103 protein-coding genes and 3 pseudogenes (2 of these 106 cut by a window edge) are annotated in these 115343 nt (G+C 44.7%); 46 read left to right on the top strand and 60 right to left on the bottom strand.

The genetic code is table 11. From position 1 onward, the window contains the following. Together RJD38_RS13420 and RJD38_RS13415 are read left to right on the top strand one after the other, a co-directional pair. On the top strand, positions 1-380 hold the 3' end of the coding sequence (locus RJD38_RS13420; RefSeq protein WP_406853133.1) for a TolC family outer membrane protein. It extends 901 nt beyond the left edge of the window; 380 of the gene's 1281 nt are visible here — the last part of the coding sequence; the start codon falls outside the window, past its left edge; the stop codon is at positions 378-380. Further along, positions 380-1003: an OmpA family protein gene (locus RJD38_RS13415; protein ID WP_005598870.1), complete on the top strand. Its 624-nt coding sequence runs from the start codon at positions 380-382 to the stop codon at positions 1001-1003. The genes RJD38_RS13420 and RJD38_RS13415 overlap by 1 nt, the downstream gene beginning before the upstream one ends. A 64-nt stretch (positions 1004-1067) precedes the next feature. Here RJD38_RS13415 and nhaA read toward each other — a convergent pair whose 3' ends face one another. The 5 genes from nhaA to RJD38_RS13390 all read right to left on the bottom strand — a co-directional run bounded on the left by nhaA (position 1068) and on the right by RJD38_RS13390 (position 8251). Further along, positions 1068-2225 (bottom strand): Na+/H+ antiporter NhaA, encoded by a 1158-nt coding sequence (gene nhaA / locus RJD38_RS13410; protein ID WP_065545347.1) that lies wholly within the window; start codon positions 2223-2225, stop codon positions 1068-1070. A gap of 308 nt (positions 2226-2533) precedes the next feature. Beyond that, complete coding sequence (locus tag RJD38_RS13405; protein ID WP_065545348.1) at positions 2534-3652, bottom strand: lipocalin-like domain-containing protein; 1119 nt, start codon at positions 3650-3652, stop codon at positions 2534-2536. Next, positions 3653-6106 (bottom strand): ABC transporter permease, encoded by a 2454-nt coding sequence (locus tag RJD38_RS13400; protein WP_005598863.1) that lies wholly within the window; start codon positions 6104-6106, stop codon positions 3653-3655. It abuts the gene before it with no gap. After that, positions 6087-6758: an ABC transporter ATP-binding protein gene (locus tag RJD38_RS13395; protein WP_065430455.1), complete on the bottom strand. Its 672-nt coding sequence runs from the start codon at positions 6756-6758 to the stop codon at positions 6087-6089. The genes RJD38_RS13400 and RJD38_RS13395 overlap by 20 nt, the downstream gene beginning before the upstream one ends. A gap of 122 nt (positions 6759-6880) precedes the next feature. Continuing rightward, positions 6881-8251 (bottom strand): MATE family efflux transporter, encoded by a 1371-nt coding sequence (locus RJD38_RS13390; RefSeq protein WP_005598859.1) that lies wholly within the window; start codon positions 8249-8251, stop codon positions 6881-6883. A 143-nt stretch (positions 8252-8394) separates the two neighbouring features. Here RJD38_RS13390 and RJD38_RS13385 point away from each other — a divergent pair, with 143 nt between their 5' ends. After that, a complete protein-coding gene (locus RJD38_RS13385; RefSeq protein ID WP_065545349.1) occupies positions 8395-9819 on the top strand; it encodes a DUF2867 domain-containing protein in 1425 nt (474 codons plus the stop codon). A gap of 59 nt (positions 9820-9878) precedes the next feature. On the opposite strand, the gene RJD38_RS13380 is transcribed toward RJD38_RS13385, so the two are convergent. Beyond that, positions 9879-12080, bottom strand: a complete 2202-nt coding sequence (locus RJD38_RS13380) for an EAL domain-containing protein (RefSeq protein WP_083163382.1) — start codon at positions 12078-12080, stop codon at positions 9879-9881. A gap of 182 nt (positions 12081-12262) precedes the next feature. Next, positions 12263-13534: pseudogene (locus RJD38_RS13375) on the bottom strand (alanine/glycine:cation symporter family protein); the annotation flags it as partial. A 103-nt stretch (positions 13535-13637) separates the two neighbouring features. Here RJD38_RS13375 and RJD38_RS13370 point away from each other — a divergent pair. Next, the gene (locus tag RJD38_RS13370; RefSeq protein WP_032073033.1) at positions 13638-14846 is read left to right on the top strand and encodes an IS4 family transposase; all 1209 of its coding nucleotides are present in this window, start codon (positions 13638-13640) and stop codon (positions 14844-14846) included. 11 nt (positions 14847-14857) lie between these two features. On the opposite strand, the pseudogene RJD38_RS13365 reads toward RJD38_RS13370, so the two are convergent. After that, a pseudogene (locus tag RJD38_RS13365) lies at positions 14858-15079 on the bottom strand (sodium:alanine symporter family protein); the annotation flags it as partial. Positions 15080-15573: 494 nt separating this feature from the next. Here RJD38_RS13365 and RJD38_RS13360 point away from each other — a divergent pair. Beyond that, positions 15574-16239 (top strand): glutathione S-transferase, encoded by a 666-nt coding sequence (locus RJD38_RS13360; RefSeq protein ID WP_083163385.1) that lies wholly within the window; start codon positions 15574-15576, stop codon positions 16237-16239. Between the two features lie 78 nt (positions 16240-16317). Here the strand turns inward: RJD38_RS13360 and RJD38_RS13355 are convergent, their stop codons facing one another. The 5 genes from RJD38_RS13355 to rsuA form a co-directional block, all read right to left on the bottom strand. Further along, a complete protein-coding gene (locus tag RJD38_RS13355) occupies positions 16318-17280 on the bottom strand; it encodes a hypothetical protein (RefSeq protein WP_065545350.1) in 963 nt (320 codons plus the stop codon). Between the two features lie 215 nt (positions 17281-17495). Further along, positions 17496-18827, bottom strand: a complete 1332-nt coding sequence (locus RJD38_RS13350) for an IS4 family transposase (protein ID WP_065430246.1) — start codon at positions 18825-18827, stop codon at positions 17496-17498. A gap of 134 nt (positions 18828-18961) precedes the next feature. Further along, positions 18962-19627, bottom strand: coding sequence for a DUF2913 family protein (locus tag RJD38_RS13345; RefSeq protein WP_005598853.1), 666 nt, complete (start codon positions 19625-19627; stop codon positions 18962-18964). Next, positions 19627-20829: a Bcr/CflA family multidrug efflux MFS transporter gene (locus RJD38_RS13340; protein ID WP_005598852.1), complete on the bottom strand. Its 1203-nt coding sequence runs from the start codon at positions 20827-20829 to the stop codon at positions 19627-19629. Before RJD38_RS13340 ends, RJD38_RS13345 begins: the two co-directional genes overlap by 1 nt. Positions 20830-21040: 211 nt before the next feature. Then, positions 21041-21772 (bottom strand): 16S rRNA pseudouridine(516) synthase RsuA, encoded by a 732-nt coding sequence (gene rsuA, locus RJD38_RS13335; protein WP_065545351.1) that lies wholly within the window; start codon positions 21770-21772, stop codon positions 21041-21043. 73 nt (positions 21773-21845) lie between these two features. Between rsuA and RJD38_RS13330 the strand changes: the two genes are divergently transcribed. The 4 genes from RJD38_RS13330 (at position 21846) to RJD38_RS13315 (ending at position 26116) form a co-directional block, all read left to right on the top strand. After that, positions 21846-23588, top strand: coding sequence for a DEAD/DEAH box helicase (locus tag RJD38_RS13330; RefSeq protein WP_065545352.1), 1743 nt, complete (start codon positions 21846-21848; stop codon positions 23586-23588). 102 nt (positions 23589-23690) lie between these two features. After that, complete coding sequence (locus tag RJD38_RS13325) at positions 23691-24122, top strand: PepSY domain-containing protein (protein ID WP_009386041.1); 432 nt, start codon at positions 23691-23693, stop codon at positions 24120-24122. A gap of 4 nt (positions 24123-24126) precedes the next feature. Beyond that, positions 24127-24786 carry a response regulator transcription factor gene (locus RJD38_RS13320; RefSeq protein WP_065545353.1) on the top strand — a complete coding sequence of 220 codons (660 nt, stop codon included), beginning with the start codon at positions 24127-24129 and terminating at the stop codon, positions 24784-24786. Further along, positions 24776-26116, top strand: coding sequence for an ATP-binding protein (locus tag RJD38_RS13315; protein ID WP_065545354.1), 1341 nt, complete (start codon positions 24776-24778; stop codon positions 26114-26116). The genes RJD38_RS13320 and RJD38_RS13315 overlap by 11 nt, the downstream gene beginning before the upstream one ends. Before the next feature lie 122 nt (positions 26117-26238). On the opposite strand, the gene RJD38_RS13310 is transcribed toward RJD38_RS13315, so the two are convergent. Continuing rightward, positions 26239-27426 (bottom strand): sugar efflux transporter, encoded by a 1188-nt coding sequence (locus tag RJD38_RS13310; RefSeq protein WP_367971360.1) that lies wholly within the window; start codon positions 27424-27426, stop codon positions 26239-26241. A 192-nt stretch (positions 27427-27618) separates the two neighbouring features. Here RJD38_RS13310 and RJD38_RS13305 point away from each other — a divergent pair, with 192 nt between their 5' ends. After that, the gene (locus RJD38_RS13305) at positions 27619-28506 is read left to right on the top strand and encodes an AraC family transcriptional regulator (RefSeq protein ID WP_065545356.1); all 888 of its coding nucleotides are present in this window, start codon (positions 27619-27621) and stop codon (positions 28504-28506) included. Between the two features lie 52 nt (positions 28507-28558). Here the strand turns inward: RJD38_RS13305 and RJD38_RS13300 are convergent, their stop codons facing one another. Together RJD38_RS13300 and RJD38_RS13295 are read right to left on the bottom strand one after the other, a co-directional pair. Next, positions 28559-29857 carry an LssY C-terminal domain-containing protein gene (locus tag RJD38_RS13300; RefSeq protein ID WP_065545357.1) on the bottom strand — a complete coding sequence of 433 codons (1299 nt, stop codon included), beginning with the start codon at positions 29855-29857 and terminating at the stop codon, positions 28559-28561. 19 nt (positions 29858-29876) lie between these two features. After that, complete coding sequence (locus RJD38_RS13295; RefSeq protein ID WP_065545358.1) at positions 29877-30611, bottom strand: glycosyltransferase family 2 protein; 735 nt, start codon at positions 30609-30611, stop codon at positions 29877-29879. A gap of 357 nt (positions 30612-30968) precedes the next feature. Here RJD38_RS13295 and rplY point away from each other — a divergent pair, with 357 nt between their 5' ends. Continuing rightward, positions 30969-31247, top strand: coding sequence for a 50S ribosomal protein L25 (rplY, locus tag RJD38_RS13290; protein ID WP_005598831.1), 279 nt, complete (start codon positions 30969-30971; stop codon positions 31245-31247). A 378-nt stretch (positions 31248-31625) separates the two neighbouring features. On the opposite strand, the gene RJD38_RS13285 is transcribed toward rplY, so the two are convergent. After that, positions 31626-31982, bottom strand: a complete 357-nt coding sequence (locus RJD38_RS13285) for a PilZ domain-containing protein (RefSeq protein ID WP_005598829.1) — start codon at positions 31980-31982, stop codon at positions 31626-31628. 269 nt (positions 31983-32251) lie between these two features. On the opposite strand from RJD38_RS13285, the gene rarD reads away from it, so the two are divergent. Then, positions 32252-33142 carry an EamA family transporter RarD gene (rarD, locus tag RJD38_RS13280; protein ID WP_065545360.1) on the top strand — a complete coding sequence of 297 codons (891 nt, stop codon included), beginning with the start codon at positions 32252-32254 and terminating at the stop codon, positions 33140-33142. A gap of 137 nt (positions 33143-33279) precedes the next feature. Here rarD and RJD38_RS13275 read toward each other — a convergent pair whose 3' ends face one another. Further along, positions 33280-33501 carry a hypothetical protein gene (locus tag RJD38_RS13275; RefSeq protein ID WP_065545361.1) on the bottom strand — a complete coding sequence of 74 codons (222 nt, stop codon included), beginning with the start codon at positions 33499-33501 and terminating at the stop codon, positions 33280-33282. 345 nt (positions 33502-33846) lie between these two features. Between RJD38_RS13275 and RJD38_RS13270 the strand changes: the two genes are divergently transcribed. From RJD38_RS13270 to RJD38_RS13255, 4 genes are all read left to right on the top strand, one after another. Further along, the gene (locus tag RJD38_RS13270) at positions 33847-34887 is read left to right on the top strand and encodes a GGDEF domain-containing protein (protein WP_367971359.1); all 1041 of its coding nucleotides are present in this window, start codon (positions 33847-33849) and stop codon (positions 34885-34887) included. A 103-nt stretch (positions 34888-34990) separates the two neighbouring features. Beyond that, a complete protein-coding gene (locus tag RJD38_RS13265; protein ID WP_032073033.1) occupies positions 34991-36199 on the top strand; it encodes an IS4 family transposase in 1209 nt (402 codons plus the stop codon). Positions 36200-36337: 138 nt separating this feature from the next. Next, a complete protein-coding gene (locus tag RJD38_RS13260) occupies positions 36338-37546 on the top strand; it encodes an IS4 family transposase (RefSeq protein WP_032073033.1) in 1209 nt (402 codons plus the stop codon). Next, the gene (locus RJD38_RS13255) at positions 37543-37947 is read left to right on the top strand and encodes an EAL domain-containing protein (RefSeq protein ID WP_367971358.1); all 405 of its coding nucleotides are present in this window, start codon (positions 37543-37545) and stop codon (positions 37945-37947) included. The genes RJD38_RS13260 and RJD38_RS13255 overlap by 4 nt, the downstream gene beginning before the upstream one ends. Here the strand turns inward: RJD38_RS13255 and RJD38_RS13250 are convergent. Continuing rightward, positions 37916-39124 carry an IS4 family transposase gene (locus RJD38_RS13250; protein ID WP_032073033.1) on the bottom strand — a complete coding sequence of 403 codons (1209 nt, stop codon included), beginning with the start codon at positions 39122-39124 and terminating at the stop codon, positions 37916-37918. The genes RJD38_RS13255 and RJD38_RS13250 overlap by 32 nt on opposite strands. A 110-nt stretch (positions 39125-39234) precedes the next feature. Here RJD38_RS13250 and RJD38_RS13245 point away from each other — a divergent pair. Next, positions 39235-39657 (top strand): annotated as a pseudogene (locus tag RJD38_RS13245) (EAL domain-containing protein); the annotation flags it as partial. A 98-nt stretch (positions 39658-39755) separates the two neighbouring features. On the opposite strand, the gene RJD38_RS13240 reads toward RJD38_RS13245, so the two are convergent. Continuing rightward, a complete protein-coding gene (locus tag RJD38_RS13240; protein ID WP_005598821.1) occupies positions 39756-40232 on the bottom strand; it encodes a Dps family protein in 477 nt (158 codons plus the stop codon). Positions 40233-40418: 186 nt separating this feature from the next. Then, the gene (locus RJD38_RS13235; RefSeq protein WP_065545362.1) at positions 40419-40766 is read right to left on the bottom strand and encodes a DOPA 4,5-dioxygenase family protein; all 348 of its coding nucleotides are present in this window, start codon (positions 40764-40766) and stop codon (positions 40419-40421) included. A 196-nt stretch (positions 40767-40962) separates the two neighbouring features. Between RJD38_RS13235 and RJD38_RS13230 the strand changes: the two genes are divergently transcribed. From RJD38_RS13230 to RJD38_RS13210, 5 genes are all read left to right on the top strand, one after another. After that, positions 40963-41961, top strand: coding sequence for a LacI family DNA-binding transcriptional regulator (locus tag RJD38_RS13230; protein ID WP_065545363.1), 999 nt, complete (start codon positions 40963-40965; stop codon positions 41959-41961). A 281-nt stretch (positions 41962-42242) separates the two neighbouring features. After that, on the top strand, positions 42243-42551 hold the full coding sequence (locus tag RJD38_RS13225) for a PTS sugar transporter subunit IIB (protein ID WP_005598816.1): 309 nt from the start codon (positions 42243-42245) through the stop codon (positions 42549-42551). A gap of 20 nt (positions 42552-42571) precedes the next feature. Beyond that, positions 42572-43912: a PTS cellobiose transporter subunit IIC gene (locus tag RJD38_RS13220; RefSeq protein WP_005598815.1), complete on the top strand. Its 1341-nt coding sequence runs from the start codon at positions 42572-42574 to the stop codon at positions 43910-43912. Continuing rightward, on the top strand, positions 43896-44342 hold the full coding sequence (locus RJD38_RS13215; RefSeq protein WP_231893121.1) for a PTS lactose/cellobiose transporter subunit IIA: 447 nt from the start codon (positions 43896-43898) through the stop codon (positions 44340-44342). Before RJD38_RS13220 ends, RJD38_RS13215 begins: the two co-directional genes overlap by 17 nt. Next, the gene (locus tag RJD38_RS13210; protein ID WP_065545364.1) at positions 44339-45220 is read left to right on the top strand and encodes a dihydrodipicolinate synthase; all 882 of its coding nucleotides are present in this window, start codon (positions 44339-44341) and stop codon (positions 45218-45220) included. Before RJD38_RS13215 ends, RJD38_RS13210 begins: the two co-directional genes overlap by 4 nt. 168 nt (positions 45221-45388) lie before the next feature. Here RJD38_RS13210 and RJD38_RS13205 read toward each other — a convergent pair whose 3' ends face one another. From RJD38_RS13205 to RJD38_RS13180, 6 genes are all read right to left on the bottom strand, one after another. Beyond that, positions 45389-46024, bottom strand: coding sequence for a response regulator transcription factor (locus RJD38_RS13205; protein ID WP_005598809.1), 636 nt, complete (start codon positions 46022-46024; stop codon positions 45389-45391). Then, positions 46017-47372: a cache domain-containing protein gene (locus RJD38_RS13200; protein WP_065545365.1), complete on the bottom strand. Its 1356-nt coding sequence runs from the start codon at positions 47370-47372 to the stop codon at positions 46017-46019. Before RJD38_RS13200 ends, RJD38_RS13205 begins: the two co-directional genes overlap by 8 nt. A gap of 128 nt (positions 47373-47500) precedes the next feature. Next, positions 47501-48784, bottom strand: coding sequence for a TRAP transporter large permease (locus RJD38_RS13195; protein ID WP_005598805.1), 1284 nt, complete (start codon positions 48782-48784; stop codon positions 47501-47503). A gap of 10 nt (positions 48785-48794) precedes the next feature. Then, positions 48795-49328, bottom strand: a complete 534-nt coding sequence (locus tag RJD38_RS13190; protein WP_065545366.1) for a TRAP transporter small permease subunit — start codon at positions 49326-49328, stop codon at positions 48795-48797. Between the two features lie 186 nt (positions 49329-49514). Further along, positions 49515-50636 (bottom strand): TRAP transporter substrate-binding protein, encoded by a 1122-nt coding sequence (locus RJD38_RS13185; protein WP_005598801.1) that lies wholly within the window; start codon positions 50634-50636, stop codon positions 49515-49517. A gap of 376 nt (positions 50637-51012) precedes the next feature. After that, positions 51013-51399: a hypothetical protein gene (locus RJD38_RS13180; RefSeq protein WP_005598798.1), complete on the bottom strand. Its 387-nt coding sequence runs from the start codon at positions 51397-51399 to the stop codon at positions 51013-51015. Between the two features lie 251 nt (positions 51400-51650). On the opposite strand from RJD38_RS13180, the gene RJD38_RS13175 reads away from it, so the two are divergent. After that, positions 51651-52373, top strand: a complete 723-nt coding sequence (locus RJD38_RS13175) for a DUF2982 domain-containing protein (protein ID WP_367971357.1) — start codon at positions 51651-51653, stop codon at positions 52371-52373. Positions 52374-52488: 115 nt separating this feature from the next. Here RJD38_RS13175 and RJD38_RS13170 read toward each other — a convergent pair whose 3' ends face one another. The 17 genes from RJD38_RS13170 to RJD38_RS13090 all read right to left on the bottom strand — a co-directional run bounded on the left by RJD38_RS13170 (position 52489) and on the right by RJD38_RS13090 (position 69877). Further along, positions 52489-53145: an MBL fold metallo-hydrolase gene (locus tag RJD38_RS13170; protein ID WP_065545368.1), complete on the bottom strand. Its 657-nt coding sequence runs from the start codon at positions 53143-53145 to the stop codon at positions 52489-52491. 85 nt (positions 53146-53230) lie between these two features. After that, a complete protein-coding gene (locus RJD38_RS13165) occupies positions 53231-53773 on the bottom strand; it encodes a YcbK family protein (protein WP_005598792.1) in 543 nt (180 codons plus the stop codon). 209 nt (positions 53774-53982) lie between these two features. After that, positions 53983-55521 (bottom strand): L,D-transpeptidase family protein, encoded by a 1539-nt coding sequence (locus RJD38_RS13160; protein WP_065545369.1) that lies wholly within the window; start codon positions 55519-55521, stop codon positions 53983-53985. A gap of 111 nt (positions 55522-55632) precedes the next feature. Beyond that, positions 55633-56718: a DUF1513 domain-containing protein gene (locus RJD38_RS13155; protein WP_065545370.1), complete on the bottom strand. Its 1086-nt coding sequence runs from the start codon at positions 56716-56718 to the stop codon at positions 55633-55635. Further along, positions 56708-57745 (bottom strand): imelysin family protein, encoded by a 1038-nt coding sequence (locus RJD38_RS13150; RefSeq protein WP_065545371.1) that lies wholly within the window; start codon positions 57743-57745, stop codon positions 56708-56710. The genes RJD38_RS13155 and RJD38_RS13150 overlap by 11 nt, the downstream gene beginning before the upstream one ends. Positions 57746-57756: 11 nt before the next feature. After that, entirely contained in the window at positions 57757-59151 is a 1395-nt protein-coding gene (locus RJD38_RS13145) for a di-heme oxidoredictase family protein (RefSeq protein ID WP_065545372.1), read from the bottom strand. A gap of 125 nt (positions 59152-59276) precedes the next feature. Further along, positions 59277-60539, bottom strand: a complete 1263-nt coding sequence (locus tag RJD38_RS13140; RefSeq protein WP_367971356.1) for an imelysin family protein — start codon at positions 60537-60539, stop codon at positions 59277-59279. A gap of 190 nt (positions 60540-60729) precedes the next feature. Beyond that, positions 60730-61326 (bottom strand): GTP cyclohydrolase II, encoded by a 597-nt coding sequence (gene ribA / locus RJD38_RS13135; RefSeq protein ID WP_065545973.1) that lies wholly within the window; start codon positions 61324-61326, stop codon positions 60730-60732. Between the two features lie 386 nt (positions 61327-61712). Further along, positions 61713-61892 carry a hypothetical protein gene (locus RJD38_RS13130; RefSeq protein ID WP_065430484.1) on the bottom strand — a complete coding sequence of 60 codons (180 nt, stop codon included), beginning with the start codon at positions 61890-61892 and terminating at the stop codon, positions 61713-61715. A gap of 239 nt (positions 61893-62131) precedes the next feature. Next, positions 62132-62605 (bottom strand): DUF2947 domain-containing protein, encoded by a 474-nt coding sequence (locus tag RJD38_RS13125; RefSeq protein ID WP_005598779.1) that lies wholly within the window; start codon positions 62603-62605, stop codon positions 62132-62134. Positions 62606-62618: 13 nt separating this feature from the next. Then, on the bottom strand, positions 62619-63206 hold the full coding sequence (locus RJD38_RS13120; protein ID WP_005598778.1) for an HD domain-containing protein: 588 nt from the start codon (positions 63204-63206) through the stop codon (positions 62619-62621). Beyond that, on the bottom strand, positions 63206-63790 hold the full coding sequence (gene rimJ, locus RJD38_RS13115; protein WP_005598777.1) for a ribosomal protein S5-alanine N-acetyltransferase: 585 nt from the start codon (positions 63788-63790) through the stop codon (positions 63206-63208). Before rimJ ends, RJD38_RS13120 begins: the two co-directional genes overlap by 1 nt. Then, positions 63790-65334 carry a transcriptional regulator TyrR gene (tyrR, locus tag RJD38_RS13110; protein ID WP_065545373.1) on the bottom strand — a complete coding sequence of 515 codons (1545 nt, stop codon included), beginning with the start codon at positions 65332-65334 and terminating at the stop codon, positions 63790-63792. Before tyrR ends, rimJ begins: the two co-directional genes overlap by 1 nt. Positions 65335-65435: 101 nt before the next feature. Next, entirely contained in the window at positions 65436-66464 is a 1029-nt protein-coding gene (locus tag RJD38_RS13105; RefSeq protein ID WP_065545374.1) for a YcjF family protein, read from the bottom strand. Continuing rightward, entirely contained in the window at positions 66461-67837 is a 1377-nt protein-coding gene (locus tag RJD38_RS13100; RefSeq protein WP_065545375.1) for a YcjX family protein, read from the bottom strand. The genes RJD38_RS13105 and RJD38_RS13100 overlap by 4 nt, the downstream gene beginning before the upstream one ends. A 150-nt stretch (positions 67838-67987) precedes the next feature. Then, positions 67988-68173, bottom strand: coding sequence for a hypothetical protein (locus tag RJD38_RS13095; protein ID WP_005598773.1), 186 nt, complete (start codon positions 68171-68173; stop codon positions 67988-67990). Between the two features lie 183 nt (positions 68174-68356). Beyond that, positions 68357-69877, bottom strand: coding sequence for a fumarate hydratase (locus RJD38_RS13090; RefSeq protein ID WP_367971355.1), 1521 nt, complete (start codon positions 69875-69877; stop codon positions 68357-68359). 178 nt (positions 69878-70055) lie between these two features. Here RJD38_RS13090 and pabB point away from each other — a divergent pair, with 178 nt between their 5' ends. Continuing rightward, positions 70056-71438, top strand: a complete 1383-nt coding sequence (pabB, locus tag RJD38_RS13085; protein WP_065545974.1) for an aminodeoxychorismate synthase component 1 — start codon at positions 70056-70058, stop codon at positions 71436-71438. Between the two features lie 97 nt (positions 71439-71535). On the opposite strand, the gene RJD38_RS13080 is transcribed toward pabB, so the two are convergent. Further along, entirely contained in the window at positions 71536-73230 is a 1695-nt protein-coding gene (locus tag RJD38_RS13080; RefSeq protein ID WP_065545376.1) for an ATP-binding protein, read from the bottom strand. Between the two features lie 5 nt (positions 73231-73235). Beyond that, positions 73236-73778, bottom strand: a complete 543-nt coding sequence (locus RJD38_RS13075; RefSeq protein ID WP_065545377.1) for a heme NO-binding domain-containing protein — start codon at positions 73776-73778, stop codon at positions 73236-73238. A gap of 162 nt (positions 73779-73940) precedes the next feature. Between RJD38_RS13075 and RJD38_RS13070 the strand changes: the two genes are divergently transcribed. The 4 genes from RJD38_RS13070 to RJD38_RS13055 all read left to right on the top strand — a co-directional run bounded on the left by RJD38_RS13070 (position 73941) and on the right by RJD38_RS13055 (position 78173). Beyond that, positions 73941-74549 (top strand): CoA pyrophosphatase, encoded by a 609-nt coding sequence (locus RJD38_RS13070; protein ID WP_065545378.1) that lies wholly within the window; start codon positions 73941-73943, stop codon positions 74547-74549. A gap of 291 nt (positions 74550-74840) precedes the next feature. Beyond that, the gene (locus RJD38_RS13065) at positions 74841-76094 is read left to right on the top strand and encodes an aromatic amino acid transport family protein (protein WP_005598758.1); all 1254 of its coding nucleotides are present in this window, start codon (positions 74841-74843) and stop codon (positions 76092-76094) included. 91 nt (positions 76095-76185) lie between these two features. Further along, positions 76186-77547: an L-serine ammonia-lyase gene (locus RJD38_RS13060; protein ID WP_005598757.1), complete on the top strand. Its 1362-nt coding sequence runs from the start codon at positions 76186-76188 to the stop codon at positions 77545-77547. A gap of 161 nt (positions 77548-77708) precedes the next feature. After that, positions 77709-78173 (top strand): GNAT family N-acetyltransferase, encoded by a 465-nt coding sequence (locus tag RJD38_RS13055; protein ID WP_005598755.1) that lies wholly within the window; start codon positions 77709-77711, stop codon positions 78171-78173. Between the two features lie 97 nt (positions 78174-78270). Here RJD38_RS13055 and queD read toward each other — a convergent pair whose 3' ends face one another. After that, the gene (queD, locus tag RJD38_RS13050; RefSeq protein ID WP_005598753.1) at positions 78271-78633 is read right to left on the bottom strand and encodes a 6-carboxytetrahydropterin synthase QueD; all 363 of its coding nucleotides are present in this window, start codon (positions 78631-78633) and stop codon (positions 78271-78273) included. 282 nt (positions 78634-78915) lie between these two features. On the opposite strand from queD, the gene RJD38_RS13045 reads away from it, so the two are divergent. The 5 genes from RJD38_RS13045 to RJD38_RS13025 all read left to right on the top strand — a co-directional run bounded on the left by RJD38_RS13045 (position 78916) and on the right by RJD38_RS13025 (position 84823). Further along, positions 78916-80553 carry a methyl-accepting chemotaxis protein gene (locus RJD38_RS13045; RefSeq protein ID WP_065545379.1) on the top strand — a complete coding sequence of 546 codons (1638 nt, stop codon included), beginning with the start codon at positions 78916-78918 and terminating at the stop codon, positions 80551-80553. Positions 80554-80751: 198 nt separating this feature from the next. Continuing rightward, a complete protein-coding gene (locus RJD38_RS13040; RefSeq protein ID WP_065545380.1) occupies positions 80752-82089 on the top strand; it encodes a leucine-rich repeat-containing protein kinase family protein in 1338 nt (445 codons plus the stop codon). 375 nt (positions 82090-82464) lie between these two features. After that, positions 82465-83865, top strand: coding sequence for an asparagine--tRNA ligase (gene asnS, locus RJD38_RS13035; RefSeq protein WP_005598750.1), 1401 nt, complete (start codon positions 82465-82467; stop codon positions 83863-83865). Between the two features lie 255 nt (positions 83866-84120). Beyond that, on the top strand, positions 84121-84351 hold the full coding sequence (locus RJD38_RS13030; protein ID WP_065545381.1) for a hypothetical protein: 231 nt from the start codon (positions 84121-84123) through the stop codon (positions 84349-84351). 172 nt (positions 84352-84523) lie between these two features. Further along, positions 84524-84823 (top strand): hypothetical protein, encoded by a 300-nt coding sequence (locus RJD38_RS13025; protein WP_065545382.1) that lies wholly within the window; start codon positions 84524-84526, stop codon positions 84821-84823. Positions 84824-84911: 88 nt separating this feature from the next. Here RJD38_RS13025 and RJD38_RS13020 read toward each other — a convergent pair whose 3' ends face one another. After that, entirely contained in the window at positions 84912-86384 is a 1473-nt protein-coding gene (locus RJD38_RS13020; RefSeq protein ID WP_065545383.1) for a VWA domain-containing protein, read from the bottom strand. A gap of 377 nt (positions 86385-86761) precedes the next feature. Here RJD38_RS13020 and RJD38_RS13015 point away from each other — a divergent pair, with 377 nt between their 5' ends. Beyond that, positions 86762-87952: an amino acid aminotransferase gene (locus RJD38_RS13015; RefSeq protein WP_065545384.1), complete on the top strand. Its 1191-nt coding sequence runs from the start codon at positions 86762-86764 to the stop codon at positions 87950-87952. A gap of 89 nt (positions 87953-88041) precedes the next feature. Here the strand turns inward: RJD38_RS13015 and RJD38_RS13010 are convergent, their stop codons facing one another. From RJD38_RS13010 to RJD38_RS13000, 3 genes are all read right to left on the bottom strand, one after another. After that, entirely contained in the window at positions 88042-88683 is a 642-nt protein-coding gene (locus RJD38_RS13010) for an outer membrane beta-barrel protein (RefSeq protein ID WP_065545385.1), read from the bottom strand. Between the two features lie 228 nt (positions 88684-88911). Continuing rightward, positions 88912-89289: a hypothetical protein gene (locus RJD38_RS13005; protein ID WP_005596588.1), complete on the bottom strand. Its 378-nt coding sequence runs from the start codon at positions 89287-89289 to the stop codon at positions 88912-88914. A 224-nt stretch (positions 89290-89513) separates the two neighbouring features. Beyond that, positions 89514-91874 (bottom strand): helicase-related protein, encoded by a 2361-nt coding sequence (locus RJD38_RS13000; RefSeq protein ID WP_065545386.1) that lies wholly within the window; start codon positions 91872-91874, stop codon positions 89514-89516. Between the two features lie 197 nt (positions 91875-92071). Between RJD38_RS13000 and RJD38_RS12995 the strand changes: the two genes are divergently transcribed. The 3 genes from RJD38_RS12995 (at position 92072) to RJD38_RS12985 (ending at position 94936) form a co-directional block, all read left to right on the top strand. Beyond that, positions 92072-93760, top strand: a complete 1689-nt coding sequence (locus tag RJD38_RS12995) for an NAD-dependent malic enzyme (protein ID WP_005596584.1) — start codon at positions 92072-92074, stop codon at positions 93758-93760. Between the two features lie 64 nt (positions 93761-93824). Next, positions 93825-94148 carry a DUF3392 domain-containing protein gene (locus RJD38_RS12990; RefSeq protein WP_065545387.1) on the top strand — a complete coding sequence of 108 codons (324 nt, stop codon included), beginning with the start codon at positions 93825-93827 and terminating at the stop codon, positions 94146-94148. Then, the gene (locus RJD38_RS12985) at positions 94148-94936 is read left to right on the top strand and encodes a SanA/YdcF family protein (RefSeq protein WP_367971354.1); all 789 of its coding nucleotides are present in this window, start codon (positions 94148-94150) and stop codon (positions 94934-94936) included. Before RJD38_RS12990 ends, RJD38_RS12985 begins: the two co-directional genes overlap by 1 nt. Positions 94937-95064: 128 nt before the next feature. Here the strand turns inward: RJD38_RS12985 and RJD38_RS12980 are convergent, their stop codons facing one another. Further along, the gene (locus RJD38_RS12980; RefSeq protein WP_065545975.1) at positions 95065-96378 is read right to left on the bottom strand and encodes a GGDEF domain-containing protein; all 1314 of its coding nucleotides are present in this window, start codon (positions 96376-96378) and stop codon (positions 95065-95067) included. Positions 96379-96653: 275 nt separating this feature from the next. On the opposite strand from RJD38_RS12980, the gene RJD38_RS12975 reads away from it, so the two are divergent. Next, positions 96654-97484 (top strand): DUF2797 domain-containing protein, encoded by an 831-nt coding sequence (locus RJD38_RS12975; RefSeq protein WP_065545389.1) that lies wholly within the window; start codon positions 96654-96656, stop codon positions 97482-97484. Positions 97485-97593: 109 nt separating this feature from the next. Here RJD38_RS12975 and RJD38_RS12970 read toward each other — a convergent pair whose 3' ends face one another. Together RJD38_RS12970 and RJD38_RS12965 are read right to left on the bottom strand one after the other, a co-directional pair. Further along, positions 97594-98832: a cysteine desulfurase-like protein gene (locus RJD38_RS12970; RefSeq protein WP_065545390.1), complete on the bottom strand. Its 1239-nt coding sequence runs from the start codon at positions 98830-98832 to the stop codon at positions 97594-97596. Further along, positions 98816-99472 (bottom strand): 2OG-Fe dioxygenase family protein, encoded by a 657-nt coding sequence (locus RJD38_RS12965; protein WP_065545391.1) that lies wholly within the window; start codon positions 99470-99472, stop codon positions 98816-98818. Before RJD38_RS12965 ends, RJD38_RS12970 begins: the two co-directional genes overlap by 17 nt. 398 nt (positions 99473-99870) lie before the next feature. Here RJD38_RS12965 and trxB point away from each other — a divergent pair, with 398 nt between their 5' ends. The 7 genes from trxB (at position 99871) to RJD38_RS12930 (ending at position 110064) form a co-directional block, all read left to right on the top strand. Next, positions 99871-100833 (top strand): thioredoxin-disulfide reductase, encoded by a 963-nt coding sequence (trxB, locus tag RJD38_RS12960; protein WP_005596573.1) that lies wholly within the window; start codon positions 99871-99873, stop codon positions 100831-100833. A 128-nt stretch (positions 100834-100961) separates the two neighbouring features. Then, positions 100962-102749: a heme ABC transporter permease/ATP-binding protein CydD gene (gene cydD / locus RJD38_RS12955; protein WP_065545392.1), complete on the top strand. Its 1788-nt coding sequence runs from the start codon at positions 100962-100964 to the stop codon at positions 102747-102749. After that, positions 102742-104478 (top strand): heme ABC transporter ATP-binding protein/permease CydC, encoded by a 1737-nt coding sequence (gene cydC / locus RJD38_RS12950; protein ID WP_065545393.1) that lies wholly within the window; start codon positions 102742-102744, stop codon positions 104476-104478. The genes cydD and cydC overlap by 8 nt, the downstream gene beginning before the upstream one ends. Positions 104479-104943: 465 nt before the next feature. Then, entirely contained in the window at positions 104944-106131 is a 1188-nt protein-coding gene (locus RJD38_RS12945; RefSeq protein ID WP_005596566.1) for a M24 family metallopeptidase, read from the top strand. Positions 106132-106168: 37 nt separating this feature from the next. After that, complete coding sequence (locus RJD38_RS12940; protein ID WP_065545394.1) at positions 106169-106681, top strand: Lrp/AsnC family transcriptional regulator; 513 nt, start codon at positions 106169-106171, stop codon at positions 106679-106681. Between the two features lie 276 nt (positions 106682-106957). Continuing rightward, the gene (locus tag RJD38_RS12935) at positions 106958-108490 is read left to right on the top strand and encodes an NAD-dependent succinate-semialdehyde dehydrogenase (protein WP_005596563.1); all 1533 of its coding nucleotides are present in this window, start codon (positions 106958-106960) and stop codon (positions 108488-108490) included. A gap of 158 nt (positions 108491-108648) precedes the next feature. Next, positions 108649-110064 (top strand): aspartate aminotransferase family protein, encoded by a 1416-nt coding sequence (locus tag RJD38_RS12930; RefSeq protein ID WP_005596561.1) that lies wholly within the window; start codon positions 108649-108651, stop codon positions 110062-110064. A 70-nt stretch (positions 110065-110134) separates the two neighbouring features. Here RJD38_RS12930 and RJD38_RS12925 read toward each other — a convergent pair whose 3' ends face one another. The 4 genes from RJD38_RS12925 to RJD38_RS12910 form a co-directional block, all read right to left on the bottom strand. After that, complete coding sequence (locus RJD38_RS12925) at positions 110135-110614, bottom strand: peptide-methionine (S)-S-oxide reductase (protein WP_065545395.1); 480 nt, start codon at positions 110612-110614, stop codon at positions 110135-110137. Between the two features lie 72 nt (positions 110615-110686). Then, positions 110687-111685 (bottom strand): FUSC family protein, encoded by a 999-nt coding sequence (locus tag RJD38_RS12920; RefSeq protein ID WP_065545396.1) that lies wholly within the window; start codon positions 111683-111685, stop codon positions 110687-110689. Between the two features lie 174 nt (positions 111686-111859). Continuing rightward, positions 111860-112441 (bottom strand): NAD(P)H-dependent oxidoreductase, encoded by a 582-nt coding sequence (locus RJD38_RS12915; protein ID WP_065545397.1) that lies wholly within the window; start codon positions 112439-112441, stop codon positions 111860-111862. A gap of 62 nt (positions 112442-112503) precedes the next feature. Beyond that, positions 112504-112890: a MerR family transcriptional regulator gene (locus RJD38_RS12910; RefSeq protein ID WP_367971353.1), complete on the bottom strand. Its 387-nt coding sequence runs from the start codon at positions 112888-112890 to the stop codon at positions 112504-112506. Positions 112891-113069: 179 nt separating this feature from the next. On the opposite strand from RJD38_RS12910, the gene RJD38_RS12905 reads away from it, so the two are divergent. Then, positions 113070-114356, top strand: a complete 1287-nt coding sequence (locus RJD38_RS12905; RefSeq protein ID WP_005596549.1) for a DEAD/DEAH box helicase — start codon at positions 113070-113072, stop codon at positions 114354-114356. A gap of 132 nt (positions 114357-114488) precedes the next feature. Here the strand turns inward: RJD38_RS12905 and RJD38_RS12900 are convergent, their stop codons facing one another. Continuing rightward, positions 114489-115073, bottom strand: a complete 585-nt coding sequence (locus tag RJD38_RS12900; protein WP_367971352.1) for a hypothetical protein — start codon at positions 115071-115073, stop codon at positions 114489-114491. Positions 115074-115098: 25 nt separating this feature from the next. Beyond that, positions 115099-115343: the 3' portion of a hypothetical protein gene (locus tag RJD38_RS12895; RefSeq protein WP_065545399.1), read on the bottom strand. The gene runs 106 nt beyond the window's last position; only the last 245 of its 351 coding nucleotides appear in the window; the start codon falls outside the window, past its right edge; it ends in the stop codon at positions 115099-115101.

The raw sequence follows: 115343 nt of genomic DNA, 5'->3' as shown, positions 1-115343 counted from the left end.
ACCTTTCAGAACGAGCCGCTTTCCAATTAAACAAAGCAAAAGATTTGCGTGATAGCGCTTACAGACAAGTGGAAGAAGGTCTAAAACTGTCATGGAGCGCTCTCGACTTAACCCTGCAACAAAAAGAGTTCCTTGCAGATCACGTCGATTCCGCATCTGAAACGGTGATTGCTTACGAAAAACAATACCGAATCGGTAAACGTACCTTACTCGACTTACTAAACACTGAAAATGAACTATTCCAAGCGCGTAAAGATTACCTTGATGCACACTACTCGGAGCAGTATGCAAAATACCGCGTGATGAATGCCACTGGTAACTTGTTGGATGCGCTACTTGTCGAGATACCGGCAGAGTGGACTGAGAAAGTGGAGTATTAATGATGAAAACACAATTTCTGTTTACCTTATTACCTTGCCTACTCATTAGTCCCTTTGTGACGGCGGAAGAAGAGCAAGATGAATACGAATATATCGCCACTCCTGTGGTTATTCAGGTTGCCGACCAAACCGACGATGATCGCGATGGCGTTATCAACGCACGAGACTTATGTGTTAATACCAGCGAAGGGGCGCTGATCGACAATGATGGCTGCGGATTTGTCATCGCAACCGAAGAAAGTCTTAAGTTACGTATTTTGTTTGCTAATGACTCATCAAAAATTGAGCCTATCTTTGAGAACCAAATCCGCTCTATGGCTGATTTCCTCAAGCGTTATCCAGAAACATCCATCGAGATCCAAGGCTTTGCCAGTCAGGTCGGCACACCAGAATATAATCTGGCGCTCTCAAAACGACGCGCGATTGCTGTGGAAGATGAACTGCTTGCCAATGGGATATCGGCAAATCGCCTATCAATCGTTGGCTATGGGGAATCTAACTTAGAAGCCTTAGGAGATGATGATTTATCTCATGCAAAAAATCGTAAAGTGACGGCCACCGTGGTTGGTTTTGAACAAGAAGTCGAACAAGAGTGGAATATCTTCTCCGTCATAGAAAAATAAGTTCCCACCATTAAAAAAGCCTCGGCAATTGTGTCCGAGGCTTTTTTGTATCATGCGTTATAGCTTATGATGCTTTGCTTTTTTCTTTCGGTAGCGAAAGTCTTAACAGAATATAACCCAGTACAGCGGCTGTGGTTGACCCCATCAAAATACCAAGACGAGCATAGGTATCAAACTCTGCGTTCACAGGACCAAACGCTAGTGATGAGATAAAGATCGACATGGTAAAGCCGATACCACAAAGAACCGATACTGCAAAAATATGCTTAAAGTTAATCCCTTCTGGTAGCTGAGCTACACCCGTTTTCACCGCGGCCCAACTAAAGGCAAAGATACCAAGTGGCTTACCAATCAATAGACCCGCTGCGATACCCAATGGCAACATTGAGGTTAGGCCATCGATTGACACGCCTTCCAATGAAATACCCGCGTTAGCGAAAGCGAACAGTGGCAGAATAAAGAAAGCAACGTAAGGATGCAGTGCATGCTCCATATGTTTCAATGGTGAACGTTCGCCTTTGTTGCCTTTCAGTGGGATAGCAAAACCAATCACAACACCCGCTAGCGTGGCGTGTACGCCAGACTTAAGTACCGCAAACCACAAGATCGCGCCCACTATCATGTATGGCAGCAGTTTCGTCACACGACGAGAGTTCATCACAAACAGCGCCGCTGTCATTGCAAAACCAACCGCTAAAGCCGTCGTAGACAAGTCACCGGTGTAGAACAGCGCGATGATAACAACAACACCAAGGTCGTCGATGATCGCAAGCGCCAATAAGAACACTTTTAGGCTAACTGGAACACGGCTGCCTAGCAGCGCCATGATACCCAATGCAAAAGCAATGTCAGTTGCCGCTGGAATCGCCCAGCCTTGAATCGCCGCAGGATCATTAATGTTGAATAGCACATAAATCAGTGCCGGTGCTAACATTCCACCAACAGCGGCAATAGCAGGGAAAATGGCTGTTTCTTTCGATTTCAGCGCACCTTCCAATAATTCACGCTTAACTTCTAGACCAATCAACATGAAAAAGATTGCCATCAGGCCATCATTAATCCAATGAGAAACCGACATACCGAATACATAGGTATGCAAAAATGATTGGTACATTTCATTTAATGGTGTGTTGGCAATGGTCATCGCAATTGCAGCGGCGATCACTAGTAAAACGCCCCCTGCCGACTCCATTTTGAAGAAGTCGCGAATAATATCACTCATGATATCGTCCTTATATTTATTATGTTAATAAGTGATTAACAAAGAATAACCCAGAGTGTATAGCTATCCTTAGGTAAGGAAAAATCGCTTGTTTAGAGTATTAACCTCGGAAATTCCGAAGTAAATGTTTCTATTTTGCGCATATTCCTTATCGGCTTAGTCATTAAACCGATATTGTGTGCCACAAAACAACGTTCCTGCCGCCTGTGTGACTATATTACTTGCATTGAATATAGAAAAAGCGCGATGTTTTCACAAATGTGAAACAACGCGCTTCATCGCATTATATTCGAAAAAACACAGAATAATCAATAACCTGCTAACTGCATAAATCCAACACTTTCATGACTACCCGTGGTTGTGATTGGTCCTTCCCAATAAGGCAGCACAAATGGCAGCCACATGTTCTCGTTCAACACTTGTGTGGTCAGGTTAATATCATAGTCAGCAACATTAATTACCCACTGCAGTGGAATGCGTTTCTGATTGGTAAAAATAGTGGGTTGCAAAGGAACAACCGAGATCTGTGAAGCATCAAGGTTAATCACTTTGCCATCATTGGTCGCCAAAGTACCAAAAACAAAAGGAGTCTGCTTACGATGACGATAGCGGTTAATTGATAATGTGGTTTCATCATCGAGATGAAAAACAAACCAGTCCCAGCCTTGTTGTCCTTCTGCGAGTAAGCCACTCCCCCACTCTTTACTCATCCAAGCTTCACCAAAGACTCGGAAACTACGATTGCCATCGAGACTAATTTTCCCGGCGACATCTAAGAAAGGAGCCGACAAATTAAGCGAAGCCAAAGGCTGCAAATCATGTTTAGTGACATAACCACGGTCACCGGGCAAAACAAAAGGCCCAGAAGCATTGGTGCGCAGCGTTAAATCAAACGAATCAGAGCCCGCATTTAGTTCGCCAGGGAAAGGCGTACTGCCCATGGCATCCCACACCCAGTTATCGATCCACAATTTAAACGGCGCTGCATTCATCCCTGCTTGGCCGATACCACCGCGGGACAAACGTTGCTCTTTCCATACTTTACTACCATCTGAGATAACAATATGGGAAATATACAACTGAGGGCTTTGCCAGCCAGCTCGCTCATGTTCGTTACTACTAACGCGCAGATAACTCCACTGGATGCCATAACGATTACCCGAACGGTCTTGTACATTAGCGAAGAAGTGCCACCAGCCATGTTGATATTCATTATGAAAGTCGAAGTCACGCGGCAACACAACAGGATCGCTAGGTAGAACAGGCTCAAATACTTGTGGGCCTTGATTTTGTAAGATCGTCACTTCTTGATTCTTAACCGATGTGCTGTCTGCATAATACTGCTGGTAAAGCCACCAGATCACGATACCTCCGAGCAGCAACAACAAAGAGGCACACAAAGATTTGCGAGAAGTCGACGTATTCATCTATAACGCATCCCTTAACGATTTCATGGGTGTGTTTCGCACTAAACGCAACACGGGCATCGCCCCGGCAAGCACCAATGACAACATCGCTAAAGCAACCGTATTGATGTATTCATAAGGGATAAATTGCAGCTCAAGCGTCCAGCCAAACGACTGTTTAATAATGATGTCCACCACCAAATGCGCCAACATTAAGCCCAAAGGCATCGCGATAATGATGGAGATAGCGCCAAACACAAATAGCTGCAAGCTGCCCATTAAGACCAGTTCTTTGCCCGACATACCTAAACAACGCAGCAACGAAATATGCCGTTGACGTGCAACCTCACCCGCGACCGTGGAGAAGAAAATACCAAACACCGCGATAACCAATGTGATGTTACCTAAGGTATCTGCAATCGAGAAAGTACGGTCAAAGACTCGCATGGCTTGTTTATGAATGCTGCCATTATCAAAAATCCGTTCAGCATTAAGTCTAAATACTGACTCCATGCGACGTTTTAATCCAACCGAACTCACATCTTCATTCAACACAGCACCGAGAGCAACCGTACCACTGCCAGCATAGGAGTAAAGCCAGTTACGATGTGAAAGCAATACCTGATTGTAAGGGTTACCGTAATCGTAATAGACCCCAACCACTTGCCAGCCCTGACCGAGTTTGCCATACAAGTTAATGTAATCACCCGGTCGTATATTCAGCTTGAGCGCCATCGATTCACTGATCATCACCCCTTTCGAATGATGTAAGTGGTACCAATAGTTCGGCACACCTAACTTCACTGTTAATGCCGCAAGTTCACCTTCTGAAGACCCGGTACTCACCACTTGCAATGCACCGTTTGGTGTTACGGTCTCTTTCTCCCAGCGCCACCAAACCGATTTCACTTCTGGTTGTCTATCTAACCATGTGCTCAAGCGAGCCGCTGAACTGCTGCTTGGGTAAATATAGATATCTGCCGCCAAGCGTTGGCTTAACCATTTATCGGTGGTATCACGGAAGCTGCCCACCATGGTTTCTACACCGATATTTGCAGCCATTGCCAACATAAAGGCCATAGTTGCAACGCCGCGATAACTCATACTCGCTGCCGCATCAGAGAAGAACCAACGCACTTTTACCCAACGCATTGAATAGCTAAAACTCATGAATACACGCCATACTAAAAACGGCGTAAACAACGCGACACTCAATAGCATCAACGCAATGATGGCAAAGCCACTTTCTTGAGTTTGTGGAGCCTGATAAATCGCAACGGCAGCAACACACAGCGCGCACGAGATCAGCGCTTGAATAGAAAACTCTGTGCCTGTAAAACGCATCAACGATAAACGCGTGGTCAAACGAATAGGCTGAGCGCGGAGCAAACGCACTAACGGCCATGCACATGAAGCAAGCGCGCCTAGCATGGTCATACCCAAGCTGACATAGCTCGATTTCCAATTCCAATTGATCGCTAAACCGACATTGGCATCATAAAGATCACCTAAACTCGCTGACACCGCAGGGATCAATTGATTGGCTAAGATCATGCCAAGCAAATTGCCGCAAAGCCAACTGATCAGCACCAACGCCAATAGCTCTAACAACATCGCCTGCGTTAATTGCCAACCCGAAACACCCGTCTGGCGTAATATTCCCACCAACGGCTGACGCTGAGTGAGTGACAGAGACATTGCTTGATAGAAAATAAACAGACCAACCAGAAACGCCAACATTCCCATAGCACTAAGGTTCATGTGGAAAGCTTGAGTAAGCGACTCCAGTTCAGCACGTGAACTGCGTACCAAAGCCAATCCGTTAGGTAGATTCGCTTTTAGCCTTTCAAGCTTTTCAGCCGGCATATCCGCACACGCGATAGTCGAAATCCCTGAACTGCGTTCCAACATACGAATCAGTGACATGTCAGCAATAATACGCGTGCCGTTAAGGCGGTTTTCACGATCGACAATCAGCGGCCCAAGATCACTACCATCATCTAAGTGAATAAAATCTCCATCCGTCCAACTCATGTGGCTCGCAAGATCCGCACTCACCAATACGGGATAAGGAGGATTCATCAAACCAAGCGTAGTGAGGTCTTTTAAATTCACCCCCGGTTGCAACTGCAACATCGCAATCGGGTCAATCCCAATCAGCATGAGATCGGTATTATCTGCAGTATTCACACGCAGGTTGGTAAACGGCGCGCATTGATTGAAGCCTTCGCGACGCATTTGGATATAGTAACCTTGTGGAATTTGGTTAGTCGCGTGCTTAGGGCGGATTCGATAAGGTAATGGGTTTGAAAATAGCTGTTCGCCATGCGCATAACTTTCACGCGCATGTTCATTGATTGCGGTGACTCCAACCAGTAGAGAAACGCCTAAAGTTAAACCGAGCCAGACAAGAAGGATTTGAAAAGGATAGCGTCTGTAGTGGCCAAGCAGTGCTTTAACTACGGGCCATAACATGAAGCTGTCCTCCTTGAAGACGAATACGTCCTTCCATGTGCAGGGCGACTTTTTCACTATGCGTAACAAGCAATAAAGTACATTCAAGTTGGCGAGTCAAAGAGGTCAACAAACGCATTACCGCTTCAGCATTACGCTCGTCCAAACTCCCGGTAGGTTCGTCGGCAAGCAGTAACTTCGGTTCCATATACAAAGCGCGCGCGATCGCAGCACGTTGTTGTTGACCACCGGAGACTTCTTCCGGGTATCGACCAAGCAATGGCATTAAATCAAGAGCAGAGAGAATTTGACGCCATAATCCTTGATCTTCAGGTAGGCCTTTAAGCTGACGACAAAAACGGATGTTATCGGCGATATTCAAGGTTGGCAGCAGGTTGAACTGCTGAAAGATGAGGCCGATATTACTGCGACGATAAGCTGTTCGCTTACTTTCCGATTCGTTTTGCATCATGAAATTCGGAAACTCGATTTCGCCTGAGTCGACAGTATCAAGACCCGCAATGAGGTTTAAAAGTGTGCTTTTACCAGAACCACTTTCACCCATCAGTGCCACTTGTTGGCCTTGGTGTAACGACAATTCAGCGCCTTGCAAAACAGGGGGGAATTCACCCCCATCTACATAGCCTTTACACAGGTCTGATAGTCGTAACATTTGTCGCTCGAAGAAGAAAAAAACAGGAGTGTGAATCTACACTAATAAGCGTTCAGTAGGAAGCGTTTTGCATGGTGGATCACAACATATGCATCAAAACACAAGCATCCCGAGTTATATCTCTAATTTTCAATCAAATTTCGTAACCATTTCTTACTTTTCACCCGATAAAGCGACCCACCCCACTTAATCACTTCCTCAGTTAAAAACAATAGGTAAACGGCCTCTGGTGGCCACCCCCAATAGATTGCAGCCAACGCAGCCAATGGGATGCTGATCAACCATTGTGCGATAAGGTCTTGATAGAGGCAAAATTTCACATCGCCTCCCGCTCTGAGCACACCAACAATAGTCATCATTGGTACGCAGCGCACAATCAAGCCAATGCTTAAAATGATGATAAATTTATCGGCTAAAGCGCGAGTTTCAGGGCTCAGGGCGCTAAAAGAGTTCAGAACCAAATCACGGCTTAAAAACAACACAATCGAGAGACAAATCGCAACAAGAACACTCAGCATTGTAATGCCTATCGCTTGATAATAAGCCTCATGATACTTCTTCGCACCGATCTGGTTGCCAATTAGTACCGCGGCGGCATTCGACATTCCTATTAATAACGCCAGTGAGATCGATTCAATCGGTGTCATCACCGACAAGGCAGCCAAACCTTGCACGCCCGATTGTCCCATAATGGCATGGTAAGCAAATAGGCCGCCTGCCCAAGCAAGAAAATTGAGTGTCGTAGGCATGGAAAGCTTCAAAAAACGGCGGATTTTATCTAAACGTAACGTTGCTCGAATATCCGTGATTTTAAATGCCAGCAAATGATGCTTAAAATGCAGATAACCAAACAAAGTGATGACCTCAATCGCACCGCTCATTACCGTCGCAATCGCAGCCCCTTTAATTCCCATTGCAGGCAAGCCAAAGTGGCCAAAAATCAGCACCCAGTTTAAAAAGATGTTTGAAACAATGCCAATGCCACTAAAGGTCGTACTTAACCCAGGTTGATGAATCGCGCGCAAACCAACGGCCATACTCGCGACACAACCGACCGCCAGCATCGTCACTGACGAGATAACTAAATACTCACTGCCAAGCTGATTAATAAGCTCAGAATCCGTCGTAAGTCCCATTATTTTCTGAGGAAAAACCACAAATAGCGCCACCGCGAAGCAGGCAAAAATCATCGCGATAAACCAGGTTAACGCGGTACTCTCCCGTACGCCTTGCTTGTCATTTGCTCCCCAATATTGGGCAGTGAGCATCGCGCCACCAGTGGTCACCCCAACCAGCATAATCGTGGTAACAAAGGTCGCTCTTGCGGCAACCCCCACCGCCGCAATCTCCGCTTCGCCCAATTGACCCAGCATTAAAACGTCAACTAGGCTGCGACTGGAGAACATGATACTTTGCAAGGTAATTGGCAGAGCTATCGCAATTAAGCGGCGCAAAAAATCCCCACGCGTGTGAAGTAGAACTTGAGAAAACATCAGATAAGCCCTTATTAAAAGCACCGCCAAGAATAATCTCGACTATTTGATACGGCATGATTGCCAATTGAGCTGCTCATTATATACTCAATTAAAAACAAACACATACCTTGCTCGCCTAGATTGAGAAAGTTGGGAGAAATATGAAGAAAGTACTGGTACTTGGCGCCTCTGGTTATATTGGTTCTCAATTGCTCGGCAAACTATGCGACAAAGGTTACGCCGTCACCGCCGCCGCGCGACAAATCGACTATCTGCGTACACGAACCCCCGAACGCCCTAACCTTGAGCTTTGCTATCTCGACCTCGCCGATGCGGATGCCACTCTCGCCTTAGTACCTCAGTTTGATCTTGTTTACTTTTTAGTGCACGGCATGGCACAAGGACATGATTTCGTCGATTACGAAGTCTCACTAGCGGAAAATTTCAAAGCAGCACTGGAAAAAAGTCACGTTGAGCAAGTGATCTACCTCAGTGCCATTCAACCACAAACAGGAAACTCTGAGCACCTGCTTGCACGCAAGAAAACCGGTGATATCCTGCGTCAAAGTGGCATACCTATTACCGAAATCCGCGCAGGTGTTATTATCGGCCCAGGATCAGCAGCCTTTGAGATCATGCGTGATTTTGTCTATAACTTGCCGGTGTTAATCACCCCTAAATGGGTCGATTCTAAAGCCAATCCGATTGCCTTAGAAAACCTCAATTACTACTTATTACAACTGGCCGATCAACCTAGTGGTGAGGATCAATTGTATGAAGCAGGCGGGCCGGATCTGCTCTCTTATCGTGAGCAATTTAGAGTCATTTGCGATGCCAGCCACCAACCATATCGCCTTTATGCCACATCATTACTCACGCCGAAGATAGCCTCCTATTGGCTAGGCATGGTCACTTCGGTTCCTGCAAGTATTGGTTCTGCGCTGCTCGCCGGGTTAGAGCATGATTTTATCGCTGATGCTTCAACGCTTGAGGCGCGTTTTCCACAAAACATGATCTCGTTTGAAGAGATGGTTAAAACCAGCATTGAGCAAGAAGGAAAATTTGTCCGAAGCAACGTTTGGGGCTTTGACCCTGCGGCGTTAAACCGCTGGCAAGCCGGTTATGGCTACTACCCAAAACAGACAGGGGCAAGTATTGAAACCACCTTAACTAGTGAACAATTATGGAATGTGGTCAAGACCTTAGGTAATAAACAAGACCCCTACTTTTTTGCCAATTTGCTGTGGCGCACTCGCGAATGGCTGGATATATTTTTTGGTGGAGGGAAACCTATTCGCCGTTCGCCGGAAGGGCCTGCGCTAAAAGTCGGAGACTACATTGATTCATGGAAAGTGATTCGCTGTGAACAAAATCAGTTTTTATCACTGCTCTTTGGCATGCAAGGGCCAGGACTCGGCAGGCTAGAGTTTACTATCACCGATCAAGGTGAGACTCGCCTTCTCAACATTACCGCATGGTGGCACCCACAGGGCTTCAAAGGGCTACTCTACTGGTTCGCGATGATGCCCGCCCACTTATTTATCTTTAAAGGGATGGTCAAAGCCATCGTGCGCAGAGCGCGTTAATGGTCAATCTCGATATGCAAACACTGTGGCATGGCTAATAGAGCCATTTCATAACGTCATTAAATACTGAGGCTGCTCTCTTTAACATCGCTGATTGTCTTAAGAAATGATTTAAGTGAACGTGGTTTCGCCACCGCGTAGCCTTGTGCGTAGGTAATACCGAGCCCTTTTAATATTTCGATATGCGCTTCAGTTTCGGCAAACTCAGCCACTGTCTCTAATTGCATATCATTCGTGACGCTGCAAATGGAGCTTACGATCAAGCAATCAGTCTCATTGTGCGGAAGATCTTTAATGAAAGCACCATCGATTTTCAGCACGTCAAGAGGCAACGTTCTTAGGTAGGCAAAACTGGCGTAGCCGGTACCAAAGTCATCCAGCGCAATCTTACAGCCCGCTTGCCGTAACTGAGTCAGTGTCTCTATGGCTTGCTGCTCATTTTGCAGTGCCGAGGACTCTGTGATTTCAAAACAAATGCGCGACAAAGGAACATGATAACGTCGAGCTTTGCTCAAAATTTCATCCGCTAAAGAGTCTACCCCAAGTGTTTTCGCCGTAAGATTAATTGAGCACTTATCTATACGCTGCCAGTCTTCGACGTTTTCGTTGAGCAATTGAAAAGTGTGTTCAACGACCCATCGATCCAACTCTACCTCAAATCCGAATAGGTTGATTAGCGGAAAAAAGTCGGCGGGCGAGACAATCGTACCATCGAGGTTTCTAATCCGAAGTAGCACTTCAAAGCTATGCGCGTTACTGTTTGGATCGGCCAAATTTGCGTAAGGCTGACAATTAAGCTCAAATCTATCATTTTTAAATAATTGCTGGATATAACTCAGCTTATCAAGCCCTGCAACCGGTGAAGTATGCACATCTACCCAATGCACAGAGCGTCCATAGCTAGGTCTTTGTTCACATAGAGCTGAAACCGTTTTCTCAACATCTTTGTCTGGATGAATATGCGTGCAATACAAGGTTGTGCTCATTAAAGATATCGATGTCCCCTGCCAATAGAATTGAAACTTTTTCAGGTAATTGCTAACGCGATTTAAATCCTTATCTAGTGCATCATTAAGCTTCGCATAGCCGAGAATGCCGGTCGTGAAAGGTGGCCGATAACAATGTTCCAAGTCTCTAATTTTATAACAAAGAAACTCATGCAGCTGACGAATCAGCTGCGATTTTCCCTCTTGATCTAAATCTGAAACGTGACTGATCGTTGGCGTAATATCGAGATAAATCAGTACCAGTTCTTTTTTAGCGTCAAGATCTTCTTTCAATTGAGCAATGTTGTACAGCCCGGTGTAAGGGTCAATACGCTCAAAAGCAATTTGCTTTTGCGCCATTTCATAGTGCTTAATCGATTGACTGCCCAGCAAATAAGCCAGCGTCGTGATGACCGAAACAATAATCAGCAGCTCAGATAGATTTATTGATGACTCGTAGAGATAATTGACTCGATAAATCTCATCATGGGTAATCGTCAATATAGTGATAGCCCCAATAATCAGTGGGCGCACCAAACCATGTCGACCAAATCCTGATACCACCACGACCAATAGGCAAAAGCAAAGAGCATTAAGAACAAACGAGTTTTGATGTGTCAATGCAGTCGCGATAATCGCAATACAGATCAATAGCCAAGATAAGTAACCGATATCACGATCCGTCGAGGTACGTAAGTTTGCATCGAGTTTTATCAGCGTTGTATTACCGTTACTCACGCAAGCATTAAGAGTGATGTAAAGCAAAGGAGTCACTAATAAATGCGTCAGATAAGTACCCAGTATCGAGTAAATAATAAACCCGGAGCTCACCGGAGGAACATTGAGTAAATGAGTAACACTTAGCAAGGTAAATGTACTTAACAATGGCAGTCCAACACCAATCAAAACAAAGTACGTCTTTAAAACATAAGATACTGATTTATCACCCATATCACCAACAAGGTGATTGAACAGTTTTGATGCCAAGAACGGCATTATCGGTGTAATCAACGAGAGGATCACAACACTCTCCCAATGACGTCCAGTGATAGAGTAATAGACTATGCATGCCAGAATGACACCAGGTAATGCTCGCCATTCATAACGAATGAAACTAACAACCATGACAGCACTAACAAAAGAAATGGCTTGGTATGAGTCGCGAACAATGACAAAAAACGAGGATAGAAAGAACCCAACCAGTACAAAAAAGGCTATCCCTGAAGACAATTGAATATTTTTAAATAAAGGGTCTTTTGGGAACGTGATGTTCATAACGGTTCTCTAGGTTACTTGAGGGCAGAATCATACCACGCCATGCAACGAACCTCACAAATATAAGCCGATATATGGAAAATTACTTGCATTAAAAACGAAATTAAAATTAAAGACCAAGTGTCAGTTGAGATTGAGATAAAAAAATCCCCACGCTTAAGTGGGGATCTACATATCAACAATTATTTTGCGACCGTGTCTGTTTCTTTCGATTGCCACGCATCCTCTAGCGTGTCCAATTCAGGAAACTTCGTGCGGTCAAATGATGGCGTTTTTCCTTGCTTTAACTGCTCTTCATAATCCTTGATCACTTTGATCGCTAATTTTGACAACAGAACAAGGGCAATAATGTTAATCAGAGCCATCGCGCCCATAGAAGCATCGGCTAGGTTCCATACCACCGGTAGAGAAGCAACAGAGCCAAACATCACCATACCTAGTACGCTAAGGCGGAAAACAAATAGGCCTCTTTTACTGTTGCCATTAAGGAACATCACGTTGGTTTCTGCATAGCTGTAGTTAGCAATGATGGAAGTGAAGCAGAATAAAATGATAGCGGCAGCCATAAAGTAACTGGTCCAAGAACCTAACTCGTTGGTTAGCGCTTGTTGTAGCAGACTGATACCCGTTGCTGCATCTGGCTGATCCATTACTCCACTGAGCATAATCATTGCAGCAGAAGCCGTACAGATAACTAAAGTATCAACAAATACACCCAGCATTTGCACAAAACCTTGTGATGCCGGGTGATTCGGGTTTGGTGTCGCACTCGCTGCGACGTTTGCAGCCGAACCCATACCTGCTTCGTTAGAGAATAAGCCTCGAGCGATACCACTTTGCATCGCCTGTGCAATCGTATAGGCCACACCACCGGCTGCTGCTTCTTGCCAACCAAAAGCACTTTTGACAATCAACATCAGCACCGCTGGCACTTCTGTTACGTTCATTACAACGATAATTAACGCAATCGCGAGATAGCCGATTGCCATAATCGGCACGATGCTGGTCGATACTTTGGCCACTTTCTGCAAGCCGCCCATAATGACAAACGCTGAACAAGTCACAATCACAACGCCCGTAATCACCTCATTGAATCCAAAAGAGTGGCTCAATGCATCGGTAATCGTGTTCGCCTGTACTGCGTTAAACACCAAACCAAAAGCGATGATGAGGAAAATGGAAAACAACGAGCCCATCCAACGTTGGCCCAAGCCTTTTTCCATATAGTACGCAGGGCCACCACGGTATTGGCCATCGACATCTTTTACTTTGTAAATCTGAGCCAAGGTTGACTCAATAAAAGCGGTTGCCATGCCGAATAAAGCAATCAACCACATCCAGAAAATCGCCCCCGGGCCACCAACGGTTAGTGCAACGGCAACACCCGCCATATTCCCGGTACCGACACGTGCCGCCATCGAGGTACAAAACACCTGGTAAGAGCTAAGTCCTGAGGAATCCCCTAATGATTTTGATAAAAATCATAAATTTAAGGTAGATGCACATCTTGTCATGTGATCAAATGGTTCTGAGAAAAATCAATAACCAGACAACAAGATGTGCGAACTCGATATTTTACACGACTCTCTTTACCAATTCTGCCCTGAATTGCACTTAAAACGACTCAACAGTTTAACGCTGGCTTGCCACGCATTACTTGAATGTAAAACGCTCACTCTTACCGAACTTGGTCGTAACCTGCCAACGAAAGCCAGAACAAAACATAACATCAAACGAATCGACAGATTGTTAGGTAATCGTCACTTGCACAAAGAGCGACTCGCTGTATACCGTTGGCATGCCAGCTTTATCTGTTCAGGTAATTCGATGCCCATTGTTCTTGTTGACTGGTCTGATATTCGTGAGCAAAAACGGCTTATGGTATTGCGGGCTTCGGTGGCACTACATGGTCGTTCTATTACTCTTTATGAGAAAGCCTTTCCGCTTTCAGAGCAATGTTCAAAGAAGGCTCATGACCAATTTCTAGCCGACCTTGCAAGCATTCTACCGAGTAACACTACACCGCTCATTGTCAGTGATGCTGGCTTTAAAGTGCCATGGTATAAATCCGTTGAAAAGCTAGGTTGGTACTGGTTAAGTCGAGTCAGAGGGAAAGTGCAATATGCAGATTTAGGTGCGGAAAACTGGCAACCTATCAGCAACTTACATAGCATATCCTCAAGTCGCTCAAAGACTTTAGGCTATAAGAGGTTGACTAAGAGCAACCCAATTTCATGTCAAATTGCACTGTATAAATCACGTCCTAAAGGCCGAAAAAATCAGCGTTCGACACGGACTAATTGTCATCATCCGTCACCTAAAATCTACTCCGCTTCGACAAAAGAACCATGGGTTTTAGCGACTAACTTGCCCGTTGAAATCCGAACACCAAAGCAACTTGTTAGGCTCTACTCGAAGCGTATGCAAATTGAAGAAACCTTCCGAGACTTGAAAAGCCCAGCCTACGGTTTAGGCCTCCGTCATAGCCGAACTAGCAGCTCAGAGCGCTTTGATATCATGCTGCTAATCGCCCTAATGCTTCAACTGACATTTTGGCTTGCTGGAGTTCATGGTCAGAAACAAGGTTGGGATAAGCACTTCCAAGCTAACACTGTCAAAAATCGAAATGTACTCTCAACAGTGCGCTTAGGGATGGAAGTTTTGCGGCATTCTGGCTACACAATAACGAGGGAAGACTTGCTCGCGGCTGCAACCCTGCTTGCTCAAAATCTATTCAAACATGGTTGTGCTTTGGGGAAATTATGAGGGGATCCCTCAGAGCTAAGTCCATTATCAACTTCACGCCCGCTTTTTAAGATTTGAGTCGCGTGTTTAAATTGACGAATTTGAATAAAACCCAGACGAACGGTGAAATAAACACCGACAGCCACCAGCAAATAAACCAATACTTGGCCCCAAAGCACACCGTTTATGGCCCCTACTGCGGTATTCAATCCTGTATTTAACGCAGCTAACCACGATTCATTGGTAACGTTCATATTTTGTCCTGTATATGAGGTTCTAATACGCTTGGTAAAAGAACAAATGGAAATGCCCTTACTAGGCACTCATGTAAACTCGTTATATTTATTATATTTATGTAGTCATATCTCTACTGCGATAAAGAGTCTCTATAGACTAGGTTTATCAGTCATTTGACTCCCCTCACTTCGATCGCGGCGAAATTAGCATAATTCAAGAATTTGATTTAGCTTGAAATATGTAACATTTGGTAAATTAAATTACACATCCACGTGATATATAGCGTTAACGACGATAGATGGATAAAAATGACGTAAACCCCTTTTATCACTTAGTGAGAAAGCCTAATTTTCCATCGGCGTTTAATACGCATCTAGTTTTCTAGAAAAAATCAAATCGATTTCATCTTTTTATTCACCACAGGTGTCGAGCAATTAATTCAAATAACTGTTAAACACTGACAAAAACGTTAAGCTAAGAATTGAATAGTCTCGATGGAACGGTCTCAGAAATGGCAATACCTATTCTCTACTCTCTACAAAACTGTCCCTACGCGATGCGGGCACGCATGGCTATTTTCAGAGCGAATCAGTCGGTATTGATTCGAGCCATCAAGCTCGACAACAAACCGCAAGCGATGTTATTAGCCTCAGCCAAAGGCAGTGTGCCGGTTTTAGTGGTTGCAACTGAAAATAAGCCTCGTTCCATGATGGTGATTGAAGAGAGCTTAGAAGTGATGCTGTGGGCGTTGTCTCAACGCGATGAGGATAATTTACTGCGCACTGATGAGGCCGATGCCCTGCCCATAATGGTGAGTTTGATTACCCATTTCGAGTACGACTTTATCCCTGCTTTTAATGCTTATAGTTGCGCGAAACGCTATCATGAAGATAACGTTATTGAATGCCGTCAGGCGTGTGAAGTGTATTTACAAGCGCTCGAAGAAAGATTGACTCGGCATACATTCATGTATGCAGAACAAGAAAGCTTAATGGATATTGCATTACTCCCCTTTCTACGCAAATTTGCCCGCATAGACAAGCAATGGTTTAGACAAAGTCCCTATCCAAAATTACGAACATGGTTAAACCACTACTTACAAAGCAGGATGTTTTCAAAAGTGATGGAAAAGCATGAACTCTGGCTCGATAACTATAAGGATATTTATTTCGGTTAAATAACACAGACTGGAAACACCCAAGTCAGGAGCCTCCAAAGTAACAAAAGTTAATGCTCCACGATTATCTCGCCGCCATTATCTCGCCACCGCTGTGACTAAATTTTGTAAAAAAGCCTCTTCATCTTTGTAATAGTTGTTCTTCTTATATTCAATCAAAGAGACATCTGGGATTGGTGCTGTGAAAATGTCATTGATGCCCGCCATCTCCTCAGGATACTGATAAAAGAGTTCACCTTTCGGATAATGATTGGCAGCTTGCCACTCATCAAATTCTTTACAAAAGCAGGAATGGTTAGGAGGCGTCAGCGTGGCAAAAAAATCAGAATCAATAAATCGAGCAAAATAATACAGTCCATGGATTTGGTCGGCGAAACATTTACCTAACCGATCGGTTAAACGCGATTTTTGCCAACCTGCACAAGCCTGTTCTAATGCCTGACTGGCCTTATCAGCATCGCGACCAAGTAAGGCGACAAGGTACTGAATGACCGCTTTGTCCAAAATAGCACTTTTCTTGCTGAGAAATTTATTGGCTTTTTCTAGCACGACGGATTCTTGTTCTACTTCGCGATAATACATAACTTTGAGCAAATTCATCGCCGGAGAGTTATAAAAGGGGTATTGAGTAAATGGCAATTGTTGCGGGAAAAAATGACGAAAAACCGTAAAATCATTGCAAGCAAAAGCGGACAGTAGCGCATCATAAAAAATGCTGTGATCAGTACCGCTACCAGTGATAGCGCTTGATAGAAGCCGCCTTCTTGAGCTTTGATACAAAGCATTATTCAATAGCTGGCAATCTTGTTGCTGAAAAGAGAGATAAAAGCTTAACGGGTCAAGTGAATCAGACAATGTACGCAGATATTGGCTGACTTTTTTCTTATCACATTGAGTATCCTTAATGTATTGATCAAAGACATCGCGATTATCTTTTTGCAATTCATCCCACGTTCTAAACGGGAAATATTCACCAAAGCGCTCAAAGCGTTTAGCGACAACCTCATCATAGCGTTTTAAATATTCAGCGGCTATTTTCATATTTACTCTGTGGATTAAGGTGTAATCAGTTACAACGCGGTTAACAATATTGGGTTGTTGAGGATAATGAATCTCTTACTAAACAACATTTTAAAATCATTTGCTCTCATTATTCAATTTACGCCCTCACGTAAAGCAAAAAATGTCATCGCGTTGTTTCAATCATTCGATATACCTCTAGAAACAAAAAGAGCCTCCATACGGAATAATGCCAGTCAGTTAAGCTGACTGGCATTTTTTCTATTTGTCGCATATTTCTTGGGTTTCAGTTTCACCCAACGAGGATAATTTCTATCGTCTCTTCGGGGTGGTAGGATAAACATGGATATTTGCTGTAGTAGCACTTCATAGTGTTTAGGGAGTTTCCCTGGACTCGTTAAAGGTAAAGCTGCAAAGTATTGAGTCACAGCCATGGCACTACTCGTAAAGCTTAATTGGTTCGGCCAAACGCTATCTAAATTACTCGCTGCCTTTGTCATAACCTGCCTTATAAGGTTATAGGCTAACAAAATCCCCCAGAGCTCCTGTCTAACCATATCTGGGCGCTTACTTCGCAATGTATATTCACTATCAAGCAAGGTTTGCTTCATTTCTCTATAGCCTAATTCGATTTCCCAGCGATAGCGATAGAGCTCTACAATGTCTTCTCCAGGAAAGCGCAACCCATCACGCATTGAGGTAAGAACCTGATACTCCTTACCTTTGATGACTTTCGATACCAACCTTGCTTCTATTATTTCAGGCAGGTCACTGAATTTCTTCCTTGCCTGAGGTGATGTTTTTATAGCAACGATAGCATCACTCTGGCTGTATTTATGGACAACGTCATACTGAAAGTCTTTTCTCACAGGGAGCATCCAATGCCTTTCTTGACCGACTTTGTTCCAGCGATTAAGCAGTCCTAAAGAGTAATATCCTTTGTCAAAAATAGTCAGTGATTGATCTGGCGTTTGTTCAATAAGCTCTTCTGCGAGACGCATTTCGCTGGTGCGATAGTCAGAGAATGCACTATCGATTAGCTGATGACTTGTAAGCTCCATCAAGCAAACCATACGGATCTTAGGGTAAATATTCTCAGATGATTGATTGCACTGCGCTTTAAACTCTTGATGATTTTCGGGTGTATCTGTCGTTCTCCAAACGACACCATCGACGGATAGAAGGTTTAGTCCACACCAAGTTTCGAAGTTAGACGACTGATAGCTGTGCGCAGCCATCTTCTTAAAGACTTGCTTTACACCTTCTTCGCCTAATCTCTGTCTCGCTTGAACAACAGCACTTGGTGCAACAAAACGTCGTTTGTCTGGCAGGACAATATCGAGTTGGTTAGCAATATCCCAAACAGATTGTTGACGAAAGAGACTCATTCCAACAACGGACCAAAGTACGGCTTCTAAAGGTAACCGTCTTCTTCTAACGGTTGCGACACCAGCTTGCTCAAAACCTTGCTGGATAAGCTCTGGACTAAGAATGTCAGAGTATTTATCAAAGTGGTGGAAGGTATTACACGACCGAAAAGTATTGGCAAGTTGGCTTTCTAAAGACATAAAAAATCCGATATTAGTTTCCTAATATCGGATTTTGAAGCCTTTTGAGGATCGGTCAAATGATCTCACAAATTTCTTAACTGATCGGCATTACTCCATACGGAAGCTCTTTTTATCGTTTGATACGATTACGCTTATTTGCTGACAACAAAGCTGTTTGGAATTTCAGCCAATTGAGTGCCCAAGTTATTTGGGAACACAATGTACTCGCCGTGATACTTCACGTTCGATTTATAATCGGTCACTTTGTGCAGCATAAAGCCCGCATTCGCCGCTAATTCGATGAATTTTGCATGATTGCCACGAACAAACCAGTTCATTGGTTTTACCATTAATTCCCCATCAAAACAGCTATCGCATTGCTCGGTACAAAGAGCGAATGAGTTTTGACCTTCGATAAAGATCTGTACTTTTCCCACGCCAACTAGCGGCTCAGAAGTGGATACTTCCCAGTCATTCTCTTCCATAAAGTCGAGAAACTCATTAATTTGGCTATCTTTGACCGCTTTTGGCTCTTCGCCTTCAGGAAAGAACTCTGCATAAAAGCCTGAGATACGCTCAAAGGTAGCCATCAGATTTGAAGCATTACCTTTAGTGCGACCTTCTTTTTGCCAGCGAGTCAGATCACTCACTACGCAGCGATGAAATCGTTGGGCTTTTAATGATTTTGTCACCCAGCGAATTAAGAAATTGTTATTTGCTACCGGTGCATTTACCAATCTCTTTGCTTGATGCTCAGCATGGATTTCTTCCAACGCTGCATTAACCAACTTTTGAATTTCAACTGTATATTCAGCCATTAAGCCTTTCTTCCGTATAACCAATAAAATGCGGCAGATAACAGTGAACATGCCGTCATTACGACTATCATCGGCCAAGCTACGCCATTCGGTAATGCCGCAACAATACCACCAATGATAGAACCAATACCAAAACGCAGCGTACCCGCTAATGAAGAAGCGGTACCTGCCATCGTTGGGTAACCACTCAATAGCAAGCCCATCGCATTACTACCGATGGTCGATATTGTGCCGATAAAGAGCACAACAAACACCACAATGCCCCATAAGCCAAGATCCATCATCCACGCGGCAAACAAACCAATACCGGCAAACAATTGAACCCAAAGACCAAAGCGCAACATCGCATGAGAACCCACTTTTTTCACTAAACGGCCATTGATGCTGGTCATAATAATCATAGCAACAATGTTTAAGCCAAATAGGTAACCGAACTGATCGGGCCTCACACCATAAATATCAATATAGACGAACGCGCCACCCGTTAAAAAGGCGAACATGCCAGCAAAGGAAAAAGCCCCGGAGAGCACTAAACCCATTGCAACGGGATTACGGCACAACCGCACGTAGTTACGTAGCGTGGTCGCAATTCGTAAAGGCTGACGATTCTCAGTAGGTAAAGTTTCAGGAATTTTCCACAGCACTAACACGATTACGATGGCCGCAAAGGCGGCTAATACCCAAAAAATTGAACGCCAACCAAACCAGATCGCTAAATAACCACCAATCATTGGTGCAATGAGTGGCGCGATGGTGATCACCAAGGTCACAAAAGACATCGCACGGGCGAAATCTTCGCGATCGAACATGTCACGTACAACAGCTTGAATGACTACCGCTGCAGCTGCGCCCGCAAAACCTTGCGCTGTGCGTACCCAAGTTAAGGCATCAATACCATTGGTGGTCGCACTAACCACAGAAGCGATACCAAACAATAACACCCCAAGGATCAAGACCGGTCGGCGGCCAAAGCTGTCGGCGAGCGGACCATGGAACAATTGTCCTATTGCAAATCCTGCAGTATAGGCTGTTAGAGTAATCTGGACTTCGCCAGCCCCAACGCCCAAATCGCGGGCAATAGTCGGCATTGCTGGCAAATACATATCAATAGCGAGCGGTGTTAACGCGCCAATAGCACCCAAGACAAGAAAGAGAAGAAAATTGATTTGTGGGGCATTGGATTGTGAAGCAGTGGCAGACATACGTCTCCTAGTCGGTTGCGATTGCGCTGCAGCGCTCCTTGCTGCAACCAAACAGAGTTTGAGACAAACCTATCCTTAGGGTATCTGGTCTATCGTCGTTGAAAATAGCGCAAAAGACTACTTCTCAATAGGAAATAAATAATTTCCTAATATGAGTATTATTTCTCACTAGGAAGCGCAATCCATTTTTTGTCGACTGCTAAACGGCGAATTATTTCCAAATAGAATCAATTTCTTCTTGGGTTAAATCGCGGTATTCACCCGGTTCTAGATTCTCATCTAGTACGATGCTGCCAATACGTTCGCGGTGCAGTTCATCAACCTTGTTGCCTAATGCTGCAAACATACGTTTCACTTGGTGGTATTTACCTTCAGTGATGGTCAGCAACACTTCATTGTTTGCCGCGTCAACAATCTCAAGTTTCGCTGGTGCCGTTAGGCCTTTCTCATTGCGAAGCTCAATGCCTTGCGCCAGTTTTTCTGCATAATCATCGCCAATCGCGTCAGCAAGTAGGACACGGTAGGTTTTTTCACATTTGTGCTTCGGTGCGGTAATGCGGTGAGACCATTGGCCATCATCCGTCACCAAAACTAAACCTGTGGTATCCACATCCAAACGACCAGCAAAATGCAAATCTTCTTTTTTAATGTCGTCGATCAAAGCCAGTGCCGTTGGATGAGCGCCTTCGTCATGTGAACATACAAAGCCATCCGGCTTGAATAGCATGATATAGCGAGGACCGCGCATTTTAAGCTCGCGTTCTTGCCACATAACCACGTTCTCATTGGTCACTTTTACTGATGTGATCTTACAAATCTCACCATCAATCGTTACTTCGCCACGTTTCACTAGAATCGTCGCTTCACGGCGCGTCACGTCTAACGTGTCGCATAAAAATTTGTCTAAACGTGCTTTTTCTTGCTGCACTTTATTTTGAGCCATAGATACCTCATCTCTGTTAGCTGCGCTATTATAGTGCGCCTAAGACAAATAGTTGAGCTATTTCACATAATTTATGTACACCCTGCGCCCCTATCAAGCCGACTCAGTAAAAGCGGTCATACATTACTTTCGTAAACACACCACTCCAGCCGTCATTGTGCTGCCAACTGGAGCGGGCAAAAGCTTAGTCATTGCCGAACTGGCACGCCTTGCTAAAGGCCGCGTATTGGTGATGGCGCATGTAAAAGAACTGGTTGAACAAAACCATGCCAAGTACGAAGGTTATGATCTCAAAGGCGCGGTGTTCTCCGCCGGTTTAGGCCGTAAAGAGACCGATCAACAAGTGGTTTTTGCATCGGTACAATCCGTGGTGCGTAATCTGGATGAATTTAAAGACCAGTTTTCACTGTTGGTGATTGATGAATGTCACCGTGTACCGGAAGAAAAAACCTCCAGCTACCAAAAAGTGATCTCTCATCTGCGAGAGCTAAATCCCGGGATGAAGGTGCTTGGTTTAACGGCGACGCCGTACCGCTTAGGCGTAGGCTGGATCTATCAATATCACACCCGCGGTCAAGTACGCAGTGAAGAACCCCGCTTCTTCCGTGATTGCATTTTCGAGTTGCCCATTCGTTACTTGCTGGATGAAGAATTCCTCACGCCCGCGAAAATGATGGATGCGCCCGTTTTAAGTTACGACTTTTCACAGTTAAAACCCGCTAGCACAGGGCGCTATAAAGAAGCGGAAATGGACATGGTTATTGACCAAGCTAAGCGTGCCACACCGCAGATCGTCCAACAAATCATACAGTTCTCAGCAGATAAACAAGGCATCATGATCTTCGCTGCAACGGTGCGTCACGCACAAGAAATCTTCGGTTTATTGCCACAAGGACAAACCGCGATTGTGATTGGTGACACCCCTACACCAGAGCGCGATGCGATTATTCAACGCTTTAAGCAGCGTGAGATTAAATTCTTAGTCAACGTGTCGGTATTAACCACTGGCTTTGATGCGCCACATGTTGATCTGATTGCTATCTTACGCCCGACCGAATCTGTTAGTTTATATCAACAAATTGTTGGCCGAGGTTTGCGTTTGTCACCGGGAAAAACAGAATGCTTGGTGCTTGACTACGCGGGTAACAGCTACGATTTGTATCAGCCTGAGGTGGGCAATCCTAAACCAGATTCCGACAGTGAAATCATCACCATTCCCTGCCCTGCCTGTGGTTTTAATAACAACTTTTGGGGCAAGTTGGATAACAACGGCTTTTTAATTGAGCATTTTGGCCGCCGTTGCCAAGGCTATTTTGAAGACGACGACACTGGAGAGCGTGAGCATTGCGGGTACCGCTTCCGCGCCAAATATTGCGGCGAATGTGGCGCAGACAATGATATCGCCGCGCGCATTTGCCACGAGTGTGATGCCACATTAGTTGACCCAGATAAAAAGCTTAAAGAGGCGCTGAACCTAAAAGATGCCTTAGTATACGAATGCCTTGAAATGGACTTTAATCTATTTAAAGACGACAAAGGTAAGAACCAACTCAAAGTGACCTACCGTGGTGAAAACCAAGCTGCGGTGCACGAGTTTTGGTCTCTCAATACGCCAAAACAGAAACAGACATTTTTAGCGAAGTTTGTTCGCCCTCATCTCGCGGATAAACATCGCCCCTTTACCGAATCATCACCGAGCAAAGTCATCGCCAATCAGCACCGTTTCCGCCCGCCACAGTTCGTGATCGCGCGTAAAGTGGGACGTTTTTGGAAAATGCGCGATAAAATCTTTGCCGATGAGCTCACTGACGGTTAATACTGACAGTGGAAGGCTGCACGCAGTGGATCTTGATGATTCACTTTGTGTTCATGTTGCATTATTTATCATACCCAGAAGAATTTGCGCAAAGGTAACTCTATGTTTAAAAAGCTCATTGTCGGCTTAATTACCGTGACAGGATGCAGCCTGCTCTCGCTACCCAGCTATGCCGCTTGGCACAGTGGTGACAGTAATCACGGCGACAAACATAATGATGGTCATGCACTGGTACGTGATGTCGAAAAGCCCGGCGCAAAGATTGAATTTGAAGAAGACCAAGACGAAGTCTATGAAGCGGTACAAAAAGGCTATATTCGCCCTTTCTCTGAAATGTATGCTGCGGTCGAACGAGACCTGCGTGGCCGCATTATTAAGGTTGAGTTAGAGGAAGATGATGATATTTGGATTTATGAACTCAAGATCAATTACAACAATAATATCATCAAGGTTGAGTACAACGCGCAAACGTTAGACATGATCGAAATCAGTGGTCGACATTTGAAGAAAGCCCTCAAAAACACAGAAGAATAAAATAATGAAAATATTAGTAGTGGAAGATGAACCTCGTCTTGGCGAACAGATTATTGAAGCATTAGAACAAACGGGCTGGGTGCCAGAGCTGTCGACCGATGGCATCGATGCACTCTACCGTGCCACTTCTGAACAGTGGGATGTAATAGTGCTTGATTTAGGTTTACCTAAAATTGATGGTTTAACGGTATTAAAAGGTATTCGCGACGAGAATATCAATACGCCAGTGGTCATTTTGAGTGCGCGTGATACCCTGACACAACGTGTAGAAGGCTTAAATGCTGGTGCTGATGACTACCTAACCAAGCCATTTGAAATGGTTGAGTTAACCGCACGTATTCGTGCTCAACTGCGCCGAGCTTCAGGTAACGCATCACCGATTATGCAAGTGGGTAACCTCAGTCTTGATACTCGAACATCAAAAGTGATGTGGCAAGGCTCAGCAGTAAGCTTAACTGCGTTGGAATATAAAGTGGTTGCCTACTTTATGCATAACGCTGAAAAAGTCATTTCGCGAACCGAATTAGTTGAGCATATTTACAAGCAAGATTTTGACCGCGACTCCAACACCATCGAAGTGTTCATTGGTCGTATCCGCAAAAAAATCGCTCCGAATGTCATCAAAACCGTGCGCGGTTTAGGGTACCAGTTGAATGCGGATTAATAAGCTACCGTTTATTAAACGCCTTAGTCTCAAAAGCCGCCTTGTATTGGCGGCGGTTGTTTGGCTTACCGCGATGATCATTGCCGCTGGCGTGACGGTTCCTTCGCAAGTGTTCAACTACATGGTTACCGACACCAAATCCCAGCTTTCTCTGTATATGGATGAGATCTCGGGCAATTTAGAGGTCGATAAAGCGGGGAAACTCACCCTTTCAGCACAACTCTCCGATCCGCGCTTCTCTCAACCTTATAGTGGTCTCTACTGGTATGCCTCAACCGCAGACAATGAACTGCGTTCGCGCTCGCTGTGGGATCGATATATCGAGTTAAAGGATAAACAAACCGAAGCGCTCGGCGCTCGCGGTGAAAAGCTCATTTTTGTTCACTCTAATCTCTATTTTCCTGAATACGATGGCCCAATTACCGTTTTAGTCGGGGTCGATGAACAGCCAATCGAAGATACGGTACAAAAATTGATGGGTGAGCTTTGGGTGATTCTCGTCCTACTCTATCTTGGCGTGTTAGCCGTGATCTTAATTCAGATCGCTTGGTCTTTAAGCCCATTGACCAAAATGCATAAAGAGCTCAGCGAATTGCGCAGTGGTTACAAAACCAGTCTAAGTGGTGATTATCCCAAAGATATCTCGCCATTGGTGTACGATTTGAATGCGTTATTATTCCACTATCAAGAATTGTTAGAACGCGCTCGCCACCATGCCGGCAATCTTTCTCACGCACTAAAAACGCCTCTATCAGTACTCAAAAACGAAGTGCAGCACTGTGAACCAGAGTTAAAAGCCAAGTTGCAACCACCCGTAGATCAAATTCAAACCCAGATTGATTACCATCTTGGTCGCGCTCGCATGGCGGGCGCAAAAAACATCTTGTCAGTTAAAGCCTCACCGGCCGAGCGAATTGATGCGATTTCAATGGCCTTTGATAAAGTCTATGCCGCTCGTGAGATCACCCTGATCAATGAGATTGATGACGCACTCGACGTCTCCGTTGATCCGACGGATCTGGATGAAATGGTGGGTAACTTGCTCGAAAATGGCTATAAGTGGGCAAATTCAATTATTCGTGTTCACGCCAGTATGATCGACAAAGAAAATGTCTGCATCATTGTCGAAGATGATGGCCCGGGTATTCCTGACGATCAACTCGAACATGTCGTAAAACGGGGAGTTCGCTTAGATGAAACCACGCCAGGAACAGGACTGGGGCTGAATATCGTCAGTGAAATGGTTCACAGCTATCGGGGTAACCTCTCACTCACTCATAGTGCTATGGGTGGTGTAAAAGCGATGTTAACCATGAAGTTGAGCCATTAGACTCTTGTCTCGCGCCCATTGATGGTGTGTCTAACCACACAACGCCAATTACAAAAAAAGGCTTGCCACAATAATGGCAAGCCTTTGTTTTTCATCCTTTACCGATTCAAATCATGCAAGGATTAGCTAGCTTGTTGCGCTAGCTTCAACTTATCTGCTCGCGCTTCGTTTAAGACGAAATAACTCAGCAATACCAACGAACACAGCGCGGAAGTAAGGCAGATATAAAACGCCCAATAGTAGCTGTACAGTTCACCGACAAAACCGACAGACAAACTGGCAAACAACATGCTCACTTGCATTAGGTTAGAGAACAACGTAGACGCCGTCCCTAATCGATCGTGCATCATATCTTGAATAGCGACCATACCCAGAGTTGCCGTGACACCGATAAAGACACCGTTCAACAACTGAATCGAAAGTAATTGCCAAAACTCGGTCACATTCAACATCGCAACAAAGAACAAGCAACCGCTGACTAAAGACAATGCCAGTAGTTTCATTGTACCAAACTTGGCGGCCATTCTTCCGACTTTAAGCATGATTGGAATTTCCCACAACGCAGCAAAGCCAAACATATAACCCACCCAACTGGCATTTACCTTTAGCTCTTGCGTCAAATAAAGCGGCATAGTAGTGACATATAAGTTATTGGCACTAAACATGAAAACCAAGGCTATCGAGAATAAAATCACGGTACGGCTAAAAGGCCCTTTGCTCTCTTCGACGACTTTCTTTGCTTTCATAACGCTGGTTGGCAAATACATAAATGCCAGAATAATGCTCAATAGTGTCGCGACAGCAGCCGCAGCAAATGAAGCACTAAAACCAAAAGAGGCTTTTAAGATAAAGGCAATGGGCGGCCCAACCACCCAGGCAATGGCAATACCCGCACGCATCACCGCCAAAAACGTCGTACTGTCTTCAATATGTTCGTCGGCATATTCACGCCCAAGGGCAAATAATTGGCCAAAAATCGAGCCACTTAAACTACCAAATATCACTGCAATACCGACAGCTAAGTAGTAATTGCGGATAACACTGAACGCTAATACCGTGATTAAGTAACAGCTCAATGCCACCAATAATACAGTTTTACGATTCCAACCTTTATCTGACTTGACCGCCATAAACTGAGACACCACAACGGCGGAGCATATCGACAAAATCATATACGCGCTTAGCATCGCAGGACTCGCGCCCAATGCTTCTATAATAAATAAACTCGATAACGGGTAAAAAAATGAACCACATAATCCCGAAACAAAAGTCATAATCAAAAAAATCAAGGCTGTTTTTTCCTTGAACATACACCACTCCTAACCTGTTTTAATTGTTGTCTGGCCAGACCTAACTCAATGCCCTCAGTCTACTCAAAATAGAACAAATCAATTAATAACTTGCCGCCGACTAATAATACTTTCCCTTCATTTCTAGGTTTTTTTTTGACTGATTTTACCTAGCCAAGTAATCTAGTCATCAGCACAGAAAGGAATCATGCGATGAAGCCAACAATAGAAAATGTATTAAATAACAATCAGTTCAACTGGCAATTCAAAGAATATCATTGTAAGAAAAAGACGGAGCAGTTCTCTTGCCCCTGGCACTACCATTCTGAGTATGAGTTGGTGCTTTATCGCGATCCTAATCATGTCTTTCAAGGCACTTGCTTTGCAGGTGACAGCGTGACGACCATCCGACGCAATAGCTTATTTTTGTTTGGTCCGGGCTTGCCGCATATGGTCTCTGGTACCATTCATGATGATAAAGGCCAAGGCCACTATTCGATGATTTTGTGGTTTCGTCATCAATGGATTGAGTCATTGGTTGAAAGCATGCCTGAACTTAAATCCATTAAGAAATTTCTCCATAGAGCAGATCATGGGGTGATATTTAGTGACGAGACCACTGAGAAAATTTTTCATACCCTCAATGATCTTGAAAGCTATGAACCACATCATCAGCTGCTGCGCGTATTGCAATCGCTCAGTTTGCTTGCTGATGATGTCAACGCCAGTAAACTCTCGGTTAATCCCTATGGTTTACACGTTAGAAATAGCGATGAAGAATCAAGTAAGCGAGTTGAAGCGGCAAAAAACTTCATTGAACAGCGCTACGCAGAACCCATTAAGATCAGTGATTTGTGCCGCTCCCTGCACATTAGTGAGAGCTCCGCCTATCGACTGTTTGAGCGACATTTTGTCGAAAGTTTTTCTGATCATTTAAAACGATTTCGCATAGGTAAGGCATGTGAAATGCTGCTCAACTCAGAACTTTCAGTGGCTGTTATTGCGGAACTGAGCGGCTTTAATAATCTGTCTAATTTTAATCGTCAGTTTAAAACCGTGAAAAACATGACCCCTTCCGATTTTAGGTCCCAATACAATTAGACTGCAGCTACCCACCTATGGCCGAGATAAGCTAACAACAACTCACTTGTTCTCAAGAGCGATGAGATTGGATGGAAAGCAAGCTCTGCTCATGAATCATCAAAATTCGACCGTCGGTAGAATAGTCATGCTCATCATCTTGTCGACGCGGCTTTGATAGCGGTTGTAATAAGGTGAGATGGTGAGGCAATAATCGAGTTATTTGTGCCGCTAAACGATCACGCTCTGTGTCCACATTAGGATCAATACTGTGCAAGACAGTAAAAATGCCCGAATACGGTGTGAATTGTAATCCATTATCATAACTTAATGCCCCAACCCACATCGGTTTTTCCGTGGAGCCATCAATCCCTACTTGCCACCAACGAATATGGCTACGATGCATCAAGTCCCCCGGCAATTGAAAAGCCATTTCTTGCGGTAACCCGTGCCAAAACAAATCAGATACAGGTGGTGTTTTGTCCCGTAGCAAACGTAAGTAGTCTTTAAATTCGATGTCATTACGTGAAAAAGTTTGATTTTCTATCCAACCCAACGTCTTCATCAAGCTACGGGGGTTTTCACCAATATAGACAACGTTGATCGCCTGAGCATCAAATACGCCGGATTTACCCGGGTAGGCTTTGAACAGCAATTGATTGGCATCCACCACAACCTGCTTATAGCTTTCGTCTTTAGATTGCTTTTGAAAATCATCAGCAAACCAGAAAAAATGGCTGTAATTTGCCAATAACATCAGTGAAAAGGCAAATAGGGTTGATTTAGCGAAGAGAAATCGCCAACGTAACTTGCGACCAAAATAGAGAAAAACAATGCAACAAATCAAGATGAGGAGCAAATATTGATGTTCAACCAATACTGCCTGAGCTTGTGTTAAAAGAGGGAACTGATCAACACCAATGGCCAGAAGATAACCCCACATGACGAACTGCCCTACCCCCAGAAGAACACCAACGAGATCAAACGCTGCAAAACGTCGCCATGAAATTTTGTTACTGCCGGCCATAAAAGGGACGACCCAAGCAATTGGACCAAGTAAACGAGCGAACGTTAATACATAATTGCCTTTCTGGTGCATTAACCGGCGGCAACGGGCGATAGGTCGACGTGTTTTTGGCTGCCACGCACTCAGCTTTCTTTGAGCGCGCCCCCCTAAATAACGACCAATAAAATAGCTAATATGATCGCCTAGTATTGCGCCTACGAATACCGCAATAAGCCCGCTCCACACACCTTGCTGCAGTTGATACCCTGCAGCGAGCAAAAATGGCTCGCCGGGAACAAACAAATTGGGGCCAATCAGCGCATCCAGCAATGCGCCGATAAATAGAGCCTCTCCTGTCAACAACATCCTCTAACGTACCGCCTTCTTATTGCTGCGGTTGGTTATAGTGACCGAATTTATATTCCATCTCGTTGTTACGCATCTCACCAAAAAAGAAGCGGCGCACATTCGCTTGTAGGTAAGTGGCCCCCATTTTAAAGATGCCATCTTGATCAAGGCGACGCGGATCAAAACCAAACGTCAGATTTAAAAAACGAAAGCGCCAAGTTTTACTCGCACGTTTCACATAGTCACAATCTTCGCAAAGAGTAATGTGTTCATCAAAACCACCAATACGTTGGTGTACCAGTTTGGTGGAAAAAATACACGCCCCCACTGCAGTCGGAAAAGTAAATTGGGTCACAAACAAGCCTAGGTTAAACAGGCCATAACCAAGTTTATGGATCAGAGGTAATGATTGAGCGCCCATATAAACACCGGCAACTTCGAGCTGTTTTTGCTCTAACTGCTCAAGCGCGCAAGTTAAAAAGGTAGGGCTAAGACGAACATCGGCATCGAGAAACAGCAAACGCTCATGTTGAGCTAAACTGGCTCCGGTATTGCGGCCTAAACTCACTCCGCGTTGTTCCATTTTATGGACGGTTAAAGCAGGCAACGCACTCTGATATGCTTGCGCGACCTCAATCGTATTATCATCACTACTTGAATCGACGACGATAACTTCAAACTGTTGGTGTGTTTGTTGGCTAAGATCTTCTAATAAACGGCCAATGCGTTTTTCTTCATTCAACGTAATTACAACAATGCTTACTGGGCTCATAACTTACTCCTAAATCAGTCACGTATTTTGGAGCTAGATTACGATTGTAATGCTTAACCTATCGTGACATATTCGTTCAGATAGCGTTCATATAAACCTGATGTTGTTCGGCTATTTTAAATCAACAACAAATAAGAGATTACCGTTGATTGTCGGTTAACTAACCAATTCACCCAAAAGCCTTTTTTAACGCTTAGAATCTCACCACATAGACGCCAAAGGTATTGCTCAAATTGGGATAGAGTGCTAGTATCCGCGCTCGCTGTTAGAGTTACCATTTGGTTTCCCGCAGCGTATACCACGACACGAGGTCGCATCGTGTTGTGAAATCTATATTAATTTTACGAGAGTAATACTATGAAATTTGAAGCAGTAGTACGTACTGAACTAGGTAAAGGTGCGAGCCGCCGCCTACGTCACGCTGGTAAATTCCCTGCTATCGTTTACGGTGGTTCTGAAGCTCCAGTATCAATCGTTCTTAACCACAACGACATCGTTAACCAAATGGACAAGCCTGAGTTCTACGAAGGTATCGTTCTAGTGATCGATGGCGCTGAAGTTAAAGTTAAGCCTCAAGACGTTCAACGTCACGCTTTCAAGCCAAAAGTTGAGCACATGGACTTCATCCGTATCTAATTTCCTTTACCAAGGAATTAGTTGGATTAAAAGCCAACCTTTTGCATATAAGAATATCGGCCTTACCATCCGAAAATTCTAAAAATTCGAAACCCCAGAGACTTACCACCTCTGGGGTTTCACCGTTTCTGGAGACAAAAAAAGCGAGAAGCGAGAAGCGAGAAGCGAGAAGCGAGAAGCGAGAAGCGAGAAGCGAGAAGCGAGAAGCGAGAAGCGAGAAGCGAGAAGCGAGAAGCGAGAAGCGAGAAGCGAGAAGCGAGAAGCGAGAAGCGAGAAAAGTTTGGCTTGATGGCTGCGGGTTGTCAACGCCCCAGAGGCACACTACTGCTCAGCCGTAATGTGGTGAAATGAAAATGTTAGAGGAGAACGATTGGTGTACTACGCGGCATTAGCCCGTAGACGAGCAAAATAAGCTGGGTACTTATTGCGAATATGACGCTGCTGCTCAACCATATGTTTAAACGATGGACCTTTATAAAGCTGAATAATCACTTCGTTTTTATCGAAACGCAAAATTGCGCCTTCTATCGGCACTTTGCAATCCACACTCAAACTCAGCGTTCCCGTTAGAGAAAGCCCTTTGTATAAAGTGGTGAGATTATTCATGATCACACGAATACCCTTTTCCGACACTTCGCTAACATGAAATAATTCATCTTGTATACGAACAACTGGCATCGCTCGGCTAGGATACCTCAATCGGTAATACTTGCGCTTCTGCACTTCGTCGTTCATAACATCGATCCTTTGCTCTTATTCATCGCGAGAGCGACTTTGCTACTTATGGTTTGCCTAATTATAACCATCGGCTATAGAAAACAAAACTTTAGCGTTCATTTTTGAATAAATCAATCCACATCCAGTAAATAATTGAGCCACATTCACTTTCTATCCAACTGTTTTTATTGATAAAAGTTTTCTTCTGTCGGTAGAAAAATCTATTGCTTTACTTCGGATTAATTAGGCATAAAATTGCCGCCTGTTCTACACACTCATCAACCAATATGAACGATTCTCGCTTCGGTAATAGCATGGCTGCACTCTCATTTGCGCTATGGGGCTTACTACCGCTTTACTATCAGTTCCTACCTAATGCCACGATGGATGAGCTACTCGCCTTTCGCTTAATGGCATCAGTGCCTTTTGCTGCACTGATGATCATCTTTACCCAGCGTAAACGGATCGACTTGAAAGCGATTTTCGCTGATAGAGCCTCACTATCTCGCGCATTTATTGCTAGTGCGCTGATGTGTATCTCTTGGACTGCTTTTACATGGGCAATGACCAACGATCGCGTCATCGACGCCAGTTTAGGCTTTTTTATTAGCCCGCTCACGATGGCAGCTTTAGGCGTATTTGTTCTCAAAGAACAAATTAGTGCCGGTAAAAAAGTCGCTCTAGTTCTTGCGACTGCAGGCCTCAGTTATCAAGTAATGCAATATGGACAAGTCCCTTATATCGCACTAACCATGGCCATCTTTTTTACTCTTTATGGTTGGTTTAAAAAGAAAATCAATTACGACTGGGCAACCTGTCTTTTTGTTGAAGTGCTGCTGCTTACCCCCTTTGCGCTGAGCTATTTGATCATCAAACAAGCCACCGTAGGAACGGTATCGTTAGAGTCAGGCTGGCAAACACTACTGCTTTATATCGGCTCGGCACCAATAACATTACTGCCTCTGATTTTCTATTCCATGGCGATTCGATTAACATCGATGTCTAACGTTGCTTTGATGCAATATATTGAACCGAGTTTACAATTTGTTTTGGCCGTATTCCTCTTCGGTGAAGTATTTGATGAAGTGAAATTGGTAAGCTTTAGCCTGATCTGGGCGGGGTTATTGTTCATCATTATCGAGACATTAGTAAAACGCAGACCACTTGCGAAACCTTGATTCGGCAGTCGAAGCAACGTCCAAAGCAAACTAACAAAAGCCCCAGCCATCGTGCCGGGGCTTTTCGTAACAAAGGGTTCAACCTAGATGAATGGTGAATAGAGCGGAACTAATTGAGCTCTAGTGAATAGAACAACTCAGTGCTCACGCCCTGATGGATTAGAACCAAAATCGACTTGTTGATAAATGTCAGCTAATTTCTTCGGCGATTTCACGCCACTCTTAGGTGTTGAATTAGGACTAGAATAGGATTGCGCTTGTAGCGCCTTTTGATGTGCTTTAGCGGATTGTAAATATGCAGAGTCGGCCATCGCCTGTTGGCGTGCACGGTTTACGCGTTCGAGAGTTTCCCACAACATACCTCACCTCCAGTTACTGTATTTATATACAGCATAGCTTTCGTAACGAGAATGTCAACAAAATTACTGTATAAACACACAGTTCTTTTTAGGGTCAATTAGCTCACTGTGGTTTACCAGCCTCTAATGTTTGCGTTAAGTGTCACCCCTAGAGTAATTAGCCTAAGCACAAAATTCCGTGCGCGAGGTCAATAATCGGATGTGAATTAGCTCGAATAACATTTTTAAAATCGTACAAAGCGATAAATTCTTAATCAAGCCATGGTAGTGTCTTCTGACACATTTATAAGTAGTTTGAGAGCCCAAAGGATAGCTTGTTAAGTTAACAAGTTACCGAGATGCTAAATGAATAACATCGCGCATAAAATAGTCGAAAGAGTAGACATCAAGATTCTGATTCGTATTGGTTATATTATTGCGATCAGCCTGATTTCATATACATTGATCATGGAGCATGGCGCCGTCGGTTGGTCATATGTGTTATTTCCGATTGGCATGATCACCGCCCTATTTACTCAATCATTAAGACGCCGAAAAATATTAGCTTTTCTCTCCTTCACTCATATTCTTGTCGGTGGATTAATTGAGCCTTTAGAACTCGACGCAATTGAAGAAGCTTTCCTGCTTCTTCCTTTATGCTATTTAGTGTTATTCCCAGCGACGATCTGGCCAGTATTTATCGTTCTTTCACTCGTCGCCCACTATTTTTTTACCACCCCAACCGAATTACTGCCTGAACTAATAGAAGACGCTATCGAACTATTACTGATCACCGTCTTTGCCACCATAATGACCTATTACAAGCGCAAGTTTGATGAACAACTCAAAGTCTATCGTAAAGAAAGCTTAAGTGATTTTTTAACCCAATTACCCAATAGGCGAGCATTTTATGAATATGTAAACGCTTACGCTGATACCAGTGTCCATAATCGTGATTTTGTATTATTAAAGATCGATGTCGACAACTTTAAAGATGTTAACGACTCTTTTGGCCAACATCAGGCGGATAAGCTGTTAAAGTCCATCGCTGAAAAACTCAAATATATCGTCATTGATCGGGCACAATTGTTCCGTTTAGAAGGCGATGAATTTGTTATTCTTCTCTGCGAACGAGCCAATATCGAACATCAAGTCAGCGGTATGGTTCGCGAGTTGATGCGTTCCGAGCAGTTTCAATTTGAGCTCGAGCGTGGCTCATATCAAGTGACCTTTTCTGTTGGGGTATCCTCACTAAAAAAAGCGGCGAACAATCATGATATTTGGCTGAAAAACGTTGATGTCGCAACGCTCAAAGCGAAAACAACCGGTAAAAACCGCGTACGTTGGTATGATGAGTCGCTATTAGATGAGACCATTCGTAGCCATCAAATTGAAGCGGAGCTCTGAGGAATCCCCTAATGATTTTGATAAAAATCATAAATTTAAGGTAGATGCACATCTTGTCATGTGATCAAATGGTTCTGAGAAAAATCAATAACCAGACAACAAGATGTGCGAACTCGATATTTTACACGACTCTCTTTACCAATTCTGCCCTGAATTGCACTTAAAACGACTCAACAGTTTAACGCTGGCTTGCCACGCATTACTTGAATGTAAAACGCTCACTCTTACCGAACTTGGTCGTAACCTGCCAACGAAAGCCAGAACAAAACATAACATCAAACGAATCGACAGATTGTTAGGTAATCGTCACTTGCACAAAGAGCGACTCGCTGTATACCGTTGGCATGCCAGCTTTATCTGTTCAGGTAATTCGATGCCCATTGTTCTTGTTGACTGGTCTGATATTCGTGAGCAAAAACGGCTTATGGTATTGCGGGCTTCGGTGGCACTACATGGTCGTTCTATTACTCTTTATGAGAAAGCCTTTCCGCTTTCAGAGCAATGTTCAAAGAAGGCTCATGACCAATTTCTAGCCGACCTTGCAAGCATTCTACCGAGTAACACTACACCGCTCATTGTCAGTGATGCTGGCTTTAAAGTGCCATGGTATAAATCCGTTGAAAAGCTAGGTTGGTACTGGTTAAGTCGAGTCAGAGGGAAAGTGCAATATGCAGATTTAGGTGCGGAAAACTGGCAACCTATCAGCAACTTACATAGCATATCCTCAAGTCGCTCAAAGACTTTAGGCTATAAGAGGTTGACTAAGAGCAACCCAATTTCATGTCAAATTGCACTGTATAAATCACGTCCTAAAGGCCGAAAAAATCAGCGTTCGACACGGACTAATTGTCATCATCCGTCACCTAAAATCTACTCCGCTTCGACAAAAGAACCATGGGTTTTAGCGACTAACTTGCCCGTTGAAATCCGAACACCAAAGCAACTTGTTAGGCTCTACTCGAAGCGTATGCAAATTGAAGAAACCTTCCGAGACTTGAAAAGCCCAGCCTACGGTTTAGGCCTCCGTCATAGCCGAACTAGCAGCTCAGAGCGCTTTGATATCATGCTGCTAATCGCCCTAATGCTTCAACTGACATTTTGGCTTGCTGGAGTTCATGGTCAGAAACAAGGTTGGGATAAGCACTTCCAAGCTAACACTGTCAAAAATCGAAATGTACTCTCAACAGTGCGCTTAGGGATGGAAGTTTTGCGGCATTCTGGCTACACAATAACGAGGGAAGACTTGCTCGCGGCTGCAACCCTGCTTGCTCAAAATCTATTCAAACATGGTTGTGCTTTGGGGAAATTATGAGGGGATCCCTCAGTGCAATGGGCGCTAAGTGCTGAGGAATCCCCTAATGATTTTGATAAAAATCATAAATTTAAGGTAGATGCACATCTTGTCATGTGATCAAATGGTTCTGAGAAAAATCAATAACCAGACAACAAGATGTGCGAACTCGATATTTTACACGACTCTCTTTACCAATTCTGCCCTGAATTGCACTTAAAACGACTCAACAGTTTAACGCTGGCTTGCCACGCATTACTTGAATGTAAAACGCTCACTCTTACCGAACTTGGTCGTAACCTGCCAACGAAAGCCAGAACAAAACATAACATCAAACGAATCGACAGATTGTTAGGTAATCGTCACTTGCACAAAGAGCGACTCGCTGTATACCGTTGGCATGCCAGCTTTATCTGTTCAGGTAATTCGATGCCCATTGTTCTTGTTGACTGGTCTGATATTCGTGAGCAAAAACGGCTTATGGTATTGCGGGCTTCGGTGGCACTACATGGTCGTTCTATTACTCTTTATGAGAAAGCCTTTCCGCTTTCAGAGCAATGTTCAAAGAAGGCTCATGACCAATTTCTAGCCGACCTTGCAAGCATTCTACCGAGTAACACTACACCGCTCATTGTCAGTGATGCTGGCTTTAAAGTGCCATGGTATAAATCCGTTGAAAAGCTAGGTTGGTACTGGTTAAGTCGAGTCAGAGGGAAAGTGCAATATGCAGATTTAGGTGCGGAAAACTGGCAACCTATCAGCAACTTACATAGCATATCCTCAAGTCGCTCAAAGACTTTAGGCTATAAGAGGTTGACTAAGAGCAACCCAATTTCATGTCAAATTGCACTGTATAAATCACGTCCTAAAGGCCGAAAAAATCAGCGTTCGACACGGACTAATTGTCATCATCCGTCACCTAAAATCTACTCCGCTTCGACAAAAGAACCATGGGTTTTAGCGACTAACTTGCCCGTTGAAATCCGAACACCAAAGCAACTTGTTAGGCTCTACTCGAAGCGTATGCAAATTGAAGAAACCTTCCGAGACTTGAAAAGCCCAGCCTACGGTTTAGGCCTCCGTCATAGCCGAACTAGCAGCTCAGAGCGCTTTGATATCATGCTGCTAATCGCCCTAATGCTTCAACTGACATTTTGGCTTGCTGGAGTTCATGGTCAGAAACAAGGTTGGGATAAGCACTTCCAAGCTAACACTGTCAAAAATCGAAATGTACTCTCAACAGTGCGCTTAGGGATGGAAGTTTTGCGGCATTCTGGCTACACAATAACGAGGGAAGACTTGCTCGCGGCTGCAACCCTGCTTGCTCAAAATCTATTCAAACATGGTTGTGCTTTGGGGAAATTATGAGGGGATCCCTCAGAGCGGAGCTAGAACAAGCCATCAAGTTGGCTCAATTTGCTTTGGTCTATCAACCTAAGGTGTGTGTCGAAACACAGTGCGTGACTGGCGCAGAAGCGCTGATTCGGTGGGAGCACCCTAACTTAGGCACAATCAGCCCATTTGAGTTCATTTCCATTGCCGAGCAAACCAAGCAAATTATTGCGATTGGCCGCTGGGTGATTCGAACCGCTTGTCAGCAAGCAAAACAATGGGCAGACGCCGGCACGCCAATTACCATTTCCGTCAACGTTTCAACGGTTCAGTTTGCCCACGACGACCTTTTCCCTTATATCCGCCATATACTGCGTCAAACAGGCTTAGCTCTGAGGGATCCCCTCATAATTTCCCCAAAGCACAACCATGTTTGAATAGATTTTGAGCAAGCAGGGTTGCAGCCGCGAGCAAGTCTTCCCTCGTTATTGTGTAGCCAGAATGCCGCAAAACTTCCATCCCTAAGCGCACTGTTGAGAGTACATTTCGATTTTTGACAGTGTTAGCTTGGAAGTGCTTATCCCAACCTTGTTTCTGACCATGAACTCCAGCAAGCCAAAATGTCAGTTGAAGCATTAGGGCGATTAGCAGCATGATATCAAAGCGCTCTGAGCTGCTAGTTCGGCTATGACGGAGGCCTAAACCGTAGGCTGGGCTTTTCAAGTCTCGGAAGGTTTCTTCAATTTGCATACGCTTCGAGTAGAGCCTAACAAGTTGCTTTGGTGTTCGGATTTCAACGGGCAAGTTAGTCGCTAAAACCCATGGTTCTTTTGTCGAAGCGGAGTAGATTTTAGGTGACGGATGATGACAATTAGTCCGTGTCGAACGCTGATTTTTTCGGCCTTTAGGACGTGATTTATACAGTGCAATTTGACATGAAATTGGGTTGCTCTTAGTCAACCTCTTATAGCCTAAAGTCTTTGAGCGACTTGAGGATATGCTATGTAAGTTGCTGATAGGTTGCCAGTTTTCCGCACCTAAATCTGCATATTGCACTTTCCCTCTGACTCGACTTAACCAGTACCAACCTAGCTTTTCAACGGATTTATACCATGGCACTTTAAAGCCAGCATCACTGACAATGAGCGGTGTAGTGTTACTCGGTAGAATGCTTGCAAGGTCGGCTAGAAATTGGTCATGAGCCTTCTTTGAACATTGCTCTGAAAGCGGAAAGGCTTTCTCATAAAGAGTAATAGAACGACCATGTAGTGCCACCGAAGCCCGCAATACCATAAGCCGTTTTTGCTCACGAATATCAGACCAGTCAACAAGAACAATGGGCATCGAATTACCTGAACAGATAAAGCTGGCATGCCAACGGTATACAGCGAGTCGCTCTTTGTGCAAGTGACGATTACCTAACAATCTGTCGATTCGTTTGATGTTATGTTTTGTTCTGGCTTTCGTTGGCAGGTTACGACCAAGTTCGGTAAGAGTGAGCGTTTTACATTCAAGTAATGCGTGGCAAGCCAGCGTTAAACTGTTGAGTCGTTTTAAGTGCAATTCAGGGCAGAATTGGTAAAGAGAGTCGTGTAAAATATCGAGTTCGCACATCTTGTTGTCTGGTTATTGATTTTTCTCAGAACCATTTGATCACATGACAAGATGTGCATCTACCTTAAATTTATGATTTTTATCAAAATCATTAGGGGATTCCTCAGGGCTTAGCTCCGAACTTATTGCAAATCGAAATTACCGAAACCACCTTAATGAAAGATACTGAGCGCGTGACCAAGATCTGCCGTCGTTTGCAAAATGAAGGGGTGACTATCGCGATTGATGATTTTGGTGTCGCCTATTCGTCGCTCAATTATCTGAAACACTTGCCGATTGATGTATTGAAGATCGATAAATCGTTTGTTGATGATTGTGTTAACGAGCATAACGACCACATGTTAGTCAGAACCATTATCCAGCTTGGTCATAACATGGGTAAAAAAGTGATTGCCGAAGGCGTAGAGTATGAAGAGCAACGACTATTATTGCATAAAGAAGAGTGTGATGATTTTCAAGGCTATCTGTTTTCTAAACCGATTTCGGCCAATGAATTTACTCACCGTTTTGTCGAGCAGCGTTGCCCTGCCTAACATTTAGTGATGTATCCTCATCGCATTAAAAACATAAAGGGAGCTCAAGCTCCCTTTATGACCAATGATTGAGTGTTCAATCGTGTAGCCACTATCCATTATTGTAAGTAAGCATTGAGCATCCACATTAGCTTTTCTTGCTCACGAATATAATCCCCCATCAAGGCCGCTGTACCTTCATCTTGTGCTTCACCAGCAAAGGTAAGAATTTCACGCTGTTTAAGGAGTAATAAACTAAAACCGTTAACGAGACCTTGGACACACTCCTGACCATTACTGGCATTCACATGCTCTTTTAGCTCACTTAATTCAAGGTAACGCGTAAAGCTATGATTGGGTGTTTCACCCAAAGTTAGAATGCGCTCGGCAAGTTCATCGATCTTTGTTTGCAGATCAGTGTAAATTTCTTCGAATTTCACATGCAGTTCAAAGAACTGCTGCCCTTTGATATTCCAGTGATAGCCACGAGTGTTCATATACAACACTTGATAATGAGCCAACAATTGATTGAGTTGCTGAGAGATCTGTACAGATTGTTCGTGATTTAAGCCGATAAGATTAACTTGATTAGACATAATGCAATTCCTATTAAACTGAGTAATGAATCGTGCGCATAAATCGCGATATTGCGCTGTTTAGTTTCAATTGTTTCGTTTCGATATGGCTAGATTACCCCTCTAACGCCAATCAGGATATTTGCTTAAATCTATTATTTTAATCGATGTCACCTATCAAAATGGGGGGGGGGGGGGGTTGTACTTCTAATCAACACTAAAAAGCGTTAAATCCAATGCTATCGGTTCACCAAGCCAATAAACATATTCGGTGTGATCACGATAATCATCTTCGGTAACGGCATGCACCAAAACTGAGTGACCTTGACGTGCGTTATCCAGCCAATCAATCGCCTTATCAAACTGCTCTCGGTCGAAATCAATCTCAAAACTCCACTGAGTATGTGGGCCAACTAAACGTTGGTTGAAACGACCGACAAACAAACCTAACGTTTGATGGATCTCTTCACGGATTTTGGCCGCATAGTCACTACTTGATTGATCAAAGTAGAAATGCGCGTGATAGTTTTGATGCTGATTAATGGGAAAGGTCATAATTTTTCTGCTGCTGTAATTGGTGTGCTTATTCTATCCTTTTCTAGGTCACACCTCAGCCATACTTACATAGCTTACATTTGTGTGACCTGACTCTCTGAACGTTCGCTAAACCCAAGGCGCTTGGGTATATCACTATTCAAAAATCGTATTTTTATGGTATTAATCGACAATAAACGTCATTTTAGAGGTATCAATGGCAACAATAAACGATGTGTGCCGGATCGCTGGGGTTTCAAAAGCGACGGTATCACGAGTGATTAATGGCACCGGTCAAGTACGGCAGAGCACCCAAGATAAAGTTAAAGCGGTCATGAAAGAGCTTAATTATCGACCAAGCTCTGTCGCTCAAGCACTAGCAAGCCAAAGCAGTAATAGCATTGGTTTGGTGATTTCTGACTTTACCGGCGGCTATTTTGGTAGCCTTTTGAAGCAAGCGTCGGTCAGCGCAGAACAAATGGGTAAACAGCTCCTGTTTGCTGATGGCCATAACAATGCCGAAGATGAACTCAAAGCGGTTTACTCTCTGGTTGAAAAAAAGTGCTCACTAATCATTCTTTATAGCCGTAAACTCTCATGTGAACAGGTGATTGAGCTAAGCCAATTAATCTCGATACCAATTATTAATGTTGGTCGGTCTCTGCCTGCAGAAGCTGGGTTTTCCATTACCTTCGACCAAGGTAACGCTGTCGAACTTGCTGCCCAGCATTTAATTGAATTGGGTCATCAACACCTAACCTATATCGGTCCAAAAGCCACTACTCCCACGTCTCGTCTTCGTCGTCAGGGCTTCGATGACCTGATCGCCGCCAATCAAATGAAGGGCGTCATTGGCGACTATTGTGAATCAGACTTTGGCTTTGAAGAAGGCTACCAAGCCACCAAGCAGTTTCTTCGTCAACAACCTTTTGGCAGTGCCATCGTTGCCGCGGCCGATGATATCGCCATTGGTTGCATTAAAGCACTCAATGAGCAAGGGATTCGTGTGCCGCAAGAGGTCTCCGTAGTCAGTATTGATAACGACCCTTGTTCAGCCTTTGTTTCACCGCCGTTGACGACCGTTAACATTCCAATTAAAGCGATAACGAAACGCGCAATGGACGTGGCGAAACATTTGATTGAAACCGGTATTGCCCCGAAACCGGAAGTCGTCCAAGGCGAATTACTGATCCGTCAATCTACCCAACGTATTTAATCCTCCTCACCTTCTCTATGTCGCCAGTCATTCAATACCTCAATGACTGACGACATCGATAGCAGTTTCAAACACGACCTCCCCTAAGACACACAAATAACGCATCTGAGTCGTACGGATAAACACTGAACAAAATTTGACCTAAACAACACTAATCGACTCCCAATTCCCTAATTCTGTGAACTCATGCGCAGCAATGTAACCGGTTACAGAAACCGGTTTCTTTTTTGTCTACATTGGTTATTAACTAATCAACACACTTTCAAACAAGGAACAAGAATATGAAAATTTTTCTTTGTTGTGCTGCTGGAATGTCGACCAGCATGCTTGTCACCAAAATGGAAAAAGCGGCGGAAAATAACGATATACCATGCCAAATCTCGGCGCACTCAGTCTCTGAATTTGAAGAGTGCCTTGCAGAATGTGATGTCTGCTTGGTCGCGCCTCAGGTCAAATTTAAATATGAAGAGTTCAAACGTGAAGCTGATGCGGTTGGCAAAGGCTGCGGCCTTATCGACATGATGAATTACGGAATGCTCAATGGTGAAGCGGTACTAAACCAAGCTATCTCACTGTACGAGTCGCGTTAAACAAGGATAGAGGAATAACCATGTCTATATTCGATACTACTATGCGCTTCGTCGAAAACGTCGTCGCACCAATTGCGGGAAAAATATCCGCGCAAAAACATGTCATTGCGGTGAAAGATGGTTTCGTGGCAACCATGCCCTTTTTAATTGTTGGTTCACTGCTGTTAGTACTGGCCTTTCCGCCATCTGACTCCGGTTTTTTCTTTGAAGGTTGGCATTCTCTGATTAATTCAATCGGCCAAGATAATATCCTCGCCCCTTTCAACGTCAGTATGGGTATCTTTGCTGTTTATGCCGCATTTGGAATTGGATTTAGCTTGGCAGAATCATACAAGCTACGACCGATGAACACCGGTATGTTATCGATGTTTGCTTTTGTGCTAGCTGCCGCCCCCATGACTACAGTTGAAATAGGTGGCGTATTACCGGGAGCATTCCTAGGTGGTGCCGGCGCATTTACAGCCATTCTTTGTGGTTTATTAGTGCCCGAAATGCAGCGTTTACTGATCAAGTACAACATTCGCATAAAGATGCCAGAAGCAGTGCCGCCTAAAATTTCAGCTTCGTTTGATTTACTGATCCCAATCGTGTTTATCTCCGTGATCATAATGGTTATGAACACCTTGTTGGCGCAACACGGCCTCAAAATTCCTTCTGCCATTATGGAATTGTTCAAACCATTGGTTTTAGCGTCGGATTCCTACTTTGCTGCCCTACTCGCCGTGATGCTGATTCAACTACTGTGGTTTAGCGGCATTCATGGTGGCTCGGTGGTGGGTGGCATTATCGCGCCAATGCTGCTGGTCAACCTTGGTCTGAACCAAGAAGCACTCGCAGCCGGCGAAGCACTACCAAAAATTTTTGTGAATCCATTGGTCGACTTCTTTGTTTTCGTCGGCGGCGCTGGCGGTACATTTGGCTTGGTACTGCTTATGATGCGTTCTAAAGCAACCCAACTCAAAACCATTGGCAAAATGTCGATTGTCCCAGGCATGTTTAACATTAATGAGCCGGTGATCTTCGGTACCCCAATCGTCATGAACCCAATCTATTTCATTCCTTGGATTGTCGCGCCATTTATTAACACCACAATTGTGTGGATGGCTTTCAAAACGGGCTTTGTCGCAAAAATCATTGCTCTACCACCGTGGACAATGCCTGCACCAATTGGCGCAGTGATGTCGACCAACTCAATCACCGCAGCCGTTGTCGTCTTAGCCTGTCTTACCGTCAGTATGGTGGTGTTCTATCCATTTATGAAAATTCATGAAAAACAGTTATTGGCCGAAGAAAAGGCAGCTGAACAAGCTTCTTCCCCAAAACCAGCAAAGCAAGGAGAACTCAATGCCGCACGTAACTAAGCAAGATGAAGCTAAGTCAGATGAAGCTAAGCCTGATGAAGTTAAATCAGATAATGCTGCGTTTAGCTCAACGGAAAACACCAACGAGTTTTCAAGCTGCGATCCAAAACTGGAAATCACCGAAGAGTTCCTGATGACCCTACTCTGCTATGTTGGCGCTGCACGATCTGCTTTTATTTCAGCAATGCGCTCCGCTCGCAGCGGTAACTTTGAGCTCGCCACGCAGCAAATTGCCGAAGGTGATCAAGCATTAAAAGATGTCCATAAGTCACAAACTGAGCTTATCGGTTATGACCAAGGCTCTGGTAAGGTGCAGATGACACTAATACTGACGCATATTCAAGACCATATAATGACCACCATGCTATGTCGCGAAGTCACTGAAGAAGTGATCGCGATTCATCAAGAGTTAAAAGGACTGAAATCGTGAATAAACGTATTTTTGATTACACTGCGGAAAACTTTCGTTTAGCAAATCGCGAACAGCTAGTGCAAGCGATACGCCAATCCGAAGGGCGTACTCTTATGGTAGAGAACGTTGTCGCACTCACACCGCCGATTGATATGGTGTCAGGCCCAGAATTAGCTGCTGCGTTTGGCGCGGATATGATCACCCTCAACTGTTTAGACGTGTTTAATCCTAAGATCCGTATTCTCTCTGAAGATCCTGATGAGTTCATGACGGTCGAGCAAGTCAAAAAGTACACTGGTCGATTAGTGGGATGCAACCTTGAGCCAATTCCTGAAGGTATCACTCACCTCGCGGTTGGGCGCACCGTGACGCAAGAAACCATTAGGCGGGCGGTAGAAATTGGTCTTGATTATGTCATGTTGACCGGCAATCCAGGTAATTGTGTCTCGCAAGAAACCATCCTAAAGGCGATTGGTTTGGTACGCAGTATTGCCCCTGAAATGCTTATCGTCGCAGGAAAAATGCATGCTGGTGGTGTTGGTAATGACTACAACCTCAACATTGTGCCCGCCTTCGCCGAAGCAGGTGCCGATATCATGATGTTTCCTGCTGCCTATACAACGCCAGGCGTAAGCCCTGAGCTTGCACAGCAGATGATGGCAGCGGTTCATCAAACCAACATGCTGGGCATGTTAGCGATTGGTACATCACAAGAGGGCGCCAGTGAGAGCTATATCGAACAGGTGGCTATCACAGCTAAAGCGGCAGGAGCTGATATCGTACATATTGGTGATGGCGGCTACAGTGGCATCGCACCACTCGAAAATATTATGCGTTTAGGTTTAACGCTGCGCGGGCGACGCCATCAATTTAAGCGAATGGCCAATCGCCGCTAAAAATATCACCTTTGGATTGAGCATAATAAACACGTGTTATCGCTCAATCCTTTTCCTTTGTTATCAAGAGTCAACCCAACTGAGATAACAAACTTGTCCTCCTTACAGAAGCGGATTTAGCTGTGCCTCTCATCGAATAGATAGAGGCTTTTTTTCAACTTGCATTGATTAAATAATCCCCCTTTCCACCGCGTATTTTGCCAGTTCAGCAATGCTGCTCAATTCAAGTTTGTGTTTGATATTTTGCCGATGAGTTTCTACCGTTCGATAACTAATATCGAGCAGTGAAGCGACCTTTTTACTACTGTGCCCTTGCGCCACCAGCTTTAGCACCGCCTCTTCACGACGGCTAAGTGGATTCGGTTTATTCGCCACCGGAATTTCACCATGAGAAAACAGTGTTTGTGTTACTGACTCACAAAAATAAGTCGATCCCTGTTCAACCGTTTTGATCGCTTGCACCATTTTTTCCGAAGAAATTTCTTTTAGCATGTATCCGACCGCGCCTGACTGCATTACCTTCATGATGTACTCTCGATTATCATGCATGGTGAGCATCAACACTTTAACATCGGCAATTTCATCTTTGATAACTCGCGTTGCATCGATACCATTCATCACTGGCATGCTTACATCCATGAGTACCACATCTGGCTGGAGGTTTTTCACCACTTCGATCGCTTCAACGCCATTACTTGCCGTACCGATCACTTCGATATTGGGCTCTAGGCTCAAACGCGCCATAAACCCGTCCAGCACCACTTGGTGATCATCGACAATCACCACTTTGATTGGTCTATCCATACACTAACTCATCCAATTGCAGTAAGACGGTGATTTCCGTACCTAAACCCGGTTCACTTTCCAATTCAAACTCACCGCCAATAAATTCAACTCGCTCACGCATATTGCGCAGACCGATGCCGGTTTTACGTAACGTTGTAGCGACCTCAAACCCGACTCCATCATCACGAATGATCAGCTGCAAGCAACTGCCCATCTGTTGCAAAATCACGTTAACTGTCTTAGCCTCTGCGTGCTTTTCAATATTGGTTAATGACTCTTGCGCGACGCGATAGAGTGTTGTGGCAATTTCTGACTTCAACTTTACATCCTGCCGATTAAAGGCAACTTCCACTTGTATACCCGAGTGAGAACGAAAGTCTTGCAGCAGTGTATTAAGAGCCGCTTCCAACCCGATGTCATCCAATGCACTTGGTCTTAGTTTGTGCGAGATATGACGCACCTCATTAATCGCCATCATGATTGACTGCTGTGATTGGCTCAAATGCTGCTTTTGCGTCTCATCATCAAGCTTGTTGCCCAGTAATTCCAAATGACATTTACTCGATACCAACAACTGATTGATGCCATCATGCAGCTCGCGTGCAAGATGCTTTTTCTCATCTTCCTGGAACATCACCGTTTTATGCGCCAGCTCTTTTAAACTTCGGTCGGCAATCCGGTGCTCATGTAAGTTAACCGCTAAAGTCACCACGACAATCACCGCGACCGTAATGACCACAATCACCATCATCGAGAAGAAGGTGGTTTCGATGTTCTTATCGACTGCCCGTTTAAGATTCGTCACTTCATTGCTGATATCTTCAATATACAAACCGGTGCCAATCATCCAACCCCATTTATCCAGCCAAGCGGCATAACTCAGTTTCGGGACGGTTTCTCCACTGGAAGGTTTTTGCCACAAATATTGGTGAAATCCACCACCTTGCTGCGCTTTTTCCAACAACGTTTTAATCAGAAAGTCACCATTCTCATCTTGAATATGGCGTAAGTTCTGCCCTTGTAATTCAGGCATAATCGGATGAACTAAATTGGTACCATCGCGATAATAAACAAAGAAGTAACCATCTTTGCCATAGCGCAGTTTGGCGATGATCTGCTTCACTTGCGTTTGGGCGGTTGACTCATCAAGACTGGCGTCGTTGTATACATGACGAATCGCATCGAAGGCCAAATCGACGCTGTCTTTTAAGGCGGTTTCTTTTGATTGGATGAGACTCGAACGAATGATCTCGACCTCTTTATCACGCAGCGCTTGAGATTGATGAACTGAAATCCAGCTGATGCTCACCGTAACCAAGAGTAACGGCAGTAAGCTCAGTAGTATCAATTTGACTTTAAGAGGCATCCTTGCTCCCACGCAAATTAGGCAGATTGCTTTGCCTGCAATTAAATACAAGGCAGACAAATAAAAACGGCTTACCTGAGTAAGCCGTTCACTGTAACATTTACACCACGTTAACAAAAATCACATGATCACATTCCGTAAAATTCTGGGAAAACCAGTAACGAAGCGAGCACCACTATCTGTATCGCGATAAATGGCATAACCCCTCGATAAATATCTCGCGTCGTGACACCGTTTGGTGCGACACCTTTCAAATAGAACAAGCTAAAGCCAAATGGTGGTGTTAAGAAGGAGGTTTGCAAATTCATCGCGATCAAGATGGCAAACCACGTCATGTTGATCCCCATCAGTTCTGCCACCGGAGCAAGGATAGGAACAATGATGAAACAGATTTCAACGAAGTCGATGAAGAAACCCAGCACCAAAATGACCAGCATAGTAATGATCAAGAAGCCCCATTTTTCACCCGGTATTTGCAGCATCCACTGCTCAACAAGGTGGTCGCCACCTGTATAAGTGAACGCCATTGAGAATGCCGTCGCACCCAGTAAGATAGCAAACACCATTGCCGTGACTTTGACGGTCTCTTTAGAAGCGTCGTAGACCATTCTCCAGCTAAATTGTTTGTACAGCACAGCCAATACAATCGCACCCGCACCACCTAAGGCCGCAGATTCAGTCGGTGTTGCAACACCTGCGAAGATGGAACCTAATACAACCACAATCAGAGCAAGTGGTGGAATAACCGCTTTGAGCGCTTTGAACACTTCCTCAGAGCGACTCACATTTTCATCTCGTTCGATAGGTTGCGCTGCGTCCGGATTCATCTTGGCATAGATAAGGATATACACCACATAGGCTCCCACCAGCACTAATCCCGGCCAAATCGCAGCTTGGAATAAGTCGCCAACGGGAACACCCAGCACATCACCCAGCAATATCAAAACGATAGATGGTGGAATGATCTGCCCTAAAGTACCTGATGCACAGATGGTGCCACAGGCTAAACCTTTATCGTAATTGTATTTCAGCATGACTGGCAGTGAGATTAGCCCCATCGCCACCACTGAAGCCCCAACCACACCGGTTGAAGCGGCAAGCAATGCACCTACCAGTACCGTCGAAATAGCGATACCACCACGCACACCACCAAATAATTTGCCCATAGACTCAAGCAATTGCTCAGCTAAACGGGTTTTTTGTAACACTAACCCCATAAAGACAAACAGCGGCACCGCCATAAGAACGGTATTTTCCATGATTGACTGTATGCGATATGGCATAAAGGCAAACATGTCAAAACCTTCGGCCCAAACACCAAAAATTAGTGCGATACCACCAAAGGTAAAGGCCACTGGGAAGCCTACTAGCAACGCAAGTAAGGCAACAAAAAACATAACTATACCGACCATTTTTCGTCTCCTACTTATTCACTTGGGCGTGCATCAGATGCGGGTTAACAATTCTATTTAGCGAGTGCAGCATCAGGCCAATGCCACTCACCGCCATAAAGAGAAATGAAAGCGGGATCATACCTTTAATGATCCAACGGTAAGACAGACCACCGGGATCACCCGATGTCTCGCCAAGCACATAGCTTTCTTTGGCGAAATCAATGCCATACCATGCAACTAACAAGCAGAAAGGAAGGAGGAAAAATACCGTACCAAGCAAATCAATAATGGCTTGAGCTTTGTTAGATAGACGTTCGTAGAACAGGTCAACTCGCACATGACCGCCCGCTTTTATCGCGTACGGCACACCAATGAGAAATACCGCCGAAAATAAGTGCCATTCCATTTCTTGAAAAGCAATCGACACATCATTGAAGGCATAACGCATCACGACGTCATACACGACGTTGATCAGCAGTAGAATAAACAAAATACTGGATAACCAGCCAAGCCAATCGCCAAAACGATTGAATAGCCGCTCGATATAGATCAGTCTTCTCATTCCTAACTCCGTGGAACTTTAAAGGTGCTCCGCTCGACAATGCCGGCGGAGCTTATTGTTGTAATATTTAAGGGGGACTTGGGCTTCCAGTGACAGAGTCACTGTTATTTTTCATGCACAATCTTATTTTGACGCTTGGGTTTTATTGATCCGTACATCGCGATTGCGCTTAATTTTTATGACTAACTACTGTGCTTGGCTGTTTAGGTATGCACGATGAGAAATATTTGACCATGGACGAACTTGCTCAATGTAAGCCGCTTGTGAAGCTTGAATTTTCTTCGCCAGATCATCCTTTGCTGCATGATCACTGAGCAAACGGTCGTTAGCTTCACGCAATGCCGCAATGACTTCTACAGGGAAATCTTTGACTTGAACATTTGGGTACTCAGATTGAATCGATGCCCAGTTCTTGCCACTTTCGTGCTTAGATTGTGTGTACATATCGTAGGCTGCTGTCTTCATCGCCGTTTGCAGAATCGATTGTAGGTCAGCGGGTAGGCTATCCCATGTACGTTGGTTAACTAGGAACTGAAGCTCGGTCCCTGGCTCATGCCAACCGGTGTAGTAGTAAGGGGCAATTTTGTGGAAACCCATACGTAAGTCTAGTGAAGGACCCACCCACTCTAGCGCATCGATCGTGCGACGCTCTAGCGAGGTGTATAGCTCACCTGGGGCAATATTGGTTGGCTTAGCGCCAATCTCCGCTAGAATTTCTCCCGCGAACCCCGGAATACGCATTTTCAGGCCTTGCAGGTCATCAACTGAGTTGATCTCTTTTTGGAACCAGCCACCCATCTGCGTATCGGTGTTACCACCAGGAAATGACAGTAGGTTATGAGCTGAATACACCTCTTCCATCAACTCCATACCACCACCGTAGTAGAACCACGCATATTGCTCTGTCGGCAGCATGCCAAATGGCATGGACGTGAAGTAAAGCGTATTAGGCACTTTACCTTTCCAGTAGTATGACGCCGAGTGACCCAGATCATACTGACCCGATTTCACCATATCGAACACACCTAATGGTGCTTTGTGCTTGTTTGAGGAGTCAATTGTGATCACAAGACGACCGTTCGACATCTCTTCTGCCATCTTCGCCATGTTTTTCGTCGCATCACCAAAAATTGGGAAGTTTGGTCCCCAAGTTTCAGCCAGCTTTAACTTATAGACTTTTTCAGGTTCGGCTTGCTTGGCGGTATCCGCTTGCTTCTCTTCACCACAGCCCACTAGCGCAACGGATGCGGCTAATGTCGCGATGCCTAACTTCAATTTTCCATCAAAAAATGAATGTAATGCTCTCATTATCAGGTCCTTTGTTTCATGGTGCGTCTGAATGTGACACTTCCTGTTTCGAGGACAGCATGCAGGATCCGGCAAGCGTAAAATATCAGCGAGAACACGGAGAAATTAACAACACGATTGGAGCTTCCATAAAACCCACTACGTATAAATACGTAGGAGATCAATTAGAGCAATGTAAAAGGCATTTAAATTAAGAGGATTAGCATTTAGCCGAACAGAGCTAGGTGCTGATCTATACGTACGTAGTAACGCGCCGAGGATTTTGAGGTTATTTTAATTTTTGTGATACAGCCGTTTCTATTCTGTATCATTTTATCGTTACAACAAAAAAGACCTCGACATAGTCGAGGCCTCAAAAACAACTTTTGCGAGCTCTTTAAAGAGCTTTATAGATAACTTTGTTGCCCGCTAATTGTTCTTTTACTACTAGGTTTTCGTCTAATAGTTTTTTCAGTGCGCCCGTTGCCCAAGATGCAGCTTTAGCTTCTTCTTGACCAGCGGCAAGGCCGATACCTTTAGGGTTGATACCGTCAGCATTGCTCACAACGATATCAAGAACTTGTTGTTGCTTAGGAGTCAGTGCAACGTCAACTTGTTTTGCTACAACTTGTTCTTGTGCAACTACTTTCTCCGCAGCTGGTGCTACAGCGACTGTCTTCTCAACTACAGGCTTAGCTTTTTTAGTTGCTGGTACATTTGCAACTGCCGCTTTGATGTGCTTTTGTAGTTTCTGTTGCACTTTGCGCTTATGAGCAAGTCTCATCGAGTATTTCTCCATTTCACTGCATACGGAGCAGTGGTGAAAATTTGAAGCGCGTTTTATACCAAAAATTTGCCATTAATGACAGGGTATCTCGGTGTTTCTGCGACAAAAATAAGCGAACGGTTGCTATAAGTCTACAATTTAGACAATCTTAGATATTTGCAATTTTACGACTACTGAGTATATACACAGATAAATAAACAAGATTGTTCCTCTAAAGGAAAGAATTTGATATGCCAACAAGATTTGATATGCACACACGCCATCTTTCAAATCGCCCGACCACTCTGCTGGCACATGCCAAAGTATGGAAGGGAGCAATCATATGCGTGGCATTAGGAGGATTAATCTGGTTTACCAATCAATGGCAACAATTTGTGGTGGGCTTATTAGTGCTAATCGCCCTATTTTATGCCGCCCAATGGCTACTCAAAACCAGCATCGTCGCTTACACCTTAACTGCGACCCATTTACAACAACACTTTTATAAAGGCGGTTGGGTATTACAGTGGCATAACATTAGTAAAATTGATATTTGCCAATCTCAGCATCAAGGTTGGTATCAACCCCTACCTTGGATAGGAATTCGGCTTAAAAATTATTCACCCTATCTCGATAGTATCTGCCCCCGTATTACCACTGAGATACTACTTAGCCAACGTCCACTACTTTATGCTGGCTTACAACAGCAACACAAAACCACCCAATTTGAAGAGATGGTTTTAGACCCTAAACCTTACACAACGGTTGATGGTAAACAATACACTGGCCTACAAGCCATGCTGGCAAATCGAATGCACTATCAAAGGCAACTCTTTGGCTATGACGTATTCATCTCCACCAATGATTTAGACCGCCCACCCGATGAGTTTGTTGGGTTAATGCGCCGCTATTTAGCTGCATCACAAGAGGTCGAGCATACTCCGATTGCAAGCAAAGAGCGATGTAAAAATAGAGAGTCTGAACGCGATTAACTCTCCTTACCAAAGATTGTTTAGCACCACTCGCCCAAATAATGGGTACAAAAAAGGTCGCTTTCCGCGACCTTTTAATCAATATCAAAGTGATAGCAACTTGTTTTAATCGTGCTTAGTAAAGGGGCATTTCATCGGCAACAAATGGATTACTTCCTCTTTCACGGCCAAAAGTTGACTCAGGGCCATGACCAGGAACAAAACGCACATCATTGCCAAGTGGCCACAATTTGTTTTTGATCGAGCTAATTAAGGTATTGAAATCACCTTTAGGGAAATCGGTACGACCAATAGCGCCGTTAAACAAGACATCCCCTACAAAAGCAAGTTGAGCTTCTTTACTGAATAAAACCACATGACCAGGCGTGTGGCCTGGAGTATGGATTACATCCATCGTTTGGTTGCCGAAAGTGATCACATCACCGTCATTTAGCCACTGATCAGGTTCAAATGCTTCTGTTAACGGAAACCCGAACATTTGGCTTTGACCTTCAAGGCCTTGTAACCAGAAGTTATCTTCTTTATGTGGGCCTACAATCGCTTTGCCACCTAATAATCGCGCTAAAGCTTCGGTGCCACCAACGTGGTCTAAGTGACCATGTGTCAGTACGAGGCTTTCAACATCAACACCGAGTTCTTTGATCAGCATCGCCAGTTGTTTTTCATCACCGCCGGGATCGATCACAATGCCTTTCATCGTTTCATCGCACCATACGATAGAACAGTTTTGAGAGAACGAGGTGACAGGCACAACCTGATACTTCAGAGACATAGCTAAACCTTTTAAATATCGAAACTGGCCGAACTATGACACGATAGCCAACTAAGCTCAAGTGAGTTAGCTATCGTGAAAAAGCCTATGACCAGTAGCGTGCAGGGCCTGTATCAATGTGGACAAAATTACTACTTGGGTAGTAACCAACACCACCGACTTTCATCTCTCTTGCGATATCACGAACTTTCTTTAGTGACACACCATCGAGACGGAAATCAATCGCTTGACCAAGCATATGGTAGCTCTTCTTGGCTACGCCGCTAGAACTTGCTCGCAACGCTTCATTGGTTGCAGGCGAACGATAACCCGAGATAATCTGCACCTCAGCTTCTACGCCTAATTCTGATTGAATAAGAGAGATCTGATCGAACAAATGCTTGTCCATTTTGTGTGTTTCATTACGTCTGAAATCACGACAAATTTGATCAATTCGGCCCAGTTCTCTTGGAATATACTCGCTGCCATCGAAATAACGTGTTTCGAGTGCTTCGCCAGTATGGACATTGCTCATCGCTAATGAGCGTGAAAGATCGGGATAAGAAGCCAGTGCCACACTCGGGGCGCAACTCGCAACTACCAAACCACTTCCTGCCAACTTAAAAAAATGTCTACGTGTAACTTGCACTCTATAAACCCTTCACAATCCGATACGATTATCGTGTCGAAGCCGACACTACCTAACTCTTTTGTGAAGTGCAAATGCATAAAGCGTGCTAGAAATGTGACAAATTATTTCCGCCATAGATTAATTATTGAACTAATTAACAATTTTATTTCATAAGGCAAATTGCAAATTTTTCGTAAAGATCACGCTTTGCCGTTTAATTGCCGCCTCTAGCGATCAAAACGGTAAATATCGTCCCGATATTGCACCACGCCATCCTCTGCCCATGCGGTTTGGTAGATGATATGCACGGGAATGCGCTTGCGTAATGAAACAGCTTTATTGGCTTCATCAGGGGATACATCCAACTTTTCTAAATCGACACCTTGGTTCTCCAACAGCAAAGAGGCAAAGGCATCGGCGTGCTTAACCCGAATACAACCGGAACTAAATGCTCGGCTTTCTTTACTAAACAAATGCTTACTTGGCGTATCATGCAAGAAAATTGCGCGCTTATTCGGCGTGTTAAATTTATACAGACCTAACGCGTTATAATTGCCCGACATTTGGCGCATTCGATAGGGAAACGCTTTAGGGTTAAGTGTTGCCCAATCAATTTCTGATGGGTCAATTACCTGATTTGATTGCCAATTTGCAATTATATCGATGTTTTGTCGACTGAGGTAATTAGGATCTGATTGCATATGTGGAATAATATCCTCTACCATGATTTTCCATGGCACATTCCACGTCGGATTGAGGATAACTGAGTCCAATTTAGTCGACATCACTGGCGTTTTGCGAGCCTCACGGCCGACGACAACGCGAGATTGAAACATCGATTCGCCACCATACCAATACTCCATTTCAAAGCTAGGCACATTAACGACAATAATCGTATCGCGTTGCTGTGGCCACATTCGTTCACGCTCAGCATTCACAGCAAGCATGGTTAAACGTTCGCGATTAGCGACATTCAGCCATTGAATAGTTCTAGGTCCAATAACGCCATCAGGCTTTAATCCATGCATTGCTTGAAACTGCTTAACCGCTTTTTCAAGTCGCCCATCATAATAGCCTATATTAAATTTAACGTTTGAGAGATCAACGTCGACGACTTCTAATCGGTCAAGCAATGCAGGACGAGCCTCTAACAGATCGCCTACTCGTTTCAACTGGGTATCTTGATGATATTTCGGCAGCTCTTCCTCATGCGAATTAGCAAGGTGAAGATAGGCACGAACAAGCGACTGGTAGTTTTCGTTATCCGGCGTATAAGTCTCAATTAACTCACCCAGTTGTTGTGATTCAATCGAAGCGTGTAAGGCATCAAGCGCGGATAAAGTCGGGGGGGATAAAGGCTGAGTGAGTTTCGTCTTAAAATACCACTCTTTACCCATATGCTTCGCTTGTTCTGCATAACTCATGTAGGTAATCATGGCATCGGTAGCTAGGATATCGTATTCAAACCAACGATTACTATTGCGATAAAAACGCAACTGCTTGAGCTGGCGCGACAGAAATGGACTGACATTCGCTTGCTGAATCAACTCGAGTTGAAACTCCAACTGACTACTTTGTTGAAGATCGAACCAAATCAGCTGTTCACCGTTATCACGGTAAATATCCTCAACTAATGACGGGTATTGCAGTTGGGTGACCGCTTGGCTATTGGGGCTAACCCAACCAATATCTTCAAAATATGATAATGCCCATGAAGGCATGGGCATTAATACTAGTGTTAGCAGCGCTGCATTGAATTTTAACATTTATTGACACACTTATTACGCTCTCTTTGCAATAAGTATGGCAGAATTTTCACTCAACGGCCGACTTGTTTTTGAGAAATTATATCAATAACTTAATGATATACTGAGAATTTACACAATAGCAGACCAGTGGTTATCCCATTGTATTGTCGAACGAATTGAACTTTTTTGCTGTGGTTTGATTTGAGTAATCACCGAACCAGAACCTGAACTGATACGAAACGCATCATCGAACACCACCACACCTGATGCATCAGGCAATGGTGACAACTCCACCAACTCCAAGCTATTTTTTGACCAAATGCCAAAGCAATTACCCCTTGGTGAGGTGGCTAAAATCCAATCTTCAGTCGCCGCAATACTGGCAATATAGTGGTCAAATCGAGCCCACTGCTCAGGCTCAGCTTTCAACTCAATCAACCCACCTCCTTGAGTATGCATCGCTAACAGTGCTGGGTTATCTTCAACCTCGCCACGATACTGCTGACCACAAAGCACGGTTTTCTCGCCATCATGTGCGAGATGGCGAATGCTGAGCTTCTTATCGACCAACTCTACTTGATCAATTAATTGCCCTTGCGCTGACAAATAGCTCAGACTTGGCTGCATGCTCTCAAGATTCATCGGCCTTCGACCTTGGGTATGAACACCACCAACACCGATTGCAAGCGAGCCATCTGGCATCATGATCACTTCATGGGGACCTAAACCAAACCCGCTGAATTCATCTCGCTTTTGATAGCCAGTAGCAACCTCATAGACGCCGATAATGCCACGGCTGCTGTTTCGCTCACCTTCGGTCGCATAGAGCCATTGGCCATCCGGTGAATACACGCCATGACCATAGTAATGACGCTGACGATCCGCTTGCCTCAATTGAATCATGGCACCGCGTTGATAATCGAAGACCATAAAATAATCCCCCGGACGACGGGCAAAGGCTACCGCATGGTCAAGCACAGGGTGAATCGCTACCCCGTGTCCACGTGTAGGCAAAGGCAGTACTGAAATGGGTAAGCCTTGCTGATCGGCAACGACAACATTAAAGTATTTACGACCAGACAATGAGCAGCCAATCAGAGCTGGCGAACGAGATTGAGATGAGGCGATGGAACTGCAACCAAAAGGCAGTATGGGAGCCGTCGCACCAAATAACGCCGCCTTAAGCAGCGTTCGTCTTGTTTGATCAGTCACCATCGGTTGCGTTAAATCCTATCACTACACCAAGTTCAATCGCGACTTCTTCATGGATGAGATAATTGAGATGTTCTAGCTTATTGAACTGTGCTGTAACCAATTGATAACCGGCTTTGCTCTGCAACAGTTCAAACAGACTGCTTTGTTCTGGCCAAGTTTCCAGAGTCATATCAAACTGATAAACAATGCGATCCGCTAGTGACTCTCTTCCCCGCTGACGCAACAGATGATCTAAACCGTCACCATTGGCGAGATAGAGCGCTTTTAGTGCAGCCACATTGTGCTTCAGATTAGCCATCGATGTTTGCGAGCGCCATGACTCAGCGAAATACGCTCGAGGTTGGCCGACTTTTGCCATCGGACGAGAGAGCTTCTTCATACTGTAATCAAGTTGATTAGACAACAGCGCAATGTACTCTGCATTCCAAGCGCTTTGATCCAACGTAAGCCAAGGATTCGTTTGCCATGCCGCAACAATCGCAGCGGCATTGTTGGCTAAGTTATCACTGATTACCGCTCCTAATTGGCAACTGTTTGATGCTGTTTTGAAGTCTGACTTCGGATCATAAAGTAACCATTCAATCGCGCCTAATCCCTGCACGGTAACACTCTGTAGCGAGATTTCAGCGGCCGTCCAAGGCTTCTCTTGTTTGACTAAGCCACTCATCTTACGACCAGTGGTATTTTTTTTATCTGGCCAAAATTGAACATTCCAACTCTGTTCAAGTGCAGACTGGGGGCCACGTTCTTGCCCCTGCAACGCCATCCATGCCTGCATCGTGAGTTGCCAATTTTGCTCTAATTCAACGGTACTCCCACCCACTTGACAGTAACGAGACATCCCCTGATTTAACCACTGCGCCTGTTGATGAAATTGTGCCGCCGATGCAAACTCAAGCTGATAAACCGCCGCACTAATATGGCTTGATGTATCGGCTGAATAATCGGAATTTGTCTGACCTTGGCAACCTAATAACAATGCCGTTGCGGTAACGGCCAATAAAGCTTTATTCATTCGCTTAATCATGAACACCACCGTTATAAAGAGTTCAAGAAGGCAATCAATGCCTCACGCTCATTAACATTCAGCTTAAGCACTTTCTGCTTGCTCATTTCTGCTTCACCACCATGCCACAGAACTGCTTCCATCACATTACGAGCACGCCCATCATGCAATAAATAGGTATGTCCATTGACCTCTTCGGTGTAACCGAGCCCCCACAGCGGTGTGGTGCGCCATTCTTGCCCATTGGCAAGATATTCAGGACGACTATCGGCCAATCCTTCGCCCATATCGTGCAGTAACATATCACTGTATGGATGAATTATTTGATTGGATAACGCTGGTAACCCTTCACGTTGCGCCGTTTTAATATTGGTTTTATGACAGCTCTGACAACCAATATCGTTGAATAGCGTTTGACCTAATTTTACTTGTGGGTCTTGGACGTTACGGCGGATCGGAACCGCGAGATGTTGAGAGTAAAACTCAACAAATTGCAGGATGTTATCACTGACTTCATGCTTGCCACCGTTAGGTAATTCATCACAGAGTGTTTGTGCGCTGGTACAGTTTTCGTTTGGAAATAGACGACTGGTTAAACCGACATCGCCATTAAAAGCGGCGGCATTTTGCTGCATCAGTGTCGGTTGGCCCGCCTTCCACCCGAATCGACCAATCGCAAAATCCTGCTTTTGCACGTCCCATACTTTATTCACTTTGCCTGAAATGCCATCATTATCTTGATCCGCTTCGTCACTCCATGCTTGTAAGGTTTCATCAGGAATGCTTTCCAATAAGCCCAAGCCAATCATAGGTGGTGCTACGCGGGCAGATAACATGGTATCTGGATGCATAGGCCCGTAACCCAAATCCGTAATTTCCACTTTTGGTTTGCGCAGCACGACTTTTGTGCCATCAGCAAACGTTACTGGGACATCACTGTAGGTAATTTTAATCGTTCCCTCTGGGGTTTGATCTTGCAGGGCGAAATCTTGTAGCTGACCACCGTAAGTGGGTTCAGGGATCACGCCATCTTTAATGTAAGCTTTTTTCTGCTCTGCGCTCATTGCCGGAATGCTCAAGCGCACCAGCATTGACACTGCATGCAAATCATTTTCTTCCGGTGGATGACCCCGACCATCTTTGACGTGGCAGTTTTGGCAACCATTGGTATTGAACAGCGGTCCTAGGCCATCGCGTGCATCCGTCGACGCAGGCGCTTGTACCCAAGGATTACGGAAAAAACTATTGCCGACACTAAAATCAAGTCGCTTTGACATCGGTAGATTAGCGGCAGGTAAAGAAAACGCGTTTGCGCCCTCTTTTTTAACGGATGTGTTGCCACCCGATTTCACATCGCTAGCCACAACAGCGAAAGAAAAAAATGAGATTAGCAACCATGCTAGAGAGGATTTTAAGTACAGCTTCATTCCAGTGTATCCTACAACAACCGAGGCTTTAAAATTAGTTATGTTTACGCTCGGAGGAGATTGAAAAACAAAGGGCTCTTAGTCACCGAGCCCTTGCAACAACTCATATCAGATCAAATTCATATTTAGAATTCGTGATCAGCGGTATCTGGATTTAGGCTGGTAATCCCAATCACGTTCGCTGCACGTTCAATTGATGCTGTTTGCGCAACCAGTGAAAGGATCGTTTCATTGACCAAAGCGTTACCCTGAGTGTTACCCGCAGCAATCAATTGATCGAAGTGCTGATTGTCTTTCTCAGCAGATGTCACTAACTGACCCACTTGAGCGCGTGTAGCATCAAATTGCTTCTGAATTTCGTCCGCGGCTTTTTGATCTTTCTGTGCAACTAAGTTATAGATGCTTGGGCCTTCTACTTTACTGCCATCAACTTTTTGGTAGCTACCGGTATAAACGTTGTAGATGCCTTGCTCGTTATAGAAATGAGAGTTATGTGTGTTGTCAGAGAAACAGTCATGCTCATCTTCCGTTGAGTTGGCTTCAAGTGCCACTTTCATGCGCTCACCAGCCAATTCGCCTAAAGACAATGAGCCCATACCAAACATCATTTTACGCAGACCATTTTCCGCTGAATCGTTGAGCAACACTTGGCGATAATTGTCTGTTTGCTCTGAGGACCACTGCTTTTCCATCCACTCAAGATCTTGCACTAGCAGATCCGCAGCAGCGCGAAGATAATCACCACGACGATCACAATTGCCGTTTGTGCACTCTTTACCAACCACAAAGTCGGTATAGGCACGTTCACCGGCACCAGCGTTAGTGCCGTTCAAATCTTGGCCCCAAAGTAAAAACTCAATGGCATGGTAACCCGATGCCACATTCGCTTCAGAACCGCCAACTTCGTTAAGATCCGCAATCAGTTTTGGGGTGATTTTTGCAACATCAAGCTTATTCGCACCGATAGTAAGCTCTTTGTTCGCCACGATATTAGCAATCGCTCCTTCGTTACCCAACTCGTATTGATAATCCGCATCAACGTAGTCAATCAAACCTTCATCCAAAGGCCATGCGTTCAGCTGCCCTTCCCAATCATCAACGATTGCGTTACCAAAACGGAATACTTCAGACTGTTGGTATGGTACGCGAGAGTCGAGCCAAGCTTGTTTTACATCAGCGAGTGTTTTTTCTGATGGCGTGTTGAGAAATGATTCGATAGACGTATCGAGTGCTTGTGCTGTAGTCAAAGCATCAGAAAATACCGCGTGGGCGATGTCGGCATAATGTTCTACCACTTGCTGCTTGGTGACGTCCGCAGCGAAAACTGAACCACTTGCGAACACAAGAGTGGCGGCAATGGAGCGCGCCAAAGCTGATTTTACCTTCATGATTAAAGTCCTTGTTGAGCTTGAAGTTACCTTACTTAATTAACTTACGTATCTATTTTATAATTGGTAGTGCTAATTATTATCATTAACACTTAGATTGCGAATAATACAAAGTTACATTTTTTTTGCAAGGTAAAAACAAAAAAACCTCATAAAGATGAGGTTTTTATCGCGTCATGTTAACAAGGCTTTAGAATTTCAGCAGATGTTTACCGTGTGAGACCTTGGCTTTAAGGTAACTTTCATTACCCTCTTTAATATGCGCTAAGGTGTTCACTACTTCGGCAATCTCAATTCCGTGCTCTTTAAGTTCTTTGACTTTCTTCGGATTGTTGGTCACTAAGCGAATTTTGCCAACACCCAATGCTAATAACATTTGTGCCGCTTCTGAAAAATCACGCAGATCATCGCCAAAGCCGAGGTGATTATTGGCTTCGTAGGTGTTCATACCCTGACTTTGTAGACGATAAGCATCAATCTTATTGTACAAACCAATGCCACGTCCTTCTTGACGTAGGTATAGGATGATACCGCCGGACTCCCCCATACGCTCAACCGTTTCATCAAGTTGCTCGCCACAATCACAACGAGAAGAATGGAATACATCGCCAGTCAGGCACTCTGAATGCATGCGCACAAGTGGGATATCTTGGCTTTGATCGGCTTGCTTAAAGATAACCGCAACATGCTCTTTGTCCGTTTTTAATCCCTTAAAAGACAAGATCTCTGCGTCAATTTTACTTCCAACACCGACTTTAAATTCTACTCTGGCACGTACTTCCGCCATATCAATACTCACTCGAACTCTTTTAATATTTATTGACTATCGCTATCAAACGACCGTCCTTTGTAACTAACTATGAGGACTCTTACTCAAGAATTCAATGGTTAGATCACTATTGTTATAATATAACAATTATAGTTCATAAAGATAGAGGTTGCTTGTCGAGGATTTTGTTAAAGATTTATCCTGGTTTAAGACGTGACGAAATGACATGACTAGAGACTAAATTGGCAGAGGAACTGATGGCGTCGAAAAAGATTCGATAATGAAATAAACAATGAAGGTGTATGATTGTGTTCAATAAAGAGAACAATGGCACAGTGTGGGCATTTGCCCCGGGTTGTGGGATTACCGAGGCGATATAGCAGCAGGATGCAGCTTAAATTAGATCAATTAATGGCCTGTGAGCGCTGCCAAACAGAAAGCTCAACCCAGACGTGCTCAAGCTCTTTTAATTCGTCATCGGTAAGAACGCTTAATGTTGGTTTACTTTGCGGAAGCGTATGAGCTTGCAACGAACTAATGTGTGAGTAAAAGTCCTTTCTTAATTGTAGTAGCATCGTTTCCACAGCGCATTCCTAATATTCTAACTAAAACAAAAGTTTAGCCATGACCGTATATGGCATCCATGTCCTTATGATAACAAAAGCTTCATTTTGCGCACAATTTAATCAATTATTTTGGAGTAATATCACACAAAATAGAGTTGCTTTGATTTTAATTTTAAGATCCATTTTTTGATCATTTTGTACAAAATAAAACGGGTTGATCATTTGACCAACCCGTTTGTCTAATTTTTGCGTGGAAACTAATCGCGTTTGCCCAGTTTTACCTGACCTTTGTCATCAAACCACAGTGCTTCTGTACGGCGGCGGCCAATCAAAAAAGGACCGTCATCGTAGAATAAGAAGTTCTTCCAATATTTCTTGAAGATACTCCACTTGGTTTCGAGGATGTTATACTTTTCATAACAAAAATAAACAGTTACATCATCTTGCCAGTCGATAAACTCTAAAATTTCAGCGGGCAATTCTTCTTCATCAGATTCCCAAGCCGTCATCCAATCAACACTATTACTCCAATTTGGCGCTTTCATTGGCCAATCACTAGAGGCGAGTCGGTCAGCATCTGGACTCTGCGCGCTGATGTTATCTTTCCACAACTGGGCGGCACGGGCTTGATCCATTGGTTTGATCGCTTCAAGATCTTGCTCTGCTACCGGCATCGACTGATGGGTAAAAATCCATTTTCTTTGGTACTGGTCCAAAGGTAAATAAGACATCTATGTTCCTCAATTAAGACTTCAACCAACCCTTTTCGCTGGCTTCTTCAATTAGTTGCTGGGCTTTATGCCACAAAGTAGATGAACCATCTTCAATTCTACGATTCACCGTTAATGCTTGCTGCTTAGTTACATTGTGTTCTTGCCAACTTTGACCACCATTATGGTAGTTCAAAAGCATCGGAATAATCCGATCGAGTGCCTTAGCGTATTTTGCTTCGGCGGTTTGGGCCTGTTCAAACTCTAACCAAATATTTTTTAACTCTGTCGCCTGATCGCTCGGGAGCAAACCAAACAATCGCTCTGCGGCGGCACGTTCTTTTTCTTCTTGCTGCGCTGATGCAGCGACATCGTAAACAAAGGTGTCACCAGCGTCGATTTCAACAATATCGTGCAACAGCAGCATTTTCATTACCTTGCTGATATCAACCGGTTGATTGGCATGCTCTTGCATTAGCACTGCCATCAAAGCGACATGCCAACTATGCTCCGCACTGTTTTCCAATCGACCATCAGCACTTTTAACCCGAGTACGGCGAAGTACGCTTTTGAGCTGATCTAATTCGATGATCAAATTCAATTGCTGCTCTAATCGTTGCATTACTTCTTTACCTCACGCCATTCAGAATTGATCAGCGCCGTCAGAACGTGGTCTCGCCATTGGCCATCAATCAATAAATAATCCTTAGCGTAGCCTTCTCGCTCAAAACCTAATCGCGTTAATACCGCTTCACTACGTTGGTTGTGAGGCATGTAGCTGGCCATAATTCGATGCATGTTTTGCTTAGTAAACATGTAGTCGAGAGCCATTTTTAGCGCTCGCCCCATCACTCCTCTTCCCTGTGCTTGTTCAGCCAGTGAATAACCAACATGACAAGCATGAACTGGAAAGCGGGTTAAATTACTAAAGGATATCGTACCCAACATTTGATCGCTGTGACGATCAATAATCAGTAAATAATACCCTAACCCGAGCCGATGCAGATCACTGAGTTTGATCAGGCGCTGTGTCCAGCCTGGTAACGTAAAAAATTCCGCTTCCCGTTCTGGCTCCCACTGCTTTAAGTGACTTCGGTTAGTAATAAAATACTGACTAATTTTATACGCGTCCGTTGGCTCAGCGGTACGCAAAACGATATCCTTATCCACCTCATACACTTGTAGAGGGGTACTCACTTTCGACATCAACTTTTACGAATTCCATATTCACGTAGTTTGTTCGCGACCGAGGTATGCGAAACGTTCAGGCGCTTAGCGAGCTTACGGCTTGATGGGAACGATTGATAGAGTCTATCCAACACTTTGGATTCGTAATCTTTCATAATGTCATCAAGCGAACCATCAAGGTTGATCGAGCCCCCACTTGAAACCGAGGCTTCAACCTGAGGTAGATGGAATAGCTCAACCGTCAGTCGCTCACTTTCCAATTCAGTGAGAGCACGTAGAACCATGTTCTCTAACTGGCGCATGTTACCCGGCCAGTTGTATGATGCTAACTGATCAACAAGATTGTCATCAATTTCAGGCTTCATCATACCCAACTGATTAATGTACTTGGCGACAAACAGTTCAAGTAATGGTGCTATATCATTGGAACGATCGCGTAACGATGGAATATTGAGCGTCAGTACATTCAAACGATAGAAAAGATCTTCTCGAAACGCGCCCGATTCAGCTAAATCGGCCAAGTTATGGCGAGTTGACGCAATGACGCGCACATTAACATGCACTTCGTGCTCTTCACCAACACGGCGGAAGGTGCCATCTTGCAATAAACGTAGCAATTTGATTTGCAAATGCGGGCTCATCTCGCCGATTTCATCGAGAAATACCGTCCCGCCGTTGGCTTGTTCAAAGATCCCTTTATTGCCTTCTTGATGATTAAAACTGCCCGGAGCATGACCGAACAATTCGGTTTCCGCCACGTCATCAGGCATAGAAGCACAACTTAATACTAAAAATGGAGCACCCGCTCGATGTGAGCGGCTATGGCAAGCGCGTGCCAACATCTCTTTACCTGTGCCCGTTTCGCCTTGAATTAGCAATGGTTGCTCAAGGTTCGCCAGCTTTTTCGCTTGCGTAATAAGCGCTTTATGACGATTGGAGACACCGACAAAATGCTCAAAGCCAAGATTGTTCTGTAAAGGGAGAGTTTCTTTTAGCAGCGGCTTATCTTGTGCAGAACGGATAATCATCACCGTACTGGCTAAGATCGATTCTTTACTCTCAGTCGTGATGTAAACCGGCATGATTTCCATGACGTAATCAAGACCGCTAATAACGATATTTTCACGCTGGCGAGTAATTTGCCCTTCAGCCCATTTACTGAAGTTAAAACTTGGAATCAGCTGACCAATTTGATGAGCGATCACTTCCTGTTCGTCACGGTTAAATAGATTCAACGCAGCATGGTTGGCCATGTCGACGTTGCCTTTTAGGTCTATCGCTAATACCGGTTCTGGAAGATTGTTGAGTAACGAAATAAGCTCGGTGTTATGCCTTTCCATCGGCATAAACTGAATTTTTCGGACATCTTTTACACCCGATATACGGCGAATTTCCGCCATTAATTCACTGAAGGTATCGAAATCGATGTCCGGACAATTTAGATAAATAATCCCAGAAATATCAATTTCGATGCCTCGTAAATCAATGCTCTTAGAGGCAAGGATATCGAGTAGCTCGCGTGTTAAGCCGAGTCGGTCTTCGCAAAAAACTTCTAGACGCACTGAGAGAGTCCTAAGTTAAGGTGTCAGGAAAAGTTGACAGTAGTTTCCCCTAAGCCTAGATCCTCGTCAAGCAAAGCGATATCACTTGCTTCACATTCACGCTATTTGACCGAGATAGACGCGACTTTCGCCACAATTTGCTTGCGGATTGATGACAGTTTAACCGCTCGCTCTGCTTGCCAAGGCATTGGGCGTAATAAAGATATTGCCTTAATGCCTAATCGAGCCGTCAGAATCCCTACTCCAAGCCCCTGCCCTGCCCGTGCTGACAGTTTGCCAGCCAGATCCATCGAGAGTAAATCCATACTCGCATCAATCGCTAACTCACTCGCGCCTGCTGCCGCCATATTGACCAATGTCGATTTGAACAGTTGTAAACGCGACCAGTAACCCAGTTCAATACCGTATACTTGAGCCAAACTATCAATCATTTTGAAATTGCGCCAAGCCACCAGCAACATGTCTGCCACTGCCAGTGGACTAATGGCCACTAATGCCGCCGACTCTGTTGCGTGTTTCGACACGATCTGAGTCGCGAGTTTGTCTTGTTCCGCTATCACCATGGCATCATACATATCCAGTACTTCAGCATCACTGTGAGAGCCATTGACGGAATTAACCCAACGGTCATAACTCGGTGAATGCGGTTGAATTCCACCTTGTTTCGCTAACTGCTGACAAAATGCTTTACCTTGCCCCACACTGTCACTGGCCAACAAGGATTCACTCTGTTCTTGCACTGAAAAGTGATTGCGTAAGCGACGCAGCTTCCACAACTCTTTCGCCATCGCACCAATACCCAATGCTGCCAACGCTGAGACAAAGCCAGCCCAACCAAGTGCAAGCCAATCTGCTGTTTGAATAGCGGTAATAACTGTATCGATTGCTTGCCAGCCGACCAAGGCAGAAAACACACTGAGTAAGCCAGCACTTAACCACTTTCGGCCGGACTTTGGACGAATCACATGATCAAGCTGTTGCTCTACCTCCGCGCCTTGCGGCTCTTCTATCTCGCTAGGCACAAACTTTTCTGATGGTTGGAATTGAATTTGCGCCGTTAATTCTTGTTCTGGCTTTGATTCTTGGTTTAATGGTTGATCAAAGAGCTGTTTAGATTTGAATTCGCTCATTTTAGTTTGTCTCCAATCAGCAATTCTAATGCTTTATCAATGCGAATATGCGGCAGTGGCTCATCTTGATGCGTGACCAATGGTTTAAAGGCGGTAAACTCAAACCCCTTTTGTTGCCAATACGATGCCGACGGCAGTTTTCGCGGTACTTCGCCGGGATAAACCGTGATGGCTTGGTCATTCATTGTTGTCCCTTGAATCGCGGGGATTGATTGTTCCCCTTGATTGATAAAACCCGTTTGTGTCGCTTGTATCGATGCCATGCTGATACAGCTCATTTCAATATTCTCAAATGAGGCGGTTTGCCACGCTGGGTGAACCATCTGTTGTAGCAATGACACTAAGTTTGGATGCTGATCAGGGGTAATATGATCGGCCTTAGTGGCTGCAAACAAGATTTTATCAATACGCGGCGCGAACAGACGCTTTAGCAACGAACTGCGCCCATAACGAAAACTGTGCATGATCTGCTCGAGGGCATTACGCATGTCCATAAAGGATTCGTAGCCAGCATTCAGTGGCTGTAAACAATCCACCAAGACAATTTGGCGATCAAATGTAGCAAAGTGATGTTTATAAAACGCTTTAACCACTTTGGTTTGGTATTCATGATAACGCGCTTTTAGCATCGCCAAATTACTGTGCTTGTCTGCTTTTACATCGGCATCAAAGCGACATGGAAAAAACTGCAACACTGGTGCGCCTTCCAGTTCACCCGGTAAGACAAATCGTCCCGGTTGGACCCAATGCAAACCATTGTCTTTACAATCATGCAGATATTGAGTGTAAGTTTGTGCAATCGACGCTAATTGACTTTCGCTCACTTCAGCACTTAAATCGAGCGCTTCCAGTTGCTCTAGCCATGGTTTAGCTAACTCTAAACGCAGACCTTTTAAAGCACTAAATTGGCTTTGGCACCAAGCTGAAAAGTCCATATCCAATAAGGGAAGATCAAGCAGCCATTCGCCCGGATAATCAATAATATCGAGGTTTAATGTCGCAGTATTGCCGAACAATCTTTTGGTCTTCTTACTTGGCTTATATTTGAGTGCAAGGCGAATTTCACTGACATCGCGAGTCGGTTCAGGCCAATTAGGTTGTTCACCCTGTAATTGCTGCATTGCCTCATCGTAGGCAAAACGTGGCACCATCATGTTAGATTGTGGTTCGCGCTTGGCACCCACTAGACGCTTATCGCGACTGGCACTGAGTAAAGGTAATTGGCTGTGAGTCGAGGTATGAAGTAACTGATTAACCAGTGAGGTGATAAACGCCGTTTTCCCCGCGCGCGATAAACCCGTGACAGCAATGCGCACATGCGAGTCCATACTACGGTGTAAAAAATCGTTCACTTCTTGCTGAATATTCTTCATTGAAACTCTCGTTAACGGATAACCGTACCTAGGATAACCAATACAACATTAATCTTGGATGAACAAAAAAACCTCTGAGGTTCATCAGAGGTTTAATGTATATCATAGTCGCCCGAAAGGCGCAGTGTTGTTGATTAATTCTAGATAGGATTAATCATCTTCAATCAGTTTATAAATGACAAACAGTGCAATTTCGAGCAAGACAAACAACACACAAGTAATGGTGACGTACTTAACGTCGAAGATGCTGATGCCATGAAGGATCAAATCGTAACCAACAAACGCACCCACCACGGCTGCAATGATGATTTGTAGAATTTGGATAAAGCGAGGCATTGCGCTCCCCCTGTTATTTTGTCTTATGAATGTTGATTCCCAAGTAGCTTCGAGATGCTTGGTTGAGTGAAAGTTTCACCGACCTGCCTCTTGGAGTTACTTGGTCATAGATAGTATATAGACAAAAAGTGCAGCTTTCGCGGCACTTTTGTCATTTTTTGGCAACTTATTCAGTGTCTTGACTTAATCAAGTTCCATTTCTTGGATTTTTACTTTCCAAGTGTCAGGGCCAATCTGGTGTGCATTGGCACCATTTGAGTCCACAGCAACCGTTACCGGCATATCTTCTACTTCAAACTCGTAGATCGCTTCCATACCCAAATCTTCAAACGCCACTACGCGGGCTTTTTTGATCGCTTTCGCCACTAAGTAGGCCGCACCACCAACTGCCATTAGATAAACCGCTTTATGCTGTTTAATCGATTCCACGGTTGCTGGCCCACGTTCCGCTTTACCAATCATACCCATAATGCCCGTTTCATTAAGCATCATGTCGGTGAACTTATCCATGCGTGTCGAGGTTGTAGGGCCAGCTGGACCCACCGCTTCATCGCCTACTGCGTCAACAGGACCAACGTAGTAAATAAATTTACCTTTAAAATCGACACCTTTCGGTAAACCTTCACCACTTTCTAGCATGCCCTGAATGCGTTTATGCGCCGCGTCACGTCCGGTTAGGATCTTACCTGAGAGCAAGACGGTCTCGCCGGTTTTCCATTCTTCTACATCCGCTTGCGTCACTTCATCAAGATTGACACGACGGGTGTTGGCGCCCGCTTCCCAAGTGATGTCTGGCCACTCTTCAAGTTTTGGTGGTGTTAATTCTGCAGGGCCGCTACCGTCGAGCGTAAAATGAACGTGGCGCGTAGCTGCACAGTTTGGAATTAAGCACACCGGCTTAGAGGCTGCGTGTGTTGGTGCGGTTTTGATCTTCACGTCCACCACGGTCGTCAACCCGCCTAAACCTTGTGCACCAATGCCAAGTTTGTTCACACGATTGAAAATATCCAAACGCAGCTCTTCTTCCGCATTTTGTGGGCCACGGTCGATAAGCTCTTGAATATCAATATGTTCCATCAATGATTCTTTGGCCAGCACAGCAGCTTTTTCCGCCGTCCCACCAATACCAATACCCAGCATGCCCGGAGGACACCAACCTGCTCCCATTAACGGCAAGGTTTTTTCTACCCATTCAGCCACATCATCTGATGGGTTGAGCATCACCATTTTGGTTTTATTTTCGCTACCGCCGCCTTTAGCCGCTATTTGAATCTCAACATTATTCCCCGGCACCATATTAATGTGCACAACCGCAGGCGTGTTGTCTTTGGTGTTAATACGTTTACCCGCAGGATCCATTAAAACAGAAGCTCGTAATGGGTTATCTGGATTGGTGTACGCTTCACGTACGCCCGCATCCACCATCTGCTGAACCGTCATATCGGTGGAGTCCCATTGAACACCCATACCAATATTCACAAAGCAAGTAACGATGCCAGTATCCTGGCAAATTGGTCGATGACCTTCCGCCGACATACGAGAGTTAATCAAAATCTGGGCGATCGCATCCTTTGCCGCCTGACTTTCTTCACGATGATAAGCTTTTTCCAGCGCTTGAACGAAATCGAGCGGATGGTAGTAAGAAATATATTGCAGCGCATCAGCAACACTGCTGATCACATCCTGTTTGCGGATTATAGTCATTACTTGCCTCTTATTTGCTTCCGTTTATTCCCACTTTATTTAAACGTTTGCTATCGCGCTCTGAGTACGCTTCGCCATCAACCTTTATTCAAAGTAGCGGGTTATGATTTGGTTATGATACTCTTGCTTTCCTCAACGCGCCACGAAGTGAACGATCTCTTTGTCACAAATTAAACAAATGAATAACAGCCAATCAAATTGCTTACAAATCAAACAGATTTCCTACTCTTCTGATCTAGCTTGCCACCTGTTCGCCCCTATTGCCCAGCAACATTGGGTGATGTTACTACGCTCAGCATCTTCGCAACATGTCGACAGCCGATACGATATCTTAGTGGCGAATCCTCTGGTGACATTGACCACCTTTGGAGAGACAACAGTAATCACTGAGCAAGATGAACAAACTCGTTCTGAACAAGACCCATTTCGTTTGATTGAGCAAATACAGCAAACGCATTTGGGCGCTTGTGATTATGAGGGTGATTTACCATTTGTTGGCGGCGCGTTAGGTTATTTTTCTTATGATTTAGGTCGTCGAGTTGAATCAATTCCGGCGTTAGCCGAGCACGATCTCTCTTCGCCAGATATGGCGGTGGGTATTTATGATTGGGCCGTTGTTATTGACCATCTACAGCAACAAGCTTGGGTCGTAGGTAACAATACCGACCAGCATTGGCAATGGCTACAGCAACAAGCGCAGCAGTATGATGAGCAACGGTGTACGCCATTTGCACTGCAAAGCCCATGGCAGTCAAACCTGACCAAAACTCAGTACCAAACTCGCTTTGAACAAGTGCAGCAATACCTTCTTTCTGGCGACTGCTACCAAATTAACCTTGCTCAACGTTTCAGTGCACAATACCAAGGTGATGAATGGCAAGCGTACCAAAAACTAGAGCAAGTAAACCAAGCGCCGTTTTCTGCCTTTATTCGTACCGAGCACAGCGCCATTTTGAGTGTCTCCCCTGAACGATTCTTGCAAGTGAATGACAACGTCATTGAAACCAAACCTATTAAGGGTACACGTCCGCGTTTTGCCGATGAAACTCTCGATAGAGCCTCTGCTCTCGAGCTCTCCTTAGCCGAGAAAGACCAAGCCGAAAACTTGATGATTGTCGATTTGCTGCGTAATGACGTCGGTCGCGTAGCAAAACCCGGGACCGTGCATGTACCAAAGCTATTTGATATCGAAAGCTTCCCTGCCGTTCATCACTTAGTCAGTACCATCAAAGCCGAATTAGATGAAAACTATACTGCCGTTGATTTGTTGCGCGCCAGTTTCCCCGGAGGCTCCATTACAGGAGCACCAAAAGTGCGCGCGATGGAAATTATCGAAGAGCTAGAGCCACACCGACGCAATGCCTATTGCGGTAGTATTGGTTATATCAGCCGTCATGGCCGAATGGATACCAGCATTACCATTCGCACTCTGGTGGCGGAGAAAGGTCAATTGTACGTCTGGGCAGGCGGAGGCTTAGTCGCAGACAGCCAGTGTGATGCGGAATATCAAGAAACCTTCGATAAATTAAGCCGCATTTTACCGGCGCTGGAAAATGCGTAACGACCTATTTCAGTAGTTAACCGCGAAGCATAAATAACAATGAATAAGTAGCGATAAAAGTAAGTCGCGACAAACAAATCAATGGATCTGACGCTCGTTAGATCCATTTTTCTATCATCAATTTCAAATCTGCCGCCGTGTAGGGCTTGGTGAGGATATCGTCCATACCACTCTCAATACAGCGCTCGCGTTCTTCAAGCGTAGTCCCAGCAGTTAAGGCGATAATTGGGCGAGAATAATGATGAGCGCGCAAGTAATTCGCCGCCTCAAAACCATCCATTTCAGGCATGCGGCAGTCCATAAAGATCAAATCGTACTGGCCTTGTTCTGCAGCTTTAATTGCTTCCAAGCCGTTTTCGGCAAGATCTGGTTCAATCGCAAATTTTTTCAGCATTTGATTGATGATCACTTGGTTCATACGAATATCATCAACCACCAAAACGGATAAACTATCCAGAGTCTTGTGTACTCGTTGTGTCTGCAAGGCTTCGGTATTTTGAGCAGGTTGATGCGCAACATTCAACGGTAATTGAATTGAGAACGTACTGCCCTCGCCAACATCGCTTTCAAAGCCGATCTGCCCATCCATTAATTCAACCAAATTTTTACAAATCGCTAAACCAAGCCCGGTCCCTTCAAAACTTCGTTTGGTCGTTCGATCAGCCTGAACGAAGGGATCGAACAACTCTGCTTGAGCTTGTTGTGGAATACCACACCCAGTATCCGAAACCAACACGTGTAAATTATCCTCTTGCCACGACGCCGACACTTCCACTTTTCCCTCAGAGGTAAACTTAATCGCGTTACCAATCAAATTGACCAAAATCTGACTAATGCGTTCAAAATCGGCATAAAACGCCGCGGGCATATTAGGGGATTCCTCGATGATAAAGAAAATGCGTTTCTCTTGAGCCCGGGGAGAAAAAATGCCATTGAGCATGCTTTTCAAATCATGCCAACTGAAATGGGTAGGAAACAATTCCATCATTCCCGCACTCATTTTACTGTAATCGAGCAAGTCATTGATGATGTGTCTTAAAAGGTCACCTGAGTGCGTTAAATTGGTCAGCAATTGCATTTGCTGATTATTCAACGGCGTGTCCGACAATAACTCCGCACTGCCAAGTAAGCCATTAAGCGGGGTTCTCAACTCATGGTTAATCATCGCCACAAACTCTTTGGTGGCTCGTTCAGATTCTTCCGCTTGTTTGCGGGCCTGCTGAGTTTTTTCCACCATCAATTGGCGGCTAATCGCGCTGCAAAGTAACTCAACCACCAAAGTTAGCTGACTGGAAATAAAACGCGGTTCAATATCACTAAGATCAACATCAACACACAACTGCCCGATCAACTTATGATCGACTTCGAGTGGTAAGTGAAGAATATTGCCTTGCCAATATTCACTCTTTTTGGGTTCCGAGACGAATGACTGCATGACGCCAAATTCACTGCCGAGCACTGTCGATAACGTTGCTGGCACAAGGTGAAATTGGATACCGTAAATGACAGAGCAAGCAGATAAACGCTCGAGAAAGCTCGATAACAAACCATCATCCAACGTCCGTGTTAAAAACGCGCGACCAAAGTGAATAAGGGTTTCGCTGATATGACCTTCAAACTCGAGTTTTTGTAACCCTTGTAAGTTTTGGCTTTCTAACTGACCGAGCACTAATTTGAGCTGCTGATTTGCCTCATAAAGCTCAAGGCTTTTTTGCTCGAGCAAAGACTCAGCCGCTTTTCTCGCCGCCCTTTCTCGGGCGACTTTGCGTTCTAATGCACTACTGCTATCCATTACGTTCATTCAACCAGTGAGAGATAAAAACGCACATGGCTATTATCGGCCGTTTCACTGGTCATGGTGATTTCAAGGATTTCATTAAAATGCTCGGCACAACCTTTGACTAAGCCAAGACAAACATGAGACATGCAACGAGCGCTTTTATAGTCGAACACCATTTTGGTTTCCGTTTCGGAAATAAATTCAAATTTAGGTGGATTCGCCTCTGCGTAGAGCTTTTTCACTTCTATGTGAATGTAATCTTCTACTAAACGTACAAATTGAAAAGAGTTTTTGCATTCGCCTAAACTGGCTTTATTCGGTAGGGATGCGTATAGATTGAGGAAAACAGACTGACCAAACACTTGCTGTAGATCTTCCGCGGAAATTCCCGTCTTTTGACTCAGTAGCACGATCAGTTTGACCAAATTGCGATGGTCGTAACTGCCAATAGAGGTATAGATACCCTCGTCATTCGCTTCAAGTAATAACTCATCCAATAATTCCAGCCCAAATTTCTGCTCCACAAGATCCAGAAATTCAGTAAATATGATTCCTTTCATGCCCAGCCCTTTATCGTGGTTTTCTACTAATCTCTTTTCAACTACTTACCTTTCGATATATAGAGCACCTTGAGGTAGAGTGACGAGTTCGCTAACCTTTTATATATTATTCAAAGCATGATCTATAAAACTGGCTTTTTCAAATACCTATAGGAAGTTAATGTGCATATCCCCCCGAGCAGGCAACAACTCATTCAGCGCTTTTCGTTACAGCAGCCTGCCGCCTATCATCGGGAATCGCTTAAACGACTCGATCATTTGCAAGATCAGACTTTGCGCAAAGCGGCGGTATTGATTGGATTTGTTGAACGAGAGAACGGATTAAATGTGCTCTTTACCAAACGTGCAGCGCATTTAAAGCACCATCCGGGGCAAGTGAGCTTTCCTGGCGGAAAATATGAACTCGAGGATGGCTCACTACGTGCAACCGCATTGCGAGAAACGCATGAAGAGATCGGGGTCTTTGCACAGCAAATTGAGATATTTGGACAGATGCCCGAACTGCCAACAATTAGCCAGTTTTCGGTAACACCGTACCTTGCTTTCATTGATGCAAATTATTTTGCAGAAATCGATCATAACGAGGTGGAATCGGTTTTCGAGGTACCTGTCGAAATCGTGCTCGACCCGAAACATCTCTACAGCGACACTTTTTGCGTAAAACAGCAACACCACCGTGTATTTGCCATCAACTATCAAGGGCAATTTATTTGGGGAATGACCGCGCAAATCATCCACGCATTGCAAAATCATATTATGCATCAATGTTAATAAAAGCAACGATTGGTCAACAAACGCTCACATTAGTGAAATCAACGCTCAACCCCGCAAACGTTTCCCTTGCGCAAAATAACGTCAGCTTATCCAGTTGATAAGTTTTTCTAATGCGTCACATTAAGATAAATCAGGTGTGGCACGTCATTTTCGTGACAATAAACTCCTTTTTGGAATATCATATTATCAGTCCCATCAATTTGTGATTTAGATCTAATAATTGTGCAATCCTTTTGTGCAGAATTGCACGCAACTTATTACCTGTTCCCAAAAAATGAGTATCCCAATATGAGTTCTACTACTTCAACGGCATCTACGGTGCAATCATCGAGTAAGTTTACTTACAAAGATTTCACATGGTGTCTATCACTTTTCGGTACTGCTGTAGGTGCTGGCGTACTATTTCTTCCAATTAAAGCGGGTGCTGGCGGTTTCTGGCCATTAGTTATGCTAGCCCTAATCGCAGCTCCTATGACTTGGTTTGCTCACAAGTCTCTAGCTCGTTTTGTACTTTCTGCTAAAAACCCTGAATCAGATATCACTGATACTGTTGAAGAACACTTTGGTAAAACTGGCGCAAACCTTATTACTTTCGCCTACTTCTTCGCCATTTACCCTATCGTTCTGATCTACGGTGTTGGTATCACAAACACAGTTGACTCTTTCCTAGTTAACCAAATGGGCATGGAATCTATTCCTCGCTGGTTACTGTCTGGTGCGCTTATTGCGGCTATGACTATGGGTGTAGTATTTGGTAAAGACCTAATGCTTAAGGCAACTTCTGCAATGGTTTACCCATTGGTTATTATCCTACTAGCACTGTCTGTATTCCTTATCCCTGATTGGAATACATCAATGGTTGAAGTTGCTCCTGATTTCAGCACAATGCCTATCGTTGTATGGTTAGCGATTCCAATCATCGTATTCTCATTCAACCACAGCCCTGTTATTTCTCAGTTTGCTAAAGAACAACGCATGAACTTTGGTGATGACGCAGTTAAGAAAACTGACGCAATCACTGGCGGTGCGGCAATGATGCTAATGGGCTTCGTTATGTTCTTCGTATTCTCTGTTGTTCTGTCTCTATCTCCAGAGCAGCTAGCAATGGCACAAGAGCAAAACATCTCTGTACTTTCATACCTTGCAAACGTACACGACAACCCAATCATCTCTTACATGGGTCCTGTTGTTGCTTTCGCTGCGATTACTTCTAGCTACTTCGGTCACTTCCTAGGTGCTCACGAAGGTCTAGTTGGTCTAATCAAATCTCGTGCTTCTACTCCAGTAAGCACTATTGAGAAAGGTTCACTAATCTTCATCGTAATCACTACTTGGATTGTTGCAATCATCAACCCAAGCATCCTAGGTATGATTGAAACAATGGGCGCACCAATGATCGCGGCTATCTTGTTCCTTCTACCTGTGTTCGCAATGAAGAAAGTTCCTGCGATGGCGAAGTACAAAACTTCTGCACCTGTACAGATTTTCACAGTTATCTGTGGTCTTGCAGCGATTACTTCTGTAATCTACGGCGCTCTTTAATTACCCCTGTAAACTTGGGTAGTTAAAACAAAAATATAATGATAATTCTAAGCCTCCCTCTCTAGGGAGGCTTGCTTTTGAGGTAATCGATATGATTAGTGTTTTTGACATCTATAAGATCGGTGTTGGTCCTTCTAGTTCTCACACTGTAGGCCCAATGAAAGCGGGTAAAGAATTTATTGATGATCTTCGTTCAATGGGAAAATTGCGCGACATCACTAAAATCACCGTGGACGTTTATGGATCACTATCACTGACAGGGAAAGGTCACCACACCGATATCGCTATCATCATGGGTCTTGCTGGCAACACCCCTGAAAAAGTCGACATCGATTCTATTGCAAGCTTCATTGCACGCGTAGAAGAAACTGAACGCCTTCCTGTTGGCATGCACTGTCACACAGTATCGTTCCCTAAAGATGGCGGTATGAACTTCCATACTTCTAACTTATCGCTACACGAAAACGGCATGCAAATCCACGCTTGGATCGATGACGAAGTCGCGTACTCAAAAACGTATTACTCTATCGGTGGTGGTTTCATCGTCGATGAAGAAAACTTTGGTAAAGAAGAAGAAAACCCAATCAAGGTTCCTTTCCCGTTCACAACCGCTGAAGAGCTTGTGGATCAATGTAAAGAGCATGGGCTTTCTATCAGCGCTTTGGTTATGAAAAACCAAGCGGCTCTACACTCAGATGAAGAGTCTCGCACTTACTTTGCTAACATCTGGAAAACCATGCGTGAAGGTATGGATCGTGGTATGAATACTGAAGGTATTCTTCCTGGTCCACTACGCGTACCTCGCCGTGCAGCAGCACTGCGTCAACAGTTGCTAACGTCAGAGAAAACCTCTAACGATCCAATGGCTGTGGTTGACTGGGTAAACATGTTTGCTTTCGCAGTAAACGAAGAGAACGCAGCTGGTGGCCGTGTTGTTACCGCGCCAACCAATGGTGCATGTGGCATCATCCCTGCTGTACTTGCGTACTACGACAAGTTCATTCAAACCGTGACAGAGAAAGATTACATCCGTTACTTCGCCGCTTCTGGCGCGATCGGTGGTCTTTACAAGCGTAACGCTTCTATCTCTGGTGCGGAAGTAGGCTGTCAGGGCGAAGTTGGCGTAGCATGTTCTATGGCAGCAGCTGGCCTTGCAGAGCTTATGGGCGGTAGTCCTGAGCAAGTCTGTATGGCAGCTGAAATCGGCATGGAACACAACCTAGGTCTAACATGTGACCCTGTTGCGGGCCAAGTACAAGTACCATGTATCGAGCGTAACGGTATTGCTGCAGTAAAAGCAATCAACTCAACTCGTATGGCACTACGTCGTTCTTCAGCTCCAACCGTTTCTCTAGACAAAGTTATCGAAACAATGCTAGAAACCGGTAAAGATATGAACGCAAAATACCGCGAAACGTCTCAAGGCGGCCTAGCAATTAAAGTTATCTGCTAACTTTAGTAGTGAACAGCGGTCAAATTATTAGTAAAAGCATATTTTATTGATAATTAAGACGATATAATGGCGACTGTAATGGTCGCCATTTTTGTATGACCAATTTGAGAATCAGCCCCTGCTGAATCCCCCGTTGGTTACCGTAGTATTAATGAGGCAATATGATTGCGATAAAACCGGCCAAGCTGAAAGATTTCGCCAGTTTAATGCAGCTTGAAGTGCATCAAGAGCAGAAAGAAAACCACCTCCCCTTTGAAGAGGTGTACCACAATCGTTCTAAATATGAAGTGATTCTTGCGCTGTATTCTGAGCGCCAACCGATTGGTTATCTCGTATTAGACAAAGCCTTTTCTCACTATGCGACGTTTGCTCGTCGTAACGAGCTTGGCCTGAAATACATCGTCTTGGATAAGCACTATCAGCGCCAAGGCTTTGGTCGAGAAGCAATGCAGAAATTGTTTGTCTACGCCTATGCCGTCAATGGTGATAGTGACTCGCTGTGTGTCACTCTACCCGCAAAAGATGAAGCCTCACGCACCTTCTTCTCTCGCATCGGTTTCAGTGATACCGATAGTTTTTTCTATGGTAAAAGTGGCAAAGAGCGCATTATGCGCCATAGACTCTAGCGACATTAGATGTACGAATGCAAAAAAGCCAATCTATTGATTGGCTTTTTTATGTATGCTCAACACTGATTGACTCACATTAAATCGAGTCAAGTGATCACTCACCCTTATAAATACATCCAGCGGTGCACGTTTCTTTAATTTCTACTTTACTCAGCAAAGGTAACGCGGGCTTTAGCTGTTGCCAAATCCATTTTGCTAGCACTTCACTGGTTGGGTTTTCTAACCCTTCAATGTCATTTAAGTAGTAGTGGTCAAGACGATTGTAGATTGGTTTAAAAGCCGCTTTAATTTCAGCGAAATCAACCACCCAACCAGTATACGGGTCCACTTCCCCTTCAACATAAAGACGAACTAAAAAAGAGTGCCCGTGTAAACGACCACATTTGTGACCCTCTGGGACATGAGGCAAATGGTGTGCAGCCTCAAACATAAACTCTTTGTACAACTCTGTTTTCATCATTTTTCTCAGGCTTTCGTCAAGAAGCCGTCATACTAAAGCCTTGTAAGCAGAGTGACAAGCTCACATCTATCGCGATGTTCACTTTTCTTTTTCCCACAACATTGTTAGACCTTCCTCGCACACTCATTCGCCAGGAAACATAACGGACACATGTTACTTACATCACAGTTACAGATGGAAGTTTTTGGTAAGGGTCACATTCAAACCAGTTTCCTATGACATGCGGTAATAAATATCCATAAAATTGTTATGTCTATTCTAATAAAATGTAAAATAATAATGCGCTCAACAATAACTTTTAAACTCCTCGTCACGTTGGTCATGGTGTTTGGTTGTGTCCTTGCGATCTCGACTATCTATCAATATCAGCAGCAAAAACAACTTATCCACGACGTTCTCAGTCAACAGTTACATGATAAAGCCAGTAACTACTTTGATAGCCTGAATATGATGATGCTCACGGGCACCATGTCGCAAAAAGAGACTCTGCGCGATAAAGCCTTAGCCCAAGATGGCATTGAACAAGTTCGTGTTTTGCGAGCCCCTGCCGTCGATAAGCTCTATGGCCCGGGCAATCCAAACCAAACCGTACAAGATGATATCGATCAGCGTGCACTGAGCGGAGAGTTGGTTATCGAACCGATCAGTGCCGATTGGGGCAACGGTCTGGTCGTCGCACTACCGATGAAATCAAGCCTTGATTACCGCGGCACCAACTGCGTTGGTTGCCATGCCGCACAAGAAGGCGAAGTGCTGGGAGCAATCCGTCTTGAATATAACATGAGTCATGTTAATTCTATGGTCAGCAAACAAGCGATGTTCGCCATGGGTATCATGGCTTCTATCACCTTTATCGGCTTTCTCTTTACGATGGGGCTAACCCGAAAAATTCTTGTACGACCGTTACAAAAAACCTCACGCTTTATGCTGCAAGTTGCCCAATCAAAAAATCTACTCGAGCGACTGCCAAGCAAACAAAATGATGAAATTGGTGTGTTGGCAAACTCGATTAACTCATTTATGGATACCGTCAGCGACAGCTTGCACAAAGTGCAACAAACCAGCCACTCACTGGCAGATTCCGCAGGCCAACTGACTGATGTGGCTCAATCTACCGATGATGCAGCCAACAATCAGCAAACTGAAACCAATGATGTACAGAGCAACATCAATAACATGTTGACTCAACAAGAGCAGACAGAGCAAGCAACATTAGAGGCCTCAACATTAGTAAACCACACGGTGAATATCGTGGCTCAAAGTGCAAGCAATGCACATAACGCCAGTGACGATATTAAGCTTTTAGTCGGTTCAATTGAGCAGGTAAAACAAAAGATCACAGCTCTGAATGATCAAACGACAGAAGTATCATCGATTCTTGAAGTCATTAGCGGCATAGCCGATCAAACCAATTTACTCGCATTGAATGCAGCTATTGAAGCAGCGCGCGCAGGTGAGCAAGGCCGTGGCTTTGCTGTGGTTGCAGAAGAAGTTCGTAACCTTGCAGGTCGCACCGCAGAAGCCACCAGCAATATTGAAACCATCATCGACCAATTCCAGCAAGGCAGTCGAGAGTCTCTCATTTCAGTCGATAACGTATGCCAACAAGCCCATCAACGCTCGGAGGATGTAGAGTCTCTCTCCACCGCAATGCATAGCGTCGTGGATGAAATGCATCAAGTGCTTAACCATACGCAAAACATTGAGCAGCAAGCTCAGACCACTTCCTCGGTTGGTCATCACATTCAAAGCAAAATCGACACCATCACCGCTCACGCCAATGGGACCTCTCAATTGGCATCACAGACTCGAGACATCAGTTTAGATCTGGAAAACCTCTCCGAACGCTTGGAGCAATTGCTTAACCAATTCTCTTTAGAACAGCAGAAAAATAGCGGATCCCTGATGAGTAAATAGAGAGGTAATAACGGCGTTAACTGCCATCGCTGATATCGCAAGGTCAAGGGTAAGTGTTATTAATCGAACAAAATGAGGAAAACACTTACCTTATCCGCCCCCTTTCGCAATCTACCCGAATAGCGACTTTACACGTTTATCCCAACTCGATTATCAGATAATATTGCGCGCTGTTTTTCACGCGTTAAGGTTAGCGTTTTGCATACTATTGAGCAGTTACAATCAGGTAAATTACACGGCATCACTCGTCTAGAGTTAAAACTAGGGTTAACTGAGTTTCCACTCGAAATCATCGAACTGGCTGACAGCTTAGAAATCCTCGATTTGTCAGATAATCAATTACATGATTTGCCAGATTGCTTGGCTCAATTACACCAGCTTAAAATCCTATTTCTAACCAACAACTGCTTTGAAACCATTCCAAGCGTATTAGCTCAATGCCCTAAATTGGAAATGATCAGTTTCAAATCGAATAAGTTGCAGCACATCTCTGCTGGCGCCCTACCCAACGATACCCGTTGGTTAATTTTAACTGACAACAAACTCACGCAACTGCCTGAAGATATGGGCCGTTTACATCGCCTGCAAAAGCTCGCATTGGCAGGAAACATGCTAACGGCACTGCCAGCATCAATGGCAGATTGCCAAAGCTTGGAGCTAGCCAGATTATCAGCCAACGCACTGAGTGCGCTGCCAGATTGGTTGTTCCAATTACCAAAGCTGAGCTGGCTCGCAATTGATGGCAACCCACTAAGCAGCGAGCGATCAAACCTTGACCGCGCGGACACATCATCACTAGCAATGATTCCGCAGGTAGCATTGGCCGACATTGAATTACTCGAGGTTATCGGTCAAGGTGCGTCTGGTGTGATTTACCGTGCGAAATGGCTTAAACAACCGACGGAATTGAATGGCACTGATGCGTATATCGCAGTCAAGATTTTCAAAGGCGAGGTCACCAGTGATGGCTACCCACAAGATGAACTGCTCAACTGCTTACAAGCCGGTCATCACAGCAACTTAATCAAGGTCATCGCACAAATAAATCAAGCAGAAAAACTCGGTTTGGTGATGGAGTTGATCCCAAGAAACTTTGCCAACTTGGGGTTACCACCCTCGCTACAAACGTGCACTCGCGATACTTTCACACCGAACTCTCACCATAAGTTAAGTGTGATTGTGACGATGCTGCAACAGATGGCTTCAGCGCTTGAGCATTTACACCATCAGCAAGTGAGTCATGGTGATATCTACGCCCACAACACCATGTTTAACCACTCTGCTGAGATCCTTTTTGGTGATTTTGGTGCTGCAACCAATCTGGCTAAATTACCTGCGCAGCAGAGAGAGGCGATGCAAAGTATTGAGGTACGTGCACTGGGCTGTTTGATGGCTGATCTACTGACGCAGTTAGATCATACCACTCAACCAAATCAAGACGTGTTAGCTAAGTTGAACGCACTCAGCGAAGATTGCATGCAATACACCGTCAAACAGCGACCGACATTTTCAGCGATTAACCACCAGCTACAATAACTTGCACCGCTCTCTTAGAGCTCGCCCTAGAGACCATCTCGCCCCCATAGAGAGAAGCGCAGCGATACTGTTGCGCTCTTAGGTTGCAATGACAAACCGACAGAGGCCTCCTTGTGTCGAGGGCACTGCTGGAGCAAGAAGCTGCACTTCTTGAACAATTTTCATCACCGCGCGAGACGGTACAATAAAATTAGTGCAATTATCTCTGTCAAAACGATAATAAAGGTTGAAGCGAACGATTTGACAGGTAATATGTCATTTCGATAAAAAAGTAATATCAACCTAATGTTTAGGCGTTTTTTTGGCCAAAATAGCCTTTATTAACGCTCAATGACCTTAGGTTTAATTTTTACCTCAATGGAGATTATTTTAAACATGACTTACGCGCCTGTTAAAGACGTATTGAGCGGTAAGCTAGCAGTAGACAGTCAAGTAACTGTTCGCGGCTGGATCCGTTCGCGTCGTGATTCCAAAGCTGGAATTTCATTCCTTGCCATCTATGACGGCTCTTGTTTCGACCCGATTCAGGCCGTGGTCCCAAATAATCTCAATAATTACAACGACGAAGTCCTTAAGCTAACGACTGGCTGTTCTGTTGAAGTTACGGGTACCATCGTTGCATCTCCTGCTGCAGGTCAAGCATTTGAACTTGCTGCAACGGAAGTAAAAGTGGTTGGTTGGGTTGAAGACGCAGAAACTTACCCGATGGCGAAAACTCGCCACTCGATCGAGTACCTACGTGAAGTTGCTCACCTACGCCCACGTACTAACGTGATCGGCGCAGTAGCACGTGTACGTAACTGCCTGTCGCAAGCGATTCACCGCTTCTACCACGAGCAAGGCTACTTCTGGGTTTCAGCACCACTGATCACTGCATCTGATGCAGAAGGTGCTGGTGAAATGTTCCGCGTATCAACGCTAGACATGGAAAACCTACCTCGCACAGACGCAGGTAAAGTAGATTACAACGAAGATTTCTTCGGCAAAGAAACGTTCCTAACCGTTTCTGGCCAGCTAAACGCTGAAGCTTACGCTTGTGCACTAAGCAAAGTTTACACCTTCGGTCCTACTTTCCGTGCTGAAAACTCAAACACCAGCCGCCACCTAGCGGAATTCTGGATGGTTGAGCCTGAAGTGGCTTTTGCGGATCTAAACGATGTGGCAAAACTGGCTGAAGACATGCTTAAGTTCGTATTCAAAGCTGTACTTGAAGAGTGCCGCGACGACCTTGAGTTCTTTGCATCTCGCATTGATAAAGAAGCGATTACTCGTCTAGAGCAATTCGTTTCTTCTGATTTCGCACAAGTTGATTACACTGACGCAATCCAAATCCTACTAGATTCTGGTAAGAAATTTGAATTTGACGTTGAGTGGGGCATCGACATGTCTTCTGAGCATGAACGATTCCTAGCTGAAGAGCACTTCAAAGCGCCAGTAATCGTGAAGAACTACCCGAAAGACATCAAAGCATTCTACATGCGTGCTAATGATGACGGTAAAACAGTTGCGGCGATGGACGTACTTGCACCAGGCATCGGTGAAATCATCGGTGGTTCTCAACGTGAAGAACGTCTAGAGATCCTAGATGAGCGTATGCGTGAAGTAGGTATCGACCCAGAGCATATGAGCTGGTACCGCGATCTACGTAAATACGGCACAGTACCTCACGCAGGCTTCGGTCTTGGTTTTGAGCGTCTAGTTTCTTACGTAACTGGTATGGGCAACGTTCGTGACGTGATCCCATTCCCACGTACTCCACGTTCAGCTAACTTCTAATTTGAAGGAAGTAGAAACGCAAAAAACCTCCGCATTGTCGGAGGTTTTTTTATATTAGCGCGAATCTTCTCTTGTTTACACGCTGCAACACCTATTTTTCGCCTTCCCCCTTCTTAAGAGCGATTCGCTTAATACCGTTACCGAAACAAATAAGCTGACCTTTGCTTAAAGACAAGCACCAAACACGATCCCAAGCAGCGCGTCTCGCCATTTTGGTTCATACTTAATATTGACGAAGAATAAAGAGGGAAGATAATGAAATTATTTACGCTCGACGACCTATCATACAAAGGCGAACATCAGGGCGTTCATCGTTGGGATCATCCTCAAGGTGACAACCCTTACTATTGGCATCCTGAATGGCTTCATGTTGCAGAAGATGCCCTTGGATTGCACCCCAAGCAGCCAATTGATGTACCCGATGGAGAAAGTGCCTCACAGCAACATGCCGAGAAAGCAATCCTCGACCACCTTAACGGCCGCTGACCCTGAGCACTGTACGGGCTTAACTAAAAGTCGTTTAAGATCAAATCACAATGTTTAGCTGGGTTGATGCCAGCGCTAAACGATTGGCATCACATAAATATAATTCCAATCTGTTACATTTATAACGTTAAAGTGACAACCCTCAACTCATAGATGATGAGAGAAGATAATAATGACTAAGTACAACGAAAACGATATCGAATATAAAGGCGAAACCAATGGTGTTCACACTTGGACAACACCATTAGGACAGCCTTACTACTGGCACCCTGATTGGCTGCACATTGCTGAAGATGCGACCGGGACTCATCCAAAAGCTGAGCTAGAAACCACAGAGAACGAAACACCAACTGAAAAGCACGCGCTAAAAGCCATTCTTAGCCATATCAATCACTGGGCGACAGAAAAAATGTCAAGCAACCCTGAGTTTGAAACTCATGCTCATGAATCGCAAATTGATTTGAAAAAGTAGATTAAATACAAAGTTATTTTACGAATACCGAAAAAGGTTATTAACGTAAAAACGCCCCATTGCAGGGGCGCTTTTACTCTTAGTAAGATCATTGTACAGTTAAAATACGCTCAACGGTTTCACCATTCACAGTCAAAGATAATTTAATACTATCACCACTTTGTAATGGTACACCTAATGTTGCAACATAAGCATACTTAATCGTGGTCTGTAAAGATGAGTAGATGCCCGTGACATTTTGTTCATCAATTATTTTATTGTATGATCCACCTGTTTGGTCTGCAATTTCCGTCAGATCTGTCTCATTAGCGGAAGCACTTACAGCGACTGCGTGGATTACGACGTTATTCGCATTTGCGGCTGCAATTACAGCAGCGCGATCGCTAAACCGGCTATCACCATCAGTCATCACGAATACCCGCTTAATCGTATTATTTCGATTTGAGACTTTCGTAACAGATTCATTTATAGCAAGCTCGAGATTGGTACCACCTCCCCAAAGATAACCACGCCCTGTGTTTGCAACCGAATCAGTTCGATCGGTATAGCGGCCATCATAATTATACCTGCTATACCAAAGATCTGAATTTGGATTGTATAAGTCCACAGCAAAATGAAGTTTGTCTTTATCAGTAATAAAACCATCATCAGAATAGTCATAAACCAAATTTCCACCACTGCTATCTTCCAAGTTCAAACTATCGGTCAGTAGAGTATTATTTACCAAGGACACGCTAGACGAAAAAGGAATCACTGCAACTTCATCAGCGTCAGCCTTTTCCGACACAAATTGATGCGCAGCCTTAGCGGTTATACGAGCGCGAGTGTACTGTCTATTTTGTGAGTCAAGTACGGGCGTTCTATTCTCATCATAAATTAATGCACTCATCGAGCCACTTGCATCTAATGTTACTACATTGCTACTAGCAACATTAAGTTGATCAGCTGAATTGACTGCCGTAATCGATATTGGTTGATCATTTACTGAAACGGAAAATGACGTTTTAGATAGCTGAATAACAGCATTATTGGTAGCAGTGTCTGTAACCGCAAAACTAATGTCATTACTATCCAATTTTTGGATTGCACTAATCACATATTCGGCACCAGATGGAATCGTTGATGCAACTGGGGGAGTTGTGACAACATCTGATTTTTTAAAATTATTCGCATTCGCTTTTAATGTTTTAAACCCCGCCAGATTAGCATTAATAACGCTATCGTTTAAATCAGCTTCATCTACACTCAGTTCAAATACACCACAATTATCAGTGTTGGTTGTTTGGCTTAATACGCTGCCATCAGACTTTTCTATTGAAACCGCAGCGTTAGCCATAGGCTCATAACCATCAGGAACATTAGGACAAGCGACACTATAAGTATTGATAAATCCATCACTTAATACTCTTAGTGAATTTTGCTGTACCGTCTGCGGAACAATAAGCGTCCCAGCAAAAGACGTCGTGTTAGCTGATGGACTATCACCGCTATCTCCCCCACCACCGCACGCAACAATTAGCGCCGCAGATATTGACAGCGTCAAAGGTCTCAAAATATACATACATGTTCCTTATGATAATGATTTAAATCATCATCATGATAATCATCAAGTTGCACTCATCAAGTGGAAATAATGTAATCCTTAATAATATTCAACATCAATCACACAAACTAAAGAAACACCACTGAATCACAAAACCTTAAACCAATATCAACAGTAAAAAGACCATTTGATAACACCATTTTTGAGCTTTACTTAGTTTCGCTAAGCGAAAAACAAATAATCAATTTGTTAGATAAAGTGACTTGCTCAATGATTACTCCTAACTAAATAAAATTTCTTGTTTCTAACGCTTTTGTGTTGTCACTCGTGCGTCATAAAGGTATAAATATTCAAGTTATTACAATTATCCCCTTCGATTAACATGGATGACAATTATGTTTGAAAAAGTAGTTGCTGCTCCGGCAGACCCGATTCTTGGCCTCACGGAAGAGTTTAAAAAGGATCCTCGCGCTGAAAAAATCAACCTCGGTGTTGGTATTTACAAAAATGAACAAGGTGAAACGCCTGTACTTGCAACCGTAAAAAAAGCGGAAGCGGCATTAGTTGAAACCGAGAAAACCAAGTCATACCTAACCATCGAAGGTACATCAGAATACGGCCTAGCGGTACAAAAGTTACTGTTTGGTGATAACGCTGAAATCATTGCTGATAAACGTGCTAAAACAGCCCAAGCACCAGGTGGTACAGGTGCGCTACGCGTTGCCGGTGAGTTTATTAAACGCCAACTTGGTGATGTAAAAGTATGGGTAAGTAACCCAACGTGGGCAAACCACATTGGTGTATTTACCGCTGCTGGCCTTGAAACTGCACAATACAGCTACTACAACGCAGAAACTAAAGAGAAAGATTTTGCGGCGATGGTTGCCGATCTTGAACAAGCGACTGCGGGCGATATCGTGTTACTACACGGTTGCTGCCATAACCCAACCGGTATCGATCCAACAGCCGATGAATGGGAAACACTGGCAAAAATCGTTGCAGAGAAAAAACTGCTGCCACTATTCGATTTTGCGTACCAAGGCTTCGGCGCTGGCGTAGAAGAAGATGCAGCGGGTCTGCGTACTTTTGCGAAATACAATAAAGAGATTCTGATTGCGAGCTCGTTCTCTAAAAACTTCGGTTTGTACAACGAGCGCGTTGGCGCATTCACACTGGTTGGTGAGAATGAAGATGTTGCCGCTACGGCATTCTCTCAAGTTAAAGCTATCATCCGTTCTATCTACTCTAACCCACCAGCACACGGTGCGGCAGTAGTGACTTATATCCTAAATGATGCTGGTCTACGCGCTGAATGGGAAGCGGAAGTAAAAGAAATGCGTGATCGTATTCAAGAGATGCGCGAACTGTTTGTACAAACACTGAAGCAACAAGGTGTGGATGCAGACTTTAGCTTTATCGAGCGCCAAAACGGCATGTTCTCGTTCTCTGGTCTAAATAAAGATCAAGTTGCTCGTCTGAAAGATGAGTTCGCAATCTACATTGTTGGCTCTGGCCGTATCAGTGTTGCAGGCATGACAAAATCAAACATGCTGCCACTGTGCCAAGGCATTGCTGCTGTCATGTAATCAAGTAAACAGCCCAATCTAAAAAGCCAGCTTCCGCTGGCTTTTTTATTTCAAATTGACCACAGTTTAAGCCACCATTCAGTGAGTCTCTAAAAAAATAGCTTCAACGCTACACCACCCTCATTGGTCGAACCCCGATCACTTTCTCGATGACTGTAAAATGCACCAGCGGTAAAACCAGAGTTGATCCGATAGTCAGCGCGTAGTGAATAGATATCCACATCTAAGATGTCACTACGATTTAACTCAGCATCGGTTGCTAGGCGCCAACGCTGTGTAATGTTATAGATCAAACCGATTTCCATCCCCCAAACAAACTCATTGCTGCTTTCGAGTTTTACATCGGTATCATCATCGGTTAGCCGTGCCCATTGCACCCCCGCTTTCCCGCCGACAAGAAACTCCAATCCCGGCCCGGCATCTATACGAGCAGCAACACCAGGCAAGAGCGTGTAAATCTCCGTGGTGGTTTTCTCTGGGTGAATAAAGCGCGCGGAATAATCGAGTGTTGCTAACCAACGCTGATCAATAGGTAACTTGCCACCGGTATTAATAGCGGTGATGTTGCTATTACCACCGATGTTTTCATCTAACGCTCCAGAAGCAAACTCAACATAACCATATCGATAATCCGATAGGCCTATTTGCCCAAAGCAGGAAAGAGAGATCGGCAACGTAATCGCAAAAACCAACCAAGTCACGATGTGCTTTCTGAATGGATTCAGTTCCATCTGATCTCCTTATGCTTTATTCACTATCAATGTTTATTTACGCATAAAAATAATCGTAGTAATCAAATCTAAAAACAACAAGTTAACCATCTAAAACTGTGGATTGGCGTGGAAAATTACCGCAATAAATGAGGGTAGCTGGCTCTAAGAATGGAATAGGAATAGGAATAGGAACATTATCCGTAAAAAAGGTTTAAGGCCTATTGAATAACAACAAGCCTTAAACCTTTATAACGTAATCATCCATTCATCTTGTTGTAGATTTTGAATGCTTACTTGTGAACGCATTTGAAGCCGTTCAATTAACTCGGATTCCAACTCATAAGGCATAACCAACTTTAGTTCGTCTATTCCTTCTGATTTGGCGAGTTTTACCAGTGTATGGATATTTGACTCATCACTACGGCTAGCAGAAAGCGACTTCATAGCTTGTTCCCATAATCTTTCTTCTGGATTACGAGATAGCTCGACAGTATCTTTCCACGCAATAGTAAATACTGGCGCGATGGTGCTCAATGCTTCAAGAAACGTCCATTTCTTACTGCACGAAGCGCCGAGAAAAGAGGTATAGTCAAACACCACACATGTCTTGCCTTGACGTTCCATATCATCCCCCGATATTGGCAACACAACATACTCAATATCGGTCAACTGAATACATATAGCAATAGGATATAGAACAATGGTCTTTTATACCCTTTTTGTGAGTCAAAATGGCATATAAAAACCAATCAAATAACAAAGTTTCCACAAGCAAGTGACATATAAAACCTGTTGCGCAATATTTGAGTTACTAAAATAAATCATTACCTATTCCACATGTTTCATCACTATTTTATATCAATGATGCGACTCGCCTTCTTATATTTCACTCGCCAACCTTGCCAACGTGGTAGCTCCCAACGCTTGGGGTCGCCTTTACGCAAGCCATCACGATATAGCACCGTCACTAACTTGGCCGCTGGTTGGTACTCAACGTCCAAATTAAGATCGCCAAGTGCCAGTGTGAGCGGAAACCGTTCGGCGAAATCATCATATTGCCAATCGGGAATACCCTCAAAAGCGAAATCTTCTGCACAGAACAATTCAAGTTCATCGATATCGGTGAGGTCCAGTAGCTGCAATTGCTCGGTAAACCAACCTTCGAAAGTCACCTGATGATGATCTTGTTGCTCAGCAAGACCTAACTCAACATACAAACGCCAAAGTAGTATTTGGCGGTGGCGCATCGGATAAAAGCCAGCGAGGAGATCTCCTGCAACGACAGCTTTAAGAATCGGCGTGATGGCCAACGCGCCCTGCGCCAGCTCTCGCTTGGTCGCAATCGTACGGCCAGCGTAAATCAGCTCCATTTCGATATAGGTTTGCTCTTGCCCCGCTTGATTTGATTCAACGATGACCGCACCTTCTTGCCACTGACCAAGCCCAAGCGCTTGCAAAGCACTAAGCTCTAGCGGTAATACTTGAGTTGCCAGTGTCAGTGTTTGTTTAACCCCTCTACCAGGTAAACTGTGCGTATCTAACACGATAGCGGCTTCAGCTTGTTTGTTAAAACGGCTTTCTCGTCCCAGTGTGACCTCAATAATCCCGTTTGCGAGTGCTTCTCTTCTTTTCTCACGACGAATAAAGACCAACTCCGGGTGTAAAACGGCTATAGCGTTGACCAGATCACCATGACGATATCGTGATGCGACTTCAAGTTGAGGCAGTTCAAAAATCTCACGCATCTGTGCTGCTAACGCTCTGGCTTCACTCAGTGCGTCAATATTTACTTCCAACGCTGAAAACGACTCACCTCGAATTAAACCAATCGCGAGTTGTGCATCACACCCTAACGGCTCTTGCTGAGCCAATTGCTCTTGTTGCTCTTCATTACCAATAATGCGATAGAGTTTTGCCGGCGTCGCCAAAGCGGCTGTGTAATCGATCATTGCCTCTTTTAGCGCCTTCGAAGGCATACGAGTGACCAAATCAGCCAACAACGCATCAATCGGCAATGGGTACATCTTGCGTCCATGTTCAGTCGCATTTCCCTGCTCATCGATCGCCTGCATGTTTAGCAGCAATTGAGTCGCTTGGTGAAGCGTTTTTTCTGGCAAAGGTTCGAGAAAATCTAACGAGGATAACGGCTGATGACAGCAGGCGGCAGCAAGCATCGCCTCAGTTAACGCTTCGCGATGCATCTCTGGTGGTGTCACTAAAGCGAGCGCAGCATGCTCACCATAAAGGCGAACACAAACGCCATCCATAACACGCCCTGCCCGTCCACTTCGTTGTTTGGCGCTAGCTTGTGAAATGTGTTTTAAGCTCAATGTCGTGCGACCATTGCGCTGCTCGGTACGACGCTCTAAACCGGAATCTATCACTAACGCAATATTAGGAATGGTTAATGAGGTTTCAGCCACATTAGTCGCTAATACCACTTTGGGTTGTGCTTGGATATTGAGGGCAACTTCACGCTGCTCATCGCTCACCGACGCATGTAAAGGCGCAACGATAATTCCCTCAAGGCTCTGCAACATTTGCGTACACTGAGTGATCTCTTTACGCCCAGGAAGAAAAACTAATACATCGCCACGACAAGATTCTAAAGCGTGAAGTACTTCCTGTTTTACTCGTTGCTCCAACTGCCGACTATCGGGCAGTTGACGCGACTCGCTGGCGCGATATTGCAAACTAACTTTAAAATTACGTCCTTCTGCATGTAAGCGTTCGGCCCCCACATAGCTGGCCAGTTTTGCCCCTTCAATGGTTGCTGATGTCACCACCAGACGATGCTTTTGATGTTTTTTTAGTAACGCAACTAATAGGTCTGTGTCCCAGCGACGTTCATGAAATTCATCGACAATAACAATATCGTAATCTACTAACTGGTTTTCACTATACCAACGCAGCGCAACACCGGGAGTCACAAAGACGACTTCGCTCGTTTCATTAAAGCGAGTTTCTAGCTTTATCGCATAACCAATAGATTGCCCGACTGGCTCGTTACGTTGCTGTGCTAAGTATTGCGCGAGGGAAGTACAAGCGATTCGACGCGGCTCAATCACCAATACACGTCCTTGCTCTGAAGCCCAAACAGGTAAACGGGTTGATTTTCCAGATCCGGTTTCCGCTTCAACAATCAGATGATTTTTGGTGAGTTGTACAAGAAACTTTTCGCGTAAGGTGTCTATTGGTAATGAAGTCATAGCAAGATAATCTAGGAATTAACCCGATGATTATAACGACAATGAGAATAAGTGGGTATTAAGATCCCACTTCGAATGGTGTTTCTTGTCGACCATAGCAAGCCACGTTACAATACCTTACAGATTACCATGTTATGACTCTTAACTGGCATCGAACACACGCACAACTGTTCCTCGTACCCGATAATAGGTTCGCAATGTATAACGACAAACGTCCACTCTATATCCCTTTCGCAGGCCCTGCGCTTCTTAGTACTCCATTGCTTAATAAAGGCAGTGCGTTTAGCGCTCAAGAACGCATCTCCTTCAACTTAGAAGGTCTCCTGCCAGAGACGACTGAAACGATCCAAGAACAGGTGGAGCGTGCGTATCAACAATACCGCAGTTTCGAAAATGACATGGATAAGCACATTTACCTGCGTAATATTCAAGATACTAACGAAACGCTTTTCTATCGTTTAGTTCAGAACCACATTTCTGAAATGATGCCAATCATCTACACCCCAACGGTAGGTGCCGCCTGTGAGAACTTCTCCAATATCTACCGTCGTGGCCGTGGATTGTTTGTCTCTTACGCTAACCGCGATCGTATTGATGACATCTTAAACAATGCCTCAAACCACAACGTCAAAGTGATCGTAGTCACCGATGGTGAGCGTATTCTTGGTCTGGGTGACCAAGGTATCGGCGGCATGGGTATTCCTATCGGTAAGTTGGCTCTATACACCGCTTGTGGCGGTATCAGCCCTGCTTACACGCTACCTATCGTGCTTGATGTGGGTACCAATAACCCACAACGTCTAGCTGACCCTATGTACATGGGCTGGCGTCATCCACGCATCACGGGTGCAGATTACGATGCCTTCGTCGAAGAGTTCATCCAAGCGGTACAGCGTCGTTGGCCAGAAGCATTGGTTCAATTTGAAGATTTCGCCCAGAAGAACGCAATGCCTTTGCTTGAGCGATACAAAAACCGTATTTGTTGCTTCAATGATGATATTCAAGGCACTGCGGCAGTCACCGTAGGCTCTCTACTTGCTGCATGTAAAGCTGCTGGCAGCAAACTGTCAGACCAACGTATCACCTTCTTAGGTGCGGGCTCTGCCGGTTGTGGTATTGCCGAAGCGATTATCGCGCAGATGGTCTCAGAAGGCATTTCTGATGCTCAAGCTCGCTCGCAAGTTTACATGGTTGACCGTTGGGGTCTGCTACAAGAAGGCATGCCAAATCTGTTGGACTTCCAACAACGCCTAGTTCAGCCAACGGAGAATACCGCTGAATGGCCAAACGAGGGTAATGGCTTCTCATTGCTTGACGTTATGGCAAATGCAAAACCAACCGTTCTAATTGGTGTGTCTGGTGCGCCAGGCCTGTTTAGCAAAGATGTGATCAAAGAAATGCACAAGCATTGTGCACGTCCGATCGTATTCCCGCTATCAAACCCGACTAGCCGTGTTGAAGCGACACCGAATGACATTATTCGTTGGACTAACGGTGAAGCGCTTGTTGCAACAGGCAGCCCATTTGATCCCGTTGTACACGATGGCAAAACTTACCCAATCGCACAATGCAATAACAGCTACATCTTCCCGGGTATCGGTCTTGGTGTACTGGCAGTATCTGCACGTCGTGTTACCGACGAAATGCTGCAAGAGTCAAGCCGTGCACTTGCAACGTGTTCACCACTGGCAATCAATGGCCAAGGTGCGCTGCTGCCACCACTAGAAGCAATTCACTCTGTATCGAAGAAAATTGCCTTCGCTGTGGGTAAGAAAGCCATTGAGCAAGGCGTAGCTCAGGAAATCACTGACGAAGCACTAGAAGAAGCGATCGAAGCCTACTTCTGGCAGCCAGTTTACCGTCGCTACAAGCGTACTGCGTTCTAAACGCTATTTTAATTAACGTTAAATAGAAACAAAGCCCCTTTTAGGGGCTTTGGATTAAATTGATATGTTTGAATTTTTAGCCCCAGCCGGCCAACACATCGCCCCTTATTTAAGTGAGATTGCAACGGCTCTGATTGCGTGTGCATTGGTGATGTTTGGTGGTGAAATCAATTCTAACCTGCGAAAATTGCTCCGAAGTCAGAACTTTGTCGTAAGAACGATTGTCTTCATCTTGATCAATGCGTTTGGTTACGGCTTAATCATCGTAAAAGCAACACCTTACCTTACCAAGACATTAGGCCAACTTCCGTATGGCACGATGTTTACTGTTGTCGTGACAAGTTTTATTGTCATTGGTCTTTGGGCTCAACGGAATAGACAGATTTAGTGCGTAAGATTTTTTATAACCCTTTGAATAAATTCCATTTACGATGGATAGTTAATGCCCTGAAGTTAACACTCATTTCGGTGGTACTGCTTGTGGTCGCTCTATTTGCCATTGACCGCTGGGTCAGCTATCAAACGCAAGACCAACTCTATTTTTCAGCCGATGAGGTTACCTCATACGATGTCGCGGTCGTTTTAGGTACCAGCAAATATTTAGGTAAAGTACTCAATGAGTATTACCTACATCGTATTAACGCTGCGATTGAACTTTATCAGCAAGATAAAGTGGATAATTTTCTTCTCAGTGGCGATAACGCCCATCGTTCATACAACGAACCTTGGACCATGAAACGCGATTTGTTACGTGCAGAGATCCCTGAAGAACGTATTTACCTTGATTACGCAGGGTTTCGTACTTTAGATTCCGTGGTTCGTGCTAAAGAGATATTTGATACCGACAATTTCTTGATCATTTCGCAAAAGTTCCACTGTGAACGCGCCTTGTTTATCGCTAATTATCACAATATCCAAGCGAAATGCTTGGCTGTGGCCGGCCCTTCTTCCCACTCAGGGTTTAAAGTGCGCTTTCGCGAAGTCTTCGCCCGAGTCAAAGCAGTGCTTGATCTTTACATCACTGGAGAGAAACCCAAGTTTCTCGGTCCGAAAGAGCCTATTGTCACGATAGACGAGCAAGAGCAAGAGCAAGAGCAAGAGCAAGAGCAAGAGCAAGAGCAAGAGCAAGAGCAAGAGCAAGAGCAAGAGCAAGAGCAAGAGCAAGAGCAACCTTAAACTCTAACTAACGCATATCCAACACAAAAAAACGCCCCATCATTGGGGCGTTTTCATCATCGATGAGACAAAATAATCTATGAGACAAAGTCGTGGCGAGTAAATAGCTTAAAACCACACTCTAAACATTATTGTTCCGGACTCTCGATTTCCACTCGGTTTCGACCACTTCGCTTAGCTCGATAAAGCATTTCATCCGCTCGCGTAAGCATATCAATCGCCGTTTCTTGACCTAACTCCGCTACACCTAGGCTCGCAGTCAATACTTCACCATGCATCCATTTATGCAGTTCGATTTTTTGTCTTAGCCGTTCAGCCAAAATTGAAGCGTGGCGTAGCGTGCTGTTAGGACAAAAAACCACAAACTCTTCACCACCCCAGCGAACAAACCGATCACTAGCGCGCAACTCCGACATCACGACAATGGCAAATTCTCGCAGAATATCATCGCCCATTTTGTGGCCATGCACATCATTAACTTGTTTGAAATAATCGATATCGAGATAGATTACAGTCAACTGCGTTTTGAGTTCACGTTCAGGGTAATACTCTTGTTCCAGCCAATTACGAATAGAATGGCGATTCATCGCCCCAGTCAAAGCATCACGGTGCGCCAACTCAGCAAACTGGGTATTTTCTTCCCGCAATGAGCGGTTCAACAATTTAAGATGCTGACGGCGTGCTTCTGACTCACTCAAAATACGTTGCTTGCGATGAATTTGCGTTGCACTAAATATCAGCGCTAATCCAACCCAAAGAAACAGCAGCATCAACATTAATATTTCGCCGTCAATATAATGACCGACAAATTCAATACTACGAATACGTAGTTGATACTTCCCGACGGGCGTTCCTGAGCCAGTGGCAAATTCAATTCGGTTAACGTTGTTAAATTCAGGTGCTGAATGCGCGATCGGAATTTGGTTATCCACTAACCACCAAGTTAATACTTGTAAACTTTTCAGTGGAACTTCCAGTACTTGAGAGTAGTCCGCTTGCCGGTAATCAAGACCGTTATATTTATGGGTATATTCGTTGTCTGGCAGAGAATAAACCGGATTATAGTTGCGTAAGTAGACACGTAGGGCGGGGTTGGTGTCACCATCAAGACGGATAAAATCCACATCTAAACGTACGGTGTGGTAATCAGAGAGATCCTTACCTCGTGTCGGATCTTCTTTATCATACAAAATGGAAACGCCACAGTAAGGCCATTTGTAGTCTGGGCTCACTTTTAGTTCACAGTCAAGAATAACTTCATCACCTTCCCTGCTGATTGAACTGGTGGAGGCACCTTTTTGTAACTGATCATTAGTTGCAAGATAAGTATATTGGCTTGGACTTACACGATAAATTTTCTTCTCACCATACAACCAATGCAATGCAACGACAACTATCGTAAATATGAACAAACAAAATATAAGCTTATGAATTGTTTTCAATTTCACTTCCCAACCTAACCAAGCACACTGAACTATGAAACAAATCTTATTTTTGAGAGCAAATTTACTTAACTCAGCAGACCAACACAACTAAAAATCAGTAAGCAGCACAATATTTATGAGGCAGCTCATACAACACAGAAGACGGATAACATGTGAACCGTTGCCAGATGAAAATGTACAGTTAAACAAAATGGTTCATATTTCTGTTAACATAGTCATGAAACGGATCGTCACCGATTCCACCCAATAAAAAAAACCTATAGAGCAAAGTCATGTCGTTAATTACAACCGGTACGCTAAAAAAAATGCGCGCGTCTCTTGATCAAGAAGTTCACTACCACCTTCCTGTTGGTGAACAACTTGTTGACCTTAAACCCTTTCTCGGCAAGTCACTGACGCTAACTCATACTGGTAATATATTTTGTCAATCGTGTGGAAAAAAAACCAAGAAAAGCTACTCTCAAGGCCACTGTTTTGTCTGTATGAAGAAGCTGGCAAGTTGCGACATGTGCATCATGAAGCCAGAAACCTGCCATTATGAGCAAGGCACTTGCCGTGAGCCACAATGGGGCGAAGAAAACTGCATGGTTGACCATTACGTCTATCTTTCAAACACCTCAAGCTTGAAGGTCGGCATTACTCGTCACACACAAATTCCCACTCGCTGGATCGATCAAGGTGCCACCCAAGGCCTACCGATTTTGAAAGTGAAAAGCCGCTATATCTCGGGCTTAGTCGAAATCGAGTTAGCAAAACATATCGCCGATAAAACCAATTGGCGTACATTGCTCAAAGAAGATGGCGCACCACTGCCGCTTGAAGATAAATTTGCTCAGTTACTGCCATTAATTGAAGAAAAAATCACAGAGATTAAGCAACAATTTGGTGATGATGCGATTGAGATCCTCAATGAAGCAATCACACCGATTGCTTACCCTGTTAATGAGCATCCAACTAAAATTGTTTCGCACAACTTTGATAAAAACCCTGTGGTAACCGGCACGTTAAAAGGCATCAAGGGCCAGTATTTGATCTTTGATACTGGTGTGATTAACGTGCGTAAATTTACTTCCTATGAAGTGGAAGTGAGTGACGAGGCTTAAACTAAGCCGTCCTCATAACATCACTCATAAAACACAGAAAGCCGCTAGACGCGGCTTTTTTATTGGAACATTACAACTGAGCATCACCGTGTGATTAATGATCCCTAAATCAATCAGCAACACAAAAACGCTCAAGCGCGTCAAACAAACGATCTACCTCCGCCTTCGTGTTGTAATGCATCATGCCAATGCGTACCACACCGCCGCTTCTTTCTAGATCAAGTTGTCGCACCAAACCTAAAGCGTAAAAGTGGCCACTCCACAGACATATATTTTGCTCGCCTAACGCTTTAGCGACATTCACCGGCTCAATACCCGCGAACGTCAGTGCAAAAGTTGGAGTGCGCAGATTAGCGTCAGCCACATCCCGCCCCCACAAGGTTGCACCTTTCATTTTGCCTAAACGTAGCAAAAAATAGTCACTCAATTGAGTTTCATAGCGATTATAAATTTTAAAACTCTGCTCTAAACGCTCTCTGAGCGTCAAGCGCTCATCAGCCCATTGAGCGAGGTACTCAATCGTTGCCACCAGCCCTGCTAATGCTTCGAAGCTTTGTGTCCCAGTTTCAAAGCGTCCCGGCCCAAGATCCGTGGCAGGCTCCACTTTATAAGGCTGCAAACGTTGCATCCACTTAGGAGCAATATAAGCAATCCCGATATGCGGCCCACAAAATTTATAGGCAGAGCAGACTAAAAAATCACACTCAAGGGCTTGAACATCAATAAGGTGATGCGGCGCGTAGTGCACGGCATCCACATACACCTGAGCACCTACCGCTTTCGCCGCTGCAATCACTGGTGCAATATCGACAATAGATCCTGTGGTATTGGACGCTAATGTAATCGCAATTAAACGTGTCTTTTCGTTAATCAATGACAGTAGATGCTCTATATCAACGCTGCAATCTTGTGGATCCACTCGTGCCATAAAAACTTGAACGGACTTATCTTCCGCAGCCTGCTGCCACGTACTCACATTGGCATAGTGATCAAGGGCTGTGACAATCACCTCATCTCCCGCTTGCCAATTGCGGCTAATCGCCCGGCTCAAAGAAAAAGTCAGCGAAGTCATATTGGCGCCAAATACGATTGAATCGGCGCTGGGCGCATTCAACAACGCTTGGCAACTACTACGCGCGTCACTAAGCAATTGATTGGTTTTGTGGCTGGTAAAATAATGTCCCCCCAAATTGGCATTGGAGTAGCCTAGATAAGCGCTCATTGCATCGAGCACCGACATCGGCACTTGCGCCCCACCCGGCCCATCAAAAAAACTGACGGTTTGATTATTATGCCGCTGATGCAAGGCGCTAAATTGCGCTCGTACACGCTCAGGAGTGAAGCTCATCAACACCATCCTTAGCCGTCAAAACAAACACATCCATGTGACCTTCATTGTGGTGGTCAATCGCTCGAATAGGACAAGCGTTATGCCATAATTTGCTGTCGGCTAATAACGCCACTTCACCATTTTCCAGTACTTTCCTAAAAAATGGCGCTTCATGATTATCGTTATATAGCATTATTTCTCCGCCAACGATGTTATGGCGGTCAATACCAATAAGGGCAATATGATCAAAGCCATCTTGGTGCACACCTTCCGGTGCAACTTGTGTTTCGTCAAAGATAGCCGTCACACGTATCTGATGGATTTCAATCTCTTGCCCATTTGCAAGTTCATTGCTTTCGACAAACAAGGCGCACATTTCTTGCATTCCTTGGCTGGTTAGCGTCGCGTCAAGCAAAGGCTCAAATTGACGCACAATATCACCTTGAAAATGATTTATATCTTCAGATTGCACGAAGGCGTTTTTGTCCGTCGCAATCACCTTGCCGTCAACAAAGCGGATCACAGAATAACGGCGTAAACGATATTGCCCATCGGCGTGCTTAGTATGTGGCAACGTGCCAAATGAAGGGGAAAGTTGGCGAATCGCACTGCGGCTCAGTTGAGTCAGCTGCAGCGTATTCTCATGATTATGTATCATCATCGACTCCTTAATGAATATACACCTTTGCAAGTTTAACATTTTCATTACATTAACTATTGCGCATTAATTCCGACAAATCAACAAAACTCAAAATATGAATCGGTTAAATTAAACAATACAACACAGAACTCCACCAAAGACCAGCATAGTAGAGATATACACCAACATAAAATCCTAGCCTCATCTAAAACTAGATGAGTTGACTGGCCATCATGCGTTTGTTATTCAATTCAGCCGCTTAGCTTGGTTCTAAGCTATAGCCAATTATTTGTAATAGTTGGCTTGAATGTCCTTTTCCCCTCCCCAATATTTCTATTACAATCAGAAACAATCTCAACGTACAGTGAGCCCCACCTCGCCTAAGGCGTAGCTCGGGTAATGCTAATGGAGCGCTAATGAGCAACGTAAAACACTGCAACCTACTAATTCTTGGTTCTGGCCCAGCGGGCTACACCGCGGCAGTTTATGCTGCACGTGCCAACCTAAAACCAGTATTGGTGACCGGTATGCAGCAAGGTGGTCAGCTAACCACAACAACTGAAGTTGAAAACTGGCCTGGAGATCCGGAAGGTTTAACCGGCCCGGCATTGATGGAACGCATGAAAGAGCATGCAGAACGTTTTGAGACTGAAATGCTGTTTGATCACATCAACGAAGTGGATTTCAGTCAGCGTCCATTCCGTCTAAAAGGCGATAGCAGCGAATACACTTGCGATGCTTTAATTATCTCTACAGGTGCATCGGCTAAATATCTTGGTTTAGAGTCTGAAGAAGCGTTTAAAGGTCGCGGCGTATCGGCGTGTGCAACTTGTGACGGTTTCTTCTATCGCAATCAGAAAGTCGCCGTTGTCGGTGGTGGTAATACCGCCGTTGAAGAAGCCTTGTATCTTTCAAACATTGCCGCTGAAGTGCATCTTATTCACCGTCGTGATAGTTTCCGTGCAGAAAAAATCCTCATCAACCGTCTAATGGACAAAGTTGAAAACGGTAATATTATTTTGCATACCGACCGCACTTTGGAAGAAGTTGTGGGTGACGATATGGGTGTAACAGGCGTTCGCTTGAAAGATACCCAATCTGACACCATCGAAGAGTTAGCTGTAATGGGCGCATTTATCGCTATTGGCCACCAGCCAAACACCGCGATTTTTGACGGTCAGTTAGAAATGAAAGATGGCTACATCGTTGTTAAATCAGGACTTGATGGCAACGCAACCCAAACCAGTATCGAAGGTATCTTCGCTGCGGGTGATGTCATGGACCATAATTACCGCCAAGCAATCACCTCAGCAGGCACGGGCTGTATGGCCGCATTGGACGCAGAACGCTACCTCGATAGCCTAGCTGACAAAGCGTAAAATCGCCCTCAGCCGAGTTTACTCACATTTTTTCACTAAATCCCTAAAGCCCTGCGGTATTACCGCGGGGCTTTCTTTTGTATACTCAACCGTTCACAAATAATAAAAAACAGCAGTAAGCCTTCATAATGGATAAAAAGAAACAACGCGGCTTGAACAAGTGGCTTCGAGAGCAAAGTAAACTGGCTAAGCGCTGGCTACTCCTTGCTGTCGGTTTAGGCGTACTTTCAAGTGTTCTCCTTTTGGGGCAAGCAGCTTTGCTCGCTTCCATCCTTCATCAATTGATCATCGAACAAGTCGATAAGTCAGCGCTTATTGGCCAGTTTGCCACATTAGCGATTACCATCGCGTTGCGTGCCCTATGCTCATGGGGACGTGAAATTGCTGGTTACCGCTGTGGTGAACAAATTCGCATCTACATTCGCCAGTTGATTCTCGACAAACTGCGCGAACTCGGCCCTGCTTACATCAAAGGTAAGCCCGCAGGCTCTTGGGCTACCCTCCTGCTTGAGCAAGTGGAAGAAATGCACGATTTCTTCGCCCGCTACCTGCCGCAGATGTCTTTAGCGGTCATGGTGCCTTTTATTATTCTCGTGGTCGTCTTCCCTGTTAACTGGGCTGCCGGGGTAATCTTCTTACTCACCGCACCATTAGTTCCGCTATTTATGGCTTTAGTCGGCATTAAAGCTGCCGATGCGGGACAAAAAAACTTTAAGGCCTTGCAACGTCTGTCAGGTCATTTCTACGATCGTCTACAGTCGATGACCACCATTCGCTTATTTGACCGTACCAAAGCAGAAACAGAATTGATGCAAGGTGCTTCCGAAGTGTTCCGCTCACGCACAATGGAAGTATTACGTATTGCCTTTCTCTCTTCTGCAGTATTGGAATTCTTTACGTCGATCTCGATTGCCTTGACCGCGGTTTACTTTGGCTTTGCCTTCATTGGTGAACTTAACTTTGGTGGTTATGGCGCAGCCGTGACTCTGTTTGCCGGTATGTTTGTCTTGATCCTTGCCCCTGAGTTTTATCAACCGCTTCGCGATCTCGGCACCTTCTATCACGCCAAACAACAAGCGGTCGCCGCTGCAGAAAGTATCGTAGAATTTCTAGATACTGATGTTACTGCTGTAAAATCAGGCGATAAGCCACTGCAAAATCCTACCCACATCACCATCAAAGCAACTGATTTAGAAGTGTTTAGCTTAGAGGGTAAAAAACTGCTCGGCCCTATTTCGTTTGAATTGCATCCACAACAAACCACCGCTCTCGTGGGTCCAAGTGGTGCGGGTAAAACCAGCTTAGTGAATGCGATTTTAGGCTTTTTACCTTACCAAGGCTCTTTAACCATTAATGGGATTGAACGTACCGAGCTGAACCTAGCCGATTGGCGCAAACATATTAGCTGGGTTGGACAAAACCCATTGTTGGTGCACGGCACGATTCGTGACAACATCACGCTAGGTAAAGATGACCTTAGCGAAGCAGTCATCAAGCAAGCGTTGCAAGACTCGTTCGCCGCTGAATTTGTTGACCTGCATGGCCTTGATTATCCGGTCTCTGATCGCTCTGGCGGACTTTCCGTTGGTCAGGCGCAGCGTTTAGCACTGGCTCGAGCCATGCTGCAAAATGGCCAGTTCTGGCTATTAGATGAACCAACAGCCAGCCTTGATGCGCGTAGTGAACACCTTGTTACCCAAGGTCTCAATAACCAAATCCAAGAGCGAAGTGCGCTTATCGTGACTCACCAATTGGCCCCTCTGCAAAACGTGGAACAAATTCTAGTTATGCAAGACGGCCAAATCGTTCAAGCCGGAACGTTTGAACAGCTCTCTCAAACCGATGGCTTATTCCAACAAATGCTATCGGCCAATCAAGCCATGCAACACAGCAACGAGGGGAACTTAGATGCGTGATTTACTTCCCTACTTAAAACTGTATCGCAAACATTGGTTTGGCCTTACTTTAGGTATGCTACTTGCGCTGCTTACCGTCGGCGCTTCTATCGGTTTGCTAACGCTTTCTGGTTGGTTCTTATCTGCCGCAGCAGTAGCCGGTTTAACCATTGCCCGTGAAACATTCAACTACATGCTGCCCGGCGCCTTTGTCCGTGGCTGTGCGATGGGTCGAACCGCTGGTCGTTGGGGTGAACGCGTTGTTAGCCATAATGCAACGTTTAAACTGCTCACCGATCTGCGTATTTTCTTCTTTAAGAAACTTGCCCCTCTCGTGCCAGGTAAAGTGGCTAATTTACGTGATGCTGACCTGCTTAACCGCCTAGTCGCTGATATTGATGCAATGGACCATGTCTATCTGCGTCTTATCAATCCGGTTGTGGTTGGTGTGTTCGGCGTTGCTGCCTTAACTGCGGTTTTATATTGGTTTGATGCCACCCTTGGTTTAACGCTTGGCGGCATATTGCTGACTCTTCTCATCGTTTGGCCAATTTTATTCTACAAATTAGGCAAACGTAACGGCAGTGAACTAACGCAAAACAAAGCAGATTTTCGTATTACCACACTAGATTGGTTACAAGGCTACAGTGAGCTGACCCTGTTTGGTGCTGAAGAGCGCTACCGCAATGCGATTTACTCTGCGCAGGAAAAGCTACTAAAAAACCAACTGGTCAATGCGCACTTCTCTGGCTTGGCTCAAGCGCTATTGATGCTGGCAAATGGTTGGACATTAGTTCTGATGCTTTGGCTTGCAGCCGATGGTGTCGCGGGTGCCAAACCTGATCCAATGATTGCTCTATTTGCCTTCGCGACGATGGCCAGTGTTGAACTGCTAATGCCGATTGCAGGTGCTTTCCAGCATTTAGGTAAAACGCTAACCTCAGCTCGCCGCCTTAATGAAGTGATCTTAGCCGAACCAGAAGTTCAGTTCCCAGAAAGCCCAATTGCTCATAATGATCAGTTTAGCGTCGAATATCGTGATGTTAGTTTCACCTACCCAGATGGCCATCAACCCGTCGTGGGGCAAGTGAACCTTCATATTCCAGCAAAACATCGCATGGCGATTGTTGGTCAAACGGGTTCAGGAAAATCGACCCTAATCCAACTGTTGACGCGCTACTGGGATGTGAATCAAGGGCAGTTACTGATCGCCGGCAAACCGATTCAACAATGGAGTGAATCGCAACTGCGTGCCGCTGTTACTGTGGTCAGTCAACGTGTTGATGTGCTAAATGGCACGTTACGCGACAACTTAATCCTGGCTAAACCGGATGCTGATGACGAAGAAATCAGCCTTGCCCTGCACAAGGTTGGCTTGAGCAAACTATTACAAGGCGATACTCCAGAGAAAAGTGGTTTAGATGCTTGGCTTGGTGATGGTGGTCGTCAACTTTCCGGTGGTGAAAAGCGCCGTATTGGTATTGCTCGTGCATTGCTGCATAACGCGCCAATCCTACTGCTAGATGAACCCACCGAAGGTTTGGATAAACAGACTGAGCAACAAATCATGCGCCTGTTTGAGCAGCACTTCGCTGATAAAACCGTGCTGTTTATTACCCACCGTTTGGTCAATCTCGACAAGATGGATACGGTGTGTCTGATTGAAGATGGTCACGTCATCGAGCACGGTTCGCATCATGATTTATTAGCGCAAAAAGGTCGTTATTACGCGCTTAATCAGACGCTGTAACCGAGCGCTCTAGGCAAGCGCGATAACTAATACAGGCCAACTGCCACTATCTAACCTCAAAGGCCGAACTTATTGATTCGGCCTTTTTCCTCTCTCTGCTCTCCTCGCTCTCGCTTCTTTCTTCTCAATTCTCAATTCTCAATTCTCAATTCTCTAGAGTTATTTCACCTCCTCGCTTGTGAAAATCGCTTTTTTAGCACAAGCTGATAATTAACACATTTATAACATCCATTGCATCACTGGTGATAATCGGTGAAGGAGATTACCAAGATTGCCTCTTAACGAACGGTCAAACAACCAAGGCATATTCACCTCACCGGACAACAAGACAATTCAAGATAAAAGATCTATAGAAGCCCAGCAGCCAAGCTAACCAGCAATGACTGATTTCTTCACTGTGACGACCTTAGCAGAGCACAACGGCCACCAAAGGCACAGCTAAGTGATTCAATAAGGAGATTGGAAATGACAAGCTTTGCTTTGCATTTTGACCATGATGAATACCAACAGCGCTTGGTTAAAGTTCGTCATTCGATGGCAGAGAAAAACATCGACGTATTGATCATTCACGACCCGTCAAACATGTCGTGGTTGACGGGATACGACGGCTGGTCATTTTATGTGCCTCAATGCGTGGTGATTGGCCCATCTGATGATCCGGTTTGGTTTGGTCGCTGCCAAGATGCCAATGGTGCTTACCGCACGGTCTATATGTCTGCCGAGAACATCGCCTATTACCCCGATCACTATGTGATGAATCCACCGCTGCATCCAATGGCCTATCTCGTCGAGAGTGTTCTACAGCCAAGATTATGGGATCGCGGCAGAATTGGGGTGGAAAAAGACAACTACTATTTCAGTGCCACGGCGTTCGAATCTCTTAGCGACAATTTGCCTAATGCCAGCTTGGTTGATGCCACAGGGCTAGTGAACTGGTGTCGTGCAGTCAAATCAGAGACTGAACTTAACTATATGTATCGCGCCGCGCGGATTGTCGAAAACATGCATAGAGTCGCTTTTGACATGATTGAGCCGGGTTTGCCAAAACATCATTTAGTCGCCGAGCTCAATCGCCAAGCGATTTTGGGCCATGAAGATCATTTTGGCGACTACACCGCAATCGTGCCGCTATTACCTTCAGGGGCAGATGCCTCCGCCCCCCATTTAACCTGGGATGATCGCCCTTTTCGTAAAGGTGAAGGGACATTCTTTGAGATCGCCGGAGCGCATCGGCGCTACCACTGCCCGCTCTCTCGCACTATTTTTCTTGGAGAGCCCAGTGACAAATTCAAACGCGCCGATCATGCCCTAACAAAAGCCTTAGAAGCGGGTATCGAAGCGGCCCGACCGGGCAATACCTGCGCAGAAGTGGCGCAAACCCTCAATCGCATTCTCGATAAAGCCGGGTTCTCACGCCAAGGCGCTCGTTGTGGTTATCCCATAGGCTTGAGCTATCCACCCGATTGGGGCGAGCGCACCATGAGCCTGCGTGATAGCGACAACACGATTTTACAGGAAGGCATGACCTTTCATCTCATGCCGGGACTATGGTTTGAAGATTGGGGGCTCGAAACGACCGAAAGTATCGTGATCACCAAGCAAGGAGCCAAAACTTTGTGCGACTTTCCTCGTCATCTTTTTATCAAACATTAAGCCTCTACATCCAGCCGAAACAGCAAGGAGAACCGCTATGCGCTTAGATAAATACGACATGAAAATACTGCAAATTCTTCAGCATGATGGCCGTATTACTAAGTCGCAATTGGCGCAGCAAATCAACCTTTCCATTAGTCCTTGCTGGGAACGGGTGAAAAAACTGGAGCAGGCAGGCATCATTCAAGGATACGGCGCAAAAATCTCACTTAGCGAAACCAACAAGTGCACCACGGTTCTCGTGGAAATTTCGCTAAAACAGCACAACGCACAAGCGTTTAAACAGTTTGAGCAACAAGTTATTAAAACCGATGAAGTATTAGAATGTTACGCAACGGGGGGCGGCATTGACTATGTGGTAAAACTAAAGTGTGCTGACATCGACCAATACCAACGTTGTATCGACCGCTGGCTCGAATCAAATATGGGCATTGAGCGCTATTACACCTACATTGTGACTAAGATCGTCAAGCAACCAAAGCAAGTGATCGCCATCAATGAGGACGAAGCCAGCGTCATTCACCACTCCAAAGCCACAACGCGAAACTAGTTCAAATTCAGCCAGCCAAACTCGAACCGTCAACTCACGAAAACGTACACCATTTCAGAAAATTCACCACGTTTAACGCTTATTACAGAAAAAAATCACACCGCTTCTCGCCTAAGGTTTAACTATGAAAGCCGTTGGCTTGGTGTCTCCTTCAATCAGCCAGCTTCTTTCAAACGGTGAGTACACGCCATGATTATCTAAAACGTTTTACCGCCTCTCGGCTGTCGCTGTACTCACGCTTCTCTGTTAGAAAATAGACAAGTTGGAGGATTTGCCATGAGCACAGCTCGACGATTTGTTATTGAAGAAACCAAAGCCACACATGAAATGATGGCTGCCCTTACAGATGTGCGTCTGGTCCGTAACCTTGCCTACATTAATGGCAAGTGGATAAGTGGCGAGCAGTTTAATCCAGTTTATAACCCTGCCAGCGATGAAATAGTTGGTTACTCAACACAACTCAGTTGTGAGCAAATGGAACAAGCGGTTCTTGAGGCCGATAATGCCTTTAAACCTTGGCGACAATTACAAGCCGATCAACGTGGCGAATATCTGATGCGCTGGTACCAACTGATTCTTGAAGCCAAGCAAGACCTCGCCCATTTGATGGTGATAGAGCAAGGGAAAACCTACAGCGAAGCGCTGGGTGAAATTGAATATGGCGCCTCTTTTGTCCGCTGGTTTGCCGAAGAAGCAAGACGTAGTTATGGCGAAACCATTCCCAGCCACATTCCCAACGCGCAACTCTCTACCATTCGTGAGCCCATTGGCGTAGCGGCGCTCATTACCCCGTGGAACTTTCCTAATGCGATGATCACGCGTAAAGCCGCCGCTGCTATGGCGATTGGCTGCCCTGTATTAATCAAACCTGCCAGTGAAACGCCATTTTCCGCACTCGCCTTAGCCGAACTCGCTGACCGAGCGGGTATTCCCGCGGGGATATTCAATATCGTAACGGGTAAAGCCAGCACCTTTTCTCATGTCGTATGTCAATCCGATAAGGTCAAAGCGCTCTCCTTCACTGGCTCTACACCGATTGGCAAGCTGCTACTGAGTGATGCCGCCAGCACCGTTAAAAAATGCAGTATGGAATTGGGGGGCAACGCGCCGTTTATCGTCTTACCTGATATGGATATTGCCCAAGCGGCTCAGGCTGCTGCAGATGCAAAATTTCAAACCTCCGGTCAAGATTGCCTGGCTGCAAATCGCATCTTCGTTCACCACACGCACTACGATGCCTTTCTCGAACATTTCGCTCAACATGTTGAGCAGCAAGTGGTTGGCAACGGTTTAGACCCCGATGTCACCGTTGGCCCGCTGATTAATCGAAAAGCGGCTGAAAAAGCGATGCAATTGCTCAACGATGCACTGTCAAAAGGGGCGCGCATCGTCGCACAGAGTCCTTCCGCAAAAGGTCATACTTCAACCAGAGGTAACTTCTTCTCACCGACCCTTTTAGCCGATGTCACACCCGATATGGCGGTGTATCGAGAAGAGAATTTCTGCCCGTTAGCGGCAGTATTGCCTTACCACGATATAGACCAAGTAATTGAAATGGGTAATGACACCGAATATGGCCTCGCCGCCTATGTCTATGGTCATGATATTCACGATATATGGCGCTGCATGCGTGGCTTAGAGTTTGGCATGATCAGCGTAAATTCGGTGAAAATGACCGGTCATCCAATTCCCTTTGGTGGCATGAAACAATCCGGTCTTGGCCGCGAAGGTAGCCAACACGGCTTTGATGAGTTCAGCGAAATTAAATATTGCTGCTTGGGCGCGCTACCAACAGCTAGCGGCAGCTGAATATAAAAATAAAGTGGTGACTCGTTTCACCTTTAAAATTTTCACAATGCCTCTTTCACCATAAAAAAGGTGACGTAAAAAAGTAAATCTAGATAACGCTGCGGTTGTAATCTCCCTCTCGATTGAACCCGTAGCCCGACAATTAGGAGTGTTTTTAGATGGATAACAAAACTCAACAATTGCTCGATAGCGATCGCCAGCATGTTTTTCATGCCTCAACTCATCTCAAACAATATGCGCATGGCGAAGTTCCGGGGCGAATCATTACCGGCGCGAGTGGCATTCGCATTCATGACTCCTGCGGCAACGAATTAATCGATGGGTTTGCTGGTTTATACTGCGTCAATATCGGTTATGGTCGTGAAGAAATGGCTGAGGCCATTTACGAGCAAGCGAAAAAACTCGCCTACTATCACACCTATGTCGGTCATACCAATGAAGCGCTGGTTACATTATCTGAGCGTATTATTAATATGGCCCCTTCAGGCATGAGCAAAGTTTATTACGGCATGTCTGGTAGCGACGCAAATGAAACCCAACTCAAACTGGTTTGGTATTACAACAATGTATTAGGTCGCCCAGAGAAGAAAAAAATCATCTCTCGCGAGCGAGGCTACCATGGTTCAAGCATCGCTTCTGGCTCAATGACCGGCTTACCGCTGTTTCACGCCCATTTTGATTTGCCGCTTGAGCGCATTAAGCACACCATTTCCCCCTACTACTACCATCGCCGTGATGACTCAATGAGTGAGCTAGAGTTCTCCGCTTATTGCGCTTATCAATTAGAGGCAATGATTCTTGAAGAAGGACCGGAAACGGTAGCGGCCATGATTGCCGAACCAGTACTAGGCACAGGAGGAATTGTTCCACCACCAGAAGGTTATTGGTCTGCGATTCGACAAGTGCTCGATAAGTATGATGTGTTATTAATTGCCGATGAAGTGGTGTGCGGTTTTGGCCGAATCGGATCTCCGTTTGGTTCGATTCACTACGAAATGCGTCCCGATCTGATCACCATTGCGAAAGGGCTCACCTCGGCTTATCAGCCGCTTTCTGGGGTAATTGTTGGCGATAAAGTCTGGCAAATATTGGAAAACGGCACCGATAACTGGGGCGCATTTGGTCACGGCTATACCTACTCAGGCCATCCACTTGGCGCGGCGGCAGCCAACTGTAATCTGGACATTATTGAACGGGAGAACCTAATCCAAAAAGCGGCGGACAACGGCGCTTATTTACAGCATCGCATGGCAGAAACCTTCGCTGACCACCCGATTATTGGTGATTCACGTGGCGTAGGGATGTTACACGCACTAGAATTTTCATCACAGAGAGAGCGTCGTATGGCGTTTGATCCCGACATGAAAGTCGGCCCAATGATTGCTGCAGCATGTGGCGAAGCTGGCCTTATCGCCAGAGCAATGCCTCATGGCGACATTTTAGGCTTTGCTCCTCCACTCATCGCCACCAAAGACGACATCGACATGATCGTTGAAAAAGCCCATCACGCCATCAACAAGGTCACCGATCATCTGGTCACCAGCAAACAATGGCAAGTGATTAGGCTTGATTAGCATAAATGAAGAAGGCCAGAGTAATCTGGCCTTTTTCATTGTTCCATAACTGACATTCGAAGTTGGAAAGCTATTTTTGCAACTTGTATTTATGCAGTAAATCGAGCGGAATATGGCAGTAATCGTTAGGGTGATTTGTCAGCCTATCTTGATGCTCTAAATCACTCTTAACGTAACGGTGCATTGGCAAGACTTCCACGACGATCTTGTCTGCATCACTGCGCTGCGCAATATACTGTTTTACTTGAGAGAGATGATCAGCGTTGGTGCTATAGACGCCCGTTCGATACTTTTCGCCCACATCATCGCCTTGCTTGTTAAGACTATATGGGTCGATGATCTCAAAGAAAAAATCCATCAACTGAGCTATCGACACCTGCTGTGGATCAAACAGTGTTCGCACACATTCCGCATAACCATCATAAGGCGTACTTGTTGTATCACTAATGCCATTCACTCGTCCGGCTTCAGTGCTCATCACTCCCGGTAGGTGGCGCATGAATTCTTGTACGCCCCACAAACAACCACCAGCGAAATAGATTTCTTGCATCATCGTCTCCAATAAAACCAAGTATGTAAGCTCAAATTCTTTATCAAACCGCCCTTTAACCCACCGTTTAAATTAGCCTTTACTAGGTTGGTTAGGCCACCATTTCCTGCCTAAATGCAGTAAGCTTAAACTGACCATAACCCATCCACAGCCAATGAGAGTATCGATAAATCGCCACTGAATCAAAAACTCATCGCCGCCACTTTGCAGCATCGCCAGATCGACCACCAGCAACACAAACATACTCATTAACCAGCTAAAAATCATGTAATTTTGGCGAAGAAACATCGGCATAAAAAGGGCTGATAACACAATAATAAAGGACAACAGTGCGCTCGGGAAAAAGACCACCACAATATAGGCACTGATCACCCCCAACAAGGTTCCGGCAGTTCGCATCCAAATCTTGCGCCAAGCGGTCACCGTATCCACATTCATCACAAATAGAACCGTCAAACCAACCCACGAGACATGCTGAGCATTAAGCCATTGAGCACTCAAAATCGAAACCAGAACAGTAATCGGTAGCGTCATACCATACAGTGGGCCATTGATCTTCCCAGAACGCAGTTGTTGCCATTCATCCACCAGTGACCACCCATTGACCTGAGTGGCAAAATAGCGAGCTTGTAGAATGGTTAGAATCAATGCCAATACTCCGCCACAAAAGAAAGCAACACCCGTCATCAACGTAACCGGGCTTCCAACGGCCTCAAGTACAAACGCCGCCGCGACAAACTTTCCCAATAACGAAAAATATTTTTGTTCTATTGTGGGCTGACCAGCCAAATAACTGATAACCACAAGCACGATAATCGCCAGTTCGAAGTGACCGACCAACAACGTGCCCACGGCGCCAGCGAGAATGACTAATGCTACTCCGCCGATCATCGCTATCGCCTGATGCTTAACATGGCTGCGAGGATCGAGCCTCAAGGTAAATAGAGCGCCAAGAGTAATAAACACCACAATTTGGCTCTCAATCCAAGGTTGTAACAACAGAGGTAACCCAACTGCAGTTGCATATAAAACGCCGCGAATCCAATCATCTTTACTTGGTTTTGTTAGCACTACGATCTCCAAGTATTTTTTTGCACAATAAAGTGGCAAAAAACATCTTAATTTAGATACTCGAAGCATGACACAACCACGGAAAACAACAACAAAGAACCAACCATGAATATACAAACGACACGGGGCACAGAGCGGGATAGTCTAAGCAACCACGCTCTTTGGGAAAGGCGGTTACCCAACTGCACGTTTGCTGGCAAGCTTAACGACTTGCTTAGTCCACTTATCTCTTTGTACTGGTGTAGAGTTAATGACAGGACCAATGTAAGTCGCAGAGACACGTTTGAAGCCACTAAATTTTAGAATAGTACGCTCTAACTGCTTAACGACTGGATTACCTTGAAACCAACGATAGTAAAATGGTGGAGAGTCCATGGTGACAATCACATCGGCAGTGCGCCCTTTGAGCAACCTCTCCGGTATGGTTTTATTCTCCAAAAATTTGAAGGCGAAGCCGGGTAAAAAGGTTCGGTCAATTAAACCTTTCAATTTAGCAGGCATTCCGCCCCACCAAACGGGTAAAACAAATACCACATGCTCCGCCCATAAGATCGCTTGTTGAAAGTCGACCAAATCCGGCTCAAGCGCCTGAATCTCGTCGTAGCCACTGGTCAGGTCACAATCAAACTCAAGCGCATGTAACGAGATAAGTTTCACTTCATTATGCTTGCTCGAAGCGATATAACTGTTAGCCAGTTCAGCGCAAAAACTGTCAGGTTTTGGGTTACCGTTGACGACTAAAATTTTCTTACACATCATATTACTCCCTATAAAACCATAAGCTTACCGCTTGTCCTATAGGGCAGAGTCAATGCTTTTTAAGTAGGATTTAGACACTTTTCGATTTCAGAACGATACTGCTCAACTTTCTCTTTCTGCCTCGCTAATGCCTGCATATCATGATCAATTCTATTTAGCTTCTCAGCCAACAAGTCAATCGCTGCGTGCCAATTCAGTTCATTTCGTTCAACCATTAGCGAGCGCAAATCAGACAAACTCACGCCAAGGGTTTGCGCGTCTTTGATCAAGCGTACAAATTTAACATCACGCTCATCATAAATTCGATAGCGGCCTTGCCGCTTAATATCAACCAGTAGCCCGAGTGATTCATAGAGCCGAATCGCTTTAGGCGAGGCTCCTGAACGTTTTGCTATTTCACCGATATACACGTTATTACTCCATGTCATATTGAATACGCTAAGCACGAAAACATCTCGTAAACACTATATATTCGCAATTACTTTAATGAAATCAATTCACTTTAAACACTAAGCGCGCATCATGCTTTCATTACTCTCCCTTTAGTTTTGTCATTCCTCTACTTAAGCGCAGGTAAATACGCTAGAATGCGCGCCATTCTCTTTGTATTGAGCTTTTACTATTAATGACTACTGCGACAACACCAGCCAACTTTGCTGAACTAAACCTGATTCAACCCCTGTTAGCACGACTAGCTGAGCTTGAATATCAACAACCTACGCCGATTCAAGCACAAGTGATCCCAAGTGTATTGGCAGGCCGTGATTTGATCGCTGGAGCGAACACAGGTTCAGGTAAAACAGCCGCTTTTGCGCTACCAATGTTGCAGAACATTTTCATTAATCAGCATCCAAGCCTTTACCGAAAAAATAACTCAGTCACTGGGCTTATCTTGGTGCCTACTCGTGAGCTGGCAAAGCAAGTGGCGGACAACATCAAGTCTTACGCGACTCACTTTAATGGCGCGATGAAAACCGTGTGTGTGTTCGGTGGTGTATCAGTAAACAGCCAAATGCTCGCGCTACGTGGCGGTGCTGATATCTTGGTGGCCACTCCGGGTCGTTTACTTGATCTAATTTCAAGCAATGCCGTTAAACTCGATCGAGTAAAAACCTTAGTACTGGATGAAGCAGACCGCATGTTAAGCCTTGGTTTTACCGAGGAACTGTCAGAGCTGTTGGCACTGCTGCCAAAACAGAAGCAGACCTTATTGTTTTCAGCAACCTTCCCTGAAGAAGTGCAAGCGCTAACTCAAGAGCTATTGAATAACCCTGTTGAAGTGCAACTGCAAAGCAGCGAAGCTAGCACGCTTGTTCAACGTGTGTTTACCGTAGATAAAGGCAAAAAAACCGCGCTGCTGGCTCACCTAATTAAAGAAAATGACTGGCGCCAAGCACTGATTTTCGTCAATTCGAAAAACGGCTGTGAACATCTTGCCGACAAGCTCTACAAACGTGGTATTTCAGTTGAAGTATTCCATGGCGACCAAAGCCAAGGTGCGCGTACTCGCGTATTAGAAGATTTTAAAGCGGGCCAGCTTGATGTACTTATCGCTACTGATATCGCAGCGCGTGGTTTGGATGTGGAAAAACTGCCTGTGGTTATCAACTACGATTTACCACGCAGCCCATCAGATTACATGCACCGTATTGGCCGCAGTGGTCGTGCTGGCGAAGTGGGCTTAGCGCTATCGCTAATCGATTACGAAGATTACCACCACTTCAAAGTGATTGAGAAAAAGAACAAAATTCGTCTTGAGCGTGAGCAAGTACCGGGCTTTGAAGTGGACGAAACCATTACTGCTGCCATGCTTGAGGCAAACAAGCCAATGGCAAAACCAGCAGGTACGGGCAAAAAGAAACGTAAAAAGAACCAAGCCGCTCAAGGTGACGTTTGGTTGAAAAACAACTAACAATCACAGTCTACATTGCCTATCGCGAGTAGGCAGACACACTTGCCCACAGCAAATAGACAAAGATAAAAGCAAAAAGCAGCCATTGGCTGCTTTTTTGTTATTACGCATCTTTTTGTTAATACACTTCTCTTAAAGGCTGCTACTAGACTCACTTCCTCGCGAGTCAATGGCACTCCGTAAAGCTTTTAGCGGCACCACACCGCGAATATAAAAACCTAATTCAGATTGCTCACCATAGAGTAAGTAATTCGTCTCATCGAGTTCATACCATGCTTGCGTAATGCAAATAAAACCACGCGAGGTGCCTTTAATATAATCGCTCTCAATTTTGTAATCGCACTCTTTTGTCGCTGGTAGATGGAACGGTGTGACAATCTCAACCTTCTTATGCTCTGTGCCCACCCATTGTGTGTAAATGGAAAGAAGAGCATAAGCGGCAGAGACCCAATACAGCATTAATAAAAGGCCGCCACCAAACAGAGACTCCACTACCTTCAAATAACGATTATTAAAATGCGGCTTAAGGATCGACATTTTTCGACCATAAATGATCGTCAATGCCATCAGCAATATCGCGACACCCCCACCGAATATTTGTACCGATTTAATCGGCACAAAATCACTAAACAGCCCGATGAGACCTAAAATCATCGTCACGCCAAGCAAGAGAGTAATCGCCTTCTCAGCGGTGCTTTTCTTTTTCAACTCGTTCATTGTCCACTTACTGCTAAACCCAAGGCTAAAACACCATGACATGATCCACTAAAATTCGACCATCACGCTCAACCATAACCATTTCTGCGACATACTCACCGTCTACTTTGCTGAACGCCTGCTTCCAAACAAGAGCGAATGAATCTGGTCTGCGAAACAAAGCCACACGCTCACGTTGTGTAAAAAAGCCTTTCTCGTCTTGATAATGAACACAAACCCGTTGGAGATATTCTGGCGTCACGAAATCCCGCATTCGCTGGGTAAAATCTC

Origin of the sequence: Vibrio scophthalmi (genome assembly GCF_040869025.1) — a bacterium.
GTDB classification, from domain to species: Bacteria; Pseudomonadota; Gammaproteobacteria; order Enterobacterales; family Vibrionaceae; genus Vibrio; species Vibrio scophthalmi.
The sequence above is the reverse complement of the archived record's forward strand: the minus strand, read 5'-3'. Positions and strand labels throughout refer to the sequence as shown.

Bases quoted from the DNA above. Each gene is read 5' to 3' on its own strand.
- RJD38_RS13415 (WP_005598870.1), top strand. From the start codon at position 380: ATGATGAAAACACAATTTCTGTTTACCTTATTACCTTGCCTACTCATT.
- nhaA (WP_065545347.1), bottom strand. From the start codon at position 2,225: ATGAGTGATATTATTCGCGACTTCTTCAAAATGGAGTCGGCAGGGGGC.
- RJD38_RS13405 (WP_065545348.1), bottom strand. From the start codon at position 3,652: ATGAATACGTCGACTTCTCGCAAATCTTTGTGTGCCTCTTTGTTGTTG.
- RJD38_RS13400 (WP_005598863.1), bottom strand. From the start codon at position 6,106: ATGTTATGGCCCGTAGTTAAAGCACTGCTTGGCCACTACAGACGCTAT.
- RJD38_RS13395 (WP_065430455.1), bottom strand. From the start codon at position 6,758: ATGTTACGACTATCAGACCTGTGTAAAGGCTATGTAGATGGGGGTGAA.
- RJD38_RS13390 (WP_005598859.1), bottom strand. From the start codon at position 8,251: ATGTTTTCTCAAGTTCTACTTCACACGCGTGGGGATTTTTTGCGCCGC.
- RJD38_RS13385 (WP_065545349.1), top strand. From the start codon at position 8,395: ATGAAGAAAGTACTGGTACTTGGCGCCTCTGGTTATATTGGTTCTCAA.
- RJD38_RS13380 (WP_083163382.1), bottom strand. From the start codon at position 12,080: ATGAACATCACGTTCCCAAAAGACCCTTTATTTAAAAATATTCAATTG.
- RJD38_RS13370 (WP_032073033.1), top strand. From the start codon at position 13,638: ATGTGCGAACTCGATATTTTACACGACTCTCTTTACCAATTCTGCCCT.
- RJD38_RS13360 (WP_083163385.1), top strand. From the start codon at position 15,574: ATGGCAATACCTATTCTCTACTCTCTACAAAACTGTCCCTACGCGATG.
- RJD38_RS13355 (WP_065545350.1), bottom strand. From the start codon at position 17,280: ATGAAAATAGCCGCTGAATATTTAAAACGCTATGATGAGGTTGTCGCT.
- RJD38_RS13350 (WP_065430246.1), bottom strand. From the start codon at position 18,827: ATGTCTTTAGAAAGCCAACTTGCCAATACTTTTCGGTCGTGTAATACC.
- RJD38_RS13345 (WP_005598853.1), bottom strand. From the start codon at position 19,627: ATGGCTGAATATACAGTTGAAATTCAAAAGTTGGTTAATGCAGCGTTG.
- RJD38_RS13340 (WP_005598852.1), bottom strand. From the start codon at position 20,829: ATGTCTGCCACTGCTTCACAATCCAATGCCCCACAAATCAATTTTCTT.
- rsuA (WP_065545351.1), bottom strand. From the start codon at position 21,772: ATGGCTCAAAATAAAGTGCAGCAAGAAAAAGCACGTTTAGACAAATTT.
- RJD38_RS13330 (WP_065545352.1), top strand. From the start codon at position 21,846: ATGTACACCCTGCGCCCCTATCAAGCCGACTCAGTAAAAGCGGTCATA.
- RJD38_RS13325 (WP_009386041.1), top strand. From the start codon at position 23,691: ATGTTTAAAAAGCTCATTGTCGGCTTAATTACCGTGACAGGATGCAGC.
- RJD38_RS13320 (WP_065545353.1), top strand. From the start codon at position 24,127: ATGAAAATATTAGTAGTGGAAGATGAACCTCGTCTTGGCGAACAGATT.
- RJD38_RS13315 (WP_065545354.1), top strand. From the start codon at position 24,776: ATGCGGATTAATAAGCTACCGTTTATTAAACGCCTTAGTCTCAAAAGC.
- RJD38_RS13310 (WP_367971360.1), bottom strand. From the start codon at position 27,426: ATGTTCAAGGAAAAAACAGCCTTGATTTTTTTGATTATGACTTTTGTT.
- RJD38_RS13305 (WP_065545356.1), top strand. From the start codon at position 27,619: ATGAAGCCAACAATAGAAAATGTATTAAATAACAATCAGTTCAACTGG.
- RJD38_RS13300 (WP_065545357.1), bottom strand. From the start codon at position 29,857: ATGTTGTTGACAGGAGAGGCTCTATTTATCGGCGCATTGCTGGATGCG.
- RJD38_RS13295 (WP_065545358.1), bottom strand. From the start codon at position 30,611: ATGAGCCCAGTAAGCATTGTTGTAATTACGTTGAATGAAGAAAAACGC.
- rplY (WP_005598831.1), top strand. From the start codon at position 30,969: ATGAAATTTGAAGCAGTAGTACGTACTGAACTAGGTAAAGGTGCGAGC.
- RJD38_RS13285 (WP_005598829.1), bottom strand. From the start codon at position 31,982: ATGAACGACGAAGTGCAGAAGCGCAAGTATTACCGATTGAGGTATCCT.
- rarD (WP_065545360.1), top strand. From the start codon at position 32,252: ATGAACGATTCTCGCTTCGGTAATAGCATGGCTGCACTCTCATTTGCG.
- RJD38_RS13275 (WP_065545361.1), bottom strand. From the start codon at position 33,501: ATGTTGTGGGAAACTCTCGAACGCGTAAACCGTGCACGCCAACAGGCG.
- RJD38_RS13270 (WP_367971359.1), top strand. From the start codon at position 33,847: ATGAATAACATCGCGCATAAAATAGTCGAAAGAGTAGACATCAAGATT.
- RJD38_RS13265 (WP_032073033.1), top strand. From the start codon at position 34,991: ATGTGCGAACTCGATATTTTACACGACTCTCTTTACCAATTCTGCCCT.
- RJD38_RS13260 (WP_032073033.1), top strand. From the start codon at position 36,338: ATGTGCGAACTCGATATTTTACACGACTCTCTTTACCAATTCTGCCCT.
- RJD38_RS13255 (WP_367971358.1), top strand. From the start codon at position 37,543: ATGAGGGGATCCCTCAGAGCGGAGCTAGAACAAGCCATCAAGTTGGCT.
- RJD38_RS13250 (WP_032073033.1), bottom strand. From the start codon at position 39,124: ATGTGCGAACTCGATATTTTACACGACTCTCTTTACCAATTCTGCCCT.
- RJD38_RS13240 (WP_005598821.1), bottom strand. From the start codon at position 40,232: ATGTCTAATCAAGTTAATCTTATCGGCTTAAATCACGAACAATCTGTA.
- RJD38_RS13235 (WP_065545362.1), bottom strand. From the start codon at position 40,766: ATGACCTTTCCCATTAATCAGCATCAAAACTATCACGCGCATTTCTAC.
- RJD38_RS13230 (WP_065545363.1), top strand. From the start codon at position 40,963: ATGGCAACAATAAACGATGTGTGCCGGATCGCTGGGGTTTCAAAAGCG.
- RJD38_RS13225 (WP_005598816.1), top strand. From the start codon at position 42,243: ATGAAAATTTTTCTTTGTTGTGCTGCTGGAATGTCGACCAGCATGCTT.
- RJD38_RS13220 (WP_005598815.1), top strand. From the start codon at position 42,572: ATGTCTATATTCGATACTACTATGCGCTTCGTCGAAAACGTCGTCGCA.
- RJD38_RS13215 (WP_231893121.1), top strand. From the start codon at position 43,896: ATGCCGCACGTAACTAAGCAAGATGAAGCTAAGTCAGATGAAGCTAAG.
- RJD38_RS13205 (WP_005598809.1), bottom strand. From the start codon at position 46,024: ATGGATAGACCAATCAAAGTGGTGATTGTCGATGATCACCAAGTGGTG.
- RJD38_RS13200 (WP_065545365.1), bottom strand. From the start codon at position 47,372: ATGCCTCTTAAAGTCAAATTGATACTACTGAGCTTACTGCCGTTACTC.
- RJD38_RS13195 (WP_005598805.1), bottom strand. From the start codon at position 48,784: ATGGTCGGTATAGTTATGTTTTTTGTTGCCTTACTTGCGTTGCTAGTA.
- RJD38_RS13190 (WP_065545366.1), bottom strand. From the start codon at position 49,328: ATGAGAAGACTGATCTATATCGAGCGGCTATTCAATCGTTTTGGCGAT.
- RJD38_RS13185 (WP_005598801.1), bottom strand. From the start codon at position 50,636: ATGAGAGCATTACATTCATTTTTTGATGGAAAATTGAAGTTAGGCATC.
- RJD38_RS13180 (WP_005598798.1), bottom strand. From the start codon at position 51,399: ATGAGACTTGCTCATAAGCGCAAAGTGCAACAGAAACTACAAAAGCAC.
- RJD38_RS13175 (WP_367971357.1), top strand. From the start codon at position 51,651: ATGCACACACGCCATCTTTCAAATCGCCCGACCACTCTGCTGGCACAT.
- RJD38_RS13170 (WP_065545368.1), bottom strand. From the start codon at position 53,145: ATGTCTCTGAAGTATCAGGTTGTGCCTGTCACCTCGTTCTCTCAAAAC.
- RJD38_RS13160 (WP_065545369.1), bottom strand. From the start codon at position 55,521: ATGTTAAAATTCAATGCAGCGCTGCTAACACTAGTATTAATGCCCATG.
- RJD38_RS13155 (WP_065545370.1), bottom strand. From the start codon at position 56,718: ATGGTGACTGATCAAACAAGACGAACGCTGCTTAAGGCGGCGTTATTT.
- RJD38_RS13150 (WP_065545371.1), bottom strand. From the start codon at position 57,745: ATGATTAAGCGAATGAATAAAGCTTTATTGGCCGTTACCGCAACGGCA.
- RJD38_RS13145 (WP_065545372.1), bottom strand. From the start codon at position 59,151: ATGAAGCTGTACTTAAAATCCTCTCTAGCATGGTTGCTAATCTCATTT.
- RJD38_RS13140 (WP_367971356.1), bottom strand. From the start codon at position 60,539: ATGAAGGTAAAATCAGCTTTGGCGCGCTCCATTGCCGCCACTCTTGTG.
- ribA (WP_065545973.1), bottom strand. From the start codon at position 61,326: ATGGCGGAAGTACGTGCCAGAGTAGAATTTAAAGTCGGTGTTGGAAGT.
- RJD38_RS13125 (WP_005598779.1), bottom strand. From the start codon at position 62,605: ATGTCTTATTTACCTTTGGACCAGTACCAAAGAAAATGGATTTTTACC.
- RJD38_RS13120 (WP_005598778.1), bottom strand. From the start codon at position 63,206: ATGCAACGATTAGAGCAGCAATTGAATTTGATCATCGAATTAGATCAG.
- rimJ (WP_005598777.1), bottom strand. From the start codon at position 63,790: ATGTCGAAAGTGAGTACCCCTCTACAAGTGTATGAGGTGGATAAGGAT.
- RJD38_RS13105 (WP_065545374.1), bottom strand. From the start codon at position 66,464: ATGAGCGAATTCAAATCTAAACAGCTCTTTGATCAACCATTAAACCAA.
- RJD38_RS13100 (WP_065545375.1), bottom strand. From the start codon at position 67,837: ATGAAGAATATTCAGCAAGAAGTGAACGATTTTTTACACCGTAGTATG.
- RJD38_RS13095 (WP_005598773.1), bottom strand. From the start codon at position 68,173: ATGCCTCGCTTTATCCAAATTCTACAAATCATCATTGCAGCCGTGGTG.
- RJD38_RS13090 (WP_367971355.1), bottom strand. From the start codon at position 69,877: ATGACTATAATCCGCAAACAGGATGTGATCAGCAGTGTTGCTGATGCG.
- pabB (WP_065545974.1), top strand. From the start codon at position 70,056: ATGAATAACAGCCAATCAAATTGCTTACAAATCAAACAGATTTCCTAC.
- RJD38_RS13080 (WP_065545376.1), bottom strand. From the start codon at position 73,230: ATGGATAGCAGTAGTGCATTAGAACGCAAAGTCGCCCGAGAAAGGGCG.
- RJD38_RS13075 (WP_065545377.1), bottom strand. From the start codon at position 73,778: ATGAAAGGAATCATATTTACTGAATTTCTGGATCTTGTGGAGCAGAAA.
- RJD38_RS13065 (WP_005598758.1), top strand. From the start codon at position 74,841: ATGAGTTCTACTACTTCAACGGCATCTACGGTGCAATCATCGAGTAAG.
- RJD38_RS13060 (WP_005598757.1), top strand. From the start codon at position 76,186: ATGATTAGTGTTTTTGACATCTATAAGATCGGTGTTGGTCCTTCTAGT.
- RJD38_RS13055 (WP_005598755.1), top strand. From the start codon at position 77,709: ATGATTGCGATAAAACCGGCCAAGCTGAAAGATTTCGCCAGTTTAATG.
- queD (WP_005598753.1), bottom strand. From the start codon at position 78,633: ATGAAAACAGAGTTGTACAAAGAGTTTATGTTTGAGGCTGCACACCAT.
- RJD38_RS13045 (WP_065545379.1), top strand. From the start codon at position 78,916: ATGCGCTCAACAATAACTTTTAAACTCCTCGTCACGTTGGTCATGGTG.
- asnS (WP_005598750.1), top strand. From the start codon at position 82,465: ATGACTTACGCGCCTGTTAAAGACGTATTGAGCGGTAAGCTAGCAGTA.
- RJD38_RS13030 (WP_065545381.1), top strand. From the start codon at position 84,121: ATGAAATTATTTACGCTCGACGACCTATCATACAAAGGCGAACATCAG.
- RJD38_RS13025 (WP_065545382.1), top strand. From the start codon at position 84,524: ATGACTAAGTACAACGAAAACGATATCGAATATAAAGGCGAAACCAAT.
- RJD38_RS13020 (WP_065545383.1), bottom strand. From the start codon at position 86,384: ATGTATATTTTGAGACCTTTGACGCTGTCAATATCTGCGGCGCTAATT.
- RJD38_RS13015 (WP_065545384.1), top strand. From the start codon at position 86,762: ATGTTTGAAAAAGTAGTTGCTGCTCCGGCAGACCCGATTCTTGGCCTC.
- RJD38_RS13010 (WP_065545385.1), bottom strand. From the start codon at position 88,683: ATGGAACTGAATCCATTCAGAAAGCACATCGTGACTTGGTTGGTTTTT.
- RJD38_RS13005 (WP_005596588.1), bottom strand. From the start codon at position 89,289: ATGGAACGTCAAGGCAAGACATGTGTGGTGTTTGACTATACCTCTTTT.
- RJD38_RS13000 (WP_065545386.1), bottom strand. From the start codon at position 91,874: ATGACTTCATTACCAATAGACACCTTACGCGAAAAGTTTCTTGTACAA.
- RJD38_RS12995 (WP_005596584.1), top strand. From the start codon at position 92,072: ATGTATAACGACAAACGTCCACTCTATATCCCTTTCGCAGGCCCTGCG.
- RJD38_RS12990 (WP_065545387.1), top strand. From the start codon at position 93,825: ATGTTTGAATTTTTAGCCCCAGCCGGCCAACACATCGCCCCTTATTTA.
- RJD38_RS12975 (WP_065545389.1), top strand. From the start codon at position 96,654: ATGTCGTTAATTACAACCGGTACGCTAAAAAAAATGCGCGCGTCTCTT.
- RJD38_RS12970 (WP_065545390.1), bottom strand. From the start codon at position 98,832: ATGAGCTTCACTCCTGAGCGTGTACGAGCGCAATTTAGCGCCTTGCAT.
- RJD38_RS12965 (WP_065545391.1), bottom strand. From the start codon at position 99,472: ATGATACATAATCATGAGAATACGCTGCAGCTGACTCAACTGAGCCGC.
- trxB (WP_005596573.1), top strand. From the start codon at position 99,871: ATGAGCAACGTAAAACACTGCAACCTACTAATTCTTGGTTCTGGCCCA.
- cydD (WP_065545392.1), top strand. From the start codon at position 100,962: ATGGATAAAAAGAAACAACGCGGCTTGAACAAGTGGCTTCGAGAGCAA.
- cydC (WP_065545393.1), top strand. From the start codon at position 102,742: ATGCGTGATTTACTTCCCTACTTAAAACTGTATCGCAAACATTGGTTT.
- RJD38_RS12945 (WP_005596566.1), top strand. From the start codon at position 104,944: ATGACAAGCTTTGCTTTGCATTTTGACCATGATGAATACCAACAGCGC.
- RJD38_RS12940 (WP_065545394.1), top strand. From the start codon at position 106,169: ATGCGCTTAGATAAATACGACATGAAAATACTGCAAATTCTTCAGCAT.
- RJD38_RS12935 (WP_005596563.1), top strand. From the start codon at position 106,958: ATGAGCACAGCTCGACGATTTGTTATTGAAGAAACCAAAGCCACACAT.
- RJD38_RS12930 (WP_005596561.1), top strand. From the start codon at position 108,649: ATGGATAACAAAACTCAACAATTGCTCGATAGCGATCGCCAGCATGTT.
- RJD38_RS12925 (WP_065545395.1), bottom strand. From the start codon at position 110,614: ATGCAAGAAATCTATTTCGCTGGTGGTTGTTTGTGGGGCGTACAAGAA.
- RJD38_RS12915 (WP_065545397.1), bottom strand. From the start codon at position 112,441: ATGTGTAAGAAAATTTTAGTCGTCAACGGTAACCCAAAACCTGACAGT.
- RJD38_RS12905 (WP_005596549.1), top strand. From the start codon at position 113,070: ATGACTACTGCGACAACACCAGCCAACTTTGCTGAACTAAACCTGATT.
- RJD38_RS12900 (WP_367971352.1), bottom strand. From the start codon at position 115,073: ATGAACGAGTTGAAAAAGAAAAGCACCGCTGAGAAGGCGATTACTCTC.